Origin of the sequence: Pseudomonas xionganensis (genome assembly GCF_009763245.1) — a bacterium.
Taxonomy (GTDB): Bacteria; Pseudomonadota; Gammaproteobacteria; order Pseudomonadales; family Pseudomonadaceae; genus Aquipseudomonas; species Aquipseudomonas xionganensis.
This window is the reverse complement of the sequence record NZ_WKJZ01000001.1, coordinates 223,633-335,871: the sequence shown is the minus strand read 5'-3', so window position 1 is coordinate 335,871 and position 112,239 is coordinate 223,633. Positions and strand designations below refer to the sequence as shown.

The following is a 112,239-nucleotide window of genomic DNA, read 5'->3' as shown; positions in this document are numbered from 1 at the left end:
CGTGGGGTGGATGCTGTTTTAGCCATCCAGCACAGGGCGTAGGGTGGATGACGCTTTACCCATCCACCACAATCGATCCCGGCGGCGCGGTGGATGAAAAGAGCGTCATCCACCCTACAAAACAGGAGAGGCGATGAACCTGGAAAGCAAATGGCTGGAAGACTTCGTGACCCTGGCCGCCACCCGCAGTTTTTCCCAGGCGGCGGCCCGGCGCTTTGTCACCCAGCCGGCCTTCAGCCGGCGCATCCGCAGTCTGGAAGGTGCCCTGGGCCTGTGCCTGGTGGATCGTAGCTGCACGCCCATCGAGCTGACCGAATCCGGCCAGCTGTTTCTGGTCACCGCGCGCAATATGGTCGAGCAGCTGGGTGAGGTGGTGCGCCATCTGCACAATCTGGAGGGCCAGCAGGGCGAGATGCTGCAGATTGCCGCCGCCCATTCCCTGACCCTGGGCTTCTTCCCCGAGTGGATCGCCCGACTGCGCCGCGAGGGCCTGCCGCTGACCACGCGCCTGGTGGCGACCAACGTCGGCGAGGCGGTGCACTCGCTGCGCGATGGCGCCTGTGACCTGATCCTCGCCTACTACGACCCGGATGCCTCGCTGCAGATGGACCCGGAGATCTTCCCCTCCCTGCACCTGGGGCGGACCGAGATGCTGCCGGTATGCGCGGTGGGCGAGGACGGCGAGCCACTGTTCAGCCTGGACGCCGGCCACAGCGTGCCGCTGCTGGCCTACAGTGCCGGAGCCTTCCTCGGCCGCTCGGTCAACCTGTTGCTGCGCCAGCGCGCCCTGCGTTCGACCACGGTGTACGAAACCGCCATGGCCGACAGCCTGAAAAGCATGGCCCTGCAGGGCATGGGGGTGGCCTGGGTGCCGCGGCTGTCGGTGACCGCCGAACTGGCCCGCGGCGAGCTGGTGGTCTGCGGCGGTGAGCAGTGGCAGGTGCCCCTGGAAATCCGCCTGTACCGCTGCGCCTTGGTGCGCAAGGCGGCGGTGCGCCTGCTCTGGCGCAAGCTGGAAGGTGGGGTGGGCGCCGCCTGACGCGCAGGTGGTTTTTCAACTTCTGCTAGCGGGCGCCGGGCGAGGTGCCGGTCACCGCCTTGTAGGCGGCGTAGAAGGTGCTGGTGGAGCGAAAGCCTGCCGCACGGGCCTGTTCCAGCACGCCCAGGCCGGGATCGCTGGCCAGCACATGGGCGATGCGCGCGCGGTTGACGTACTGGTAGAAGGTCAGCCCCAGGCCCTGGTTCAGGGCGTAGGAAATCTGGTTGCGGGTGTAGCCGCAGGCCTCGGCCACGGCGGGCAGTGACAGGCCCGGGTCGAGGTAGGGCTGTTGCTGCTGGAAATACAGCGCCAGGTCGTTGAGCAGATAACCCAGGGCGCGCGGGCCCAGGCCGATCTTGCGTGCGGCGTTCTGCGGCTTTGCGCTGCCGGCCGGTTGCTGCACCAGGGCGTATTCGTTGATCTCGATTATCAGCCCGTCCACCACCCGCACCGCATCGCAGGCCGAGAAGCTGAGCAGGGCGCTGCCCTCGGCCGAGCGGATCACCTCGCGATAGCGGACAAAGGCGGTGTCGCCATCGACCCTTGGACGATCAAGGTATTCCAGGCTGTCCAGCGCGCTGCGCGCGATGATCGCGCGGACATGGCGGCGCAGGGCTTCGCCCTGGAAGCTGCGGCCGCTGAAGTGCTCGATAAACTGCATCTCGGGGTGGTACAGCGCTTCCACCCCGGCGACATCGCCGCGTCCCCAGCAGGCATTGTGCTGGTCGACGATACGCAGGGTTGCGCTGCTCAGAGGGTCACGCGGCATGCTCTCTCCGGTTCGGGGAACTGCCGCGCATACTAGCCCAAGGTAGGGATCAGCGCAGTGCGCTGGCGGCGGCTTCCTGGACGCTGCCGGCTTCCTGTGGCGGGTTCTCGGCGACTTCACGGATGGCCTCGGCAATGGCCCGGCAGCTGAACTCGAACACCTCCGGCGTCATGGTCAGGGCCGGCTGCAGGCGGTAGTGCCACTTGCCGCGCTGGCTGATGCCGAGCACCCCACGGCGCAGCACGGCATGGTGCACGGCGTACTGGAAGGCCGGCGCTGGGGCGTGGCTGGCCTTGCTCTGGACGAACTCGATGGCGGCCATGGCGCCGACTGCGCGCACGTCGCCGACCTGTTCGATTTCCTCCTTGAGCGGGCGCATGTGCTCGTAGAACAGGTGCTCCAGCAGACGGGCGTTTTCCAGCACGCCACCAGCCTCGATCAGCTCGATGCCGGCCAGGGCGCCGGCGCAGGCGGCCGGGGCAAAGCCGTAGGTGCTGCCCAGGTGCAGATCGGTCTGCGCCATCACCTGGTCGGTGCCGAGGATCGCCGCAATCGGCTGGCCGCCGGCGGCGAAGGCCTTGCCCAGCAGGATCAGGTCGGGATCGATGTTGTGCCAGCGCTGCATGGCGAACATTTCGCCGCAGCGGCCCATGCAGGTCTGCACCTCATCCAGGCACAGCAGCCAGCCCCAGCGCTTGCACAGCGCGCCGAGGCGGTCCCAGAAGGCCTGCGACGGTGCATGGATGCCGCCTTCGCCGAGCACCGGCTCGATCAGCACGCCAGCCACCTGGCCGGGATGCACCTGTTGCACCAGCAGGTACTCCAGGTAGTCGAGCACCTCGCAGTCGTCGAACGGACCCGGGCCCTTGCGGAAGGCGGAACGGAAGCGATTGGGGTAGGGCACCATGACCACCCCGGAGACAAACTGGGTGCGCCCCGAGGAAACGTTGGACAGGTCGCTGGAGGCGCCGGCGGTCATATAGGTGGACTCGCCGTGGTACTGGCCGCCGAAGGTGATGATCAGCGGACGCTTGCTGGCCTCGCGCATGAATTTAACCGCGCCTTCCACCGCCAGGGTGCCGGACACCGAATATTCGACCCGGTTGATTCGTCCGGGGGCGATCTGCGCCAGCTTCTCCACCAGCGGCAGGGCGGCGTCGTTGTTCAGCCAGCCGCTGATCTGCATGCCGTGGCGGTCCCAGGCCTGGGCCATGGCCTCGCGCACCGAGGGCGGGGTCGGGCCGTAGGGCGAGGCGCCCCAGGCTGACAGGTGATCGGCGAAACGGTTGTTGTCGGCATCGACAATCAGATCGCCGCGGCGGCTGCGTTGCACCAGCGGGTAGATGCTGTGGTCGGCGTTGCTGCCGGTCATATGCGGGGTGTAGCGGGCAAACAGCTCGCGGCTCTTCGGCCCCGGCAGGGCGGTGACGACTTCTGGCAGTTCGATGTGCTGAGACATGGCGGGCTCCTCGACCTTGGGTTTGCGCCAGTCTGCCAGTGTTTCGATGCAGCGGATTTTCGTGCGGATCCGCGCGAAAACCGCGGTGTTTGTGCAAGGCGCCGTCTCAGGGCGTCGTGGGGACTTCCAGTCGGTACCCCATACCGCGCACGGTATGGATCAGCTTGACCTCGAAGTCGTCGTCGATCTTGGCGCGCAGGCGGCGAATGGCCACCTCGATAACATTGGTGCCGCTGTCGAAGTCGATGCCCCAGACCTGGGACGCGATCAGGGACTTGGACAGCGCCTCGTCACGGCGGCGCAGCAGCAGTTCGAGCAGCACAAACTCGCGGCTGGTCAGCTCGATGCGGCGCCCGCCACGGCTGGCCTTGCGCGAGATCAGGTCGAGTTCGAGGTCGGCCACCGCCAGCCGGGTTTCCTGGGGTTGGCTGCTGCGGCGGCGCAGCAGGGTATTGACCCGTGCCAGCAGCTCGGTGAGGGCGAAGGGTTTGATCAGGTAGTCGTCGGCGCCCAGTTCCAGGCCCTTGACCCGATCCTCGACCAGATGCCGGCCACTGAGCATCAGCACCGGCACCTGATTGTCACTGGTGCGGATGCGGCGCAGTACTTCCAGGCCGTCCATGCCGGGCATCATCACATCGAGAATCAGCAGGTCATAGCTACTGCTCTTGAGATAGGCCAGCACATTGACGCCGTTGGCCACTGCATCCACGACAAAGCCCGAGGCCATCAGGCTGGTGCGCAGGTAGGCGCGCAGCTCGTTATCGTCTTCGGCAATCAGCAGCTTCATGGCTTGAACCCTGGTTTCTATCCTGTGCGGCACAGGCGCTGTGCAGGCAGCGCCGGGACTTGAGCAAGCTTACGCCGATGTAATGATGATGTCAGTTTGACGTCATGCTTCCGGCACTACACTCGCGTCCCTTCACCTTAGCCGAACGGCGCCGCCGCACACCAGCCCGGCTCCGACCGGGGCCTTGCATGGCCCCTTGCCTTCCGGAACCTTGAATCATGTCCCATACCCCCGCCTTTGGCCTGCGCAAATGGATCTGGCGCGCCTTTCTGCAAAGTGCCCTGATCCCGTTGCTGCTGGTCGAGACGGTGCTGATTGGCGCCTACCTGCTGACCAATAGCGAAATCCGCGATGCCCAGATCGGCCACCTGCGTGAAACGGCGCTGGGCGATCTGCAGACCACGGCGCGCCGCGAGTCGCACATCGTGGGCGAGCAACTGGTGCGGATCGACGCCCTGGCCCGGCTCTACACCGAGCTGACGGCCAAGGCCCTGAGCAGCCCGGCTGCGGCGGCCGCCGACAACCTGGCCCTGAGTGCCGAGGGGGTGCGCTACAGCCCGGAGGACCTCGGCGGGGCTGCGGTGTTCTATTCCAATGCCACCCCGGCGGCGCGCCAGGATCTGGACAAGGTCGCCCGCCTGAGCCGTCTGGACCCGTTGATGCAGCAGATCCAGGCGCAGAACCCGCTGGTGGCCAGCATCTACTTCAACAGCTGGGACAGCCTCAACTACATCTATCCCTGGTTCAACACCCCGCAACAGTACCCCCATGACATGGTCATCCCCGACTACAACTTCTACTACCTGGCCGATGCCGGGCGGAACCCGACGCGGGATGTGGTCTGGACCGATGTCTACCTGGATCCGGCCGGCCATGGCTGGATGATGTCGGCGATCGCGCCGGTCTACCGGGGTGATTTCCTTGAGGGGGTGACCGGGCTGGATATCACCGTCAGCGGCCTGCTCAGTGAAATTGGCCAGCTGCAGGTGCCCTGGAATGGCTACGCCATGCTGGTGGGCAAGGACCTGAGCATCATGGCCATGCCGCCGGCCGCCGAGGAGGACTTCGGCCTGGACGAGCTGACCCGGCACAGTTACGAGGAAGCCATCCGCCGCGAGCTGTTCAAGCCCGAGGACTTCAACCTGCACCAGCAGGCGGCCACCCGTGGCCTGGCCGAGGTCATGGCGCGGCAGCCGGAGGGCGTCGAGCGGGTGTTCTTCAACGGGCGTGCCCATCTGGTGGCCTGGTCGACCATTGCCCAGACCGGCTGGCACCTGCTGACGGTGGTCGAGGAAGCGGATGTGTTCGCCCAGACCAACAGCCTGGCCAGTCATTACCAGCAGATCGGTTATCTGCTGATCGCCGGTCTGGTGCTGTTCTACCTGCTGTTCTTCAGCTTTATGTGGCTGCGCAGCCTGAAGCTGAGCCGCCAGCTGCAAGGCATGATCGCGGGCATCTCGGCGATGATGAAGGAGATCGGGGCCGGCCACTGGCGCCCGGCGCACGCGGCCATGGCGATCCGTGAATTCGAGGAAGTGGCTGAGCATGCCCTGAGCATGGGCGCGCAGCTGGAGCAGAGTGAGCAGGCGCGCAGTCTCACCCAGCAACGCCTGGAACTGGTGCTCGACAGCGCCACCGAGAGCCTCTGGGAGTGGGACCTGGCCGCGCAGCAGGTGCAGCTGCGCGGGCGTCTGGTGACCCGCCTGGGGGTGGGTGACCACTTCAATGACCCTGCAGCCTTTATGCAGCGTGTTCATCCCGAAGACCGCGAGCAGATCGAGGCCGTGCTGGCCGAGCTCGACCGGGGCAGCCGCGATGAGTACCAGACCAAGTTCCGTATCCGCGATGCCTCGGGCCAGTACTACTGGCTGCTCAGCCGCGGTCGGGTGCTGGCGCGTGATCCGCACACCGGCGCGGTCAGCCAGTTGGCCGGTACCCATATCGACATCGACGACCTCAAGCGCGTCGAGGAGGAACTGCGTCGGGCGACCCTGCAGGCCCAGGAAGCCAGTCGGGCCAAGTCGCGCTTTATCTCCAGTGTCAGCCACGAGCTGCGCACCCCGCTCAATGCCATCCAGGGCTTTGCCCAGCTGATGCGCATGGAGCGGCAGAGCGGTGCGGGCGCCGAGCATGCCGACTACCTTGATGAGATCCTCAAGGCCAGCCAGCACCTGGACCAGCTGGTGGCCGACGTGCTGGACCTGTCCGCCGTGCAGGCCGAGCGCCCGGAGCTGGTCTTGCAGGTGGTGGATGTGGGGCCGCTGATGGCCGAATGTGCCGATCTGGTACGCCTGCAGGCTCAGGATCAGGACCTTGCCTTCAACCTCGACCGACCCGCCCAGCCCGTGCAGGTCATGGCCGATCCCCGGCGCCTGCGCCAGGTGCTGCTCAACCTGCTGGCCAACGCCCTCAAGTACAACCGCCCGGATGGGCAGGTGACGCTCAGCTATCAGGTGGCGGCGGGGCATATCCGCCTGCTGGTGGAGGACACCGGCCTGGGTATTGCGCCGGCGCTGCAGGCCCAGTTGTTCGAGCCCTTCCAGCGCCTGGGGCGGGAGAATTCGGCAATCCAGGGCACCGGCATCGGCCTGGCCCTGTGCCGCGAGTTCGCCGAGCTTATGGGCGGTCATATGGGCCTGCACAGTGAGCCGGGCATCGGCAGCAGCTTCTGGATCGAGTTGCCCCTGGTCGAGCAGGCCGAGCAGGTGCCTGCCGTGCGCGCGCCGGCCGTCACCGATCTGCCACGGCTGTTCTATGTCGAGGACAACCCGGCCAGCCAGTTTCTGGTGCGCAAGGCCCTGGCCGACCTGGCCGAGGTGGAGGTGATCGGCGATGGCCGCGAGGCCCTGGAGTTGTTGCTCAAGGAGCCGCCTGCACTGCTGTTGCTGGATATCAACCTGCCTGGGCTGGATGGCATTTCGCTGCTGGGCGAGTTACGCCGCAGCCCGCAGGGGCGTGCGTTGCCGGTGATCATCCTGAGCGCGATGGATGACCTGCAGCGCCTGCACGAACTGGACTGCCAGGGCCTGCTCGGCAAGCCCCTGGACCTTGAAGAACTGCGCGGCCTGGTGGGCGCTCTGCTGCATGAGACGATCGAACATGCTTAATGATTTCCGTTCTGCCCAGGTTGTGGTGATTGACGACATTGCGGCCAATCTGCGCCTGCTCGAATCCAGCCTGCGCGCCTTCGGCCTGCGTCAGGTGCAGGGCTTCAGTGATTCGGCTGCCGGGCTGCAGTGGTTGCAGAACAACCCCTGGGATCTGCTCCTGCTCGACCTCGACATGCCGCATCCCAGTGGTTTCGAGATACTCAAGGCCCTGGCCGGGCGCGACCGCATGCGTCAGCCGGTGATTATCGTGACGGCCCTGGGGGATCCTCAGGATCGCCGCCGTGGCCTGGTGCTGGGCGCCAACGATTACATCTGCAAGCCGCTCGACCTGCCCGAGCTGCTCTTGCGGGTCAACAGCAACCTGCAACTGAGCAGCGCCCGACGGGCCTTGCTGGAAGAGCGCGACGGGCTGGAACGCAAGGTGGCCGAGCGTACCCGCCAGCTGGAGGAGAGTTTTCAGGCGGTGATTCGCGGGCTGACCCGGGCCGCCGATTACAAGGACAATGAAACCGGCAACCACATCATGCGTATCGGTGCCCTGGCGGCGCGGATGGCGCAGGCCCTGGGTAAGCCGGCGCCCTGGGTTGAATTGCTGCGCCTGGCGGCGCCCATGCATGACGTCGGCAAGATCGGCATCGCCGACTCGATCCTGCTCAAGCAGGGGCCCCTTACCGCCGAGGAGCGTACGGTCATGTGCCGTCATGCACAGATCGGCCACGATATTCTGCTGGATCAGGCGCGCTCACCCTTGCTGGACCTGGCTGCGGAAATTGCCCTTCATCACCATGAGAAGTGGGATGGCACGGGTTACCCGCGTGGGCTGGCCGGGGAGGCTATTCCGCTGTCGGCCCGGATCGTGGCCATTTGCGATGTGTACGACGCCCTGCGCGCCAGCCGGCCGTACAAGCAGCCCTGGAGTGCCGAACGGGCCCAGACCTTTATCCGCGAACAGGCCGGCCAGCACTTCGATCCCCATCTGGTGGAAGTGGCCTGCGAGCTGTTCGATGAATTCGAGGCGGTGCAGCGGGAACTGTCCGAGCCGCCCTGTGCGTCAGTCGGCTAACGCCATGGGCCCGGCCAGCCGTGCTGCCTCGGCCCGGAGCCCTGGCGTTTGCAACCAGGGTACTGGGCCGAGGGCGTTGGCTCAGGTGCCCGACTTGATTGCCGTCCAGATCCGCGTGCGGATGCGCTCGATGGCGCGCGGCAGGGGCTGCAGCACGTAGAGGGTTTCCTGGGCTTCGGCGGTAGGCGTCAGGCCGGGGTTGTCGCGGATCTCGCTGCTGACCAGCTGCATGCCACCCTGGTTGGGGTTGGGGTAGCCGAGGAAGTCGCTGATCGGCGCCACCACTTCCGGGCGCAGCAGGTTGTCGAGGAACTCATGGGCCTCCTCGACGTTCTTCGCGCTTTTCGGGATCACGAAGGAGTCGTACCACAGCGGCGCGCCTTCCTTGGGCAGGCGCCAGTCCACCACCACGCCGTTGCCGGCTTCCTTGGCGCGGTTGGCGAACTGGTAGAAGCTGCCGGAGTAGCCGATGGCCACGCAGATTTCGCCGTTGGCGATATCGTTCATGTACTTGGCCGAGTGGAAGTAGCGGATATGCGGGCGGATCTTCAGCATCAGCGCGTTGGCCTTGTCGTAGTCGGCCGGATTGCTGCTGTTGGGATCCAGGCCCAGGTAGTGCAGGGCGATGGGCAGGATCTCGCTGGGCGAGTCGAGCATGGTCACGCCGCACTGGGCCAGCTTGCTGACGTATTTCTCATCGAAGATCAGGTCCCAGCTGTTGACCGGCGCATCCTCGCCGAGGGCCGCCTTGACCTTGTCCGGGTTGAAGCCGATCAGGGTGGTGCCATACATATAGGGCACGGCGTACTGGTTGTCCGGGTCGTTGGTACGGATCAGCTCCAGCAGCTTGGGGTCGAGGTTCTTCCAGTTGGGCAGCTTGCTCTTGTCCAGCTTCTGGAACACCCCGGCCTTGATCTGGGTGTCGAGGAAGGTGTTGCTGGGCACCACCAGGTCATAGCCGGAGTTGCCGGTGAGCAGCTTGGCCTCCAGGGATTCGTTGGTGTCGAACACGTCCCAGGTCAGCTGGATGCCGCTTTTTTCCTGAAATGCCTTGGGCACCTCGGGCAGCATATAGTCCGCCCAGTTGTAGACGCGCAGCTCGCGCGGTTTCTGCTCGGTGGTCTGTGCCTGCACGGCCGTGGCCAGCAGGGTGGCGCCGCAGAGTGCGGCGCCCAGCAGGTGTTGGATTGTTTTCATTGTGTCTCACCCTTTTCAGACGTTTTGAACGTAGGGTGGATGGCGCTTTATCCATCCACCACAGGTACGTGTGGCGCCAACGGTGGACGAAAAAAGCGTCGTCCACCCTACCGGCTACCGGCCCTCGAAACCTTCCAGCACATTCACCGCGTTGACCCCGATGGCTTCCACCGCATAACCGCCTTCCATGACGAACAGGGTCGGTTTGCCCAGGGCGGCGATGCGCTTGCCCATGGCCAGGTAGTCCGGGCTGTCCAGCTTGAACTGGGAGATCGGGTCGTCCTTGAAGGTGTCCACCCCGAGCGACACGATGATCACCTCGGCGCCGTACTCGGCGATGCGCTGGCAGGCATCGTCCAGCGCCGCGCTCCAGACGGCCCAGGGGCTGCCCATGGGCAGCGGGTAGTTGAAGTTGCAGCCTTCGCCGGCGCCCTCGCCGCGCTCATCCGCGTAGCCGAGGAAGAAGGGAAACTCCTCGGCCGGGTCGCCATGGATGGAGGCGAACAGCACGTCGTCGCGCTGGTAGAAGATGTCCTGGGTGCCGTTGCCGTGGTGGTAGTCGACATCGAGGATGGCCACGCGCTGGCGGCCCTGGTCGAGAAAGGCCTGGGCGGCGATGGCGGCGTTGTTCAGGTAGCAGTAGCCACCCATCAGCTCGCCGGCGGCGTGGTGGCCTGGCGGACGGCACAGGGCAAAGGCGCTATGGGCGCCGTTGGCAATTTCCTGCTGGGCGCTCAGGGCCACTTGCGCGGCGCTGTAGGCGGCCTGCCAGGTACCGGCGGTAATCGGCGCGCCGCCATCGAAGCTGTAGTAGCCGAGCTGGCCGTGCAGATCCCTGGGGATCACCGCGCGCAGGGTGCGCGCCGGCCAGGTGAAGGGCAGCAGATCGCCCTTGCCGCCTTGGCCGACCCAGCGGCTCCAGGCATTTTCGAAGAAATCCAGGTAGGCGGTGCTGTGGATGCGCTCGATGGGCGCGCGGCCGAAGTCCAGGGGCGGGCGCACCTCGCCAATCTGGCGGTCCTTGACCCGCTGCAGGATATGGTCGGCGCGTTGCGGCTTCTCGAAGCAGGGCATCAGCTGGCCATCGATCAGCTCGCAGCTGCCGTGGTGCAGGTGATGGTCGTCGCTGTAAAAGGTCAGCATTGGCTGGCTCCCAGGCTGGTTGTTGTGCTTGTTCTGGGATTCATTGTTCGCCTCGCGGGCGGGTTGAAGAACGCTGATAACGGCCAAAAGGGGATCGATATGGCCAAATAAGCTGGCCGGAGGCGATTTTCAGGGGCGTGGCGCGATAGCACTGGGTCGGTACGCCACTTTACGGTGGGCAACGCTGCGCGGTTGCCCACCCTACGGATTTGAAGAGCATAGGGGCTAACACGCAGTTCTGTAGGGTGGATGGCGCTTTACCCATCCACCAGGCCCTGGCAAAGCGGTGGATGAAAAGAGCGTTATCCACCCTACGATATGCTCAAGACCGGAAGCGGCTGGGTGGCACGCCGCTCCAGCGCTGGAAGGCATGGCGGAAGCTGGCGGTTTCACTAAAGCCCAGGTATTCGGCGATGCGGCAGATGGGCCAGTCTTCCTGGCCGAGCAGGGTCTTGGCGCGTTCGAAGCGCAGCTCGTCGAGCAGTTCCTGGTAGTGGGTGCCCAGCTCCTGCAGATGGCGGCGCAGGGTGCGCGGCGAGCAGTGCATCTGCTGGGCCAGGCGCTCCAGGCCGGGGGGCTCGGTCAGCTGTTCGGCGAGCAGCTGGCGGATGCGCCCGAGCCAGGCCTGGCGTGTGGTGAATTCGGCGTTCTGCTTGCGGCAGCGGGCCAGCATCTCGTTGTGGGTCACCGGGTCGGCCAGGGGCAGGCGCTGGTCCAGCCAGGCGGCGGGGAAGGCAAAGGCGTTGCGCTGGGCGTTGAAGCCCAACGGGCAGGCGAAGCTCAGGGGGTAGCGCTCGCTGTAGGCCGGTTCGGCATAGCGGAACTGGGCGGCGCTCAGGGGCAGCGGCTGGCCCAGCAGGTCATCGCAGATCAGCTTGAGCGAGGCCAGGCACATTTCAACGTTGAACACTTCCAGTTCGGCGGCGTGGCGATAGTCGGCGGCGCTGACCCAGGCCAGTTCACCCTCCACCTGCAGGTCCAGCCGGAAATAGGTGCCGAGCAGGGCCGGGTAGTGCAGCATCAGGCGCCAGGCGTCACCAAAGGTGGCACTGGACAGGGCGGCGTAACCCACCATGCCATAGGCCGAGACGTGCATGCGCCGACCCAGCTCCAGGCCCAGATCGGCGCGCAACCTGAGGGCGTTGGCGCACACCTGCAGCTCCTGGGTGCGGGTGATGCGGGTGTCGCTGCAGCCCAGGTCAGCCGCGGCGATGCCGCTGCCGGCCAGGAGCTGATCGGTCAGCTCGGGCTGCTCGACGAACAGGCCGAGAATCAGGGACACCACATGCAGGGTGGTGAGGTGGGCGTGCAACATCGGGGGCAACCGCATCCGTTTGTCCAGCCTGGAACAAGGCAAGAAGTATGCCGCAGCACGGGGCTTATCAGCGGATGGGACAAGGCGCAGGCGCCTCGGGGACGCCTGCGCCAGGGGCTCAGCGATTACGCAGGAAGGCGTTGATAAAGTCGCCCTGGTTGGGCTCTTCGGCGTGGGTGGTAAAGGTCAGGGTGGTGTTCTGCTCGCGCAGCTGGATGCGTTCGCCAAACTGGCACTGCACCTGCTGGATGCCGGCGACCCGCTCTTGGTGCGGTGCGCCGCGTTCGCACAGGTTGGCAGCCTGGCGCACCACTTCGCCGCAGAAGCTCGGCACGCTCAGGCGCATCAGTTGCTCGTCGTCCAGAGCGCTCCACTCGACCCGGGTGCTCAGCGGCGTGCCGCAGGCCTTGGAGGCGTCCTGGTCGATCTGTTGCAGTTGCGCGGTGAAATCAGTCACACGTTGCTCGCGGTCGAAGCGCGCCAGCTTGTCCTGCACGCCCTGTTTCTTCTGCTGCTGGTACAGGGCCAGCAGCTTGGCCGGTTTGGCGGCCTGGGTCCTGGTTTCGTTGAAGCTCAGCTGGAAACCGTCGGTGCCGGGCAGGTTGAGCTGATAACGCGGGCTGCCCCAGGCATTGCGCTGCAACAGCAGGTTGTAGTCGCGACCGTCCAGGCGGGTGCGGTAGTCGCGCTCGTCATTGCCACGCTCCTTGATTTCGGTCAGCAGCACAACGCCGTCCAGCGCATGGTTGATGCCGCTGACCTGTACCAGAGCCTGTGTGCCGTCGCTGCTGGGGGCCAGCGTCAGGCTGATACCCTGACCAGCGTCGAATACCTGGGGATATTTGGCCAGCTCCAGGGCAGCGGCGTTGAGTGTGAAGAGGGTGCTGATCAACAGCAGTGACAGCCTTGTCATGATGGCTTCCTTGCAGATAAATGGGCCGGGCAGTATAGCGGCCGGGGCGACTGGGTTCTGTGCGCGAAGTCCGGCCAGGGCTTTGCCCACGACAAACGGTTATGGCAGATGCTCGCCAGCCCTGGCTTTGCGGTATACTGCGCGGCCCTCGGCCGGCACCACCCGGCCCGACTTCGCAGACAAGCCACGCCGGTTCTCCCGCGTGGCTTGTTGGTTTTTGCCGCGCCTGCGGGCGCCCGACAAAGAAGAGGCACGTTGATGAGCGCACTGGTAGGCGTGATCATGGGCTCCAAGTCCGACTGGTCCACCCTTAGCCACACCGCCGAGATGCTGGACAAGCTGAGCATCCCTTACGAGGTCCAGGTGGTGTCCGCCCACCGCACCCCGGATCTGCTCTTCCAGTACGCCGAACAGGCTGAGGAGCGCGGCATTCAAGTGATCATCGCCGGTGCCGGCGGCGCCGCCCACCTGCCGGGCATGTGCGCGGCCAAGACCCACCTGCCGGTGCTCGGCGTGCCGGTGCAGTCGGCGGTGCTCTCGGGCGTCGATTCGCTGCTGTCCATCGTGCAGATGCCCGCCGGTATTCCGGTGGCCACCCTGGCCATCGGCAAGGCCGGTGCGGTGAATGCGGCGCTGCTGGCGGCGAGCATCCTCGGTCACCAGCACCCGCAGTTCCACGAGCGCCTCAAGGCGTTCCGCGCCGAGCAGACCGAATCTGTTCTGGAAAACCCGGACCCACGCGAGGCCTGATGCGATGAAGATCGGTGTAATCGGTGGCGGCCAGCTGGGCCGCATGTTGGCCCTGGCAGGCACCCCGCTGGGGATGAACTTCGCCTTCCTCGACCCGGCGCCGGATGCCTGCGCCGCCGCCCTGGGCGAGCATATCCGCGCCGATTACGGCGATCAGGATCACCTGCGCCAGCTGGCCGATGAAGTGGACCTGGTCACCTTCGAATTCGAAAGCGTGCCGGCCGAAACCGTGGCCTTCCTCTCCCAGTTCGTCCCGGTCTATCCCAGCGCCGAGGCCCTGCGTATCGCCCGCGACCGCTGGTTTGAAAAATCCATGTTCAAGGATCTGGGCATTCCCACCCCGGAGTTCGCCGATATCCAGTCGCAAACCGATCTGGATGCGGCCGTGGCCGCCATCGGCCTGCCGGCAGTGATGAAGACCCGCACCCTGGGCTATGACGGCAAGGGACAGAAGGTGCTGCGCAAGCCCGAAGATGTGGTCGGCGCCTTTGCCGAACTGGGTAGCGTGCCCTGCATCCTCGAAGGCTTTGTGCCCTTTAGCGGCGAAGTATCCCTGGTGGCGGTGCGTGCCCGCGATGGCGAAACCCGCTTCTACCCGCTGGTGCACAACCGCCATGACAGCGGCATTCTCGCCCTCTCCGTGGCCAGCACCGATCACCCGCTGCAGAGCCTGGCCGAAGATTACGTCGGTCGCGTGCTGGAAAAGCTCGATTACGTCGGCGTGCTGGCCTTCGAGTTCTTCGAGGTGGATGGCGGCCTGAAAGCCAACGAGATCGCCCCGCGCGTACACAACTCCGGGCACTGGACCATCGAAGGCGCCGAGTGCAGTCAGTTCGAGAACCACCTGCGCGCCGTTGCTGGCCTGCCGCTGGGCTCCACTGCCAAGCTGGGCGAGAGCGCCATGCTCAACTTTATCGGTGAAGTGCCGCCGGTGGACAAGGTGATCGCCATTGCCGACTGCCATCTGCATCACTATGGCAAGGCCTTCAAGGTCGGGCGCAAGGTCGGCCACGCCACCCTGCGTTGCGCCGATCGCGCCACCCTGGATCAGCAGATCGCAGCGGTCGAGGCCCTGATCGCCAAGGCCTGAGCCGGCTCGACGGGGCTGCCACCCAGCCCCGTCGAGGAACCTCCAATGCCTCGTAGCGTCAAAGTGCCTGCAACTTTCTGCGCTTAAGCCAAATCCAGACATGGAGGCTCGCCATGAGCATTCTCGGCATTATCTTTATCGGCCTGATCGTGGGCCTGATCGCCCGCTTCCTCAAACCCGGCAACGACAGCATGGGCTGGATCATGACCATCCTGCTTGGCGTCGGTGGTTCCATCGCGGCCACCTATGGCGGCCAGGCCTTGGGCATTTATAAGGTGGGCGAATCCGCCGGCTTTATCGGCGCGGTAGTGGGCGCGGTGATCCTGCTGATCGTCTATGGCGCTCTGAAAAAGGGCTGACCTATTGTGAGCACCACCATGCGTTACCTGCTGCTGCCCCTGCTGCTGGCCTCGACCCTGGCCGGCGCCGAACTGCCGGAAACCGACTGGCTGGAGCTGATGCCTGAAGCGGATCGCCTTGCTCTGGAAGCCATGCCGGAAATCAGCCATGACGGCCCCGAACTGGACGGCGCCTTTTATAGCCCTGATGGCCTGCGCCAGCAGGCCCGGGACCTGCCGGCGGTGATGTACTCAAGCAAGACGGTGGCCGCCTTCGACAACCAGCCAATCCGCCTGGGCGGCTACCCGGTGCCCCTGGAAACCGACGCCCGCGGCCATAGCACCCTGTTCTTTCTGGTGCCCTATCCCGGTGCCTGCATCCATGTGCCGCCACCGCCGCCCAACCAATTGGTGCTGGTGCGCTACCCCAAGGGCATCGAACTGGAAGACATCTACGCCCCGCTCTGGGTCAGCGGCACGCTGAAGATCGAAGCCGTCAGCAACGACCTGGCCGACGCCGCCTACGCCCTGGATGCGGCGCAGGTGCGGTTGGTGGAAGAGGCGGACCTTTAAGGCGCGAGCCTCTCAGCAGCGGCCTACCCAGGTGGCGCCGGCTCTGGGCTCCTGGGGGGCGCTCAGCAGGTCTACTGGCAGGATCAGCGTGTCTGCCAGCAACGACAACGGAAAGTCGAACAGGTAGATGACGGTGGGGATAAACAGCATAAAAGAGCCCACCACCACATAGCACTCCAGATCCTCTGCGGTGCGCGTTACCCCTGAATAGACATGCCCCAGTTGCCCGTCCTCCTTGGAGCGAAAGGTGCCGCAGCCGGATAGCAGCGCGCCGAGCAGGATACCCAGCAGCAGATGACGATAGGGGGTAGGCATGTTGTTGTCCTTGCTCTGTCTGCAAACCTGCAGAGCTGCTGCCGAGGTCGTGAGCCCGGCAGCAGGTGGGTTTCAGTTGACGACTTCCTGGGCCAGTTCGCTGGCTTTTTCCAGCCAGGCGGGTTGGCTTGGTTGGGTGGGGCTGTCCGCCGAACCCAGCAGGCCCATGGCCTGGCCCAGCAAGCCGCTGAAGTCCCCGCTTTCCTCGGCCTTTTTCAGGGCCTTGGCTGCATCGGCGGCCTTGAGGATGGTCTGCAGTTCCGGGGTGCTGGCGGTGCGCTCGCTCAAGGGCTGCGGCAGAGGCAGGGCATTGGCCAGCGCCACGATGCTGCCGGTGTCCTGGGTAAAGGCGCGCAAGGCGTCCATACCCTGCTGCATCGGCAGGGCGATGCCGGTCAGGCTGTCGAAGGCGGTGATATCCGGCAATTCTGGCAGCTCGACCTTGCCGCGCAGCACCGGTATGCCCAGCGAAGGCAGGGCCAGGCCGATCAGATAGCGCGGGTCGCGGCGCTTGATGCTCAGGCCGATACTGGCCAGGGCGATGCCCACACCGATCACCTGGCCGGCGCGGGCCAGCAGGGAAAGGTGCTTGTTCGACTCGTCATCGAAGAACACCGCGCGGTAGCGGAAGTAGTCGCTGAACACCTCACGGCCATTGATCGCCGAGTTCATAAACCAGGCGCGTGAGTCATGCACCTGGTCGTCATACAGGGCAATCACCTGCGCAGCCTGCTCGTTGGCCGGCGTATCAAGGGCGCTGAACAGCTTCGGGTAGTTCCTGTCACCCAGCAGACGCATACGCTCGTATTCACCGGCCTCATCCTGCTCGTTGGTCAGGTAGACCAGGCCGCCAAGCAGGGCGTTGACCAGGGTGGCGGTCTGCAGCTCCCAGTCACCCTGGCCATCGCCCTCGCGCATATTCCACTCGGGGATATAGTCGCGACGAAAATCCAGGGCGGCGTTGCGTAACTGGCGCTGCTCCAGGGGCGGGTCGTATTCCTTATGGGTATTGAAATTGACCTGCGAACCGGTACGTTTTTCGTAATCGGCCTTGATCCGCTCGGCCTCGGCCTTTTTCCGCGCTGCCTGGGCCTCGGCCTGCTGGCGCTGCTCTTCCGTGCGGTAATGGCGTTGTTTAGGCTGGGCGCCACGGGCCTCGGCGTCCTGCTCCATCTGCAGTTGGTGCAAGTAGGCGAAGGCCTCGCGCTCTTCCTTGGTCATGTCCTTGGCATTATCCCCGGAGATATGCCGGTAGAACGGCTGCCTGTCCATGCTGCCATGGACAAAGCGATCGATGCGCCAGGCGGTGATCATCTCCGCCTCCTTGGCCATTACCACTTCCAGTGGGCCGGAGCTCAGTTGGGCTTGCCAGGCGTTAAAGCGGGTGATGAGCGCCTCACTAATTGCAAAGGCACCAAGTGTGGCTCTATCCATTTTGAGCCAAGGGGAAGTGTCACTTTGTTCTGGACTGAGAGCCATTTCTGGTACTTGAAGAGGGGCTCCTACTTTAAAAGCCTCGCTATACATATGGTGCAGGGCGATCTGCGACAGTACATGTTGGCTGCCATCGCGGGCCTTGCCCTGATCACCCGGCGGGTAGCCACCGCCCACGTCGGAATGCACTCCCGGATAGATATATTCAAAGGTGCCGGCGCGATAACGGGAGGGTGAGAGTTCATTACGCGGATCGTCCTTGCGTCGAATCGAGTCCAGGGGGAAGCAGCCGCGCTGCTCATGGGCCGCCACCAGATGCACGCAACGTTTTAGAAATTGCGGGGAGTCCGGCAGGCGCATGCTGTCGTCGGCCCAGCTCATATGGCCTGCGGCAAAAGGTGCCAGATAGGCCAGGCCCACCGAGGCCACGGTATCGAACAGGCCGAGAAAGACGATGCTGATCGGCAGGCCGGCAAAGAGATAGCGGTTTTCGCCGCCGTCCTCGACCTTGGTCAGCAGCTCCAGCCAGTTGGCAAAGGTGCGGGCCTGGGCTGCGCCGCGGGAAAATCCATAGACAAACAGGCGAATGGCCTTGATCTCCGCCGCGCTGCCCTGTTCCCGCTGCTCGGCCAGCTTGGCTTCCAGTTTGCCAAGCGGCTCCTGCAGGGCGGCCTTGCGCCGGGCATTGCCGTCCAACAGGCCCAGGGTAAGGGTTTCCTTAAGTCTGCTAATGCCCATGGCCTGTACTAGGTCATAGGCTTTTTCCATCGATAAGGGAGGCTCACCACAGGACTGTCCAATGGCATCGAGCAGCCGGGTGATGCCCCAGTTGATACGGTTTTCGCCGCCCACCGCCATGGTCAGGCCCGCCCCTTGAGGTGCGTACTCGCCTATTTCCTTAAACTCGGTACCCACGCCTTGCATGTAGTAGCGGTAATAACCTTCCTTGTGCTCTTCAGGGTTCTCCTCGCTGCCCAGACTCGCTCGGAATAGCCGTGCCACATTGGTGGTGGTCGGTGGGCGGGCGATTGTGTCCGAGGGCTCATGGTTATTGGTGCCATCGAAAAACAGACTGATATTCAGTGCCTTGACACACGGTGGGCTGGGGGGGGCTTCACCCGCTTTAGCGGCCGCAATACGGGCATCGCACCAAGCCTGACGTTCTGCGGCTTTCTGCTGGCGCAGATTGACGGTGACATCGTCAGGGGTTCTGGGTAGCAATCCCTCTAGCGGGAACTTTGGCGTATGCGTCAGGCTTTGCGGGGCCGGCCTTCCTGGCTTTAGAGCTATTGGTTCGTACATTGGCTGGGCTCTTCCATATTGAGCAAGTAATGATAGGGATGGCTGGGCATGCGCAGCGTATCGGTGCCGGCGGCGACCTTGATCTGGTTGCAGGGCAGAAAATGCACGTTGACCACACCTAGACGCTCATAGGGCGCCACTTCGACTACAGCACGGTGGCGGGTATATTGGGCACGGTGTGCGGCGGCGGCCTTGTGCCATGCCTCAGAGTATCTAGGAGTGGGCCAGTATTTAGATGCACCTACATTGGGATCTTTTTCCCACTCCACCACCACGGTCATCCCCGGCCGCCACTTAACAGGCAGGCTGGCGCAGCAGGTTTGGCCTCCCCCGCTATGGGGGTTGATATTGGCCCCGCCGCTGCCATTGACACTGAAGTGGTTGATAGCCGCCGAGGTGTGGTTATAGCCCTCGATAGGCGCACCCAGGCGTTGTGGGGTTTGCGCGGTGCAGGCGGTGATGGTCAGGCTGCCCAGTAGCAGGGCAAACAAAGCGACCCAGCGAGAGCGTTTGGGGGCTGTCAGAGGTTTGTACATTGGCTGGGCTCTTCCATCTTGAGCGGATATTGGTAGGGGTGACCGGCTAGGCGCGGACGGGTGGTACCAGCGGCGACCTTGATCTGGTTGCAAGGTAGAAAGTGCACGGTCACCACGCCCAAGGTTTCGTAGGGCGCCACTTCGACTACAGCGCGGTGGCGGGTGTATTGTTTTGCGCTTTCATTCATGCGCCTATTCCAGGCATCTGAAAACATGGGTTCCGGCCATTTGCTGTATGCGTATGGGTTAGGATCTTTTTCCCACTCCACCACCACGGTCATACCCGGCTGCCACTTAACCGGCAGGCTGGCGCAGCAGGTTTGACTGCCGCCTCCGCTATTCGGACTCAGGTTGGGTCCGCCGCTGCCATTGACGCTGAAGTGGTTGATGGCGGCCGAGGTGTGGTTATAGCCCTCGATAGGCGCGCCCAGGCGCTGTGGGGTTTGCGCGGTGCAGGCGGTGATGGTCAGGCTGCCCAGTAGCAGGGCAAACAGAGCGACCCAGCGGGAGCGTTTGGGGACTGTCAGAGGTCTGTACATTGGCTGGGCTCTTCCATATTGAGCAAGTAATGATAGGGATGGCTGGGCATGCGCAGCGTATCGGTGCCGGCGGCGACCTTGATCTGGTTGCAGGGCAGAAAATGCACGTTGACCACACCTAGACGCTCATAGGGCGCCACTTCGACTACAGCACGGTGACGGGTGTATTTGGCACGGTGTTCTGCCATACGTTTACGCCAAGCATCAGTAAAAGGTGCTTCTTGCCACTTTCCATAAGCAAATGGATTTAGATCTTTTTCCCACTCCACCACCACGGTCATACCCGGCTGCCATTTAACCGGCAGGCTGGCGCAGCAGGTTTGGCCGCCGCCACTACGGGGTCCGATATTGGCCCCGCCGCTGCCATTGACGCTGAAGTGGTTGATGGCCGCCGAGGTGTGGTTATAGTCCTCGATAGGCGCACCCAGGCGTTGTGGGGTTTGCGCGGTGCAGGCGGAGATGGTCAGGCTGCCCAGTAGCAGGGCAAGCAAAGCGACCCAGCGGGAGCGTTTGGGGACTGTCAGGAGTTTGTACATTGGCTGGGCTCTTCCATTTTGAGCGGGTATTTGTAGGGGTGACCGGCTAGGCGCGGACGGGTGGTACCAGCGGCGACCTTGATCTGGTTGCAGGGTAGAAAGTGCACGGTCACCACGCCTAAGGCCTCATAGGGCGCCACCTCAACTACAGCGCGGTGGCGAGTATATTGGGCGCGGTGCTTTGCCATACGTTTACGCCACGCATCTGAGAACACTGGCTCAGGCCAGTTTTTGGAGGCACCTACATTGGGATCTTTTTCCCACCCCACCACCACGGTCATACCCGGCTGCCACTTAACCGGCAGGCTGGCGCAGCAGGTCTGACTACCGCCGCCGCTATTGGGACTCAGGTTGGGTCCGCCGCTGCCATTGACGCTGAAGTGGTTGATGGCCGCCAAGGTGTGGTTATAGCCCTCAATAGGCGCGCCCAGGCGTTTTGGGCTTTGTGCGGTGCAGCCAGCCATAGCCAGCAGGCCCAGGGCCACAAGACGCTGAGCCCTGTTCATATCATCGCCCTGGCCGGGGCAGTGGCGGAGTTTTGCGCCAGCCAGTCGAGCACAAAGTTATCGCGTGTGGCATCGAAGCAGCCGGCGCGGTCGGCGGCCAGTTGGCCGTGGACCAGATGGCGGATCAGGCTTTCCTGTTTGGCCAGGCCATAGTCCTGGGGTTGCAGGGCGTAGTCGCGGCACAGCAGTTCGGCGCCGGTCCAGGCCACCAGGCTGGCCACCTGGGGGTTGCTTAGCTGCAGTGGGGGCAGGGGCTGCTGCAGTGTCGACGGTGACCTGGGCATACCCGGCAGCAGGGCCGGCGCGCCATCGCGGTCAAGCCAGTGCCAGGTGATGACGGGGGCATGAAACTGTGCGCTCTGCTGTGGGTCGAGCATGTCGCAGATGGCCAGGAACAGACGTGGATCGTAGTAGCGCAGCAGGCCGCTGCTGCGACCCTGGTTCCACTCGGCCTGCAGGTGCTGGCTCAGATGCTGGGCCAGATCTGCAAAGGGCCAGGCGCTCAGCAGGGCCAACAGGCGCTGTTGGCTGAGCAATGTTTCGTCCACTTCGCTCAGCCATTGCCACTGGGCAGTAGTGGCCAGGCTGATGCGCAGCAGGATCGGCCCCTGTTCGGCCAGAGCCGCCTCCGGTAGGCCCTCCAGCAGCAGCGCCTGGGCTGGCGGCTGGTTCAGTGCCTGCAGGTTGTTTAGCAGGGGGTACTGCAGGGCGGTGGCGTCGATCAGCAGGTCAAGGTGTTCAAGTCTATTGGCCTGAGCCCGCTCTTTCAGCGATTCCAGCCAGGCGTGGGTGCTTGTGTTCATGGTTCTCCCTCCATGGCGCCCTTAACGGGGTACCAGCCCCTGTACCTGGCTGCGGGCCTGGCGCAGGCATTCTTCGCACACCACCGGCTGTGGCTTGTCCTGGCAGCTGCTGAGCAGGCGGCTGTTTTGTAGCGGCTCGACAGCGCCAGGTTGTGCATGCTCCAGCAAACTCCCGGCCTTGTCGCTATCCGCCATCCCCGGCAGTACCGGCGGTTTGATTTTGATCCCCGAGCCCTTGCCCGGTGCGCCGCCGGCGTTGATCTTGGCCAATGGGCCGAGCAGGGTGATGCCGCCGGGGTCGAGTTTGATAAAGCTGCCGCCGGCCTTGAGGGTGAGTTCGCTGCCGGCTTCGATGACCATCTTCTGCCCTGCCTTGAGGTGGATTTCGCGGCCGGCCTTGGTCAGTTGTGCGGTGCCGAGTTTGAGGTGCTGGTTTTGCCTGACGGTGAGGTGATCGTCGGGTTTGACCTCGACCTTGCGCTCGGCTTTGACGGTCAGGTGTTCCTCGGCTTTGAGCTCGGTGTAGCTGTTCTTTTCCACACGGTCGTGGCGCTCGTTACCGACGCGGATCTTCTGGTCGTGTTCGATGTTTTCGTCCCAGTCGCGCTGGGCGTGGATATAGATCTGCTCGGCGCCTTTTTTATCTTCGATGCGCAGTTCGTTGCAGCCGCCACCGCCCGGGGTGCTGAGGGTTTTGAATACGGAGCGGGTCTTGTTGGCCGGCAGGTCGTAGGGCACCACATGCTCGGCGTGATACAGGCAGCCGGTGACCAGCGGTTGGTCGGGGTCGCCTTCGAGGAAGGTCACCAGCACTTCCATGCCGATGCGCGGAATGGCGATGGCGCCATAGCCGTCACCGGCCCAGCCATGGGCCACGCGCAGCCAGCAGCTGGTGGTGTCGTCGGCCTGGCCCTCACGGTCCCAGAAGAATTGCACCTTGATCCGGCCGTATTCATCGCAGTGGATTTCTTCGCCGGCAGGACCCGTGACCACGGCGCTCTGGCTGCCCAGCACGCGGGGTTTGGGATGGGCCAGGGGCGGGCGGTAGGGGACATCCCAGGGGGTGGCGGTAAAGTGGTTGCGGTAGCCCTGCTGGAAATCAGCGTGATCTTGGCCCTCTCCCCCGGCCCCTCTCCCGGAGGGAGAGGGAGGCGAAAAGTCGGTGATGGATTCCTCCAGCACCTGCGGTTGTTTGCCCAGGTGGATCACTTCATGCAGCAGCCAGAGGTCGTTGTAGTCCTGGCGCGGGTGGTCGGAGAGTTCCAGCAGGTGGCCGCTAAGCAGCTTGGGTTGGTCGCTGCGGCCTTCGGCCAAACGGTAGTCGGCGCGGTGGCGCTGCAGAGCGCGCTGGCTCAGGTGTTTGCCGCGGGTGCGCTCGGTGTAGCGGCCGGGGTAGTCGTAGTCTTCCAGATCGGGCAGGGGCGCGGCTTCGGGGTCGCGCTCGGCCTGGTAAGCGCTGTCCAGTTTCAGGCGCGGTTTCTCGAAGTCATAGTCGCTGCGGCTGACCCGGCTGGTGCGGGTTTCCAGGCGTACGGCAAAGCGCTTGATCACCGGCTCATCGGCGACCATGCCGTTATCCTGCAAGTAGGCGGTGGGCTGGCCGAGCTTGCCGAAGGCGCTCTGCTCGTCGCCAAACACCAGCACATGGCCCTGGGGACTGTGCTGGAAGTGGTAGTGGATGCCCTCTTCCTCGCACAGGCGCTGGATAAAGTGCAGGTCGCTCTCGTCGTACTGCACGCAGTATTCACGCGCCGGATAGACCGTAGGGCCGAGGAGGAACTGATAGCCGCCCTGAACGATGCCGTGCTCCTCCAGCAGCGTGGCGACGATCTCGGGCACCGTCAGGTGCTGGAAGATGCGCTGGTTGCTGCGCAGGGCCAGGTAGGCCAGTTGCGGCACCAGGCTGAGGCGGTAGCGGGTCAGGCGCTTGCCGGATTCGCCCTGGGCCACCTGAAAGATCAGGCCATGGATGCCCAGGCCATCCGGGCTGAAGGCGAGAAAGGCCGGCTGGTGCAGCAGGCTCTGCAGGTCCAGGTCGGGGCGTTCGCTGATCAGCTCCAGCTCGAAGCGATAGGGTTGGCTGATGGCCTCGCGGCCGCTGAATTCGAGCACCTGCAGATCATGCTCGACCGAGGGAATGCTCAGGCTGAAATGGGTTTCATTGGCCGGGTTGAACATGGTGGTTTCCTTTAAGGGCAAAGTCTTCCATGGGGAGGGCGCCGGTTAGCGCCCCAGCCAGCGTTGCCAGCGGGTTCGGGGGCGGGGCTGGAAGGCCTGCAGCAGTTCGGCGCTGTCGATACAGCGCGCCTGTTCGTCAAAGGCCAGAGCCGTGCGCAGGGCCGGCCAGACGGCGGCAGGCAACTGCGTCGGGCACTGCAGCACCTTGTCCAGCTGCATGGCCTTGGCCTGTTTGGCGCTCAGGCGGCGGAACGGGTGGCGGCCGCTGGCCAGTTCATAGAGCACGCAGGCCACCGCATAAACATCGGCGGGGGCGCTCAGGGCGGCGCCATCGAGCAGTTCCAGGGCGGCGTAGCGCGGTGTCCAGGCGCTGAAACGATTACGACACAGGCGCGGCAGGCCGGGCAGCAGGCCTTCCACCGGCTGGCCCAGACCATAATCGAACAGGCGCAGGCCGTCTTCGGCGAGCATCACATTGCTCGGTTTGAGATCGCCATGCAGCACGCCCAGCTGGTGGGAGTGGCTGAGGGCGTCGAGCAGGGGCACGGCGATGCCCTGCAGCTCGGCCCAGGGCAGACCTTCTGGGCGCTCGCTGAGCAGCTGATCGAGGGTCAGGCCCTTGAGCAGCTCCAGGGTGAGGAAGGCGCGCTGGCTCGCTACATCCACCTCGAAGCCGAACAGGCGCACCACATGGGGATGGGTCAGGCGCGCAGTCAGGGCGAATTCGCTGTAGAGCAGGGCGTTGGCGTCCGGGTATTCGGCGAAATCGTCGCTCAGGGTCTTGAGCGCCACATAGGGCTCAGGGTCGCCGAACTGTTCGCGCAGCAGGTCGCGGGCGCGATACACCGCGCCCATGCCGCCGACCCCGAGCAGGCGCTCGATCTTGTAGCGCCCACCGAGCACCTCCGGCAGCTCGCCGGGGGCGCGGGGTATCCGCTCCGCAGCGACCTGCGAGGGGGCGGCGGTGGCGGCCAGGGCAAAGTAGGTGAGGTCGCTGGCGGCGGCCGGTGCCGGGTCGAGCAGGGTTTCGCTCATGCGGGGTTCCTCATTGGCGGATCACCACGGCGCTCAGGTTGTCCCGCGCCGGGCCGTCGAGGGCCTGCTGGAACAAGCGATTGAGCGTGAGCTGTGGCGAGGGCAGGCTCAGGGCCGCGCTCAGATCGTCGGCTGACAGCCCCTGGTACAGGCCATCGCTGCACAGCAGAAAGGCATCGCCGGGCAGCAGCTCCAGTTCGAGGATCTCCAGCTTGAGTTCCTCGCTGGCGCCGATGGCCCGGGTCAGGGCGTGGGCGGCCGGGTGACGGGCGGCCTCCTGCGGCGCCAGGCCCTGTTCGTCGATCAGTTGCTGCAACAGCGAATGGTCGCGGCTGAGCTGGTACAGACGCGCACCACGCCACAGGTAGCAGCGGCTGTCGCCGGCCCAGACGCAGGCGGCGCGGTCACCCTCGATCAGCAGGGCGACCACGGTGCTGCCGATCACCGGGTCGGGGCGTGCGGCGGTGACCGTCAGCTCCTGACCCAGGCGGCGGTTAAGGACGTGCAGGCGCTTGCGCAGCTCATTCAGGCGCTGCTGCAGGTCGCCTGCGCTGGGCTCGGCCAGCTGCTCGACGATCAGGCGGCTGGCCAGGGCGCCGTTCTGGTGCCCGCCCATGCCATCGGCCACCACCCACAGGCCCTGCTCGGGCAGGGCCAGGAAGGCGTCCTCGTTGCGCGCGCGTACCTTGCCGGTGTCGGTGCGCGCGGCGCTGCGCCAGTGGCGTACGGCCAGTTCGCTCATCACAGCTTGGCCGGCAGCTCGAAGCTGCGCAGCAGGCCGAGGTCGAAGGGGTTCGGCGAGCGCTGGCTGTGCAGCAGGTAGTTGGCGCGCAGGCCGCCCAGGTCGGCCTTGAGCATCAGCACGTCGCGGCCGCTGTGGTAGTCCACCTGCATCAGGTCGAGCAGGCGGAACAGCGACCAGGGGCCGCTGTTCTTCTCGATACCGACGCGGCGCCCGGTCAGCTCTTCCACCGCCAGGCTGGTGCGCCCTTCGCTGCCTTCGGCCGGCCAGCTGAAGGCGGTCTGCAGAATGGGGCCGTGGCGGTATTCCATCTGCTGATTGCCGAAGCGGAAGTCGGCGCGGCTGAGGCTGGAGTCCAGGGAATAGGGCTCCAGCTTGAACAGCACCTTGGGCTCGTTGGGGTTTTCGGCGAAGAAGCTGCGGCGGATGGTTTGCGCATGGCTCATCTGCTGCAGGAACTCCCCCGACAGCGGCAGGCCGCGACCATCGACCCGGCGCAGCTGGTACTGGCCGGCGCTGCCGCTGACGAAGGGCTTGAGGTAGCCGTCGAAGAAGCGTTCGGCAATGCCCTGGGCCTTGAAGAACTCGCGGAAGTCGGCAATGGCCACGTCGCTTTCGCTGTGGGCGCTGAACGGGTAGCGCTGCTGCAGCGAGCCCTGGTAGGCGGCGTACAGTTCGCTGCGGTAGCGCTGGTTGAGGTAGTGGTAGGCGTCAGCGAGGACCATGCCCCAGCTGTCTTCGGCGAGCAGGCCAAGCCAGTTGCCGACCGGCTGCGGCAGGCGCGCGGCGCTGCTGCGCACCTCATTGATGGCATCGCGACGGCCACCCATGCGCGCCTTGGCCAGTTCGAAGGCGGCCTGTTGTGGCGCGCTGGCGTGGGCCAGGCTGGCCAGCTGCAGTTGCAGGGCATCCAGGGCCTGCAGGCTGTTGTCCAGCTCGGCACTGGGGGCACCCTCATCGTCGAGCAGGCGGTGCAGCGGCTCGAAGCGCCGCTCCAGGGTCTTGCGCGCGGTGTCCGGGGTGTTTTTCAGCAGGGCTGCCTGGGTCTGCTCGGCGGCCGAGCTGGCCAGTTTGGCGACCTTGCCCAGTTTGCCCTTGGCCCCTTTCAGCGCATCGGCGGCATCCGCAGTGGCGTCGGCGGCTTCGGCCAGGCCCTTGAAGCGGGTGTTCTCGCGCACCTCGCTGAGCAAGAGCAGCAGCGGCGAGCTGGCGGCGCTGAGGCCGGCCAACTGGCGTGCGCCCTGGCTGGCGCTGCTGATCGGCTGCAGGCTGAGCTGGGCCAGGGCCTCACCCCAGTAGTTGGCATAGTCGCGGAAGTACAGCTGCTCCAGTTCCACCATCAGGCGGCCGAGATCGGCGGCGCTGAGGCTGTCGCTTTCGCCCAGCACCCAGTTGTCACGCAGGATGTCGCGCACCAGGTCGGAGCCCTGGGCGACGAACATCTTCTGGTAGCCGCGCTGGGTATAGAAACCGGGGAAGCTGTGCTCGGCGCCGAGGAACAGATGGCCCTGGGGCCCCAGTTTCTGGCTCAGGCGATAGTCCGGCAGGCTGCGGGCCTGGTCGCGCAGCATGCGGTAGACCACGCTGGCCAGGGATTCGCTGCGCAGCACCTTGCGCGCCTCGGCCACCAGATTGGCGTCCAGCTCATAAGGGGTGAAGGACTCGGCCAGCAGGCGCTCGAAGTGCTGGTTGAGGCCGCGTTGCCCGGCGCTGTTGCCGGCATAGCGCAGCGACCAGTCGGCGGCCAGCCACTCCTGCAGGAAGACCGGGTCGCGGCGCTCCTCCAGATTGAGCATCAGGTAGGCGCGCAGGCTGTTGAGCAGGCGCTCGCGGTCGTTCAGGTTGGCCCGTACCTGGGCCTCCAGCTGACGGCCGACCCGGCTCAGTAGCAGGTGCTCCAGTTCGCCACGGTAGGCGCGCTGGACGCTCGGCTCGACCGGTTCGCCCTGGTACAGGCCACCGCGCTGCAGGTAGGACACCTCACCCTTGGGCGGGAACACCTGGGTGGCGGCGTAGCTCTGGTCCAGGGCCTTGAGAGTGCGCAGGGCGTCGTCCTGGGGGCTCAGGTTTTGATGCTGTTGCAGCAGTTGCTGGGCCAGATCGCGCAGCTGTTCCAGGCGCCCGTGGTTGGCCGAGAAGCCGCTGGCCCAGACCAGGCCGAACAGCGCCAGGCAGGCGAAGGCGCCGGCATACAGGGCGCGCTGGCCCCAGTCGATGCGCCGCACTTCCTTCTGGTCCAGGCTGGCCAGGTCGGCCTCGGGGAAGATCACCCGGGTCAGCAGATGATTGATAAAGCGCGCGCGGCCGCTGCGGAAGGTCGGCAGGGCACTGCCGGCCAGGCCCAGGTTGCGACCGATGCCGGCGGTCAGCGGGTCCAGCTGCTCACCCAGCTGCGGCGCGCTGGTCAGGTAGAAACCGCGCAGCTGGCTGGCGCGCTGGTAGCGGTTGCCGCTGAAGGCCAGCTCGCAGAATAGGCACAGGCGCTCGCCGATCAGGCCCAGCTGGTGCGGGAAGTCGAGGATGCGCCCGCGACGCTGGGTATCGCGCTCCTGGTGCATGCGCAGGATCACCTGGCTGTTGAGGCGGCGCAGCAGCTCTTCGAACTCATGGCGCAGCACCTGGATATCGCTGCTGTTCTGCTCCTTGCGCAAACTGGCACCGAGCACCTGATCGCTTTCCTCGCGCGACAGCTGGTCGAAGAACTCGTCGAAGCCGAGCACCTTGTCGGCCTTGCTCAGCACCAGATACACCGGCACATCGGCGCCCAGGCGCTGCTGGATATCCTGCAGGCGCTGGCGGGTCTGCCGGGCCAGGTTTTCCAGCTCCAGCTCGCTGCCACCCTGCAGCTGCTCCAGGGGGATATTGACCAGTACGCCATTGAGCGGGCGGGCGCGGCGCTTGCGTAGCAGCTCCAGCAGAGTGCCCCAGCCGCGGCCATCGACCTGCGGGTCGGGCTGGCTCAGGTAGCGTCCGGCGGTGTCGATCAGCACGGCGTGATCGGCGAAATACCAGTCGGCGTAACGGGTGCCGGACACATCCTTGGTCAGGCGCTGCTGGTCGCCGCGGTTGAGCGGGAAGTCCAGGCCGGAGAAGTCCAGCAGGCTGGTCTTGCCGCTGCCCTGGGGGCCGAGCAGCAGGTACCAGGGCAGCTCGTTGCGCCACTTCTCGCTGCGGCCCCGGTACAGGCTGGAGCGCTTGAGGGTGTGCAGGGCCTGCTTGAAGCGGCTGCGCAGTTCGCTCTGTTCTTCGTTGATCAGGTCTTCGCGGCGCAGGCGCTCCTGGGCCTCGGCGTCATCTTCCTCGGCCTTCTTGCGCGCGCTGGCACGCCAGCTGACAAAGACCATGGCCAGGCCCCAGCACAGGAACAGCAGGCTGATGCTCAGCAGGCGGCTGCTGGCCGACTCCCAGAACTTGTAATCGTTGACCGCCAGCAGCGGGCCGACGAACCACACCAGCAGCGCCAGGACCAGCACCAGGCACAGGCTCCAGACCCAGGTCTTGCGGAAAAAGGCGGCTAACTTGCCGAAAAAACTCTTCATTACCGATCATCCATGCTGATACCCGCGGACGGGTCGAGTTGCTCATAGGGCTGCAGAATCGTTTCGCGCTGCTCGCCCAACACCCAGGCAAAACCGCCGTACATCACCGCCAGGCAGACCAGGGTGAACAGCGCCACCAGCCACCACGGGACGATGCGGATCAGGCGCCGGCGGGTGTCCTTGAGGCCCTGCCAGTGCGGCGAGATTTCCCGTGGTACGTCGCCGCGCATCTGGCGGATCTGCCGGTACAGGCTGTCACGCACCGCTTCCAGTTCGAGCATGCCGCGCGGCAATACGCGGTATTTGCCCTCGAAGCCGAGGGACAGGCACAGGTACATCAGCTCCAGCATCGGCAGGTGCTTGACCGGGTTGCGCGACAGGCGTTCGAGCAGCTGGAAGAACTTCTCGCCACCGAAGGTTTCGTTGTGGAAGGAGGACAGCAGGCTGATCTGCGCCCACTGGCTCTCGTTGCCCCAGGGCGTGGTGACCACCGCCTCATCGACCACGGTACAGAGCACATAGCGGGCGGCCATCACCTGGCTGCTTTCGGCGCCGTCATGCAGGGCGCGGTGCTCGAACAACTTGATGGCGCTGGACAGCCGCTGGTTGAGCGCCTGCATATCTTCGGCCTCGAAGCTGTGCTTGAGCCGCACCACCTCCGAGAGCAGGCTGGCAGCCGCGGCCACCAGGGGGTTGAGGCTGACATTGAAGGCCTCGGCTGGGCGCAGGCGGGCGGCGTAGATCATCCGCTCCTCCAGCTGCTCGAAGCGGGGCGGGGCGCTGAAGTCGGTCAGCGGGCTGTGTTCGGCGGCGTCGCCGCGACGGTTGAGGATGACGGTCTTGTCGTCCTGGCCGTATTCCATTTCCTTGGTGCTCATCATCAGTTCCTGATCGCCCAGAATTTCAGCTCAAGCCCGGAGAACTCCCCGGACACGTGGAAGGCGAAGCCGCCGGAGCGCTCCAGTTGCGCCAGCTCCTCGGAGCTGAGTTCCAGGGCGAAGTAGGTCTTGCCCGAGTGGAAGGGGATCTGCCGCGGCGCCACCGGCAGGGGTTTGACCTTGATCCCCGGCAGGTGCAGGTTGACCAGTTGGCGGATGCGCTCCACCGGGCCGACCTTGAGGTGCGCCGGCAGGCGGTTGCGCAGCTCTTCGGAGTCGCACTGGGCGCTGGCGGCGAGGACGAAGCTGGAGGTGCCGAGCAGCTTGTGGTCGTGCAGCGGCGACACCTGGATGCCGTACTGACGCTGTTGCAGCAGCAGCTCGATGGCATGCTGCTCCAGCACCATGGACAGCACCTGACGGATCGCATCCATCAGCTTGCGAAAGCTCAGGCCCTGGTCGCTGTGCAGGTAGCGGCTGTCCAGGCGCGGGCGCTTGATCTCGCTGGAGAAGGTCGACAGCTCGCCGAGCAGGCCGAGCAGCTCGCGGTAGATCTCCTCCGGGTGCACCTGCTCGATGCCCAGGTAATGGCGCAGCACCGGCTCGAAGCGGTTGATCAGCTGCAGCATCATAAAGTCGCCGAATTCGGCGCCGCCCACCTTGCCGGTGGCGCGGATACGTTCGGCGAGGATATCGCCGCGGTGGGCGAGCATGCTGATCACTTCCTTGAGGCAGCTCAGCAGGTAGCCGGAAGCCTGGAAGTTGACGTAGGTGGGGATAAATTCCGGGTCGAGGCTGATCACCCCGTCCGGCGTGGTGTCCAGCACGTCGCACAGCTTGAGCTTCACATAGGCCTGGTCGCTCTGCTGTTCGCCGAGCAGCAGGCGGAAGTCCGGGCGGCCGCAGCTGACCTGGCTGGTGGCGCTGTCGCCGGCGTTGGAGTCGACCACTTCCTCGTCGAAGGCGGTGTAGCGCGCCAGCACGTCCTGCTGCTCCGGGCGGCGGCTCTCGATATGGTTGCCGGTGACCAGGGGCAGGGCTAGGTAGATCGGCGTGTTGCCGGTATTGGGCGGCACATCCAGGGCCAGGGGTTCGCGCTCGGCGCCGATATCGAACAGGCTGCCATCGGGCAGGATGCCACTGGCCTTGCTCAGCACCAGCTTGCCCATATTGAGGAACTGGCGGTCGATCTCCAGCTCGAAAAAGCCCCAGGCATAGCTGGACAGCTTCTGCGTGCGGATCTTCAGCTGCTGGTCGTAGTAACGGTCGTTCTGCTGGAAGTGCTGCGGGCGCAGCAGCATGCCTTCCTGCCAGACCACTTTATGCATGGTCATGGCTCAGTCCTCGTCCTGAATGGTCTGGATACCCTGGGCATCCAGGCGCAGTTCGCTGCGGTTACGCTGCTGCTCCTGCAGGGGGATGACCAGGCGCCAGTGGCTTTCCGGCAGATCGCGGTAGGCGGCCAGCACGCCGACATAGCGGCTGCCTGGCTGCACCGAGAGTTTCAGCTCGCGGGTTTCGCCGGGGCGCAGCTCCAGCTCTTCCTGCACCACCATATCCGGGGCCAGGGCTTCCTTGGGGCGCTGGTAGAGGCTGAAGAAATCGGCATTCTCGAAGGCCACCGGATGCTTGAGTTCGATCAGGCGTAGCACGATGGGCGAGGGCCGGCCGTGCAGGTCCGGGTTGAGCGCTTCACTGCCCGCAAGGGTCAGGTCGAGCTTGGTCATCTCCGAATAGGGCGACAGTGCCGCGCAGCCGGTCAGCCCGAGAACGGCGGCCAGCAGGGCGAGCAGGGTAAGGCGGGACATGGCAATCATCCTTGAACGTCGGTGTTGAGGGTGGCGATCAGGCGAACCTGTTCTTCATAGCTGTGGGCGAAGTCGCGGGCGAACAGGCGTTCACTCCACTCATCGTTCTGTTCCAGGGCACTGTGCAGGCGGCGGTAGGCGCGCCAGCGGCTGCCGGCGGTGGCGATCAGCGGCTTGCGCCCCTCACGCTCGAAACGCAGGCTCAGCTGCTCCGGCGACAGCTGCTGGAACATGCCCTTGAGGGCGGCGCGGCTGGCGGCGAGCAGGGCCACCTGATGGGCCTGCAGGTCGCGGAAACCACGGCTGATGCTCTGTTCCGCGCTGAGGGCGCCGGGCTTGCCGCCGCGCAGCAGCGTGGTCAAGGCCTCCGCGCTGTCGGCGCTGTGCTTGAGCGGGTTATTGCCGGCGCTCTGCACCGTGGTCAGGGCCAGGCGCAGCTCATTCTTCAGCTCGCTGCGGGTGCGCAGGGCCTGCTGCAGGCTGCCGACGCTCTGCTTGAGCAGCCTGGCGGCATTAATCGCCAGGGCTTCGCGAGCCTCGTCGTCGAGGTCATCCAGACGTACGCCCAGGGCTTCGCCGAACTTGTCCCAGAAGCTCGGCGGCAGGCGAACCGGTTCCGGCGCAGGCTGGGCCACGGGCGCTGCCTTGGGCTCGACCAGCTGCGGTACCAGCAGGTTTTCCTCGTCGATCTGCGCATAGTCGCGCTGCTGCGCCGGCGCCACCTGGGGGCGGATAATGGCGGTCAGGTCATCCACCTGGGCGTAGACGCGCTCCTGCTGGTCGAGGGCGGTCAGCGGGTCGAGGTCGAGAAAGGCATCGTCTGGAATAATGCTGCCGGCCGGCTGGGCATGACCGATATCGCCCTCGAACAGGGCTGGATCCTGGATCAGCCGCGCACGAATCTCGAAGTCGCCCAGGCAATACACGCTACCATGCTCGATGCGCTGGGGCTGACCCTTGCGCAGGCCGGCGCCGCTGTCCTTGAGCTGGATGCCATTGCTGCTGGTATCGGTCAGAAAGAACGAACCATCGCGATAGCTCACCTCGGCATGGCGCCCGGACAGCACGCGCTTGCGATCCGGAATCACCCAGTCGCAATCCTCGGCCCGGCCAATAATGCCGCCGGCCTGCTTGAAGGTTTTGCTGGTCAATAGACCTGGCACGAACTGCTGTGCACTGACCACATCGAAAACCAGTTCCATGGTTGTTAACTCCTTGCGGTCAGTTGCCGCGGCTTACTGCTTGCGGTTCGCCCAGGGGGCGGTAGTCATCGTCGCTGAACTTGTAGTTGCCGCTGCAGGCGGACAGGCATAGGGCCAGGGCGAGCAGGGTGGTGTACTGAATATGTTTCAAGGATCCCTCCGTTAATATGTTGATGATTAAGTTATGTTCTTCCAGTCAGTGATTTTTATACTGCACCAATGGGCGTCAGTAATTAGTTATGAAATGGAAATATATGCCTCTTCTATTTATAAGGGTGCAGGGGCCAAGTACAGAACCATTTCCAGTAGGGGACATGCTGGCGGCCATTCCGCTAATCAGCATGTAAAGAGGATCGCAAACAAAAAGATTTGTGCGGCTTGTGTGGGAAAGTGCTTTTTCGAGTACGTTGTCTTTAAAGTACAAACTGTATTTTTCTTTTCCGGTAGGAATGGCCAGCGGAATCGTTACGAGCACATGTAGTGCTATACCGCTCCAGCGTAGTTCCGGCTCGTAGTAAGTCCACACCGTATAAGGTCCTATGACTTTGATTTCATCAGGCTTTCCCCAGGCCTTCAGAATTCTTGCATCGTCGTACCTTTTTTCTACTGAGCCTCCGTAATTATAAGAGATTTTACGACTTGTATTATTGGCTCCGCTTTGAAATGAAATGGGTACAGCACTGCTCGGTGTGTTTAAGTACGCTGGGTAATCCATAGTTGCGATTGCGCCTATCCCAATGCATCCAGAGACAGTTAGTCCTGCGCATATGGAAAATATGGATTTGATCAATATTTTTTTATTTGCGTGAATAGCGGCTTTTTGAGCTAATCGTAAGAAGCCAATATAGGGCAGAGTCATTATTGCCAAGGGTTTCATGCGTCCATTCCATAAAGCTTGAAGCTTTTTTCTAGGCGCGTGAAAACACAGCCGGACCTATATAGGGCTGGTGAGTAAATACAGTTCAGGCTATCGCTGAGCATAGGCTTTCTGCCTGTCGGGTGAACGTTCCATGTCAAACGGTGGCAATTTTCAAGGGCGACATTCGGTCTGTCGTTGACGTCGTCCACGCTATAGCTATCGAATGGTTCTAATGGTGAACGGGGTTCGCCGTAATGACCCGTATGCTTCATGCAATCCTCCAGAGCGACCAGGCTTTCAGCGCCTCGCTAAAAATCACCAGTCCCAGTACGGCCATGCCCAATTTAGGTAGTAGCGGCGCTGCAAGTAACAGAGGAATGGACGGAAGCAGAAAACACAGGCGAAAGGGGGTCTGCGCAAGGCCGAGCAGGCGAGCCATTCGCGTTTGGCACAGAAACAGGACACATGACACCAGGACGGAGAGCTGCAGCAGCCAGGACAGGGAGACCATGGCGATGCTGGCACTGCCGTGCTGTTCGAGCAGGTGCCAGGTGGCCTCTAAATCACTGAAGTAGGGCCGACGACCGGCGCGCCAGCTGCTGACGCAGTACCAGGCGATATAGCAGGCGTCGAGGCTGCCCCAGAGCAAGTAGGTGATGCGCTCTTGCGCGCTTATGGCGCGTTCTGGCTGCGGGTGAACAAGCCGCGACCGTATCTGGCCTCGAGCAATTAAGCTCTGGCGGCTGATGGAAAGGCGTTTAAGCATCTTCTTCGCCGGACCAATACCAAAGCGTCGCGCCCCAGCGTGAATCGTCGAAAGCCGGCATGATTTCGCCTTGCTTGAAGACGCGCCGAGAACTGGCTTGGGCCGGGGTAAACCAGTAACCCGCTTTGGGGCATGGCTGTCCAGATTCAACGCGACCGGTCTGCGTAGAGTTAGGTGATGAACTGAAATTACGGGCATAAGCGACCAAGTCTTTGGGGTAGACCATATGATCGACTGCGCTGTCGTCGATATCATAAAGGAAGGCAATAGCAGCTGCTTCGAAGGCCCAGTAGCCGTAATAACTACCCTCGTCACCGTCGATATCTAGGTGGGTGTCATGCCAATTGGTTTGCTTGTCTTCAAAAGCGCTATACCACTGGCCGCAATAAAACTTCAGTAATGCGGATGCCTCTTCTTTAGTGGGCGCATAAATAGCTCGGATTAGTGGCGTATAAAGATCGTGATACCACTCATCTAGGTCATGGCGGTCAGGTAAAACTTTGCGTAGTAGGTCTTCATACAGTGTGTCTTCACCGGCATAACCCGCGTTGTCTAACAAGGCGACAAAGCGCTGCAGCAAGTCTATTCGATGCAGCAAAATGCAGAGACTTATAACCTGTACGCACTCTTCGTATTGTCCAGGCCAATTGTCGATGGCGAGGGGAGAAATATTGGTTACTTGCTCATAGTCGGCGAGGGCGCTCTGGTAGCGTTCAAAGTTTAGAATGACCTTTTCGAGCGGTTGGATAAGTGACTCTATTGGTTCTCCAGCGGTGTAGCGAATGATTAGCGCGCTTAACGCATCCTGCTTGTATTCGTTGGCTTTAAGCGATGCCTCCTGGCCAGGAGCGTCTTCTTCTAGGTCTTTGTCGTGCCAGAACTCTTCTGACGAGTCATAAAGGGAGACGAGGCTCTTGTAGTAGCTCTCAGTAATGAAAGGTTGTCTTCTGTTCATATCAGGCTTCGATCTTCAGGGACGGCATGCTGCCGTACTTTCTGCTGAGTGAACTCTTACGTTTGTTCACCGCTTTCTTGACTTCCTGCTCGCTGTAGTGGAAAGCGGAATGCTCGCCATGATCGGCGTCCGTCCCGCCAGCGAGTCGCACTTGAGCATGTTTTTTTGGGCTGCCAGACGGGTGGTATAGCGGAGCGAAGAACAGGTGCCTGCTGTAAGAGAGGATCACTTCGCGATACAGGTGAGCACCTACTTGTTTTCTCAGGCAGGCAGCGACCCACTCCTTGCTCATCTGTACTTGGACTGCCTTGGGGCTTGATTCAGCTGTATCAGCGGAGCGCTTGTTTGGAGCGTTGTTCGCGCTTTTCCCGGATGATTTCTCACTGCTCCGCCTGCCTGGGCGCTTGCTTGGAGCGGAGTCCGGGTTGTCTTGTGCAATGGGCTCCAGCAATTCACTTGGGTCAGTCAGGCCTGAAACTCCTAACTTGGAGGTGATACCTGGTTTGCGCGTATTGTTAAGCTTGCGCAGGAACTTTGGTGCATCCTCATCCTTGCTCGCCTTTGCTTCGACAATGGCGAACTTCTTCCCACCGTTCGTTGCCGGATCGGCGCGCCAAACAGCATCGATACCGGTGCCGTTGGCACCATCGGTTAGTTTGTAAAGCACGTGGGGCGATTTAGGGCTGCCGCCTTTAGAAAGCTTGCCCATTTTGCTGGCGCTGGGCTTGCCTTCCAGCCACTGGCCTTCGGCTCCCTTGTCGTGACCATCCCAGTCTTTGCCCCAGCCAAACTCCTCGGCGCAGATGTAGTCGGCGATATGTTCGCCGCTGACGCCTAAACCTTCGTTGGTCAGGCTGGATAATGTTTGGGTGCCGAGGCTGGAGTTATCTATTTTGTTGGAGTGTGTCTGGCTCGCACCGTCTTTGCCTTCTGCGGCCACTTGAGCATCTTTGGCGGCCGGTTTTTGTCCTTGGCTGGTACCTCTCCCACTCGCCGCCGCCGCGCTATTACGCTGCATGCGTTTCCACTTATTCAGGCGCTTCTCTACGATGCCGATCAGCATTGGCATGTTGTCGCGTGAGCTGGCCAGCACCGTTAATACGGATGACTGCAACCAGATCGGAAGGCTCTGGAAGGCTGATGATCCCTTTACCCCAGCAATAATTTCATCCAACTCTGCACGTAGCGCTCCAGCGTTGAATACCTGTGAAAGCAGCTCTTCAGGGCTGGTCTTGACACCGCACTCCTGAAGAACGAAGCGCAGTAGGTCAAACAGTACAGGCGCAAAGCGCTGAGGGTCTCGATTGACAATACGCAGGCTTTTTTTCAGGCCGTCACCCGGCCCGGGAATCCAGCCAATAATGGCCATGAGTAAGTCAAACTGTGCGTCTTCTTTGCCTGGATCGGTCTTTTCGTTATAGAGCCGAATGGATGACTCAACTGTGTCATAGGCATCAATCGCTTGACCGAGAAAAGGTACGGCACCGAGAGCAATACCTGTAGCCAGTTCGGTGAGTGCTTCGTTATAGGCCGCCTGATTGCTGTCTTGATCTTTTGTACTCATGCCAGCCTCCCTGCTGCTTGCTCAACCAGCGCCTGCAAGTCCACTTGGTTAGGGTCAAGTCCAAGTTTGCGCAAGTCGTTTTCGATACTTTCTTCAGTAACCTCGACTGCCTTGATGGGCTTGCGTACGAACGGGCGAGGGTCTTCGCCGTACCACACCTTGGCCGGCCCAGGCGGTACATCTTCTAGGCGAGCGAAGCCATCAGCGTCCAATACACCCTCGCAGACGGATCCGTCTGTAAACTCGACGCGATAGGCGGCCCCAGGTACAGGTTCCAGATTTCTGTAGTGCAGGTTCAATTCCAACCAGGTGGGGTTGGCGTTAGCCCTGTCGAGTAGATTGCCCGCCTTATCCTGATCCGCCGCCCACGGAATGACCGGCGGCAGAATGCTTATCCCGCTGCCCTTGCCCGGCGCACCACCGGAGTTGATCTTGATCGTCGCGCCGCTCAGGGTGACGCCGCCCGGATCGAGTTTGAGGAAGCTGCCGCCGCCTGTGGCGGTGAGTTCCATGCCGGCGTCGATCACCACTTTGTTGCCGGCGTAGTAGTGGATTTCATTGCCGGCTTCGATGAACTGGCCGACGCCGACTTTTACGTGCTGGGTGTTGGCCACGCTCAAGTGGTCGTTGCTGCGGGTTTCCACCTTGCGGTCGGCGTGGGTGGTGCGGTGTTCTTCGGCCTGGAATTCGCTGTAGCTATTGGCCTCGACCGTGTCGTGGCGCTGGTTGCCGATACGGATTTTCTGGTCGTGTTCGATGTTCTCGTCCCAGTCGCGCTCGGCGTGCAGGTAGATCTGCTCTTCGCCCTTCTTATCTTCGATGCGCAGTTCGTTGTAGCCACCGCCGCCAAGGCTGCTGAGGGTCTTGAATAGGCTGCGGGTCTTGTTGGCCGGCAGCTCGTAAGGCACCACATGGGCGGCGTGGTACAGGCAGCCGGTGATCAGGGGCTGATCGGGGTCGCCTTCGAGGAAGGTGACCAGCACTTCCATGCCGACACGCGGAATGGCGATGCCGCCGTAGCCATCGCCGGCCCAGCTGGAGGCTACGCGCAGCCAGCAACTGCTGCTGTCGTCGCCCTGTCCCTCGCGATCCCAGTGAAACTGCACCTTGACCCGGCCGTACGGGTCGCAGTGGATTTCCTCGTTTATCGGGCCGGTGACCACGGCGGTCTGGCTGCCGAGGATCTTGGCTTTGGGGTGGCGCAGCGCCGGGCGGTGCGGCACATCCCAGGGGGTGGCGGTGAAGTGGTTGCGATAGCCCTGCTGGAAACCGTCCTTGGCCTGGGTATGGCTGGTGATGGACTCTTCCAGCACCTGGGGCTGTTTGCCTTCATGGCTGACTGCGGTCAGCAGCCAGAGCTGGTTGAAGTCTTCGCGGCTGTGTTCGCACAGGTCCAGGTAGTGGCCGCTGCGCAGCAGGGGCTGGTCGCTGTCGCCACGGGCCAGTTCATAGTCGCTGCGATGGCGTTCCAGGTTGCGTTTGGCCAGGTGCTTGCCGCGCTCGCGTTCGACGAAGCGGCCGGGGTAGTCATAGTCTTCCAGGTCCGGGCTGAACTCGCTGGCGAAGGCGGCTTCCATCAGCAGGCGCGGCTTTTCGAAGTCGTAGTCGCGGCGGGTGACCCGGTTGCTGCGGGTTTCCAGGCGCAGGCCGAAGCGTTTGACCACCGGGTCGGTGGCGACCAGGCCGCTGTCCTGCTGGTAGGCGGTTGCCGGGAGCTTGGGGAAGACGCTCTGGTCATCGCCAAACACCAGCACATGCCCGTCAGGGCTGTGCTGGAAGTGGTAGTGGATGCCTTCTTCCTCGCACAGGCGCTGAATAAAGTGCAGGTCGCTCTCGTCGTACTGCACGCAGTACTCGCGCTGCGGGTAGACCGTGGGTCCGAACTGGAATGTGTAGGCATCGCTCTGGATGCCGTGCTCTTCGAGCACCTGGCTGATGATCTTTTCCACGCTCAGGTGCTGGAAGATGCGCTGGTTGATGCGGTGCGCCAGGTAGGCCAACTGCGGGCGCAGGGTCACGTGGTAGCGAGTCAGGCGCTGCCCGGAGTCACCTTGGGCGATGCGGTAGATCAGGCCGTGAATGCCTGTGCCATTGGGGCTAAGGGCGAGGAAGGCCGGGCGATGCAGCAGGCTTTCCAGATCGAGATCCGGGCGCTCGCTGATCAGTTCCAGCTCGAATACAAACGGCTGGCTGATGGCTTCATGGCCGCTGAATTCGAGCACCTGCAGATCGTGGCTGACGCCTTCGATGCTCAGGCTGAAATGGGTCTGGTTGGCGTTATGGAACATGCTCTCTCCTTAAGCCTTACACGTCAGCCGGGCTGATATTCAGCCGCTGCATGCGGTACAGCAGGGTGCGCCGGGGCAGGCCCAGCTCGCTGGCGGCACTGGTCTGGTTGCCGCGGTTCTTGCGCAGGCAGTCGAGCAGCAGGCTGCGCTCGACCCGCTCCAGGCGTTCGCGCAGGTTCATGCCGCTGCTGTCGGGTTGTTGCGTGTGCTGCAGGTCGAAGTGCTCGGGCAGCAGCTCACCGCCCTCGCATAGCAGCACGGCGCGCGCGATCAGGCCCTTGAGTTCGCGCACATTGCCGGGATAGGCGTAGCCCGCCAGGTAATCCAGCGCCGCCTCTGACCAGCGATAGGCATCGCGCTGCAGGAAGCAGGCGGCCTCGACGGCGAAGTGCCGCGCCAGGCGCAGGATGTCCTCGCCGCGGGCGCGCAGGGGCGGCAGCTCGATGGGGAAGTGCGACAGGCGATAGAACAGGTCTTCGCGAAAGCGTCCTTCCTCGACCAGGCTGCGCAGGTTGTGGTGCGTGGCCGAAACGATGCGTACATCGACCTTGTGTGTGCGGGTCGAACCCAGGGGGCGCACTTCTCCTTCCTGCAGTACGCGCAGCAGTTTGGCCTGCAGGCTTAGCGGCATATCGCCGATTTCATCGAGAAACAGGGTGCCGCCATTGGCCGCATCGAACAGGCCCTGGTGGTCGCGGTCAGCGCCGCTGAAGGCGCCCTTGCGGTAGCCGAACAGCTCACTCTCCAGCAGGTTTTCCGGCAGCGAGGCGCAGTTCTGCACCACAAAGGCTTTGCTGCGCCGGGAGCCACAATCATGGATGGCGCGGGCCACCAGCTCCTTGCCGGTGCCGGTTTCGCCGGTCAGCAGGACGCTGACCGCGTTATGCAGCACCTTGCCGATCAGCTGGTACACGCTGCGCATCGCCGGGCTGTCGCCGATCAGGCCGTAATTGCTGGCGCAGGCGGGCGTGGGCGGCGCTGCGACCTCGCTCTGCGGTGCGCGCAGGCGCTGCAGCAGGTGCAGCTGGGCGATGGCGAAGCCGCCCAGTTGGCCCAGGGAGTCGGCGAAGCCCTGCAGCTCGCGGGGTTTATGGCTGGCGATAAGGAGCAGGCCGTTGACCTGTTTGTGCTCGTCCAGCAGGGGTTGGCACAACAGGCTGCGCCAGGGCTGGCCGCTTTCCGGGAGGAAGCCGACGCTGTGCAGGCTGCTGTCCAGTTCGTTGAGGCTGAGTTGCTGGTTCTGGCACAGGCAATACTGCAGCAGCTGCTCGCCGTCATAGTCGCTGGGCAGGCTGGCCTCGGCACGGGGTTGCAGTTGGCCGTCCTGCCATTCAGCGCTTAGGGTCAGTCGGGTGTGGGTGGCGTCGAGCAGGTACAGCTGGCTCAGCTCGCAGTTGGCCAGCTGGGCGGCGGCTTCCACCAAGCCGCCGAGCAGCGTCTCGCTGTTGGCTTGGCGCGCCAGTTGGGCGAAGCGCTGCAGCAGCGCCTCGGCATAGCGCAGCGGCTGGGGAATCTGGCTGAACATCAGCGACTGGTTAAGTGAACTCACAGACCACCGCTCCTTCGCCGTTCAGGGTGGCGCGTACCTGCTGCACGGTTTCACCGCTCGCCATGGCGTCGAGCAGGCGGTCGACCACCAGCGGCTGCAAGTGCTGGTCGATCAGGTGGTCGATCAGACGCGCGCCGCTGTCGCCATGGGTGCAGCGCTCGGCCAGGTGCTCGACCAGGCCGTCGCAGTGGCTGAAGGCGAGCTGGCGACGAGCCAGGCGCTCGCCGAAACGGGCCAGCTTGAGGCCGACCAGTTGGCGCAGCAGGTCGCTGTCCATGGGGTAGTAGGGCACCACGCGCATGCGGCCGAGCAGGGCCGGCTTGAAGTGCTGGGTGAGCTGCGGGCGGATGGCCAGTTCCAGGTCCTCGGCAGCCGGGCGCTCGCCGCCGGCACAGAGGCTGGCGATGCGCTCGCTGGCCAGGTTGCTGGTCATCAGGATCAGGGTGTTGCGGAAGTTGATCTCGCGCCCTTCGCCGTCGTTGGCCACGCCCTTGTCGAAGATCTGGTAGAAGACGTTCATCACGTCCGGGTCGGCCTTCTCCACCTCATCCAGCAGGATCACCGAGTAGGGCTTCTGCCGTACGGCTTCGGTGAGCATGCCGCCTTCGCCGTAGCCGACGTAGCCGGGCGGCGCGCCGATCAGACGCGAGACGGTGTGTTTTTCCTGGAACTCGGACATGTTGATCACGGTGAGGAAGCGCTCACCGCCATACAGCAGGTCGGCCAGGGCCAGGGCGGTCTCGGTCTTGCCCACGCCGCTGGGGCCGACCAGGAGGAACACGCCCACCGGCGCATCGGGCCGGTTGAGGCCGGCAGCGGTGGCGCGCATGGCCTTGTCCAGCGCCTGGATCGCCTGCTCCTGGCCGCGCACGCGCAGGCGCAGGTCGTCGGCGAAGGTGATCACCTTGCGGTTGTGCTCGCGCGCCAGCTGGCTCAGCGGCACCCCGGTCCAGTGGCTGATCACCTCGGCCACCAGGCGCGGGCAGACCTCGAAGCTGACCAGGCGCTCGCCAGCCTGGGCGGCGGCCAGTTCGGCCTGGAGGGCGCGCAGTTCGGCTTCCAGCTCTTCCAGGCTCGCACGTGGCTCGTCGGTTTTCTCTTCCTCGCCAGCAAGACGCGCCGCGGCGCACTGCTTGCGCTGCTCCAGCAGGCGCTCGGCCAGCTCACGCTGCACCGCCCAACGGGTTTCCAGCTGCTCCAGCTCGGCGCGGGCGGCGACCAGGCGGGTTTCCAGGGCATCCAGGGCTTCGCCGTCGATGGCAAGACCGGCGTCCAGGTCGCGGCGCATGGCCTCGCCCTGGCGCTCGCCCTCGGCGATCTCGCCGCGCAGGCGCTCCAGCGCCTCGGGGGCGGCGGCCAGGCTGATGCGCACGCGGGCGCAGGCGGTGTCGAGCACGTCCACCGCCTTGTCCGGCAGCTGACGGCCGGCCAGGTAGCGCGCCGACAGCTCGGCGGCGGCGACCACCGCGTCGTCGCGCAGGTAGATGCCGTGGCTCTTTTCGTACACCGGGGCCAGGCCGCGCAGGATGGTCACCGCCTCGTCGACGCTCGGCTCGTGCAGCTGCACCGGCTGGAAGCGGCGGGCCAGGGCCGGATCCTTCTCGAAGTACTTCTTGTATTCGCTCCAGGTGGTGGCGGCGATGGTACGCAGCTCGCCGCGAGCCAGGGCCGGCTTGAGCAGGTTGGCGGCATCGCCGCTGCCGGCCTGGCCACCGGCGCCGATCAGGGTGTGGGCCTCGTCGATAAACAGGATGATCGGCTTGGGCGAGGCCTTGACCTCGTCGATCACGCCCTGCAGGCGGCGCTCGAACTCGCCCTTGACGCTGGCGCCGGCCTGCAGCAGGCCGAGGTCCAGGCACAGCAGCTCGACGCCCTTGAGCACCTGCGGCACCTCGCCGGTGGCGATGCGCAGGGCCAGGCCCTCGACGATGGCGGTCTTGCCCACGCCGGCCTCGCCGACGACTATGGGGTTGTTCTTGCGCCGGCGAGCGAGGATATCGACCATCTGGCGGATTGCGCCGTCGCGGCACAGCACCGGGTCGAGCTTGCCGTCGCGGGCCTGCTGGGTGAAGTTGTGGGTAAAGCGCGCCAGGTTCGACTCGCCCGGCGCCGCCGCTTTGCCGCCCGCGGCCTGCGGCTGCTGGCTGAGGGCGAAGTCGCGCAGGCGCTCGGCATTGAGCGTGCTCAGAAGCGCCTGGTAACGGCTGCCGGCGTAGCGCATGGGGTTGCGCAGCAGGGCGAGGATCAGCGCGGCCTGGTCGATCTGGCTGGCGCTCAGTTCGAGGTTGGCCACCAGCAGGGCGTCCTGCAGCCACTGCACCAGTTCGGCGCTGAATACCGGGTTGCGCGACTCGCTGTGCTCGCCACGCGGCTGCAGGGCCTGGGCCAGTTCACCGGCGTCCAGTTCGGCGTCCTGCAGGGCGCGCGCCAGCAGGCTTTGCGGGCGTTGCAGCAGGCCCAGCAGCAGGTCCTCGACCAGGATCTTGCTGCCGCCACGGATCACGCAGCGCTCGGCGGCGCTTTCCAGATCCTGTTTGCTGGGGGCATCCAGGGCTTGCACCAGTTGCTGTAAGTCGACGTTGATCATATCCATCTTCCTTAATGAGCCTTGCTGCCGAGGGTGACCAGGCCGTCGGCGTTGTCGCGGCCGAGCCAGGTGGTCCAGCCCAGCAGGCAGGGGTTGCCTTCGCCCAGTCGTAGGTCGCGGATTTCGTCCTGACGCAGTTCCAGGCGGATGTCGTAATCGAGGGGGTCGCGCAGGGTGAAACGCACCAGCGCGCACAGGGGTTGATAGCCGCTGCCAATGGGCAGGAATTCGTGAAAGCGCGCCCAGTTCAGCTGGCGGATATGGATGCGGAACTTGCCGCCGCGATCCCGTACCCATTCACCCAGCACCAGGTCTTCGCCGAGGCGGCTGTTGCCCAGGCCGAGGCGGTTGCGCTGCTCACCGAGGATCTCCACCTGGCGCTCCAGGCACTGCTCGATATGCAGGTCGGCGTGCTTGAAGTAGTAGCGCAGCACCGATTCGATCAGCGCCGCCGAGTGGGCGCGCAGGCTGAGCAGGCCAAGGTAGGGCAGCAGGCGCTTCCAGTTCAGTTCCGGGGCGCTGCGGATGCTCTCGCCGTCCAGGCCGATCAGGGCGAACAGCTGGGCGGAGAAGCGATCCGTGGCGCCACTCTTGAAGCGCGCGTGATAGCGGTATTTCTGCCAGGTGGGCAGCAGCAGGCGTTGCAGGCGGTTGTTGAACAGGTCGAGAAAGTCCCGCGTGGGGTTGCCGTCGATGCTGTCGCCCAGGGCCTGTTCGCCATAGAAGGCCGGCAACGGTGAGCCGCCGCCGAACAGACTGACCAGGTTGATGCGCAGGCGCGCGCGCAGCTCGCCCTGTTCCTCGAAGAACTGCACCTGATCGATATCGCTGCCGGGAAAGCCCAGGCTCGGGTTGGCCTGGAACTCCAGGCGCTGATACAGCGCCTCGTCGTCCAGCAGCGGGTCGGCTTCGCGCAGCCGTTCCAGCACCAGTTGCACACCCTGAAACAGGCTGTACTCGCGGATGCCGGCGCTGAACCTGTTCAGAGCAGGGGCTGTTGCCCCATGCGTGGCGTCCATTGGTACACCTCTCCCTGGGTGCTCTGTACGCGCAGCTCGTGGTACGAGTTGAGGCTGGCGTACAGGGCAAAGAATTCATTGAGTACCGAGGCAAAGAGGAACATGTCGCCCTCGCCCAGGTAGTGTTGCGGGTTCATCGTCAGCAGGGTGCGCACCCCGCGTATCGGCAGGCCACGGTGCAGGCGATCGACATGCTGGTGGGCGATGCTGTGCATGCCGGCGAGCATGTTGCGGCTGACCTTCTCCGCGTGCTGGTCGTAGTAGCGCGGCAGGTCGTAGGTTTCCAGAATCACCTTGAGCGCCTCGACATTGGCCAGCGACAGGTAGTTCAGCGACATATTGCTGATCAGCTTCCACAGAAAATCGCGGTGCAGCGGCGGTGCATAGCTGGGCGTGACCGCGCTGATATTGCGGAAGGTGAGAAACTCCGGGGTGTCCTCGCTGGGCAGGCAGATATCGCCCAGGCCGAGCTGGCGCGGCAGGTTCTGGTTGGTGCAGGTCAGCTCGATGGACAGCGTCTCGTGCTGGTCGAGGTTGCGCAGGCCGAAGCTCAGGTAGGTCTCCAGGCCGTCGCCGAGCAGCGAGGGTTGCTGGCGCACGCTGTAGTGCGGACGGGCATGGGGCACGTCGAAGCTGGGGTCGTGCTCGAAGGACTCGAACGGCACGTACTCCTCGTAACCCTTGCCACCGGGTTTCCAGCCGGTGACCCGATCCACCGAGAACACCCCGCAGTGCTGCGAGTCGAGTTCGGCCGGCAGCAGCAGGTACTGATCCTGTTTGCCGTCCAGGCGGATCGGGATGGCGTCGTGCTCGAACAGGTTGACCACCGGGGTGCAGTACAGGCGCACATTGTCCAGGGTCGGACGGATGCGCTGCACGCCGGCCTTGTGGATATCGAAACGCAGCTCGATGCCGCGCGCCTGCTTGAGCAGCTCTTCGGGCTGGCGGGCCAGCACGTCCAGGCCGTTGAGATCGACAAACAGGAACTTGTCCTGGAAGGCGAAGTATTCCTGCAGGTGGCGATAGCCGCGGAAGGTATTGAGCGGATAGGGGATCAGCGCTTCATCTTCGCCGAAACCCACCGGCTGTACCTGGCTGGCGGCCAGCTGCAGGGTCGCGAGGGGTTGCGCGTAGGCATCCTGCAAAGGTTTGCCGGCACCATCGAGCAGCACCAGCTGGATGCCGCCGAGGTGACGCAGCAGGCTGAGGTAGAGCATCTGGCTGATATAACGCTCGCCCGCCAGGTGCAGGCGCAGGCGCTTGAGCTGGATATCACCGATATGCCCATCGGCGCTCATGCCCAGGCGCAGGCTCAGCACTGCGCCGTCGCCCTTGACCGAATACTCCAGGTGCTGCAACGCCAGGGGCAGCACCTCGGTGGCGAAGGCGGTGCGGAAACGGCAGGTCACACCCTGGATCGCCCTGGCCTCCACCGGCGTATGCCGCGGCACCGGCAAGGCGCCGCCGGGGCGCTTGAGCGGATCGAACTGGAGCATGCTGAAGGCCGGCAGCGGGCGCATATAGTTGGGCCACAGCAGGTGCATCAGCGAGTGAGTCAGCTCCGGCAGCTCGTCATCGAGCTTCTGCCGCACCCGCCCGGTGAGAAAGGCAAAACCCTCCAGCAGGCGCTCGACATCCGGGTCACGCCCGGCCTGGCCGAGAAACGGCGCCAGCGCCGGATTGCGCTCGGCAAAACGCTTGCCGAGTTGGCGCAGGGCGGTGAGCTCGCTCTGGTAGTAGTGGTTAAAAGACATTAGTTGGCCTTCTCCATGGCCGATTCGATGCAATGCCAGAGGTCATCTGGCGCCTCTTCTTCGAGGTTGGCGAGATGCTCCGGCTGCAGGGTCAGATGCGGCAGCACCATCGGCTCTGACGAGCACCCATGCATGCTGATCCAGCCACAACGGCGCGTGCGATAACCGGGGGCGCTGACCGAAAGCCTGGTCCAGCAGCGTGGCGCATCGGCCTGCAGGACAATCAGGCGATAGTCGCGTTGCTCGGCAAAGGCAAAACGGCCTTCGGCGTCGCTGACCGTTTCATCGCCCCAGAATTCGTCGCTGCCGATATCCAGCTCAATTTTGGCGCCCACTACGGGCTGCCCCGTTTCGGCAGACAGTACGCGGCCCTCGATGGCAGGGTTTCGGGTCACCGAGTGTGGATAAGGGACGCAGGCACCCAGAGCCGAGAAAGCGGCGAGCATGAGAGAAATGCCCACCTTCCCTTGAGGAGAAAACTCGGACTGGCAGGGATGATGAAAAGACATCAGGCAGGGGACTCCGTGTCGTTGACGGCAAAGGCTTCCTGCAATTGCACGTATTCACGCCAAGCTTCTGGGTGGGCGGGGTCTTGCAACCACTCGTTGCGCTGCTCCTGAGTCAGAGACTGCCAGTAAGGCCACCAGTAGTGCTGCCACCAGTAATCGAGGCTGCCTTGCAGACTGACCAGTCCACCTGCATCGATATTGGGGAAGACCTGCCATGGCGCAGGAGGAGACAAATCGGGCAACGCCTGTAGCAGATCAGTGCTGTTGCTCACCAGCAGAAGCGTGGTTCCTTCGCCGATGGACTCGGTTTGCAGGGATACTGCTTCCTGACCTCGACGATAGGTCTGGAAACGACCGCTCTGAGCGCGCTCTAGGAAACCAAGCTCTGCAATCCGCTGCTCCATCCGTGAAACCACCTCGGCGATCACATGCGCATTCAGTAGATAGGCACCCAAACCATTGGCTGCCAGGGAGGTAACTCTCGGGTAATGACGCATAGCCTCCTCCGGAATGAAGACTTCGCGAGGAGGGTAGAGAGGCAGCAGTGGCTTCAGCTCGGCATTGACTCCTTGATTCCGAATTTGCTCGGCCGAAGTCTTTCTACGAAGGAATGCGAAGAAATTCATGCTCAGTTCTCGTAGATATGGTCAGCGACCCAATCGGCGCCAAAGTAGCCCGCGGCACCGAAGATAATGCCGCCTACCAAACCAGTAGCGATCAACCCTGGGCCTGTTTCCACGCCCAATGCCGCTCCCGCTAAACCTCCAACCTTGAAGCCCGCCCATGCAGCGCCCCAACCACCGGCCTGGCGTACCAGCTCGGCGCTGATTGGCTTGGCACTCCCAACCCGAATGGACTCCTGAGTGGCAGTTGTAAGGTCATAGGCTGTCAAAGCGATTCCCAGAACCTGTACAACACGGGCCGTCCGCACGAGCCCCTGTGTGGCGCTCAATGAGTTGGGGGTGAACACGGCGCTAGCCGGAACTCTTTTCCCTTCGATCAATACTTCTTTGTCAATGTCGCGAACATAGGACGCTATCTGGTCGATACGTTTCGCCAGATGGGGATGCTGTGCCTTGTACTGCGCCAGGTCTCGCAGAATCTCGTCCGTGGTTACCAGGCGAGCCCCAGCCTGCTGGATCTTCTGCACATCGATGAAAATGCTGCGTCCCTCAAAACGGGGAGAACCTTCCGGAAAGATAGAGCTGGTCGAAATGAACGACGACTGGTTCTTGCCCATCACATGCTCTGCAACGCTTACGGAGGAGCCAGGGCTTTTAGGTATTAGCCCGTAACGTTCGGGATGGGTTTCCGAAAGCATTTGCAGAGGAGAAAGCTGCATGTTTGATAGATAGGGGCTTTTGCTCGACGCGTAGATCTTTCGCACGAGAAAGCCATCTCTTCCAGGCTCTTCGACGATCACGAAGAAAAATGCACGTGCCGGCATCAGATATCCTGGCAAGTCCTGCAACGAACCAGCTTGTTGGCTCGTTTCCGCTGTGCACTGGAACTGGCTCATGCCTGCCCCCACAATTCCAACGCATGCACACCCACTGAAACTTGGAGCTCTTGTTTACCAGCGGTGAAGATGCGAGGCGTTTTTCCGGACTCGTCAGTGAACCCTTTGTAAATACGTCCTTCCGCATCACGAATATGATAGGGAACGCTCGCCAGAGGTTCTCCAGAGTCACTGAGAACACGGAACTGCTCGTCAAAGGCCCCCGTTATTGCTAACGGTGATATCCCAGAAAACGCCGCCCCACCCCCACTAGTGCCAATCAAAACAGTCCCAGACCCTGCCACCACCACATTGCCATGGCTGCCCACCGAGCCGAGTACCGCCGCCGGCTTGCCATTGATCAGTACGGTGGGAATCACCGCGCTGGCCATGGCGCCGCCGCAGGCGGAGGGGTCGCCCATGCGGGCGGCCGGCAGGCTGTCGAAGAGCACGTCGGGGGAGCCGGCGGCGATCGGGTTGGTGCCGTGGCCGGGAATCGGGCAGGCGGTGGGATCGCTGAGGCGGGCGGCGGGTTTACCGGACATGGGCGCTCCTTAATTGACCTTGACCTGTCCGCTGCCATCCAGGCGCGCGGAGAAACTGACTTGGCGTTTGCTGCCGTCCACTTCCAGCAGGCCTTCGATGGCGAAGGCCAGGCTGAGTGGGTCGTGGTCGCGGGGCAGGGAAATCACCCGCACCTGGTGCAAACGGGGTTCGTACGCTTCGATAAAGCGTTCGATGGCGATACGCGCCTGTTGCAGCGAGTCGTGCAGCGACAGGCGCATATCGTTCAAATCGGGCAACCCGTAGTCGGGCAGCGTTTGCACGCTGCCCGCCCGGGTGCTGAGCATCTTGGCCAGGTGGGTTGCCACCGACGCCATCACGGCGACCTCGCGGTCCCAGCCAGCACGCTGCTTGGCTTCGCCGCCGAGGCGTTCGAACAGGCTTCCGTACCCGGCCACGGCTGCTTACTCCTTGTCCAGCTTGCCGACCAAGGACAGGGTGAAATCGGCACCCATGTACTTGAAGTGCGGGCGCACGTTGAGGCTGACGCGGTACCAGCCCGGCTCACCTTCCACGTCGCTGACGATCACCTGGGCGGCGCGCAGCGGGCGACGGCTACGGACTTCGGAGCTGGGGTTTTCCTGGTCGGCGACGAACTGGCGGATCCACTTGTTGAGTTCCAGTTCGAGGTCGGTGCGCTCTTTCCAGGCGCCGATCTGCTCGCGCTGCAGCACTTTCAGGTAGTGGGCCAGGCGGTTGATGATGAACATGTAGGGCAGCTGGGTGCCGAGCTTGTAGTTCAGTTCGGCGGTCTTGCCTTCTTCGCTGATGCCGAAGAACTTGGGCTTCTGCGCCGAATTGGCGGAGAAGAACGCGGCGTTGTCGCTGCCCTTGCGCATGGTCAGGGCGATAAAGCCTTCTTCGGCCAGCTCGTATTCACGACGGTCGGAGACCAGCACTTCGGTGGGGATCTTGGTCTCGATCTCGCCCATGCTTTCGAAGTGGTGCAGCGGCAGGTCTTCCACCGCGCCACCGCTCTGCGGGCCGATGATATTCGGGCACCAGCGGAACTTGGCGAAGCTGTCGGTCAGGCGGCTGGCGAAGGTGTAGGCGGTGTTGCCCCACAGGTAGTGCTCGTGGCTGCCGGCGACGTTTTCCTTGTAGACGAAGCTCTTCACCGGGTTGTCTTCCGGGTCGTAGGGGTTGCGCAGCAGGAAGCGCGGCACGGTCAGGCCGACGTAGCGGGCGTCTTCCTGCTCGCGGAAGCTCTGCCATTTGGCGAACTGCGGGCCTTCGAAGTGATCCTTCAGGTCCTTCAGGTCCGGCAGGCCGGTAAAGCTTTCCAGGCCGAAGAACTTCGGCCCGGCGGCGGCGATAAAGGGCGCGTGGGACATGCTGGCGACACTGGAGACGTACTGCAGGGTCTTGATGTCCGGGGCGCTGGGGTCGAAGAAGTAGTTGGCGATCAGGGCGCCGACCGGCTGGCCACCGAACTGGCCGTACTCGGCGGTGTAGATGTGCTTGTACAGGCCGGACTGGTTGATTTCCGGGCTGTCTTCGAAGTCGTCAAGCAGATCCTGCTTGGAGGCGTTGAGGATCTCCAGCTTGATGTTCTCGCGGAAGTTGGTGCGATCGACCAGCAGCTTGAGGCCGCGCCAGGAGGATTCCAGGGCCTGGAACTCGGGGTTGTGGAGGATCTCGTCCATCTGCCGGCTGAGCTTGGCGTCGATCTCCGCGATCATGCGGTCGACCATGGCCTTCTTCACCGGCTCGCCGTCGTTCTGCGGCTTGAGCAGCTCTTCGATAAAGGCCGACACGCCGCGCTTGGCGATGTCATAGGCTTCGTCGTCCGGGGTCAGCTTGGTTTCGGCGATGATGCGGTCGAGGATGCCGAGGTCGGCGGCGCTGTGGCTGCTTTCAACTGCTGCACTGGTGCTCATGAATTAGCTTCCTTGTTAATGGGTTCAGGAGTTCAGCTGGGTGTGCGCGGCCAGGCCCAGTTCGCCGAGCACGCGGTCACGCGAGTCGTCGTCGGAGAGCACGCTTTCGATCGCCTTGCGGAAGGCCGGGGCGTTGCCCAGCGGGCCTTTGAGGGCGACCAGGGCGTCGCGCAGTTCCATCAGCTTCTTCAGCTCCGGGACCTGCTCGACCAGGTTGGCCGGGTTGAAGTCCTTCATGGAATTGATCTTCAGCTCCACGGCCAGCTCGTCATCGCTCGGCTCGTCCTGCAGACGATTGGGCACGCCGAAGGTCAGGCTCAGCTCCTGCTTGGCCAGCACTTCATCGAAGCTGTTCTTGTCGATGCTGATGGGCTTGCGGTCTTCGATCTTGCGCTCGTCGGCGCGCTGGGTGAAATCGCCGAGCACCATGAGTTTCAGGGGCAGTTCGATCTCTTCCTGGGCACCGCCGGTGGCGGGTTTGAAGGTGACGTTGATGCGTTCCTTGGGGGCTACCGAGCCTTCTTTGGCCATGGTTGTTCTCCTTTGCGTTGATGGCCCGGGGGCCTTGGGGCGTGTTCAGGGCAGGCGACGAGGCGTCATCTGGCCTGAGCGCGCCTAGTCCAGCACCACCTCAAGATCGAGGTGGCACAACCTGCGGTAGATCTCATCCTTGTGTTCACGCACCGCATGGTTTTGCGGCAGCAGTTCGCAGCAGCTGTGCAGCATGCGCAGCACGTCGAGGGCGAGATCGGGTTCCCAGTCGCCTAGGCCGGTGGCCTGCAGCGTCTGATCCAGCGATTCCAGTTGGGTCTTGGCCAGTTCGTACTTCTTCGCGCTGTAGCACAGCCGCGCCAGGGTCAGTTGCCAGAAGAAGCGTTCGCGGCCGCCGCGCGCCTTGGCCAGGCCGAGCTTGAGTTGCTGCACGGCGGATTTCAGGCCGTCCTTGCGTAGCTTGGGCAGCACCTGCTGCAGCGCCTCTTCCCAGGGCGGGGTGGCGCCCTGCTCGCTGGCTGCGGGCTTCTTCTCGGTTTCCGGGGTCTGCAGATGGGGCAGCACATGGGAGCTGAGCCAGGCGCGGGTCTGGGCATCGGCGAAGGGGCTGCCGTCGTGGAAGCGCAGCTCTTCCAGGCCGCTCATGCGCTGCATAAACAGCGCCAGCTGGATTTCCACTTCGCGCATGGCTTGCTCGGCGTCCAGCTCCTGCAGGCACTGCCAGACCAGATGCTGGCCGTCGAGCCAGAAGGGGGCGCGGGCGATGCTGGCTTCCAGATCCACCAGCAGGTCGGCGTATTGGCCGTTGAGGTAGCGCTCCTGGTAGCTGGCCAGCTTGTCCGCCGGCAGCCCGCGCAGGGCGGTGATCTGTTCGGCGTTGCGCTCCGGCAGGCTGTCGATGGGCAGCCACAGCAGGGTGCGGGCCAGGCGCAGGGCGCGCAGGTCGCTGGCCTTCTGCTTGAGCCAGTAGGCGCACAGCGGTCGCGACTGATCCTGCAGGCTGCGTAGGCTCTTGTGCGCGTCCTTCTCGTTGTCGATGGGCGCGCCGGGGGTGAGGATCTGGCTGGCGGCCTGCTTGACCTGGGCAATGGCCGCACTGACGGAGCCGGGTTCCGGCTGGCCCTGGCTGGCGCGCTTGACCAGTTCATCCAGGCGCCGGCACAGCGGCAGCAGCAGCGGTGCGTCTTCGCCCAGGTGCTCGGCCAGGCAGCCTTCCAGGGCGCGCAATTGCTCGGCCAGGCTGCGGAACAGGGCCAGTTGCTCGCCAATCGGCACATGCTCGGCCAGGGCCTGCTCCAGGCGCGGGATCAGCCAGCTGATGGCGGCGGCGCGGGTACGGGGTTTGCGGGGGTGCAGCTCGGCCCAGTGATTCAGGCACAGGTAGTGCAACAGGCTGAAACCGGCCTGCAGACCGGGGAAGGATTCGCGCTGGTACAGGCCCCAGATCAGCCAGGCGGCGACGCGCAGATCCTTGGAATGGGCGCTGAGGAGGGTCTCGCTGTGTTCGCGAACCTTCTGCCAGTCGATACCGCCGGTTTCGTGCAGGGCAGTGGCTTTGCTCAGCTCGTTTTCCAGCACTTCATATTCGCTGGAATAACGCACATCACTGCCGGCAAAGTTCCCTTCATTAATAGGAAGTTTGGCCAGCTGCAAATAATGGGCAGTGAGTTTGCTTGAATAGGTCATTCCATGACTCTGATTATTGGCGCAAATAAATTGGCGAGCTTGGGGCCGCTTATTTATCCGTGGCGCCCGTCCTGTAACATTCAAGTGCGCAACTTTTTGCGCACTTGAATGTGCAACAAATTGCGCATATCCCTTGTGAGGTGGGCATCCTAGCGGCATGAGGGAGGGTGGGCAACCGCTGAAAGTGTGAAATATGTATCAGGGATACATATTGATCTAATAATGTTTGGGACGATTGTTCTGATTTGTTTTTGCGAACTGGAGCACAAGTAATATGGGGCGGGAGATATGTAGGTAATCAAGTTTTGTAGTTGTAGGAAATAACTTACTGGCAATTTAGTGGCGCGTCACATTAATTGTGCGGTGATGGCACTTTAGTGTGACGCGCTCCTGTGTCAGGTGGCCCGATATATGTCAGGGCCTGGCGATAAGTCCGCTGGCCGCTCAGGCCTTGAGCGTCTCGCTGCTCAGGCTCAGCTCCAGGCGATGCTGCTCGCCCGGCGCCAGCAGTCGTATGTCGTCCAGCACGTTGGCGTGCTCGATACAGAGCATGCCTTGCCAGGCGTCACTGGCGAATTGGCTCAGGCGCTGGCTCTTGTCGATCCAGGGGTTCCAGAGCACTGCCGAGCGCGTGCCGCTGCTGTGCAGGCGGATGCGTCGCTGCCAGGCCGGGTCGAGGATGTCGAGCCGGGCCGGAGTGTCCAGGTAGATGCGGTCGGTTTCACCGGCAAAGGTCAGTTCGCCCTGCTGTTGCAGGCGTTGCCAGTCCTGCAGGGTGTCGATATAGGGGCAGCCGTCGAGGCCCGCGATCCGGACCTGGCGGATATCGCTGACGGCGAAGTAGCTGTGCAGCGCCTGGCTGATGGCCAGGGAGTCACGGCCCAGGTTGTGGCTGTCGAGCGCCAGGCTCAGCTGTTGATCCAGGCGGATGCTCAGACGCAGTTCCGCGGCATGGGGCCAGCCGGGTAGCGGCTGGGTGCGCGTGTCGAAGGCGAACGTCAGGCTGACCGCGCCGTCCTGGCTGTCGATGCCCAGCAGCTGCCAGTCCAGATCCCGCACCAGGCCATGGAAGGGCGCTGGACTGTCGCCCTGGTACTGCTGCTGCACCGCGAGCGGGTTGCGCCGCAGGTCGCCGAACCAGGGCCAGCAGATCGGCACCCCGCCGCGCACACCCTGACCGCGCTGGTAGGCGGCCTGGGGGCTGAGCCAGATCAGCGGCTGCTCGCCATCGCGCTGGTAGCTGAGAATCTGCGCGCCCTGCTGCGCCAGCAGCAGCTCGGCCCTGGCGGTGCGTACCCGCCAGCAGGTCAGTTGATCGAGTTCCAGCCGCTCTACCTGGGGCTGTTGCATGGCTGTGTTCCTTATCCGGTCGTATCAATAAAGTGTGAACCGCCACCCCGGCAAAGGCCAGGTGTAATGACCTGGCGCATTGTTGCGTGGGCCCCGCTGACCTAGGCTGAAAGCGAATCGAGGAGGGCGGGATGAACAAAGGCTGGATCGCATTACCCCTGTTGCTGAGCCTGGGCGCTGCCTTCTGGTGGTGGAATCGGCCGCAGCCGCTCGAAGTGGCTCTGCTCGCTGTCGAGCGCGGGGCGGTGGAAAGCCTGGTGGCCAATACCCGCGCCGGGACCCTCAAGGCCTGCCGGCGTACTCATCTGTCGTTCAACCAGGGCGGGCGGGTGGAGCAGCGCCTGGTTGAAGAGGGGCAGCGGGTGGCGGCCGGCGAGGTGCTGATGCGTCTGCGCCAGGATGAATTGCAGGCTCGGGTCGAGGAGGTGCAGGCGCGCCTCCAGGGCCTGGCCAATCAGCGTGAGCAGCGTTGCCTGCAGGCTGATCTGGAGCAGCGCGATCATCAGCGCCTGGCCAGCCTGCAGGCGCGCCAGCTGGTGGCCGAGGATCGGGTCGACCAGAGTGCCACCCGTGCCCGTCTGGCCCGGCTGGCCTGCAGCGCCAGCGCCACGGCCATGCGTGAGGCCGAGGCCAACCTGGCCTTGCAGCGCGCCCTGCTGGACCAGGCCACCCTGCGCGCGCCCTTCGCCGGCATAGTGGCCGAGATCAATGGCGAAGTCGGCGAGTTCGTCACCCCCTCGCCGCCGGGCATTCCGACCCCGCCGGCGGTGGATCTGATCGACGACAGCTGCCTGTATGTCGAGGCGCCCATCGATGAGGTGGACGCCGCCCGGGTACAGCCCGGCATGCCGGTGCGCATCAGTCTGGATGCCTTTCGCGGCCAGCACTTTGCCGGTCAGGTGCGGCGTATTGCCCCCTTTGTCCGCGACCTGGAGCGCCAGGCGCGTACCGCCGATGTGGAGGTGCGCTTCGAGCCGACGCCGACTGAGGTGGCGCTGCTGACCGGCTACAGCGCCGATGTGGAGATTCTCCTGCAGCAGCGCGCCGACACCCTGCGCATCCCCACCGAGAGCCTGCTGGAAGGCGGCCGGGTGCTGCGCTACGACCCGGTCGCCGGGGTGCTGCGCGAGGTGCAGCTGACCCTCGGCCTGGCCAACTGGCGCTGGACCGAGGTGCTGGCAGGCCTGAGTGAAGGCGACCGCATTCTCGCCAGCCTGGAGCAGGACGGCCTGGGCGACGGCGTGGCGGTGCGCCCTGCGCAGGCGCCCGCGCCATGATCCGCCTGCGTGGCGTCAGCCGCTGCTTTGTCCTCGGCGATCAGCAGGTCAAGGGTCTGGACGAGGTGAGCCTTGAGGTGGCCAAGGGTGAGTACCTGGCGGTGATGGGCCCGTCCGGCTCCGGCAAGTCGACCCTGCTGAATATCCTCGGCCTGCTCGACGCCCCGGATGCCGGCGAGTACTGGCTGGCGGGCGAGGCCACGGCCAGCCTGGACGAGAATCGCCGGGCGCAGTTGCGCAGCCAGCATATCGGCTTTGTATTCCAGTCCTACCACCTGATTCCGCGTCTGACCGCCCTGGAGAATATCGAGTTGCCGATGCTCCTGGCCGGCATCGAGCCGGCCGAACGCCAGCGCCGCAGTGCGCGCCTGGTGGAGCGGTTGAATCTGGGCGACAGGGTCAAACACCGCCCGGCCGAGCTGTCCGGTGGCCAGCGCCAGCGGGTGGCCATTGCCCGCGCCATGGTCATGCAGCCGGCGCTGCTGCTGGCCGACGAGCCCACCGGCAACCTCGACAGCCACTCCGGGGCCGAGGTGGTGGCGCTGCTGGAGGAGCTGAATGGCGAGGGTCTGACCCTGCTGGTGGTGACCCACGATGCCGCCCTTGGCGCCCGCGCCCGCCGCTGTTTGCGCATGCGTGACGGGCGCATTATCGAGGATGTGCAGCAGGGCCCCGGCGATGCGCGGCGCTGACGGCCTGGGCCTGATGCTTGGCGCCCTGGCCGGGCACCGTTCGCGCAGCCTGATGCTGCTGCTGGCCATGGCCATCGGCGTGGTGGCGGTCAACCTGCTTACCGGCCTCGCCGAAGGCGCGCGGCAGTTCGTCATCGGCGAGTTCGCCATGCTCGGGCGCAACACCCTGATCGTGCTGCCCGGGCGCAAGGAAACCACCGGCGGTATGCCGCCGATCACCGGTCTGGCCACCCGCGACCTGACCCTGGGCGATGCCGAAGCCATCGGCCGCCTGCCCAGTGTGCGGCGGGTGGCGCCGTTGCAGGCCGGACAGCTGGAGGTGAATGTCGGCAACCGGGTGCGCGAGGCCTTTACCCTGGGCACCAGCCATGAATTCTTCGCCATCCGCCAGCTCAGTGTCGGCCAGGGCCAGGCGCTGCCGCCCTTGCCGCTGGATCAGGCCGAGGCGGTCTGCGTGATCGGCGCGGCGCTCAGGCGTGAGCTGTTCGGCACGGGACCGGCCCTGGGCCAGTGGCTGCGCGCCGGCGACCGGCGCTTCCGGGTGGTGGGCATCCTCAGTGAGCGCGGCGAATCCTTAGGCATGGATTTCGGCGAGATGCTGATCATTCCGGTGGCCAGCGCCCAGGTGTTGTTCAACCGCGAAGGGCTGTTCCGGGTGTTTGCCGAAGTGCGCGGCCCGCAGTTTCTGGACAGCGGCAAGCGGCAGATCCTCGCCACCATCACGGCCCGCCACGAGGGCAAGGAGGACGTCACCCTGATCAGCCAGGACAGCATGCTGGCTGCCTTCGACGGCATTCTCGGCGCCCTTGGCCTGGCCCTGGCCGGTATCGCCGCCATCAGCCTGCTGGTGGCCGGCATCCTGATCATGAACGTGACCTGGATCGCGGTGAACCAGCGCACCGCCGAGATCGGCCTGCTCAAGGCCCTGGGCGCGCGGCCGGCGCAGGTGCGCCTGCTGTTCGTCGGCGAAGCCGCGCTGCTGGCCCTGGCCGGCGGGCTGATCGGCCTGGGCCTGAGCGAGGCGCTGCTGTGGCTGGGGCGCCAGCTGTGGGAAATTCCGCTGCAGACGCCGCTGTGGGCGCGCCTCGGTTCACTGCTGTTGGCCATGCTGGCGGCGCTGCTGTTTGCCTGGCTGCCGGCCAACCAGGCGGCGCGCCTGGAACCCCTGGCGGCCCTGCGCCCACCGGGAGCGCGGGCATGAGAAGTCATGGTACGCACGGCGCACCCTACGGGTTGGGCGCGTTATCCGGGGTAGGGGGCGCCGTGCGCACCGAACAGGCGGTGCGGCCATGATGCGCTGGCAGGATGGTCTGCGCCTGTGCCTCGGCACCCTGACCAGCCGGCCGCTGCGCAGCCTGCTGACTCTGCTCGGGGTGGCCATCGGCATCGCCGCGGTGGCGCTGCTCACCGCCATGGGCGAGGGCCTGCGCCTGTATGTGCTGGACAACTTCTCCCAGTTTGGCACCCGCATCATCGCCATCCACCCGGGCAAGACCCAGACCGGCGGCCTGGGCGGCATCCTCAGCAGCGTGCGGCCGCTGACAGTCAGCGATGCCGAGAGCCTGCGCCGCCTGCCCCATGTGCAGGCGGTGGTGCCGATTATCCAAGGCAGCGGCGATATCCAGTACGGTGTGCGCAGCCGGCGCACCGAGGTGATCGGCGGCGGTTATCAGCTGGCCGAGGCCTGGGGCTTTCGCCTGGCCCTGGGGCAGTTTCTGCCGGCGGCCCGCGACGGCCGCTCGCCGCCCCAGGTGGTGCTCGGGCACAAGCTGCGCCACGAGCTGTTCGGCAGCACCAACCCCCTGGGCGAGCTGGTGCGGGTCGGTGGCATGCGCTTTCGGGTGGTGGGGGTGATCGAGGAAAAGGGTCAGCTGCTCGGCTTCGACCTGGACGATATCGCCTATATCCCGGTGGACTGGGCGCAGAGCCTGTTCAACCGCGAGGGGCTGATGGAGATCAACCTGATGTTCACGGCTGGCACCAGCTCCCAGGCCCTCAGCGCGCGCATTCGCCAGACCCTGATCGAGCGCCATGGCCGCGAGGATTTCAGCCTGACCACCCAGGACGACATGCTCGCCAGCCTGGATCGCATCCTCGGCACCCTGACCATCGCCATCGCCGCCCTGGGCGGCATCAGCCTGCTGGTGGGGGCGGTGGGCATCCTCACCATCATGACCACCACGGTCGGTGAGCGCACGGCGGAGATTGGCCTGTTGCGCGCCATTGGCGCCACGCCGCGGCAGGTGCTGGGCCTGTTCCTGACCGAGGCGGCATTGCTGTCCCTGGCCGGCGGGGTGCTGGGCCTGCTGCTGATGGGGTTGTTGCTGGTGGCGCTGCTGCTGGCCCTGCCGGGGCTGCCGCTAAGCCTGGCGCCGGGTTTTCTGCTGTTGTCCCTGCTGTTCTCGGCGCTGATCGGCCTGCTCGCCGGCATTGCCCCGGCGCGCCGCGCTGCGCAGTTGCACCCGGTGGATGCGCTGCGTAGCGAGTAGGGTCACTGCGTAGGGTGCGCCGCGCGCACCGAGGCACACACGGCTTGCCGGTGCGCACGGCGCACCCTACGGGATCAGGCGGCTGCCGGCCTTACTTGCCGTACACCTGCTCCGGCAGCCAGGTAATCAGCCCCGGGAACTGGTAGGCAATTACCAGCAGCAGCAACTGGATCAGGATAAAGGGCAGCACACCCTTATAGATGGTGCTTGTGGGCACCGATGCCGGTGTGACCCCGCGCAGGTAGAACAGGGCGAAGCCGAACGGCGGGGTGAGGAAGGAGGTCTGCAGGTTCAGCGCGATCATCACCCCCAGCCAGATCGGGTCCAGGCCCATGGCCAGCAGTACCGGGCCGACAATCGGCACCACCACGAAGGTGATCTCGATAAAGTCGAGGATAAAGCCCAGCAGGAAGATCACCAGCATCACCAGGAAGAAGGCGCCGAGCACGCCGCCGGGCAACTGGGCGAACACCTCCTCGATCATGTGCTCGCCGCCGAAACCACGGAACACCAGGGAGAACAGCGAGGCGCCGATCAGGATCATAAAGACCATGGCGCTGATGCTGGTGGTGCCGTAGGCCACCTCGCGCAGCTGGCCAAGGTTCAGCTTGCCCTTGTAGGCGGCCAGCAGCATGGCGCCCAGGGCGCCGAGGGCAGCTGCCTCGGTGGGGGTGGCGTAGCCGGCCAGGATCGAGCCCAGCACCGCGCCAATCAGCAGCAACGGCGGTACCAGGGCGTTGATCAGCTTGCCCCATTCGATCGGGCCCAGCTCCTCTTGCGGCAGGGCCGGTAGCTTCTTCGGCTGGAAGATCGCCACGGCGATGATATAGGCGATATACAGGCCCACCAGCAGCAGGCCCGGCAGCAGCGCACCGACGAACAGGTCGCCCACCGACACGGTCTTGGGCGAGAAGATGCCCATCTTCAATTGCGCCTGCTGGTAGGCGCTGGACATCACGTCGCCCAGCAGCACCAGGACGATGGACGGCGGGATGATCTGCCCCAGGGTGCCGGTGGCGGCCAGGGTGCCGGTGGAGATGGCCGGGTCATAACCACGGCGCAGCATGGTCGGCAGGGCCAGCAGGCCCATGGTCACCACGGTGGCGCCAACGATACCTGTGCTGGCGGCGAGCAGCGCGCCGACCACACAGACCGAGATGGCCAGGCCGCCGCGCAGGGTACCGAACAGCCGTGACATGGACTCCAGCAGGTCTTCGGCGACCCGGGATTTCTCCAGCATCACGCCCATAAACACGAACAACGGCACCGCCAGCATGGTCTGGTTGTTCATGATGCCGAACATGCGGTTGGGCAGGGCGCTGAGGTAGCCGCCGTCGAAGGTGCCAGTGAGCACACCGATGCCGGCGAACAGCAAGGACACCCCACCCAGGGTAAAGGCCACCGGATAACCGGCCATCAGGGCCGCGCAGATGCTGATAAACAGCAGGATTGCCATCAACTCAACCATGTTTCACCTCCGGCGCAGGCAGGCGGCCGGCGATGATATAGAGCGCCCGGGTCAGATTGGCCAGGCCCTGCAGGACCAGGCTGATCACCAGCAGCAGGATGATGCTTTTCTGCAGGTAGACGAACTTCAGCCCACCCGACTCGCTGGAGCCTTCCAGGGTCGACCAAGCGTTGCTCACGTAGTCCCAGCTGGCCCAGCCGAGGAACAGGCACATGGGCAGCAGGAACAGCAGGTTACCGAGCAGCTCCACCAGGGCCTGGCGACGGCCGCTGAACTTCTGGAAGAAGATGTCCACGCGCACATGGCCGTTGGTCTGCAGGACCCAGGCAGCGGCGCCCATAAACACCAGGGCGTGGGCATAGAGCACGGCTTCCTGCAGGGCGGTGGCGCCGATGCCGAAGCCGTAGCGCAGCACCACCACCACCGAGGTGCCGAGTACCAGGAACAGGGTCAGCCAGGCGCAGCACTTGCCCAACAGGGCATTGAGCGTGTCGATCAGCTGGGCGAGCGCAAGGGGGAGAGGCGTTTTCGCGGACATTGGCAGTCCTTGTGGTTATGGGTGGCTGGAGCAGGCAGGCCGGCGATTCTAGGCAGGCCCGGGTTTATCCGGCAATGCAACTACAACTTTAGTCGCATGAACTAGGCTTGAGGGTCACTTACCCCTATGTTAGACATGCCCGGTCAGGTCGTAGCGATCCTCTGGTCTGACCACTACAACAATAAGGAGCCTCACATGAAGCGTCGTCAAATTCTCGCAGCGGCCGGTGTTGGCCTGGCTGCCAGCGCCCTGGCCGCCTGCAAACAGGAAGCCGATAGCAGCGCCAAGCCTCAGGAGGCAACCCCTGCGCAGACCTTCAACTGGAAGATGGTCACCTCCTGGCCGAAGAATTTCCCTGGTGTTGGCGTCGGTGCCGAGCGTTTCGCCAAGCTGGTCGAGGAGATGAGCAACGGCCGCCTGAAGATCAAGGTGTATGCCGCTGGCGAACTGGTCCCGGCCCTGGAGGTATTCGACGCGGTATCGCGCGGCACTGCCGAGATGGGCCACGGCGCGCCCTATTACTGGAAGGGCAAGGTGCCGGCGGCACAGTTCTTCTGTGCCCTGCCGTTCGGCCCCAATGCCCAGGAAATGAACGCCTGGCTGCACCGCGGCGGCGGCATCGAACTGTGGGAGGAGGTGTACAAGCCCTTCGGCGTCCTGCCCATGGCCTGCGGCTCCACCGGTGTGCAGACCGCCGGCTGGTTCAACAAGGAAATCAACAGCGTTGAAGACTTCCAGGGCCTGAAGATGCGCACCCCGGGCCTGGGCGGCGAAGTGCTGACCAAGATGGGCGGCACCGTGGTCAATATGCCGGCCGGCGAGATCTTCACCGCCATGCAGACCGGCGCCATCGACGCCACCGAGTGGATTGGCCCTTACAACGACCTGGCCCTGGGCCTGCACAAGGCCGCCAAGTACTACTACACCCCGGGCTGGCAGGAGCCCAGCGTGCTGTTCGAGCTGGACGTCAATATCAAGGCCTGGGAAACCCTGCCGGCCGATCTGCAGGCCATCGTCCGCGCCGCCGCCCGCGATGTGAACGGCGACATGCTGGATGACTACAACGCCAAGAACATGGAAGCCCTGGAGCAGCTCAAGGCCGATGGTGTGGAAGTCCGTCGTCTGCCGGACGAGGTGCTGGCCAAGCTCAAGGAAGTGGCCGCCGAAGTGGTCGACGCCAGCGCCGCCGCCGATCCGGTGGCGAGCAAGGTGTGGGCGCAGCAGAAGGCCTATCTGCAGCGCCTGTTCGACTATGCCGAAGCGAATGAGAAGGATATCTACAATATCCGCGGCTGATTGCCCCGCCACCCCCGAACGCCGGCCTTGAGCCGGCGTTTTTTATGGCCCGATCCTCGCGCTGCCGCCCCGGCCATCACGCGCCACTCAGCTTGCGGGCATCTCGGTGAATGAACTCCTGCCGCGCCCCGGCTGTCTGTCAGCTGTCGGCCCCTTGGGGTGTCTGGCCTGGCCATTGGCCATGCTCAAGCGCCATTGCCGCCTGCTTGTGCGGCTGTTCAAGGCATTCGCCTGGCCGACGCTGATCGCCCCCATTCGAGGGTTTTGTCCTACTGCCATGTGAAGATTGCCCTATGTCCCTATCCCATCCGTTCCCCTTGCGCGTTTCCCCTCTGGTGCGCCGCACCTGGCTATGCGCCGGCCTGCTGCTGGTCGGCAACGCTGTCCATGCCGAACAGGCGCCCGGTAATCAGCGCTGGGTCAGCGATAGCCTGAATACCTACGTGCGCAGCGGGCCCACCGATGGCTACCGTATCGTCGGCACCCTGGTGTCCGGGCAGAAGGTCGAACTGCTGCGTAGCCAGGGCGATTACAGCCAGGTGCGCAGCGAGAACGGCAATGCCGTGTGGATTCCCAGTCGTGACCTGCAGGAGGTGCCCGGCCAGGCCGAACGCTTGCCGCAACTGGAGCAGAAGGTGGCCGAGCTCAGCGCCGAACTGGCCGGCATTAATGACAGCTGGAAGGCCCGTGTGCAGGGCATGGAGGAAACCCTGGAGGCGCGCAAGGCGCTGGTCGAGGAAACCCAGGCGGCCCGTGCGGCCCTGGACAGCGAGCTGAGCCAGGCCCGCGCCGAGCTGCGCGAGCTGCAGGCACAGTTGGGTGAAGAGAACCAGCAGGTGCTGATGCGCTATATGGTCTACGGCGGCAGCATCGCCGGCGCCGGGCTGTTTGCCGGGCTGATTCTGCCGACCTTGCTGCGGGTGCGACGCAAGCGCAACGATCAGTGGGTCTGATGAACCGACCGGCAGGCTGCGCCGTGCATCCTGCCGACAGCCTTAGCGGCGTGCCGGTACCGGGCGGGTACGGCCGCTGCCGTCGATGGCGACGAAGACGAATACCGCCTCGGTGACCTTGCGCCATTCACTGGACAGCGGGTCGTCGCTCCACACCTCCACCAGCATCTGGATCGAGCTGCGTCCCACTTCCACCGTCTGGGTGTAGAAGGACAGCTGCGCACCCACCGCCACCGGCACCAGAAAGGCCATGCGGTCGATGGCCACGGTGGCCACCCGGCCGCCGGCCACCTTGCTGGCCATGGCGGTGCCGGCCAGGTCCATCTGCGACACCAGCCAGCCGCCGTAGATATCGCCGAAACCATTGGTCTCGCGGGGCAGGGCGGTGATCTGCAGAGCCAGATCGCCTTGCGGGATGGGGTCTTCCTGTTCGAAATCGTGCATCGGATAGGCTCGCGGTGCGGTTGTTGTTATTGGCGCTGGCCCGCAGGGTCACGGGGTTTGCGAGTATAGCGACTGAACAGTCGCAGGGCGACCATGGCAATAGGCTGGCAGGCGGGGGCAATCTTTGCTGCGGTCATCTAATTGTCATATTGGTTTCATAGAGTCGTCACGTGGCCTAAAGATACTTGGCCCCGTTCAATCCAACACTGTTCTGCTTAGGAGTAAGGCATGAAACTCAAGCGTTTGATGGCGGCCATGACTTTTGTCGCCGCTGGCGTCGCTACCGCCACTGCGGTTGCTGCTGTCGATCCGGCTCTGCCGAGCTACGAGAAAACTTCCGGTGTATCGGGCAACCTGTCCAGCGTCGGTTCCGATTCTCTGGCCAACCTGATGACTCTGTGGGCTGAAGAGTTCAAGAAGGAATACCCGAGCGTCAACATCCAGATTCAGGCCGCCGGTTCCTCCACCGCGCCACCCGCCATGACCGAAGGCACCGCCAACATGGGCCCGATGAGCCGTCCGATGAAGGACAGCGAAATCCAGGCCTTCGAAGAAAAGTATGGCTACAAGCCGACCGCCGTACCGGTTGCGATCGACTCCCTGGCTGTATTCGTGCACAAGGACAACCCGATCAAGAGCCTGTCCATCGAGCAGGTTGACGCCATCTTCTCCAGCACCCGCCTGTGCGGTGGCGAGAAGGACATCACCACCTGGGGTGACGTCGGTCTGACCGGCGAGTGGGCTGCCAAGCCGCTACAGCTGTTCGGCCGCAACTCGGTATCCGGCACCTACGGTTACTTCAAGGAAGAAGCCCTGTGCAAAGGTGACTTCAAGGCCAACGTCAACGAGCAGCCGGGTTCGGCCTCGGTGGTGCAGTCCATCTCCAGCACCCTGAACGCCATCGGTTACTCGGGCATCGGCTACAAGACCTCCAGCGTCCGTGCCGTACCCCTGTCCAAGAAGGGCGGTGAGGCCTTCGAGGCCAACGAAGAGAACGCCCTGGCCGGCAAGTTCCCCCTGGCGCGCTTCTTCTACGTCTACGTGAACAAGGCACCGAACCAGGCCCTGAGCCCGCTGGACGCCGAATTCGTCAAGCTGATGCTGTCCCGTCAGGGCCAGGAAGTTGTGATGAAGGATGGCTACATCCCGCTGCCGGCCAAAGTGGCCGAGAAAGCCCTGAAGGATCTGGGCCTGTAAGGCTCAAGGCACAGGCAGGGATGCCAAGGATCCACCTTGTGCGGCGCCGCTAAGCGCCGCCGCACAGGCCCAGGATCCTAATGCCAGGACCGCGCCCGCCCTCTTCGGAGTGGTGGGCGTTGTCATGTCAAACGCTTGTAATCTTTCTGTCATACAAGCCCGTTAGATTGGCAACCCTGAGCAGCCGTACGCGCTGCAACTGTAGGTCGCGCAGAGACTTCCTCGCATGAATGACTTGGCTAAAGAACAGCTCAACGGTCCGAAAAACCCCCTGGGGCTGGACTTCAACACCCCGGCGCTGCAGCGCAAGCGGCGCATGCGCGCTTTTAAGGATCGTCTGGCCAACTGGTATGTGTCCATTGGCGGTCTGGCCGTGCTGGGCGCCATCACCCTGATCTTCTTCTACCTGGCCCATGTCGTGCTGCCGCTGTTTCAGGGCGCCGATATCGAGTCGCGCAAGGCCCAGCAGCCGGCCTGGCTGGCCGAGGCGGCCGCGCCGCTGATGCTGGCCATGGAGGAACAGAATCAGGTGGCCATGCGCCTGGCGGCTGACGGTGTGGTGCAGTTCTTCGACGTCCGCAGTGGCGAGGCCATGCAGGCGGTCAATCTGCCACTGCCGGAAGGCGTGGCCATCCGCTCGCTCAGTGAAGACCAGCCGGGTACCCGTCGTGTCGCCCTGGGCCTGGACAACGGCCAGGTGCTGGTGCTGCAGCACAGCTACAAGGTGACCTACCCGGACAATGTGCGCACCATCGCGCCGCTGATCGAGTACCCCTACGGCGAAGCGCCGATCACTCTCGATCCCCAGGGCCGCGCCCTGGAGCATGTGGCCATCAACCTCAACAGCGGCAGCCTGATGCTGGCCGGTGCCACTGGCGCCGAGCTGCACCTGCTGAGCCTCAGCCGTGAAGAGAACCTGTTCACCGGCGAGGTGACCCTGAGCGAGGAGCGCATTCAGCTGCCCCAGGTTTCCGATGCCATTCACAGCCTGCTGCTGGATCCGCGCCAGCTGTGGCTGTACGCGATCAATGGGCAGTCCACCGCGGATGTCTTCGACCTGCGCAAGCGCAACCTCAATGGTCGCTACGAGCTGCTCAAAGACAGCAGCAACCGCATCACCACCGTGACCAGCCTGCTGGGCGGTATCTCCATCATGTTCGGTGACGCCAAGGGCGGCATCCAGCAGTGGTTTATGGTGCGTGGCAACGAGGGCACGCCGACCTTCCAGAAGGTCCGCAGCTTCCAGCTCGGCGATGCCTCGGTGACCCAGATCCTCCCCGAGGAGCGGCGCAAGGGCTTTATGGCCCTGGATGCCGAGGGGCAGCTGGGCGTGTTCCACAGCACCGCGCAGCGCACCCTGCTCAAGCAGCAGGTGGCCGAGGGCGCCAGCCTGGCGGGCCTGTCGCCGCGTGCCACCCGTGTACTGGTGGAGCACGAGGGCAGCCTGCAGCGCTATGTGATCGACAACCCGCACCCGGAAGTATCCTGGAGCGCGCTGTGGGGCAAGGTCTGGTACGAGAGCTATCAGGAACCGGACTATGTCTGGCAGTCCACCTCGGCCAACACCGACTTCGAACCCAAACTGAGCCTCTCGCCGCTGGCCTTCGGTACTCTCAAGGCAGCGTTCTACGCCATGCTGTTGGCCGCGCCGCTGGCCGTGGCGGCCGCCATCTACACCGCCTACTTTATGGCGCCGCGCATGCGCACCAAGGTCAAGCCGGTGATCGAGCTGATGGAGGCGCTGCCGACGGTGATCCTCGGCTTCTTCGCCGGCCTGTTCCTCGCGCCCTTCCTAGAGAACCACCTGCCCGGCATCTTCAGCCTGTTGATCCTGACGCCCATAGGAATTCTGCTGACCGGCTTCCTGTGGACCAAGCTGCCGGCCAGCATCCGCCACCGCGTGCCGGAAGGCTGGGAATCGGCGCTGCTGATTCCGGTGATCCTGGTGGTCGGCTGGATTTCCTTCGGGCTGAGCGGTCATGTGGAGAACGCCCTGTTCGACGGCAATATGCGCCAGTGGCTGACCAATGACCTGGGTATCCCGTTCGACCAGCGCAACGCCCTGGTGGTTGGCCTGGCCATGGGGTTTGCGGTGATTCCGAACATCTACTCGATCGCCGAAGACGCCGTGTTCAGCGTGCCCAAGAGCCTGACCTTCGGCTCCCTGGCCCTGGGTGCCACGCCCTGGCAGACCCTGACCCGGGTGGTGATTCTCACCGCCAGCCCGGGCATCTTCTCGGCGCTGATGATCGGCATGGGCCGCGCCGTGGGCGAGACCATGATCGTGCTGATGGCCACCGGTAATACGCCGATCATGGACATCAACATCTTCGAAGGCATGCGCACCCTGGCGGCCAACGTGGCGGTGGAAATGCCCGAATCGGAAGTGGGTGGTACCCACTACCGGGTGCTGTTCCTCGCCGCGCTGGTGCTGCTGATGTTCACCTTTGTGATGAACACCCTGGCGGAAGTGATTCGCCAGCGTCTGCGCACCAAGTATTCGAGCCTGTAAAACATGCCTGCGTAGCAGGCCAACTGATGCCCCTCTCCCGCATGCGGGGGAGGGTGCCCGAAGGGCGGGAGGGGGTAGCGTGACAGCCACGAACCCTCTCCCCCGGCCCTTCTCCCGCAAGCGGGAGAGGGGAGGAAAGAATGATTTCATTCAAGGTGTGATGCCGTGAAACAGAACAACCTGAAATCCTGGTACAAGAGCGGCGCTCCGGGCGTGTGGATGAGCGGTGGCGCAGTGGCCATCGCCATCATCATGACCATCGGTCTGCTGCTGGTGATCGCCAGCCGTGGCCTGGGCCACTTCTGGCCGGCCGATGTGGTCGAAGCCGATTACAGCATCCCCGGGCAGGCGCCCAAGGTGATGGCCGGCGAGATCACCCAGACCGAGGAAGTGCCGCGGGCGCGCCTGGCGGCCAGCGGTCTGCCGGTGGCCGAAGAGGGCGGCGAGTTTATGACCCGCCAGTTGCTCAAGGTGGGTAACCGCGAGCTGTTCGGCGCCGACTTCAGCTGGGTGATTGGCGAGTGGCTGAGCAACCCGCGCACGCCCGCCGAGCTGATGGTGGTGGAGCGCCGCGAGTGGGGCAACATGTATGGCTACCTGATCAACGTCAAGGAAAACGGTCAAGTGGTCGCCGAGGGCGAGGCCGCCTGGGACGAGCTGCAGAAGCGCATCGAGCGGGTTGAGCAGCTGCATGCCCAGCTGGCGCGCCTGGAGAAGAAGGACATCGGCCGGATCAACCACGGCATGGAGCGCATCCGTCTGGAAGGGCGCAAGCTGGAGCTGCAGGGCAAGCTGGATGCAACCGCCCAGGCCGCCCTGGACGCGCGCCGCGCCGTGCTGGATGCCGACTACAAGGTGCTGGAAGCGCAGATCGTCGAGCTCTATCAGCAGTTCAACCGCGACAGCATGACCGTGCGCGTCAGCGATGGCCGCGAAAGCAATATCGTCCTGGGCAAGGTGGTGCGCGCCTTCCGCCCCAATGCCATGGGCCCGCTGGACAAGGTCGGCTTCTACGGCATCAAGCTGTGGGAGTTCGTCAGCGACGAGCCGCGCGAGGCCAACACCGAGGGCGGCATCTTCCCGGCCATCTTCGGCACCGTGCTGATGGTGATGCTGATGGCCGTGCTGGTCACCCCCTTCGGTGTGATCGCCGCCGTGTATCTGCGCGAATACGCCAAGCAGGGGCCGCTGACCCGGGTGATCCGCATTGCGGTGAACAACCTGGCCGGTGTGCCCTCGATCGTCTATGGCGTGTTCGGCCTGGGCTTCTTCGTCTATGTGCTGGGCGGCTCGATCGACAGCCTGTTCTTCCCTGAAGCGGCGCCGGCGCCGACCTTCGGTACCCCGGGCCTGATGTGGGCCTCGCTGACCCTGGCCATCCTCACCCTGCCGGTGGTGATCGTTGCCACCGAGGAAGGCCTGGCGCGGATTCCCCGTGCGGTGCGCGAAGGCTCCCTGGCCCTCGGCGCAACCAAGGCCGAGACGCTGTGGAAGGTGGTGATCCCGATGGCCAGCCCGGCCATGATGACCGGCCTGATCCTCGCCGTGGCCCGTGCCGCCGGTGAGGTGGCACCGCTGATGCTGGTGGGCGTGGTCAAGCTGGCGCCGTCCCTGCCGCTGAACGGCAACTACCCTTATCTGCACCTGGATCAGAAGATCATGCACCTGGGCTTTCATATCTACGACGTCGGCTTCCAGAGCCCCAACGTCGAAGCTGCGCGGCCGCTGGTGTACGCCACGGCGCTGCTGCTGGTGATCGTGATTGCCACCCTGAATTTCAGTGCGGTGTATATCCGCAACCACCTGCGCGAAAAGTACAAGGCGCTGGATCACTAATTCTGCTGCAGGCGGCACGCTGCAGGCATCAGGCGAGAGCCGGCCTGCAACCTGCAGCTTGAAGCCTATAGCCTCCGAAGGAGACTGTTATGCAACATGAAACCCATACCCACGGTATCGATATGGCGGCCCTGGGCCGTGACAAGCAGAGCCTCAATCTGGCCGCCGAGACCACGGCGATCGAGGTGCCGGGCCTGGATCTGTTCTACGGCGAGAAGCAGGCGCTGTTCGACGTCAAGCTGAACATCCCCAAGCAGCGCGTGACCGCCTTTATCGGCCCGTCGGGTTGCGGCAAGTCGACCCTGCTACGCACCTTCAACCGCATGAATGATCTGGTCGACGGCTGCCGCGTGCAGGGCGAGATTCGCATCGACGGCCGCGATATCTACCGCAAGGGCGAAGACGTGGCCGAGCTGCGCCGCCGCGTGGGCATGGTGTTCCAGAAGCCCAACCCCTTCCCCAAGAGCATCTACGAGAACGTGGTGTATGGCCTGCGTATCCAGGGCATCAACCAGAAGCGCGTGCTGGATGAGGCCGTGGAGTGGGCGCTGAAGAGCGCGGCGCTGTGGGATGAAGTGAAAGACCGCCTGCACGACTCGGCCCTGGGCCTGTCCGGCGGCCAGCAGCAGCGTCTGGTGATCGCCCGTACCGTGGCGGTACAGCCGGAAGTGCTGCTACTCGACGAACCCTGCTCGGCCCTGGACCCGATCTCCACCCTCAAGGTGGAAGAGCTGATCTACGAGCTGAAGTCCAAGTACACCATCGTTATCGTTACCCACAACATGCAGCAGGCAGCGCGGGTGTCGGATTACACGGCGTTTATGTACATGGGCAAGATGATCGAGTACGGCGATACCGACACCCTGTTCACCAACCCGGCCAAGAAGCAGACCGAGGATTACATCACCGGTCGTTACGGCTGATGGCCATGTCAGAGTGCGCTGGACTGCGTCGGCGGAACTTGCCGTACTACTTGTACTGTCTGCGTTCCGCCTCCTTGCCCAGCACCCTCTGCCAAAGCCCATCCACCTGACAAATTAGTAGGGTGCGCTGTGCGCACCATGGCCATCCAAGCCGGCAGCCTTTGCGGAGCGAACCATGATCAACAAAGAAAACCTTACCCAGCATATTTCCCAGCAATTCAACGTCGAGCTGGAAGAGGTGCGCAGCCACCTGCTGGCCATGGGCGGCCTGGTGGAGAAGCAGGTCAACGATGCGGTCACCGCGCTGATCGACGCCGACTCGGGCCTGGCCCAGCAGGTGCGCGAGGTCGATGACCAGATCAACCAGATGGAAAGCAATATCGACGAGGAATGCGTGCGCATCCTCGCCCGCCGCCAGCCGGCCGCCTCCGACCTGCGCCTGATCATCAGCATCTCCAAGTCGGTGATCGACCTGGAGCGTATCGGTGACGAAGCCACCAAGATTGCCAAGCGCGCGATCCTGCTGTGCGAGGAAGGCGAGTCGCCACGGGGCTATGTCGAGGTGCGGCATATCGGCGATCAGGTGCGCAAGATGGTGCAGGAGTCGCTGGATGCCTTCGCCCGTTTCGATGCCGACCTGGCCCTGTCGGTGGCCCAGTACGACAAGACCGTGGACCGCGAATACAAGACCGCCCTGCGCGAGCTGGTCACCTACATGATGGAAGACCCGCGCTCCATCTCCCGGGTGCTCAACGTGATCTGGGCCCTGCGCTCGCTGGAGCGCATCGGCGACCACGCGCGCAATATCGCCGAACTGGTGATCTATCTGGTGCGCGGTACCGATGTGAAGCACATGGGCCTGGCCCGTATGCAGGAAGAAGTGCAGGGCGGCAACCGCAACTGAGAGCTGTGCCACCAGGCTGACCGATAAAGGGCGGTATTTCGGTTGGCCTTTGGCCAGCAGGCACGACTATGCTTAAGGCCATTACAACAGGAGTGGCCGATGAGCAAAGTCAACGTACTGGTGGTGGACGACGCGACCTTTATCCGTGATCTGGTGAAGAAGGGCCTGCGTGACCACTTTCCCGGCGTGCAGATCGAGGAAGCCGTCAATGGGCGTAAGGCCCAGCAGCTGCTCGGTCGCCAGAACATCGACCTGATCCTCTGTGACTGGGAAATGCCGGAAATGTCCGGCCTGGAGCTGCTCAGCTGGTGCCGCGAGCAGGACAACCTGAAAACCATCCCCTTTATCATGGTCACCAGCCGCGGTGACAAGGACAACGTGGTGCAGGCCATTCAGGCCGGCGTGTCCGACTTTATCGGTAAGCCCTTCTCCAACGAACAACTGGTGACCAAGGTCAAAAAGGCCCTGAGCCGCGCCGGCAAACTGCAGGCGCTGATGACCGGCCACGGGCCGAAGATGCTCAGCACGGGCCTGGCCAATGACTCGCTGTCGGCCCTGACCGGCGGCAAACCGGCCGAGGTGGCCAAGCCCAAGCCGGCCGCCGCCGCGCCGGTGGCTGCCGCCGCCTTTGCCGCCCAGCCGGCGGCCAAGGCGGCCAGTGCGCCGAGCGGGCGCGGCCAGGGCCAGTTGCGTCTGCCCAGCGGCAGCATGGCCTGCGTGATCAAGGCCCTGAGCCTCAAGGAGGCGCTGCTGGTGGTCAAGCGCAGCGAACAGCTGCCCCAGGTGCTGGAAAGCGCGGTGCTCGATCTGGAGCAGGGCGAAGCGGCGGAAACCGCCCGGCTCAATGGCTACCTGCATGCGGTGGCGGCACTGGAGCCCAAGCCGGATAGCGAATGGCTGCAGCTGACCTTCAAGTTCGTCGACCGTGACCCGCAAAAGCTCGACTACCTGTCGCGGCTGATCGCCCGGGGTACGGCGCAGAAGCATTTCAGCCCCGGCGCCTGACAGCTAGCTGTAGGGTGGATGTCGTTTTTTACATCCACCCTGTGCCATTGATGGTGCACTCCGTAGGGTGGGAAAACGCTGCGCTGTTTCCCACCCTACAGGGGTCATTGAGTGTCTGGGTGGAACAGGCCCAAGGTTGCCTGCACGCTTTGCGGGCCAGCCATGGCGGTGAGCCGGTTCACAGCCTGACCGTCGGTGTCTGGCACGGCCTTGCCGGCGCTGCTAGCCTTGTAGATCCGGGTAGCAAAAAGCCATAAGAATCGAGTCGCTATGTCAGGCCGTCTGCTTTTCCTCTTCTGTCTGCTGACCTTTACCGGGTCTGCCAGCGCTTTGACCATCTACAAGTACGTCGACAAGCATGGCGTGGTGACCTATAGCGACCAGGCAGTGCCCGGCGCCCAGGTGTTCGTCTTCAGCGACCGCATGGTTGAGCGCCTGGATAACCAGGTGAAGCTGGAAACCAAGAAGCACGAGGCGGGCGAGACCCTGCTGGTGCGCAACGACCTGTATGCCCCGGTGCAGATCGAGCTGCGTCTGGAGCAACTGGATAACGTGGTGGGGGCGCCGGCCAAGCCGATCAACTGGGTGGTGCCGCCGCGCAGCCATATCCGCCTGGCTACCCTGGCCCCGCGCGATGCCGGCAAACCCCTGCGTTACAAGCCGAAACTGCGCTACGCCCTGGGCGATCCGCGCCTGGTGCCGACGCAGAACCGCTACCCGCTGCCCTGGCGCGGTGGCCCCTTCCGCCTGACCCAGGGCGCGGGTGGCAAGTACAGCCACTACACCCCCAAGGGGCGCTACGCCATGGATATCGCCATGCCCGAGGGTACGCCCATCGTTGCGGCCCGCGCTGGCATGGTGGTCAAGACCGAGAACAACCAGAGTGGTCGCGGCAACAACCCGGCCGGCAACTTCGTGCGCATCCTCCACGACGACGGCACCATGGGCGTGTACCTGCACCTGATGCAGGGCTCGGTCAAGGTGCGCGAGGGGCAACGGGTGGCTACCGGCACCCTGCTGGCGCGCTCCGGCAATACCGGCAACAGCACCGGCCCGCACCTGCACTTCGTGGTACAGCGCAACGTCGGCCTGGCGGTGGAGTCCATCCCCTTCGATTTCACCCAGCCGGTCAACAGCCTGCCCAACTTTGCCGTGGGTGGCGAATAGCGCGCCTGTTGCCATTCGCCTGGATGCCTTCCGCGGGGGTGGCTAGCGAAAAGCCAGGTCGCGCAGGAACAGGGTGATGGGCGGGAACATGATCAGCAGTACCGACATCAGCAGCAGAATCATGAAGAACGGCAGGCTGCCCCGGATCACTTCAAAGTAGGGACGGCGAAACACCGCAATGGCCGTGAAGATGTCACAGCCAAAGGGCGGCGTAGCCGAACCGATGGCTGCCTGCAGGGTGATGATGGTACCCACCAGCACCGGGTCCAGGCCGGACAGGCGCACGGCCGGGGCGAAGATCGGCACCAGGATCAGCATCACCACGATCGGGTCGACGAACATGCAGCCGATAAAGAAGGCGATCGAGATGATGATCAGCAGTTCGGTGGGTGAGGCCTCCAGCAAGCCGATGCCGCTGAGGATCTGCTGCGGAATCTGAGCGAAGGAAATCACCCAGGAAAAGGCCGAGCCGGCTGCCACCAGGATGAACACCACGGCGGTGATCATGCCGGTGGACAGGGCGATGCTCGACAGGTCACTGAGTTTGACCCGGCGAAAGATCAGGACTTCCAGAATCAGGGCATAGAGTACCGACACCGCGGCTGCCTCGGTGGGGCTGAACACCCCGGTGTAGATGCCGCCGATGGTCATGACCGGCAGCAACAGCGGCAGAATGGCGCGGCGGCAGGTGCGCAGGCGCTCCAGCCAGCCGAGTTTTTCACTGCGTGGAATGCCGGCCAGGCGTGCATAGATGTAGCAATAGCCAGCGAGCAGCAGCATCAGCAGCAGGCCCGGGCCGATCCCGGCGATAAACAGCTCGGCGACCGAAGTGCCGGAAACCACCCCATAGATGATCATGCCGATGCTCGGTGGAATCAGCAGGGCGATATCCGAGGCGTTGATGATCAGCGCCATGGCGAAACTGTCCTTGTAGCCCTGTTGCAGCATCTTCGGTCGCATGATGCTGCCGACCCCCACCACGGTCGCCTGGGTCGAGCCCGACAGGGCACCGAACATGGCGCAGCTCAGCGCCGTGGTGACCGCCATGCCCCCGCGGACATGGCCGACGAACGCCATGGCCACATCCAGTAATCGGTTGGCCGTGGCGCCGCGGGTGATGATGTCGGCGGCCAGGATAAACATCGGCACGGCGACCAGGGCCGATGGCCGAATACCGGCAATCATCTGCTGGATCAGGAACTCCGGCCCCATATTGAAGAAGAACAGAAAGCCCGCAGCCGCAGCTGCCAGCAGGGTGGTCATCATGGGAAAGCCTGCCAGCAGCAGGACCAGCATGATCAGCAGAAGGGCGGTGGTCATATCCATGCGGGCGAACTCAGGCTTGCGGTGGAAGAGGCGCGTCGATGTGCTGCTGCGGCGCTTCACGGCGCCCGAGCAGAACCAGCAGCTGGACAAAGGCATGGCGCAGGAACTGCAGCCCGCTCATGCCCAGCCCCAGGGGAATCACCAGGTAGATGTAGTGCAGCGGCAGTTGCAGGGCCGAGGAAGCACGGCCGACGCGCGCAGCTGACTGCACGTAGCCGATGGAGGCCCAGGTCAGCCAGCACAGCAGCGCGGCAGTCAGCAGGTGGATCAGCAGCAGGCTGGCCGCCGCCGGCTTGCCTGTCAGCTGCTCGATAAAGGCGCTCATACTGATATGGCGATTGTGCCGGGCAGCGTAGCTGCAGCCGACGAAGGTGACGAAGATGATCAGGAACTGATTGAGCTCTTCGGAGAAGTACAGGCTCTGATTGAACAGATAGCGGCCAAAGACATTGGCGACCGAGTTCAGCGCCATCAGCAGGATGGCGCTGGCGAGGATAAAGGCCTCGAGCTTTTCCAGCAGCCAATCCAGTTTAGACAACCAAGGCATTGCCACCTCCTGCCTGTAGCCGTGGCGACAGGCATTTTTATTGTTGTGGAGGCTCGACAGTATCGCCGGCTAAAAATCATGTCAATTAAATATTTGAATCATTACAAATCTGTCAGTTTTATTGCTCTGACATGATTTTCGTGCTGCTTCAGAATACGAAATGCATGGGCGGCGGGATTTCTTCCATCAGTGTATTCAACGTGCTCAGTCCGGCCTGGACGCGTGCGCGGCTCTGCTCGGCGCCCAGGCTGATGCGCACATAGGGGTTGTTGCGGTCGACGCTGACCAGGAAGGGCTCTGCCGGAAAGATCATCACGCCTTCCTGGCGCGCACGCCGCACGAATTTGTCCGGCTGCCAGTGCTCCGGCAGCTCAGCCCAGATATGCATGCCGTTGGGGTGGGCCTTGTAGCGACAGGCGCTGAGGAGTTCGCTGGCCATTTGCTGGCGGGCGGCGAATTCCTGTTGCTGGAAACCGATCATGCGTTCCAGGGTGCCGTCCTGCATCCACCAGCTGGCGATCTCGAACGGCATCAGGGTGGCCATCCAGGTGGTGCTGCGCAGGCGGCCGATGGCCTGCTGCACCAGGTGCGGCGGGGTGACCAGATAACCGGCGCGCATGCCGGGCAGGGTCACCTTGGTCAGGCTGGTGGCATAGAAGCTGCGCTCCGGAATCAGGGCCGACAGGGGTGGACTGCGATCCGGCTGCAGGGCGCCGTAGACATCATCTTCCACCACCGTCAGGTCATAGCGCCGAGCCAGTTCGGCAATCTGCTGGCGGCGTTCCAGACCCATGGTGTTGTTGTTCGGGTTGTTCATGGTCGGGGTGCAGAACAGTACCCGGGCTCCGCCCTGGCGGCAGGCGGCCTCCAGGGCTTCGGGCAGCAGACCCTGGTCATCGGCGGCCACACCCTTGAGCTTGAAATGCAGGGTTTGCGCCAGTGCCAGCAACAGCATCCCTGTCTCATGCTCGCAGAGTACCGTATCACCCGGGTTGAGCACGGTGGCCATGGCAATGGTCAGGGCATGGGCGGTGCCATTGCAGAACAGCATGTGATCGGGATCGGCCGGCATCTTCTGCTGCTGCGCCAGCCAGTTGCAGACCACCTCGCGGTGCTGGGTCAGGCCCTGGGTGGGGTGGAAGGACGTGATGAAGTCGTCACGCCCCTCCCGGGCCAGGCGCTCCAGGCCCTCACGATACAGTTTGACGTGACGGGCGGTGCACACCGGGTGGGCGGTGGACAGGTCAATGCCGCGGTTGGGGTCCTCATGTTCGTCGGTGGACAGGTAGTCCGACTCATGGCTGACGTGGCGGCTGCGCACGAAGGTGCCGCTCCCCACCTGAGCGTAGATGACGCCCTGCTTCTCGGCATGGGCATAGGCATTGCTCACCGTCTGCACGCTAACGCCCAACACCTCGGCCAGTTCGCGGTGGGTGGGCAGTTTGCTGCCGGGCTGCAGGGCGCCGGCGTTGATTGCCTCGTTGAGGGCGTTGCCGATGGCCAGGTATTTCGGCTGACCGGAGCGGATAAAGGGCTTCAGGTCTATTGTCATAGTTCAATAAAGTCCTTGACGAAAAATGTACTGGTATTAAATATGTGTTTCGTGCGGATTGACCTGCATTTGATGCGGTCACTCTAGCAGGTTTCAGTACATTGCATAACCGCTCGACCTGTTCGGGCGGCCGGATAAGGGCCTGAACGCCCCGGCGTTCAATTTCGAGATGCTGTCATGAGTGAAATCGCGTTGAATTTCAGCCGTGAAGAGTATGCCCAGCGCTTGGCCAAGGTGCGTGCTGCCATGGCCGAGCGGGGGATCACCACGCTGATCGTGCATGATCCATCCAACATGGCCTGGCTGACAGGCTACGACGGCTGGTCGTTCTACACCCCGCAGTGCGTGGTGGTTGGTCAGCAGGGCAACCCGCTGTGGTACGGCCGCGGCATCGATGCCAATGGCGCCCGGCGCACCGTCTACCTGCCGGAAGAGGACATTGCTTCCTACAGCGACCGCTATGTCATGAACCCGCCCCATCATGCCCTCGACTATCTGTGCCAGGAGATCCTGCCGGCACGGGGTTGGACCCAGGGTGTGGTGGGCGTGGAAATGGACAACTACTACTACAGCGCCACCTCGCACCAGGCTCTGCAGCGCGGCCTGCCCCAGGCACCGCTAGTGGATGCCACCGGTCTGGTCAACTGGTGCCGGGCGATCAAGTCGGGCCAGGAAATCGAATACATGCGGGTGGCCGCGCGGATCGTCGAGAACATGCACCGCGCGATCATCGACATGGTCGAGCCGGGACTGCCGAAGAATGTGCTGGTAGGTGAAATCTACCGCGTAGCCTGCGTCGGTCACGATGGCAAGTTTGGTGATTACCCGGCCATTGTGCCCATGCTGCCCTCGGGCAAGGATGCCTCGGCACCGCACCTGACCTGGGACGAGCGCCCGTTCAAGAAGGGCGAAGGCACCTTCTTCGAGATCGCCGGTTGCCACAAGCGCTACCACTGCCCCTTGTCGCGTACCCTTTACCTGGGCGAACCGTCGGCGGCTTTCCGCAAGGCCGAGGAAGCGATCAATGCCGGTCTCGAAGCCGGCCTGGCGGTGGCCAAGCCCGGCAACACCTGTGGTGACATCGCCCGGGAGCTGAACAGCACCTTGCGCCGTTACGGTTACGACCGTGGCGACAACCGCTGTGGCTACCCGATTGGTCTGAGCTATCCGCCGGACTGGGGCGAGCGAACCATGAGCCTGCGCGAGAGCGACACCACGGTGTTGCAACCTGGTATGACCTTCCACTTCATGCCGGGCCTGTGGCTGGACGACTGGGGCCTGGAAACCACCGAAAGCATCCTGATCACGGAAACCGGCGTGGAAACCCTCTGCGACTTTCCGCGTCAGCTGTTCGTCAAGGCCTGAAGGGGGAGTACGCATGAACATATCCGTTGAAGCAGAGTTGCAGGCCAACCGTTGCACCCCGGCCGTCGAGATGCGCCCCAGCACCATCAGTGCCACGGTGGATTTCGACCGGGATGGCGTGCAGCACGGCTTTCTCAAGTTGCCCTATTCCCACGACCAGTCGGCCTGGGGCTGCATCATGATTCCCATCAGCGTGGTGAAGAACGGTGAGGGCCCCACCGCCCTGCTCACCGGCGGCAACCATGGCGACGAGTACGAGGGCATCACCAGCCTGCTCAAGCTGGCCAGTGAGCTGAGTGCCGAGCAGGTGCGCGGGCGCGTCATCATCGTGCCGGCGATGAACTACCCGGCGGTGCAGAATGGCAGCCGGACCTCGCCGATCGACAAGGGCAACATGAACCGCTCCTTTCCCGGCAACCCGGCCGGGAGCATGACCGAGCGGATCGCCGACTACTTCCAGCGCTACCTGATTCCCCTGTGCGACTACGCCCTGGACATTCACTCCGGCGGCAAGACCCTGGACATCCTGCCGTTCGCCGCGGCCCATCGGTTGCCCGATGCGCAGCAGGAGGCCCGCTGCATCGAGGGTGCCCGCCTGTTCGGCACCCCGGCCAGCATGATTCTTTTCGAGCTGGATGCGGCCTCGCTGTACGACACGGCGGTGGAGGTCCAGGGCAAGGTGTTCGTCACCACCGAATTGCGTGGGGGCGGCACCAGCACCCCGGAAACCATGGCCCTGGCCGATCGCGGCGTGCGCAACTTTCTCAAGTTCGCCGGGATCCTCGACGGTGAGCCGGAGTTGCCCGAAGCGGCGCCCCTGCAACTGGATATGCCCGATGCCAGCTGCTATGTGCAGAGCACCCATCGCGGCATCCTCGAACTGACCCTCAGCCTGGGTGAGCCGGTGCGTCAGGGCGACCTGGTGGCGCGGGTGCATGCCTTCGAGCGCACCGGTACACCGGCCGTGGAATATCGTGCGCAGCGCGACGGCCTGCTGGTGGCCCGGCGCTTTCCCGCACTGGTGGACATTGGCGATACCCTGGCGGTAATCGCCGACATCGTCGAAAGCTGAAAGCCGCTGTGGCGGCCGCTCTTCAATGACAATAACAGCAAGCGGAGACCTCACCATGTACACACTCAATGCACTGAAAAAAGCGGCCCTGGCGGCCGCCATGGGCCTGGCCCTGGCCGGTCAGGCCAGCATGGCCGCAGCCGAAGAATGGAAGTTCGCCCTGGAGGAAATCAGCGGCAGCGTGCAGGACGCCTATGCGCAGAAGTTCAAGGCACTGATCGAGGAGAAAAGCGCCGGCAAGATCAGCGTCACCGTCTATCCCTATGGCGCGTTGGGCGAATCGGAGGATCTGACCGAGCTGGTGGCCAATGGCGTGCTGCAGTTCACCCATGGCTCTACCGGCATCCTGGGCTCGACGGCGCCGGGCATGCAGGTGTTCTCGGTGCCTTACCTGCTGTCCCAGGACAACCAGGTCAACCTCAAGCTGCTCACCGAAAGCCCGACCATCTACGGACCGGTGGCCGACAAGCTGAAAGCCCGTAACCTGCGCCTGCTGAGCATGTACCCGGAAGGCGAGATGGTCTGGAGCACCAACAAGGAAATACGCCAGCCGGCCGACTTCGCCAATGTGAAGATGCGCGTGATGGCCTCGCCGATGCTGGTGGAGACCTACAAGTCCTTTGGTGCCGTGCCGACGCCGCTGCCCTATTCGGAGGTCTACGGCGGCCTGCAGCTGAAGATGATCGACGGTCAGGAGAACCCCATCTTCGCCATCGAGGAGATGAAGTTCTACGAGGTCAACGATGTGCTGACCTGGTCGGGTCATCAGCAGTTCACCGTGGCCGTACTGTCCAGCGAGTCCTGGTACCAGGGCCTGCCGGCCGAGCAGCGGCAGATGATCGATGAAACCGTGGCGGAACTGGCGCCCTATATCTTCGAGACCCAGGCCAGCTACAACAAGGAGCGCCTGCAGAAGATCCAGCAGGCCAAGCCGGGTATCAAGCTGGTGCACCTGACTGAGCAGGAGCAGGCCGCCTTCCGTGAAGCCAGCCAGCCGCTGCGCGACAAGCTGGTGGACCTGGCCGGCCCCGAGGCGGGTGCGGTGCTCAAGGCTCTGGAAGCGGAAATTGCGGCGCTGGAGCAGCAGTAAACCGGTTGCCGGCGGCCCGAGCGGCCGCCGGTCTGTTTTGCCATGTGCCGGTTTTCCCGGGTCGCGCGTACATCCCCCTGAGTCCAGCCCTGGACGGTGCGCGCGTGACGCCTCGGCACATGGCCGTTTACCTGGAGCGCGGCATGCGTCTTGACAGCTATGACCTGAAAATCCTGCGCATCCTGCAGGTCAACGGTCGCATTACCAAATCCAGTCTGGCCGAGGCCATCAATCTGTCCGTCAGCCCCTGCTGGGAGCGGGTCAAACGCCTGGAGGACGCCGGGATCATTCGTGGCTATGGCGCCCAGCTGAACACGGAGATTCTGCTCAAACGGGCTGCGGTGATGGTCGAAGTCAGCCTCAAGCAGCACAGCCGCGAGGCCTTTCAGCGTTTCGAGAATGCCATGCAGGCCTGCCCCGAAGTCACCGAGTGCTACGCCACGGGTGGCGGCATCGACTACATCGTCAAGGTCATGGCCTGCGACATCGATCAGTATCAGCGCCTGATCGATCAGTGGCTGATGAGCGACCTGGGCATCGAGCGCTATTTCACCTACATCGTGACCAAGACCGTCAAATTGAGCGAGCCGGCCGTGTTGGCCGACCTGCGCGACGCAGACTGAGCAGGTATCCCGGGCCTGCTCCCTCCCCCTGCCGGCGACCTTCGCCGGTGCTGTGATCCACCCGCTTGGCAACCCCCGTACGGCTTATGCGTCCTGTCCCTGGTCAAGGCGGTTGGGTCCTTGGCGTGTCTGTCGGGTGCGGCGTCATGGCCCCAGGACAGGTTCGCCGCAGCGTTGCAAAAAAAACCGCGAAATAGCCCGGGCAAAGGAAAAAAACAGGGTGCGCGGCGCCGCTTTACAGAAAAAACCGGGAGGCAATCCCCCCTAGAGTGGAACCCGTAATCACGAACCAAATCGGCGCGATCCCCAGCGATCGTCCGAGCACGCTGAGGGGCGTTGACCATGCACACACTCGAAGATCCGCGTCTGATTCGCCAGCTGGCCTATGTCAACGGCAAATGGGTCGCCGGCCATGACGGTCAGGACGAAGCCGTCATCGACCCGGCCACCGAAGAAACCATTGGCCGCTGTGTCCTGCTGGATGCCAGCCAGATCGAGGCCGCCATCGACGCTGCCGAGGCCGCCTTGCCCGCCTGGCGAGCCCTGTCGGTGGATGCCCGTGGTGCGATCCTGAACAGATGGCATGACCTGCTGCTGGCCAACAAGGAAGACCTGGCCCGTCTGATGACCCTGGAACAGGGCAAGCCGATCGATGAGGCCCGGGGCGAGATCGATTACGCCGCCTCTTTTATCCGCTGGTTCGCCGAGGAGGCGCGGCGCGCTTACGGCGAGACCATTCCCAGCCACATTCGCAACGCCCAGCTGGGCAGCGTGCGTGAACCGATCGGTGTCGCCGCGCTGATCACGCCGTGGAACTTCCCCTGCGCGATGATTACCCGCAAGGCCGCCGCCGCCCTGGCGGTGGGGTGCACGGTGCTGGTCAAGCCGGCCGGCGAGACGCCGTTCTCCGCCCTGGCCCTGGCCGAACTGGCCGAGCGCGCCGGTTTTCCCGCCGGGGTGTTCAATGTCATCACCGGCGAGCCGGAGATGGTCTCGCAGGTGCTGTGCGCCAGCGACAAGGTCAAGGCCTTGTCCTTCACCGGATCGACCCGGGTCGGGCGCCTGCTTCTGCAGCAGGCCGCGGCCACGGTGAAAAAATGCTCCATGGAGCTGGGCGGCAACGCGCCCTTTATCGTGCTGCCGGACATGGATGTGGAAGAGGCTGCACAAGCCGCCATCGATGCCAAGTTCCAGACCACTGGCCAGGACTGCCTGGCGGCCAACCGCATCTTCGTGCACCGCTCGCTGTACGAGCCCTTCCTCGCCGCCTTCGCCCGGCGCATGGCCGAGCTGACCGTGGGCAACGGCCTGGTCCGTGGCGTCAACCAGGGGCCGCTGATCAATCGCAAGGCCGTGCTCAAGGCCCAGGAACTGGTCGATGACGCCGTGGCTCAGGGCGCGCGACTGCTGGTCGGTGACCAGCGCCAGGCGCCAGGAAGCAACTTCTTCATGCCGACCCTGCTGGCCGATGTGACGCCGCAGATGCGCGTATACCGCGAGGAAAACTTCGCCCCGGTGGCCGGGGTGCTGGCCTGGGACGATCTGCAGCAGTTGATTGCCCAGGCCAACGACACCGAATACGGCCTGGCCGCCTATGTCTACGGCCACGACATTCGGCCGGTGTGGGCACTGTTGCGCGGCCTGGAGTTCGGCATGGTCAGCGTCAACTCGGTGAAGATGACCGGCCCACCCGTGCCCTTCGGTGGCGTCAAGCAGTCCGGTCTCGGCCGCGAGGGCTCGCGCCACGGCCTCGATGAATACAGCCAGATCAAATACTACTGCCTGGGCAACCTGCCCAGTGCCAGCGGTAGCTGAAAACGACAGCGGGCTTCGCGCGCCATGCGCTGCCTAGCCTGCGCTTGCCAGGTCTTCAGTGGGGTCGACTCCACTGAAGCCAATCACGAATGAGTTCCAAGAGGGCACTGCCATGACCATCGACACCCAGAAGATCATCGAGATCGACCGCCAGAACGTCTTTCACGCCTCCACCCATCTCAAGCAGCATGCCCATGGTGAAAGCCCGGCACGTATCGTCACCGGTGCCCAGGGCATCCGCATCCGCGATTCGCTGGGCAACGAGTTTATCGACGGCTTTGCCGGGCTGTACTGCGTAAATATCGGCTATGGCCGCACGGAAATGGCCGAGGCCATCTACAAGCAGGCCAAGGAACTGGCCTACTACCATACCTATGTCGGCCATACCACCGAGGGCATGGCGACCCTGTCCGAGCGCATCGTCAAGCTCGCCGGCCAGGGCATGAGCAAGGTCTACTACGGCATGTCCGGCTCGGACGCCAACGAGACCCAGCTCAAGCTGGTCTGGTACTACAACAACATCCTCGGCCGTCCCGAGAAGAAAAAGGTGATTTCCCGTGACCGTGGTTATCACGGTTCGAGCATCGCCTCGGGCTCCATGACCGGCCTGCCGGTGTTCCATGCCCATTTCGACCTGCCGCTGGAGCGCATCAAGCACACCGTGGCCCCGGTCTACTACCGGCGCCCGGACGACGCCATGAGCGAGCTGGAGTTTTCCCGCTACTGCGCGCACAAGCTTGAGGAGATGATCCTCGCCGAAGGGCCGGAGACGGTCGCGGCGATGATCGGCGAACCGGTGCTCGGCACCGGCGGCATCGTGCCGCCACCGCAGGGCTACTGGGCGGAAATCCGCAAGGTGCTGGACAAGTACGACATCCTCCTGATTGCCGATGAGGTGGTCTGTGGCTTCGGTCGCCTGGGCGTCGATTTCGGTTCCCAGTACTACGAGATGAAGCCGGACCTGATCACCGTGGCCAAGGGCCTGACCTCGGCTTATCAGCCGCTGTCCGGGGTGATCGTCGGCGAGCGCGTGTGGCAGGTACTGGAGCAGGGCACCGACACCTACGGCGCCATCGGCCATGGCTACACCTATTCCGGTCACCCCATGGGCATCGCCTCGGCCATTGCCAACCTGGACATCATCGAGCGCGAAAATCTCACCGGCAACGCCCGCGATACCGGGGCCTACCTGCAGCAGCGCATGCAGGCCACCTTCGCCGAGCATCCCCTGGTCGGCGAGGTGCGTGGCATCGGCCTGCTGGCGGCCCTGGAGTTCTCCAGCGACCGCAGCAAGCGCCAGCACTTCGACCCCAGCCTCAAGGTCGGCCCGCAGATTTCCGCAGCCTGCCTGGAAGAAGGGCTGATCGCCCGGGCCATGCCGCACGGCGACATCCTCGGCTTCGCCCCGCCGCTGGTGGTCACCCGTGGTGAAGTGGATGACATCGTGGCGCGCGCCGAGCGGGCCATCAACAAGGTCACCGACAAGCTGATCACCAGCGGTGCCTGGAACGCCAAGTAAGCACCGGCCGACTGAAGCCACCCCAGCGGTGGCTTCAGGGCATTGTCTGGATGAATGCACAGATGAGCGAACAACTGACACTCAAGGACATCTACCTGGCTCGCCAGCGGATCGCCGGGCTGGCCCTGCGTACGCCACTGGTGCGCTCGGAATCACTTTCACGACGCTGGAACTGTGACGCCTGGTTGAAGCTCGACAACCTGCAGCCTACCGGCGCCTTCAAGCTGCGCGGTGCGGCCAACGCACTGCTCGGCCTGGACCCGGCGCAGCGAGAGCGGGGCGTGGTGACCATGTCGACCGGTAATTTCGGCCGCGGGCTGGCCTATGCCGGTAGGCGCCTGAACATTCCGGTGACGGTCTGCATTTCTCGCCTGGTGCCGGACAACAAGGTGGCTGCGCTGCGCGCCAGTGGCGCCGAGGTGGTGATCCATGGCGACTGCCAGGACGATGCCGACTGCGAGGCACGTCGCTTGCGCGATGAGCGGGGCCTGGCCTATCTGCCACCGTTCGACCACCCACTGGTGATCGCCGGTCAGGGCACCTGCGGGCTGGAAATCCTCGAAGAGCAGCCGGAAATCGACATGATCTTTGCCGGCCTGTCCGGCGGGGGACTGATCGCCGGCATCGGTCTGGCGGCCAAGAGCATCAATCCGGCGCTCGAAGTGATCGGCGTGAGCATGAACGAGGGCGCGGCCATGCTGGAAAGCCTGGCCGCCGGCCATCCGCTGCAGGTGGCGGAAGTGTCCTCGCTGGCGGACAGCCTGGGCGGTGGCATCGGCCTGGACAACGCCTGGACCTTTGCCATGACCCAGCGCTACATGGACCGCGGCTACAAGGTCGATGAAGTGCAGATTGCGCGCGCCATGGTACAGCTGCTGCGCGAGGACAAACTGCTGGTCGAAGGGGCTGCCGCAGTCGGCATGGCCGCGGTCGAGCAGCATCGCCTGGACTTGAGCGGGCGCCGCGTGGCCTTTGTCATCAGTGGTCAGAACCTATCCACCACCACCTTTGCCCAGGCCTGTCGCCTGGCAGGAGAGCCACCCTATGCAGATCTATAACCGCGCGCAGATTGCTGAAAAGGTACGCCTCGATCACGCCGCGCTGGAGGCGGTCGAGGCCGGCTTTGCCGCGCTCGGGCGGGGTGAGGTGGAAATGCCGCCGATTCTCAGCATGAACATTGCCGAGAACAACGGCGAAGTGGACGTGAAAACCGCGCATATCCATGGCTGGCCACGCTTTGCCATCAAGATCAGCCCCGGCTTTTTCGACAATCCCGCACTGGGCCTGCCGAGCCTCAATGGCTTGATGCTGCTGTTTTCGGCCAAGACCGGTCTGGTCGATGCGGTGTTGTTCGATGAGGGCTACCTGACCGACATCCGCACCGCGCTGGCCGGTGCGGTGGCCGCCAAGTACCTGGCGCGCGAGGCGGCGACCACGGTGGCGGTGATCGGTGCCGGGCTTCAGGCCGAGTTGCAGGTGGCGGCGTTGCGTCTGGTGCGTGATATCCAGGCCGTGCATGTGCATGCCCGCGATCCGCTCAAGGCGCAGCAGTATGCGGCCCAGATGCAGGCCCGCCACGGCTTGCCGGTCACGGTTCACGCTAGCGCGGCGGCGGCCTGCGCCGCAGCCGATATCGTGGTCACCACCACGCCGGCGCGTGAACCCGTGCTGCACTGGCACGATCTGCCCAGGGGTGTGCATGTCACGGCCATGGGCTCGGACAACCCGCACAAGCAGGAGCTGGAGCCAGCCATCCTGGCAGGCGCCGATGTGCTGGTGGTGGATCGCCTGAGCCAGTCCCGGGCCCTGGGTGAACTGCACCATGCCCCGGATCTGGCGCGGGAGGTGCTGGAGTTGGGAGCGCTGGTGGTCAGTGGCCGCTCGGCGCGCAGCCGGGATGACCAGATCACGGTGTGCGACCTGACGGGCACCGGCGTGCAGGACACCGCCATCGCCAACTATGCCGCGCGTCTGCTTGAAGGAGCCTGAGATGATTGCGTCCTTCGCGGCATTTCAGGCGTTTCAGCGTAGTTTCACCTACCCCGCCAGCGTGGACGACGGCCATGTGCGCATCGGCCTGCTGCAACTGGCCAGTGACTTCACCCTGGAGAATGAGTGGCGCCAGCTGCTCGGTGAACGGGTCGAACTGTACAGCACCCGTACCCCCTGCAGCCCGGCCGTGACTGCGGAGGGCCTGCGCAGCCTGGCGCGGGGGCTGACACAGTCCTGTGAGCAACTGGTTCCCGGCATGCCGCTGGATGTGCTGACCTTCGGCTGCACGTCCGGCAGCATGCTGATTGGCGAGCAGGAAATCGCGCGCCTGATCAACCAGGCGCGCCCCGGGGTGCCGGTCAGCAATCCGTGGAGCGCGGTCAAGGCCGCCCTGCGTGGCCTGGGAGCACGGCGTATCGCGGTGCTCACGCCCTATATCAGCGAGGTCAATTACCCGTTTTACCAGGGCCTTGAGCAGGCGGGGCACGAAGTGGTGGCGTTCGGCAGTTTCGAAGTCCTGGCCGACGCCGAGATTCCGCGTATACCCGCCGCGTCCATCGAGGTGGCCGCCCAGGCTCTGTTGGTGGGGCAGCGGGTCGATGCGCTGTTTCTCGCCTGTACCAACCTGAGAACCCTGACACTGCTGGACGGCCTGGAAAAGCGCCTGGGCCTGCCGGTGGTGTCCAGCAACCAGGCGCTGTTCTGGCATGCCCTGCAACTGGCCGGCTGCGTGCACCGGCCCCAGGGCTTTGGCAGCTTGCTGGCCGACAGCCGGGCAGCGGGCTGAACCCCGCTGAGCGCAGCGGACACCAAATCATGCCTGGAGGCGGGCACCATGCAGGACAGACAAAAAGGCGTGCTGTTGACGACACTGGGCATGCTGATTATTTCGCCGGATGCCCTGGTGCTGCGCTGGCTGGATTCGCCGCCGCTGCAGATACTGGCCTGGCGGGGACTGATCATGGCGACCGGCCTGGCCCTGTTGTTGAGCTGGCGTTACCGCGGCCGCCTGCTGACGGCCTTGCACCGTTGCGGCTGGACCGGGGTGGGTTGTGCGCTCTGCTACTGCTTCAGCACCCTGTGCTTTGTCAGTGCCGTCAGCCTGACAGGGGCCGCCAGCGCCCTGGTGATCTTCAGTCTGTCGCCGCTGCTTGCCGCGGCCCTGAGCTGGGTCTGGCTGGGCGAGCGTCTGGCGCTGCGTACCTTGCTGGCCATTGGTCTGTGTCTGGCGGGCGTGCTGCTGATCGTCGCCGATGCGCCCAGCGGACAGAGCCGCAGCGGTACGCTGCTGGCCCTGGTGGCGGCCACTCTACTGGCCGGCAACCTCAGCCTGGCGCGCAGTCAGCCGGGCATTGACATGAGTCCGGCGCTGATCCCGGGGGCTTTGCTGGTCTCGCTGCTGGGCTTTGTGTTCGGCGGTACGCCTGCCCTGGCATTCAACCAGTGGCTGGGGCTGGCGCTGATGGCCGGTGTGCTGTTGCCCCTGGCCTTTATGCTGATCCAGCTCGGGCCACGCTGGATCAGTGCCACGGAGGTGGGCTTGCTGTTGCTTCTGGAGGTGGTGCTGGGGCCGCTGTGGGTCTGGTGGCTGCTCGACGAGGCACCGAGCCGCACGGTATTGCTGGGCGGCGCGCTCATCCTGGTCACCCTGCTGGTACACAGCCTGCACGGTTGGCGCCGGCGTCCGCCGCCGGTGCTGGCCTGAGGTCAGTCGAGCCTGAGGACCTTGGCCAGGACGATCTTCGGCCCTTTCATCTTCTTGACGATAATGCGCAGGCCTTCGACTTCCAGTGCCTCCTCTTCCTCGGGCATGCGCTTGAGCGTCTCGTAGACCAGCCCCGCCAGGGTTTCCGCCTCGATAGGGTCGAGATCGACGCCGAGCAGGCGCTCGACCTTGGCCAGCGGGGTGTCGCCGCGCACCAGCAGCTTGCCCGGCTGATAGGCGAGGATGCCGCGTTCGGCCTTGTGGTGTTCGTCCTGGATATCGCCGACCAGGGCTTCCAGCACATCTTCCATGGTCAGATAACCGATCACCTTGCCGTCGGCCTCCTCGACCAGGGCGAAGTGCGAGCCGCCCTGGCGGAACTGCTCCAATAGCTGTGACAGCGGCATGTGCCGGCCGACCCGTTCGATGGGGTGCATCAGATCGCCCAGGCGCAGCGCCGAGGGCAGCATTTCCAGCAGCGACAGGTGCAGCAGCAGATCCTTGATATGCAGCACACCGACAAAGCTTTCGCTGGCGTTGTCGTAGATCGGGTAGCGGCTGTACTTGTGCCGGCGGAAGGTGCTGAACACCTCGTCCAGGCCGGCATTGAGCTCCAGGGCTACCAGGTCTTCGCGGGAGTTGGCCCAGTCCACCACTTCCAGCTCGCCCAGCTCCACTGCCGAGGCCAGTACGCGCATGTCCTGATCGCTGGGGGCGCTGGCGCGGCTGGAATGCAGGATCAGCTTGAGCTCGTCGCGGCTGTAATGATGCTCGTGATGAGGTCCGGGCTCGCCCTGGCCGGCGATGCGCAGAATGGCGTTGGCGCTGGCATTGAGGACGAAGATCGCCGGGTACATCAGCCAGTAGAACCCGTACAGCGGCGCGGCAGTCCACAGCGACAAGCGTTCGGGCTGGCGGATGGCCCAGGACTTGGGCGCCAGCTCGCCGACCACGATATGCAGGTAGGACAGGCTGGCGAAGGCCAGGAAAAAGGCAATGGCGCTGACCAGCCCGGCTGACTCGACGCCCAGCGCGCCGAGCAGGGGCCTGAGCAGCTCGGCGAAAGCCGGCTCGCCTACCCAGCCCAGGCCCAGGGAGGCCAGGGTGATGCCCAGCTGACAGGCCGACAGGTAGGCGTCCATCTGGTTGTGCACGGTGCGCAGGATATGCCCGCGCCAGCCGTGCTGATCGGCCAGGCTTTCCACCCGGGTGGCGCGCAGGCGCACGATGGCGAACTCGGCGGCAACGAAGAAGCCGTTGAGCAGCACCAGCAGCAGGGCGAAGAGCAAAAGGCCGAAGTCGGCGAAGTAGTGTGCGGCGGAAAGACTCGTGGAAGGGTCCATAAAGACTTGAGTGGCTGGCAGATGCCTAAAGGGTGGGGGCAGTGCGCGCGCTTTGCAAGGGGGGCGCGTTATTGGCCGCGGCGCACGGCTTGTTGCGGCGGGAAGTGGCAGGTAAAGGTGCTGCCCTTGCCCAGCTGGCTGTGGATATCCAGGCGCCCCCGGTGGCGCAGCAGCACATGCTTGACGATCGCCAGGCCCAGGCCGGTGCCGCCGGTGTTGCTGGCACGGCTGGAATCGACCCGGTAGAAACGCTCGGTCAGGCGCGGCAGGTGCCTGGCCTCGATGCCCAGGCCGCTGTCGCGGACCGCCAGATGGGCGCCCTGTTCGTCGCCCCACCAGCGAATATGGATTTCGCCTTCATCCGGGGTGTACTTGACCGCATTGAACACCAGGTTGGAAAAGGCGCTGCGCAGCTCCGCCTCACTGCCCTTGAGCTTGAGGTGCGGGTCGGCTTCCAGGCTGATGCGGTGATGGCGCTCGCCGGACAGGGCCTGGGCATCATTCTTGATGCTCAGCAGCAGCAGGTCCACCGCCACCGGCTGGTTGTCCGAGGGGTAATCGGTGGCTTCCAGCTTGGCCAGCAGGAGCAGGTCATTGAGCAGGTTCTGCATGCGCCCGCCCTGCTGCTGCATCTGCTGCAGGGCGCGCAGCCAGCGCGGATTGACCGCTTCGACATTGTCCAGCAGGGTTTCCAGATAGCCGGCGATCACCGTCAGCGGCGTGCGCAGTTCGTGGGACACGTTGGCGACGAAGTCCTTGCGCATCTGTTCCAGCTGATGCAGGCGGGTCACGTCGCGCACCAGCATCAGGTGTTCGCTGTTGCCGTACTGGGTGATATGAAACTGCAGGCGAATGCGATCGTTGACCGGCGAGGGCAGGTCCAGGGGTTCGCCGTAGTTGTTGCCTTCGAAGTACTCGATAAAGCGCGGATCGCGCACCAGGTTGGTGATCTGCTGGCCGCTGTCCTGGGGCGTTTTCAGGCCCAGGAGTTTTTCCGCGGCGATATTCCACCACTCCAGATTGCCGTTGCGGTCGAGCATGATCACCGCGTCCTTGAGGGCGGCGGTCGATTCCTGCACGCGGTCGATCACCGCCTGCAGACGGCCGCGGGCCTTCTGATCACGGCGCTGCAGGTGGTAGATGCTGTCGAACACTTCTCCCCACAGGCCATAGCCATCGGGGGGCGGCTCGTCCTGCTTGCGGGTGCGCAGCCACTTGTGCAGGCGCAAAAGCTGCTGCAGGTGCCAGCCAAGGTAGATCGCCAGGCCTAGGGCCATGGACCAGCCATATTCGCCTGTGATCAGGCCGAGCAGCAGGCAGCCGGCGATCAGCAACAGCAGGCGACGTATCAGGGGGGCGCGCCAGTCTTGATTCAATTAGAGCTCATCCGCGATCAAATCCATCGGCCGGGTACGGAGCGATACCGGCAATCCTAACAACTTTGCCTGATCAGCTCTTGGTGGAGAAGCGATAGCCGGTGCCGCGAACGGTCTGCACCAGGTTCTCGTAGGCCTCGCCCAGGGCCTTGCGCAGGCGGCGGATATGCACGTCCACGGTGCGCTCCTCGACATACACATTGCCGCCCCAGACCTGGTCGAGCAGCTGGCCGCGGGTGTAGGCGCGCTCCTGGTGGGTCATGAAGAACTGCAGCAGACGGTACTCGGTGGGGCCCATCTCGGCCGGTTTGCCATCGATGGTGACCCGGTGGCTGATGGGGTCGAGCAGCAGGCCGCCGACTTCGATCGGCCCTTCGCTGTCACTGGGCCCGGCACGGCGCAGCACGGCCTTCAGGCGGGCGACCAGCTCACGGGGGGAGAAGGGCTTGGTGATGTAGTCGTCGGCGCCGACCTCCAGACCCTGGATCTTGTTGTCCTCTTCACCCTTGGCGGTGAGCATGATGATCGGGATATCGCCGGTCAGTTCATCGCGCTTGAGGCGCCGGGCCAGTTCGATACCGCTGGTGCCGGGGAGCATCCAGTCGAGCAGGATCAGGTCGGGCTTGCGGTCGACGATGATGGCATGGGCCTGCTGGGTGTTCTCCGCTTCCAGGCACTCGTAGCCGGCCATTTCCAGGGCCACGGCGATCATTTCGCGGATCGGAGCTTCGTCATCGACGATCAGGATGTTCTTGCCAACCATGAATCAAGCCTCGGGTCATCTCGCTGTAATGAGCTGCATTAGATAACGGAATTATTGCAGCGATATGACAACTGCGCGGCAGGGCTGTCTAGCCGCGCAAGGCGAAATCCAGGGCGATCCCGACAAAGATCGCCAGGCCGGCCCAGTGGTTGTGCAGGAAGGCGTTGAAGCAGGCCATGGGCTTGCGGTTGCGCGTCTTGTGGTACTCCCAGGCAAAACAGGCCGCGGCCACGGCCAGGCCCAGGTGGAAATACAGGCCCAGTTCGAAGCGCGCCCCGGCCAGCAGCAGGCACAGCAGGGTCAGGCCCTGCAGGCTGGCGATAATCAGGCGGTCGGCGTCGCCGAACAGGATGGCGGTGGATTTCACCCCGATCTTCAGGTCGTCGTCGCGGTCGGCCATGGCGTAGTAGGTGTCGTAGGCCACGGTCCACAGCAGGTTGGCGATATACAGCAGCCAGGCCTCCGGCGGCAGGCTGCCGGTTTCGGCGGTAAAGGCCATGGGCATGCCCCAGGAGAAGGCCGCGCCCAGCACCACCTGCGGGTAGAAGGTGTAGCGCTTCATAAAGGGGTAGCAGGCGGCCAGAGCCAGGCCACCGAAGGACAGCCAGATCGTCGTGGCGTTGGTAAACAGCACCAGCACAAAGCTCATCGCCACCAGCACGGCGAACAGGATCAGCGCCTCGCGTGGCTGGATCTTGCCGCTGGCCAGGGGGCGTGCCTGGGTGCGTTTGACGTGGCCGTCGAAGTTGCGGTCGGCGTAGTCGTTGATCACGCAACCGGCAGCGCGCATCAGGATCACCCCGCAGACGAAGATCAGCAGGTTCTTCACGCTCGGCACGCCTTCTGCCGCCACCCACAGCGCCCACAGGGTCGGCCACAGCAGCAGGTAGATGCCGATGGGCTTGTCCAGGCGCATCAGCTGGACGAAGTCCCAGGCGCGTGGGTGCAGACGGTTCAGGGATTGCAGCAGGCGGGTATACATGGCGCGTCTCCGTGCGGGTTGCGCGGATTATAAGGGGGTTGTTGGCGTGGGGTCTGTTGCCGTTTCATCGCTCCGGCGCGGCCGCGAGTGAAACGGCAACAGACCCTAGTGTGATAGCGCTTTACCGATCCACCATGGCGGTGGATGAGGAAATCGTCATCCACCCTACGGGTCGATACCGGCGTGCTGCCAGAAGGCTGGCAGAAACACCTCGGCCACCAGCACTCCCAGGGCGCCCCGGCTAAAGCAGGAGCGCCGTGCCCACAGGCGCTCGCTGCGCACCTCGGCCGGTAGCCAGGGCGCCGGGTAGTGGCAGGCCTGCAGTTCGCCGCGGTCGAAGGCGCGGTCGCTGAACAGCAACTCGCCCAGGGAACGGCTGCCCAACTCCGCCAGATTCAGGCCGGAGCCTTCCAGGGCGCTGCGCGCCGCCACGCTGCGGGCGAACACCCAGGGCTGGCCGTGGCCGCGCAGGTACACCTCGCGTACCCAGCCCTGGCTGCCTGGCGCCACGTTCAAAGCGCTGCATTCATCGCTGCGCAGGCGCTGCCAGCCTTCCTCCAGGGGCGTCACGGAGAAGCCATCCTCGGACAGGACGGTGAGGCGCCGGGTCAGCGAGTCCTGGTTGAACAGCCAGTCGCGCACCCCGGCTGCCGGGGCGGGATGCAGCTGCGCGGCAGTCAGCCAGCGCGGCGGGTGAGCAAGGGCGGCGTGGGGCACGGTGGCTCGGCTCCAGTGGGGGAGGCGGGCGAGTCTAGCATGGGCTTGTTGGCCTGGGTCTGGGCCACGCTCGGCGCGACCCTACTTTGGTTGGCCCACCCAGGGCGCTATTCATCGCCCGGCGGCTTGGCGCCTGGAGCCACATAAGGTAGTTTGCCCCGCGCAATAGCCGTGAGATTCGCCAGAGGTCGTTATGAAGAAGTGGCAATGTGTGGTCTGTGGACTGATTTACGACGAGAGCCAGGGCTGGCCTGATGAAGGCATCGCCGCCGGTACGCCGTGGCAGGATGTTCCGGACGACTGGCTGTGCCCGGATTGCGGCGTCGGCAAGATGGATTTCGAGATGATCGAAATCGGCTGATAGCGGTTTTCCCTACGGCGACCTGCGGGTCGCCGTTTTTTTATGGCTGGCCACTCTGCTGGCCGCCGCCAGACGCCGTGCAAACGCGCCCAGGGATTTTTCTTTGCACCCCATTGCCACGCCCTTGGCAGTCAGCAGGGGCTGGGCTAGCGTGCAGGCACAGACCCGGTTTTTCACGGAGGCGTGCGATGCGCAAATGGCAATGTGTGGTATGCGGCTTTATCTATGACGAGGCTCTGGGCCTGCCCGACGAGGGACTGGCGCCGGGAACCGCCTGGGAAGATGTACCGCAGGACTGGCTCTGCCCGGATTGCGGCGTGGGCAAGGCGGATTTCGAGATGATCGAAATCAACTGAGCGGCCAATGTTGATCGAGAGTGAGGAAGGCAACGCATGAGTGCACCTGTGGTAATAGTCGGGACCGGCCTGGCCGGTTACAACCTGGCCCGAGAGTTTCGCAAGCTGGACAGCGCCACGCCGCTGCTGCTGATCACAGCCGACGATGGCCGCTCCTACTCCAAGCCCATGCTCTCCACCGGCTTTGCCAAGAACAAGGATGCCGATGGCCTGAGCATGGCCGAACCGGGTGCCATGGCCGAGCAGCTGAATGCGGAAATCCGTACCCATACCCGCATCACCGCCATCGATCCGGCGCAGCAGTGCCTGTGGATTGGCAGTGAGGCTGTGCCCTATCGCGACCTGGTGCTGGCCTGGGGTGCCGAGGTGATCCGTGTGCCGGTGCAGGGTGATGCCGCAGAAAGCATCCTCTCGATCAATGATCTGGAAGATTACGCGCGCTTTCGCGCGGCGGCGGCGGGCAAGCAGCGGGTGCTGATTCTCGGTGCCGGCCTGATTGGCTGCGAGTTTGCCAATGACCTGAGCGCGGGTGGCTATCAGATCGAACTGGTGGCCCCCTGCGAGCAGGTGATGCCCGGTCTGTTGCATCCGGCCGCGGCGGCCGCGGTGCAGGCTGGCCTGGAAGGCCTGGGGGCGCGTTTCCACCTGGGCCCGGTGCTGGCCAGCCTGCAGCACAAGGACGGCGGCCTGCAGGCGCAGCTGTCCGATGGCACGCTGATTGACTGCGATCTGGTGCTGTCCGCCGTGGGCCTGCGTCCGCGTACCGAGCTGGCGACCGCTGCCGGTCTGGCGGTGAAGCGCGGGGTGGTGGTGAACCGCCTGCTGCAGACCTCCCAGGCCCATATCTATGCCCTGGGCGACTGTGCCGAGGTTGATGGCCTCAATCTGCTCTATGTCATGCCGCTGATGAGCTGCGCCCGGGCCCTGGCCCAGACCCTGGCCGGCACGCCGACGGCAGTCAGCTACGGGCCCATGCCGGTGACGGTAAAGACCCCGGTCTGCCCCCTGGTGGTGTCGCCGCCGCCGTCGGGCCTGCAGGGCGATTGGTCGGTGGAGGGCAGCGGCGCAGACATCAAGGCGCTGTGCCGGGATGCCGCCGGCAACCTGCTGGGTTATGCCCTGACCGGTACGGCCGTGCAGGAAAAGCTGGCCCTGAATAAGCAGTTACCGCCCCTTTTGGCATGATCGTCGGTCGTTCTGTCTGATTTGCCCTGAAAATGCCCGTTCAAAGTGTCGGACAAGACTGGCGCCACTGCCAATGGCATGCCATCCTCCTTGGGTCTGCCGCAGCCTAGAGCTGCTGCGGCGCCTTGGATTCTGCTCGCGCAGAGCAGCCCGGACACAACAACAAAAAACCGTAAGAGGCATTTATGCGTAAACCGGAACTCGCCGCCGCCATCGCCGATAAGGCGGATCTGACCAAAGATCAGGCCAACCGTGTACTCAACGCCGTACTGGAAGAAATCACCAGCGCCCTGAACCGCAAGGACAGCGTCACCCTGGTGGGTTTCGGCACCTTCGTGCAGCGCCACCGCGGTGCCCGTACCGGCAAGAACCCGCAAACCGGCCAGCCGGTGAAGATCAAGGCCAGCAACACCGTCGCCTTCAAACCGGGCAAGTCCCTGAAAGACGCGGTCAACTGAGTCGCCATTTCCGGGGCCGCAACGGCCCCGGAGCCGGTCATGACACCCACCGCAAGACCGGGCTGTAGTCCCGCGCAAAAACCACTACAATGCGCCGCCATTTCATACTCCCTCAGAGGCCGTGCGCATGAAATTCCGTTTTCTCCTGTGGATGCTGGGCCGCCTGATGGCCAAGGCCAGCCGCATCAACCCCGAGTTCCAGAAACAACTGGAAGGCCGTGACATGGTGTTCCAGCTGCACACCCTGGATGGCAAGGTGGCCCGTCACTTTATCGTCAAGGATCAGCGCATCAGCAGCAAGCGCGGCCCGGCCAACGAGCCGGCCTTTGCCCTGGGCTTCAAGGATGCCGCCTATGGCTTCGCCACCATGAGCGCGAAGAACAAGCAACTGGCCTTTATGCAGGGCATTCAGAACAAGGACATCCAGATCCAGGGCAACCCGGCGCTGGTGATCTGGTTCCAGGGCCTGACCAAGTATCTGATGCCGAAGAAACCGGCCAGCCAGAAAGCCGCCTGATCGACACCAGCATGCCGCTGCGCTGGCCGCGGCGCCCGCCATTGGGTAGGCTGGGAGCAGTTTTCCCGAGAGCCTGCCCATGCGTTTGTTGACCCTTTCCCTTCTGCTTGCCAGTGGCCTGGCCCAGGCCGTGGCGCCCAAGGCCGAGTCGTTCGCTCCGGTTTTCGAGTTGGCGGGTATCCGTCTGCTCTGTGAGCAGAGTGCCCCCCTGGTTCAGCGCGGCCTGGATCAGGCTGAGCAAAAGCGGCTGGCACAAGCCTTCGCGGCCGATGCCCTGTGTCTGGATCTGGCCAAGCGCCTGGCGAAGAAAATCGACCAGGCGCAGCTGGAGCAGGCCCGCGAGTTGCTGGAAAGCCCCCTGGCCCAGCGCTTTACCGAAGCCGAGCGCGCCGTGGGTGCAGATGCCGGCGCCGAGCTGGCGGCCTATCGCGAGCAGCTGGCGGCTCGTCCGCCGCGGCAGGAACGTCTGGACCTGGTGCGGCGCCTGGATGCCGCGGCCCACACCACGGTATTGGCCACGCTGCTGCGTTATGAGGCGGGCAAGACCCAGGCTCTGCTGGCCCTCAGGGGCCGTGGTGAAAGCATTGACGAGGCCTCGCTGAGCAGCCAGACCCAGGCCCAGGAAGAGGCCTTGCGCGCTTCCAGTGCGGCGGCGGTGGAGTCCTTTATGCTGTATGCCTACCGGCGTATGCCCAGCCAGCAGCTGAGCGATTATGCCGCCCTGTATGAGCAGCCCGCCGTGGCCCTGCTGCTCGACAGCAGTGTGGTCATCCTGCCCGAGCTGTTCGCCGCCCGCCGCGAGCAGTTGAGAAAATAATTGCCCGCATGCATAAACAAGGCTCTGTACCAATTGTGTGTTGCGCTCACCTTCGCCACTGCGCATGAGAGCGCCTGGGGCCGTAGGGTGCGCCGTGCGCACCAGCCATTTGCCGCCTGAGTTGGTGCGCACAGCACACCCCACCTATTGCCGTCTTTCTAGCTGACTCAGGTATACCCAGCATGAAAAAGGGGCCTTCCGGCCCCTTTTTCATCAGCGCTGTCTATCAGTGCAACGGATGAAACTGCGCCGCCAGTTCGCGCAGCGCCACTTCCGCCGCCAGTACCTTGTCCACCGCCTCATTGGCCTTGTCGCGGCTGATGCCGAGGTTGTCGAACAGGCTTTGTGGGATTTCGCCCTGGGGGCCGGCGCCGATGCCGCGATTGCGCAGCAGACGCAGCGACAGGCACACCAGATTCGGATAGGCCGCATGAGGGCCGGCGTAGTCGGCGTCATGCTGGAAGCGCAGGGCGCTGGCCAGTTCTTCCGGCATATCCCAGTAGCGCATCAGCCAGGCGCCGATCTGCTCGCGGGTGATGCCCAGCAGATGCTGCTCGATATGGCTGTGGCTCAGGTGCGGGTTGACCTCCAGGTGGCGGCAGATCAGCGAGAAATGCGGCGGGAAGACGTGGGCCAGAACCAGATAGCCGAAGTTGTGCAGCAAGCCGGCGAGGTAGGTCAGCCCGGTTTCCGGGCGTTGCGCACGGGGGATGGCACGGGTCAGGCCCTCGATCACCGCGGCGCTGTAGATCGCCTGCTGCCAGTAGGGCGTGGCCTGTTGCGGTTTGTCCTTGGGCAGGCTGAGGGTCTTGCCCAGGGCCAGGCCCAGGGCCAGGTTGATCACCAGGTCGAAGCCCAGCACGCGGACGATGGCGTCCTCTACCGAGCGGATCTTGCCGGGGGCGGCGTAATAGGGCGAGGCCGCCCAGCTGACCACCTGGGCGGCCAGGGCCGGATCGGTTTCCACCACGCCGGTAATGTCGTCCACCGTGGCATCCGGGTCGACCCGCAGTTTGATGATACGTTGTGCGGTTTCCGGCAGCGGCGGGATTTCGATGGTTTCTTCCAGGCGCTGCTGGATGCGCCGGGCGGTAAAGGCCTGCACCGCCTGGGTGATCTCGGCGCGGTCGTCGTCGGGACGATCCAGGTTCAGGCGGATATTTTCCAGCGGTTCGCCAAAGCGGGCGGCGCTGGCCTTGCTCAGCAGGCGCTTGAATGGCTCGGTGGCCAGCTCCAGGAGGATGCCCGGAGTGCCGGACTCGATATACAGGCTGGGCACCTGTAGCAGGCGCTCGTCATACAGGCAGGGCGAGCTGGTCAGCGGCGGCAGCCCGGGCAGCACTTTCAGGTTGTGTTTGCCGAGCATGCGCTCCAGGCGCTCCGGCTTGACCGCGGTCAGCTGGCGTCCGGTCAGTTCGGTCAGGCGCGCCAGATCGAGCAATTGGCTCTGCGGGAATAGCACCAGCAGGGCGCCGACGGCATCGTCGAGCAACACCGCCTGCAGGCGCTGGGCCGCTGGCAGCGACGAATGGTCAGGCTGGATGCGATAGCTTAGGCCGAGCTTTTCCAGCAGCTGCAGGATCACCGCGGGCGGCTGGGGCGCGGTGTCGGTGGCGTGGGCGAGTTCAGTCATGGCGATATCCGGATTGGGCAGCATTGGGGCAAGTATAAACAGCGGGTCTGTGGGCTACCGGTCGAGGCGACGGTTGCCCTGTGCACTGGATCACACTTGGCCATATTGTTGGCCGTGACGCAACCAGCGCTGCAGCAACGGGCTGACATGCCCGGGCCAGTGTTCCAGCAGGGCGCCGGCGGCGTCGCGCACGGCGGGCAGCAGATCAGCATCGCGCATCAGGTCGGCCACCTTGAACTGCAGCAGGCCGGTCTGGCGGGTGCCAAGCATTTCGCCGGGTCCACGCAGTTCCAGGTCTTTCTCGGCAATCACAAAGCCGTCGCAGGTTTCGCGCATGATCCCCAGGCGTTCGCGGCCCAGTTGCGACAGCGGCGGGTGATAGAGCAGCACGCAGTGGCTCGCCGCACTGCCGCGGCCAACCCGCCCGCGCAGTTGGTGCAGCTGGGCCAGGCCGAGGCGTTCGGGGTTTTCGATAATCATCAGGCTGGCGTTGGGCACGTCCACGCCGACCTCGATCACCGTGGTGGCCACCAGCAGCTGCAGTTCGCCACGTTTGAACGCATCCATGACTGCGGCCTTTTCCGCCGGCTTCATGCGCCCGTGGATCAGGCCCACACGCAGCTCGCCCAGGGCGCTGGAAAGCTCTTCAAAGCTGGTTTCGGCGGCCTGACAGGTAAGCTCCTCGGATTCCTCGATCAGGGTACAGACCCAGTAGGCCTGGCGCCCTTCACGGCAGGCGGCGCGCACCCGCTCGATCACTTCGATACGGCGGCTGTCGGCGATCACCAGGGTATTGACCGGGGTTCGCCCGGGCGGCAGCTCATCGAGGATCGAGGTGTCCAAGTCGGCATAGGCGCTCATGGCCAGCGTTCGCGGAATGGGCGTGGCGGTCATGATCAGCTGGTGCGGGCACATCCGTCCGCCCACGCCTTTCTGCCGCAGGGCCAGGCGTTGCTGCACGCCGAAGCGGTGCTGCTCGTCGATGATCACCAGCGCCAGTTGGGCGAACTTCACCTCGTCCTGAAACAGCGCATGGGTGCCCACCACCATCGGGCAGCCGGCGGCGATCTGCTCCAGGGCGCTGGCGCGGGCCTTGCCCTTGAGCTTGCCGGCCAGCCAGGCCACTTCGATGCCCAACGGCGCCAGCCATTTGCTGAAGTTGAGAAAATGCTGCTCGGCGAGAATCTCGGTGGGCGCCATCAGCGCCACCTGATAACCGGCCTCCAGCGCCTGCAGCGCGGCGAAGGCGGCGACCACCGTCTTGCCCGCGCCCACGTCGCCCTGCACCAGGCGCAGCATGGGCTCGTTCTGGGCCAGGTCGTAGGCGATCTCGGCACCGACCCGCTGCTGGGCGCCCGTGGGGGTGAAGCCCAGGTTGTGCAGAAACTGTTGCGGTAGCTTGTGCGCCTTGGGCAGTGCTGGCGCCGCCTGGGTGCGGATCTGCTCGCGCAGGCGTTGCAGCGACAGCTGATGGGTCAGCAGCTCCTCGAAGGCCAGGCGGTGCTGGGCCCAGTGGCGACCTTCGGCCAGCTCTTCCAGGTCAGCGTCCGGCGGTGGCCTGTGCAGGTAGCGAATGGCCTGGTCGAGGGGGCTGAGCTGGTAGTCCCGGGCCAGTTCGCTGGGTAGCCAGTCCGGCAGACTGTACGGACCGAGACGGGCCAGGGCCTGTTCGCTAAGGCTGCGCAGGCGTTGCTGGGTCAGACCTTCGGTGGTGGGGTAGATGGGCGTCAGGCACTGTTCCACGGCTATCGGCTCGCTGCCCGATAGCGCACGGTATTCCGGGTGGTAGATCTCCAGGCCCGAGGAGCCGGGGCGCACCTCGCCGTAGCAGCGCAATTGGGTGCCACGCTTGAGGCCTTCCTTCTGCGCCTGGCTGAAGTGATAGAAGCGCAGCGAAAGGGTGCCACTGCCGTCCTGCAGCCTTACCAGCAGGCTGCGCCGCCGGCCCATCACCACATCGGCGCCCGCCACCACGCCTTCCACCACGGCGTCCTGGCCGGGACGCAGGGCGCCGATCGGGGTGATGCGGGTGCGGTCCTGATAGCGCAGCGGCAGGTGGAACAGCACGTCCTGCAGGTTTTCCAGGCCGACCTTGGCCAGCTTCTCGGCCAGCGCCGCGCCCACGCCCTTGAGCGCGGTCACCGGCACCGCTGCAAGTTCGCTCAAGTCGGGCCTCAGGCGTTCTGGGTCTGTGGCTTGGCCACCGAACACAGGCGGATGGAGTCAGTCAGCACCTCGATGGCCTTGGGCCGTGGGAAGCTGGCGCGCCAGGCAATGGCCACGGTGCGAAATGGCGCGGGGGCGCTCAGCGGGCGGATCTCGATCACCCCGGGGGCGTAGTGATGGCTGTCCACGGCGGAGAACGGCAGGATCGACACACCCAGGCCCGAGGCGACCATATGGCGGATGGTTTCCAGGGAGCTGGATTCCACCGTGGTGTGCTTGGCGTTGTCTTCGCCGCCCTTGCGCAGGCTAGGGCAGGCCTCCAGCACCTGATCGCGGAAGCAGTGGCCCTCGCCCAGCAGCAGCAGGCTCTTGTCGTTGAGCAGCTTGGGGTCGATGCTGTCCAGCTGCGCCCAGGGGTGGCCGGCCGGCAGCAGGGCGTAGAAGGACTCATCGTACAGCGGCTTGGTCAGCACATCGGCTTCATGGAAGGGCAGGGCGATGATGATGGCGTCCAGTTCGCCGTTGCGCAGCTTGTCGCGCAGCACATGGGTGAAGTTTTCCTCGATATACAGCGGCATGTCCGGGGCGACCCGGTGCAGTTGCGGAATCAGATGGGGAAACAGATAGGGGCCGACCGTGTAGATGGCGCCGATCTTCAGTGGCGCGGTCATCTGGTTCTTGCCGGCCTGGGCCAGTTCGCGAATGCTCTGGGCCTGTTCCAGCACCTTCTGCGCCTGGGTGACGATGCCCTCGCCGACCGGGGTCAGGCGCACCGCGCTCTTGCTGCGCTCGAAGATCAGCACGCCGAGCTCGTCTTCCAGTTTCTTCACCCCCACCGACAGGGTCGGCTGGCTCACATGGCAGCGCTCGGCGGCGCGGCCGAAATGCTGTTCCTGGGCCAGGGTGACGATATAGCGCAGTTCGGTGAGGGTCATAGTGTTTATCCATTGATTTGCCGCTAAGCATAGCCTTTGTATTGCAATAGACCAACCGCGCTACACTCAGGCTTTGGTCTGGGGAGGGGATGGATGAACGCTTCGCTATTGATCGCCGGTTGTGGCGATGTGGGCACGCGTCTGGGTGTACGCCTGGCGGCTGAGGGCTGGTCGGTATACGGACTGCGCCGTTCGGTGACGCAGCTGCCTGGCGCGATCGTGCCTGTGGCCGGTGATCTGCAAATGGATGAGTGTCCATCCGCCTGGCCGACCGGGAAACTGGACTATCTGGTGTATTGCGCCGCCGCCAATTCGCATGACGAGGCCGGCTATCGCAGCGCCTATGTCGAGGGATTGCATCGGGTGCTGGGCTGGCTGGCCGAGCATGGTCAAACGCCCAGGCGCCTGCTGTTTGTCTCCAGCACCGGGGTGTATGGCCAGCAGGGCGGGGAGTGGGTCGATGAGGGCTCGCCGGCCGAGGCCGCGGGCTATTCCGGGCGGGTAATGCGTGAGGCCGAGCAGCTGGCATTGGGCAGCGGCCTGCCCGCTACCTGCGTGCGCCTGAGCGGCCTCTACGGGCCAGGGCGCGAGTGGTTGCTGGGTCAGGTGCGCCAGGGCTATCGGGTGGCCAGCGAGCCGCCGCTGTATGGCAACCGTATCCATGTGGACGATGCCGCCGGCCTGCTGGCCTACCTGCTGCAGGCCGACCAGCGCGGTGTAGTGTTGGAAAACTGCTATATCGGCGTCGACGATGAGCCTGCGCCGCTGGATCAGGTGGTGGCCTGGCTTCGTGAGCAGCTGAATGTCACGCACTGGAGCGATACGGCCCAGGTGCGCCGCGCCGGCAGCAAGCGTTGCAGCAATGGCCGCGCCCGGGGGCTGGGCTGGGCGCCGCAGTATCCCAGCTATCGAGAGGGGTATCGGGCCATTCTGGGCGATGCAGGCCTTCTAGAAGGCCTGCAGCTTGAATAAGGCGGGGCCTGAAACCCCGTCAGAGGGGCTTACTCGATGACCAGAATCGCGTCCATTTCCACTTGGGCGCCCTTCGGTAGCGCGGCTACGCCGATGGCGGCGCGGGCCGGATAGGGCTGCTGGAAATAGCGGCCCATGATCTCGTTGACGGTGGCGAAGTGGGACAGGTCGGTGAGGAAGATGTTCAGCTTGACCACGTCCTTGAACGAGCCGCCAGCGGCTTCCATAACGGCCTTGAGGTTCTCGAACACCTGCACGGTCTGGGCTTCGAAGCCTTCCACCAGTTCCATGGTCTTGGGGTCGAGGGGGATCTGCCCGGACATATAGACGGTATTGCCGGCCTTGATCGCCTGGGAGTAGGTGCCGATGGCGGCGGGGGCCTTGTCGCTGGTGATAACAGTCTTGCTCATTATGTTCTCCTGGTGAGGGTGGGGTGTGGGCTTGTGCCCAGCATGGCTATGTCGTCGGCGTATCGGCTCTGCTGTCAGGCCCGTACGCGGTTGATATGAATGACGCCCTTGAGGGCGCGCAGTTTGCGGATCACCCGGGCCAGATGGACGCGATCATGCACGCTGACGATCAGCTGCACCACGCTGATGCGACCGTCCCGTTCGTCCATGCCGATCTTCTCGATATTGCCGTCGGCGGCATTGACGCTGCTGGCCAGCAGGGCGATCAGGCCGCGCTGGTGTTCCAGTTCGACGCGCAGCTCGACATTGAACTCGCCGGTAACGTCCTTGGCCCAAGACAGCTGGATGCATTTCTCCGGGTTGTGCCGGATTTCGCCGATGTTCTTGCAGTTTTCCAGGTGCACCACCATGCCCTTGCCGGCCGACAGGTGGCCGACGATGGGGTCGCCGGGAATGGGCGTGCAGCACTTGGCGTAGCTCAGCACCAGACCCTCGGTGCCGCGGATGGCCAGCGGACCTTCGCTGCTCGGGCGTTCGTCGCCGCTGTCGGCGAGCAGGCGGCGGGCCACCACATAAGCCATGCGGTTACCCAGGCCGATATCCTCCAGCAGATCCTCGATCACCTCCAGGCGATATTCGCCCAGGGTGGCCTGGATGCGTTCGGCGCTGATCTTGTCCAGGTGGCTGTCCAGCCCGGTCAGCACCTTGTTCAGCAGGCGCTCGCCGAGGCTGATGGATTCCGAGCGACGCTGCTGCTTGAGGGCGTGACGGATATGGGTGCGCGCCTTGCCGGTGACCACGAAGTTGAGCCAGGCCGGGTTGGGGCGGGCGCCGGGGGCGCTGACGATTTCCACGGTGGAGCCGCTCTGCAGCGGTTCGGACAGCGGCGCCAGGCGGCGGTTGATGCGGCAGGCGATGCAGGTGTTGCCGACGTCGGTATGCACCGCGTAGGCGAAATCCACCGCCGTGGAGCCTTTGGGCAGCTCCATGATCTTGCCTTTCGGGGTGAAGACGTAGACCTCGTCGGGGAACAGGTCGATCTTCACGCTCTCGATAAATTCCAGCGAGTTGCCGGCGCGCTGCTGCATCTCCAGCACGCCCTTGACCCATTGCCGCGCTCGGGCGTGGCTGCCCTTGGGCTGGTCTTCCTCATTGGACTTGTACAGCCAGTGGGCGGCGATGCCGTTGTTGGCCAGCTCTTCCATCTCGCGGGTGCGGATCTGGATCTCGATGGGCACGCCGTGCATGCCGAACAGGGTGGTGTGCAGCGACTGGTAGCCGTTGGCCTTGGGGATCGCGATGTAATCCTTGAAGCGACCCGGCAGCGGTTTGTACAGGTTGTGCACCGCGCCGAGCACGCGGTAGCAGGTGTCGACCTTGTCGACCACGATGCGGAAGGCGTAGACGTCCATGATCTCGTTGAACGCCCGGCGCTTGCCGCGCATCTTCTGATAGATGCCGTAGAGGTGCTTCTCGCGGCCCATCACTTCGCCTTCCATGCCTTCGCGGGCCAGGCAATGGGTGATCGACTCTTCGATCTTGTTGACGATTTCCTTGCGGTTGCCGCGGGCGCGCTTGACCGCGGCGCGGATGCGCTCGGAGCGCATCGGGTGCATGGCCTTGAAGCCCAGGTCCTCGAACTCCACGCGCATGCTGTGCATGCCCAGCCGGTTGGCGATGGGGGCGTAGATTTCCAGGGTTTCCTTGGCGATGCGTCGGCGCTTCTCGCCGGACAGCACTTCCAGGGTGCGCATGTTGTGCAGGCGGTCGGCCAGCTTGACCAGAATTACCCGGATATCCCGGGCCATGGCCATGGCCATCTTCTGGAAGTTCTCGGCCTGGGCCTCGGCCTTGGTCTCGAAGTTCATCTGGGTCAGCTTGCTGACCCCGTCCACCAGCTCCGCCACGGATTCGCCGAACTGGGCGTCCAGGGCTTCCTTGGCGATACCGGTGTCTTCGATCACGTCATGCAGCATGGCGGCCATCAGGCTCTGATGGTCCATATGCATATCTGCGAGGATGCTGGCCACGGCCAGCGGATGGGTCACGTAGGGCTCGCCGCTGCGGCGGCGCTGGCCGTCGTGGGCCTGCTCGGCGTAGAAATAGGCGCGACGCACCAGGTTGACCTGGTCGTCGTCGAGGTAGGTCGAAAGTCTGTCGGCGAGGGCGTCTATGCTCGGCATGGTGTTTCTCCCTGCCGACTTAGAGGTGCCTGCGCCGTATGACTTCGACCCGGCATCGGCTTACAGAGGCTCGTTGGCCTCTTCCTCGAAGGCGGCGAACAGCGGCTCTTCTTCAACGATCTCGTCCTGGGCGATCACGTCATAGTCCACCAGGCCGCCGGCGATTTCACGCAGGGCCACTACGGTGGGCTTGTCGTTTTCCCAGGCCACTTTCGGCTCCTTGCCGCCGGTAGCCAGCTGGCGCGCGCGCTTGGTGGCGAGCATAACCAGCTCAAAGCGGTTATCGACGTTGTCCAGGCAATCTTCAACGGTCACGCGAGCCATGGTGTTCCTCGTAGCATATGCAAAATAGAGCTGTGCCCAAATGGGCGAGCGGACTGGATAGTCTAGTTAAGCCCGTGGGGCCGCCGCAAGCGTTAAGCTACGGGCGGCACGAAAAATTCCGGGCCTGGCCTGCTGTTGCCTAGGCCAGCAGCTCGCTGAGCAGGCCGGCGTGGCGCTGCTGTTGCGGGCCCTGCAGCAGCTGGTTGGCGCGGAAGATGGCCTTGAGGTCGCTCAGGGCATGGGCGAAGTCGTCATTGATCAGGATGTAGTCGTACTCGACGTAATGACTCATCTCGCTGACCGCCTCGCGCATGCGCCGTTCGATGATCTCGCCGCTGTCCTGGCCGCGATTGGTCAGGCGGTGGCGCAGGGCTTCCTGGGTCGGCGGCAGGATAAAGATCGATTTGGCCTGGGGCATCAGCCGGCGCACCTGCTGGGCGCCCTGCCAGTCGATCTCCAGGATCAGGTCAAAGCCTTCGGCCAGGGTCTGTTCGACCCACTTCTGCGAGGTGCCATAGAGGTTGTCGAAAACCTGGGCATGTTCGAGGAACTCGCTGCGCTCCAGCATGGCGCTGAACTGCTCGCGGGCGACGAAGTGGTAGTTGACCCCGTCCACCTCGCCCGGGCGCATGGCGCGGGTGGTGTGCGAGACCGAGACGCGAATCTGCGCCTCGCTGTCGATCAGCGCCTTGACCAGGCTGGTCTTGCCCGCGCCAGAGGGGGCAGAAATGATATAGAGGGTGCCGGTGGTGGTAGCCATTAGAGCTTCCTGAACAAGTCTTGTGGGGCTTGAAAACGTAGCGAGCGACGGCTAGGCAAGGCGAAGTCAGGTTTGAAAGCGGAGTTTACGTCTGTAAATGAGCATTTCGAACCTGAGTTCAACGCGGCATAGCCTAGCGCAGTAGTTTTCATTCGATATTTTGTACCTGTTCGCGCATCTGCTCGATCAACACTTTCAGATTGACCGCGGCCTGGGTGCTGCGCGGGTCAAAAGCCTTGGAACCCAGGGTGTTGGCTTCGCGGTTGAGTTCCTGCATCAGGAAGTCCAGGCGCCGGCCGGCGGCGCCGCCACTCTTGAGGACCCGGCGCACCTCGGCCACATGGGTGACGAGGCGATCCAGCTCTTCGGCCACATCGCTTTTCTGGGCAAGAAGAACAAGCTCCTGCTCCAGCCGCTGGGGATCCAGTTCGGCCTGCATCTCGGCGCAGCGGCTGATGATCTTCTGCCGTTGCGTGGCGAGCATCTGTGGCACCAGTTCACGCAGGGCTGCCACTTCCTCGGCGATGCTGTCCAGGCGCTCATTGAGCAGCTTGGCCAGCTCCGCGCCTTCGCGCAGACGGCCTTGCTTGAGCTCGTCCAGAGCCTGGCCGAACAGGCCCAGAGCGGCCTGATTGAGCGCCTGCGGATCGGCGGCATCGGCCACCAGCACGCCGGGCCAGCCCAGCACTTCCAGGGGGTTGAGTGGTGCCGGCTGCTTGATCAGGGCGGCCACGCTTTCTGCCGCCAGGACAAGCTGGCTGGCGCGCTGCAGATCGACCTGCAGGGCCTTGCCGCTGCTGTCTTCGTTATAGCGCAGGGTGCATTCCACCTTGCCGCGGGACAGGCCGCTGCGCAGGGCCTCGCGTACCGCGCCTTCGAGGTCACGGAAGGCGTCCGGCAGGCGCAGATGGGGCTCCAGATAGCGGTGGTTGACCGAACGCAGCTCCCAGCTCAGGGTGCCGCCTGCGCCGGCCTGTTCGGCACGGGCGAAGGCCGTCATGCTGTGGATCATGGGTAAACCTCGCGTTATATCCGACTCGAATGACCGACCCGATGGCTGTGGCGTCGGGTCGGCATGACGGTATGGCTAAAGGGCGAGATTGTAGCGCAGTGCGCTGCCTGGCCCAATTCGGCATGGCGTGTCGGGCTCAGGGCCCTATAATGCCGACAGATTTCTCCACTCCAGCAGGTAGTTCTTGATGAAACGTCCCAGTGGCCGCGCCGCCGATCAGTTGCGCTCGATTCGCATCACCCGCAACTACACCAAGCATGCCGAGGGTTCGGTGCTGGTGGAGTTTGGCGACACCAAGGTGATCTGCACCGTCAGCGTCGAATCCGGTGTGCCGCGCTTTCTCAAGGGCCAGGGCCAGGGTTGGCTGACCGCCGAGTACGGCATGCTGCCGCGCTCCACCGGCGAGCGTAACCAGCGCGAGGCCAGTCGCGGCAAGCAGGGTGGGCGTACCCTGGAAATCCAGCGTCTGATCGGTCGTTCCCTACGCGCGGCGCTGGATATGTCCAAGCTGGGTGAGTTCACCCTGTATGTCGATTGCGATGTGATTCAGGCCGACGGTGGCACCCGCACCGCCTCTATCACCGGCGCCATGGTGGCCCTGGTTGATGCCCTGAAGGCGATCAAGAAGCGTGGCGGCCTGAAAAATGGCGATCCGCTCAAGCAGATGATTGCCGCGGTATCGGTGGGCATGTATCAGGGCGAGCCGGTGCTGGATCTGGATTATCTGGAAGACTCGGCAGCGGAAACCGACCTCAATGTGGTGATGACCAGTGCCGGCGGCTTTATCGAAGTGCAGGGCACTGCCGAAGGCGCGCCGTTCCAGCCGGCCGAGCTGAATGCCATGCTGGCCCTGGCGCAACAAGGCATGAGTGAATTGTTCGCACTGCAGCAGGCGGCTTTGGACGATTGATCTAGCCTGAACCATAAACCAAGGAGATGCAGCATGAGCGATGAGACCCAGACGCCCCAGCAGACCCCCGGCCAGGAAGCTCGGCAATGGGCGATGTTCTGCCATTTCGCGGCCTTTCTCGGCCTGGTGTTCCCGTTCGGCAATCTGCTCGGGCCGCTGATCGTCTGGCAGATCAAGAAGGATCTCGATCCCTTTGTCGACGCCCAGGGTAAGGAAGCGCTGAACTTTCAGATCAGTGTGACCATTGCGATGCTGATCTGTCTGCTGCTGTCGGTGGTGCTGATTGGTATTCCGTTGATGGTGCTGGTGGGTATTGCCGCGCTGGTGCTGACCATTATTGCCGGGATCAAGGCCAATGAGGGGCAGGCTTATCGCTATCCCTTCGCCTGGCGTCTGGTGAAGTAGGGCTGTAGCGAAAGGCAAAAAAGCCGACCACTGGGTCGGCTTTTTTCTGTGCCCTGGCCAGCAGCTAGACGCTAAGTGTCCAGTCGTAGTCGACCATCAGCGGCGCATGCTGGGAGAAGCGCGGTTGGCGCGGCAGGCGTGCGCTGCGTACGGTCCGGCGCATGCCCGGAGTGAGCAGCTGGTAGTCGAAGCGATAGCCCAGGTTGAGCAGCTGCGCCTGTTCATTGTCCGGCCACCAGCTGAACTGATCGCCTTCGCGGTTGATCTCACGCAGGGCATCAACATAGCCCATCTGGTTGATCACTTCGTCCATCCAGGCCCGTTCTGGGGCGAGGAAACCCGGCTGCTGCTGGCAGTCGCGCCAGTTCTTCACATCCAGTTTCTGGTGCGCCACATAGAGCGAGCCGCAATAGATGTATTCACGGCGCTTGCGGCGTTGCTTGTCCAGATAATGAGTGAAGTCGTCCATAAACTTGAACTTCTGGTTCAGGTTTTCGTCACCGTGCAGGCCGGATGGCAGCAGTAGACTGGCAATGCTCACTTTGTCGAAATCGGCCTGCAGGTAGCGCCCATAGCGGTCGGCCATTTCAAAGCCGAGGCCGCTGATTACCGCCTTGGGTTGCAACCGCGAATAGAGCGCCACGCCACCCTGGCTTGGCACTTCAGCATCGCAGGCATAGAGGAAATAGCCATCCAGCTGGAAGGCCTGGTCGTCCAGTTCAAAGGCGGAGGCGCGGGTGTCCTGCAGGCAGATCACGTCGGCATTCTGTGCTTGCAGCCAACTGAGCAAACCACGCTCGACTGCCGCATGAATACCATTCACGTTCACACTGATGATCCGCATAAATGGCCCCCAAAATCACGTGCGTGTATGATAACCGAGCTCATCTTTATTAGCTAAATTCCTTGTTGCCCGGGGCTTTTCATGCAGGCGTACCAGCGCGAGTTTATTCGTTTTGCCATCGAGCGCGGGGTTCTGCGCTTCGGTCAGTTCACCCTCAAATCCGGGCGGATCAGCCCTTACTTCTTCAATGCCGGGTTGTTCGACAGCGGTCAAGCCCTGGCACAGTTGGGGCGTTTCTATGCTGCCGCCATCGTCGATAGCGGTATTGATTTCGACGTGCTGTTCGGCCCGGCCTACAAGGGCATCCCCCTGGCTGCGACCACCGCGGTGGCCCTGGCCGAGCACCATCAGCGTGACCTGCCCTGGTGTTTCAACCGCAAGGAAGCCAAGGACCATGGCGAGGGCGGTACCCTGGTCGGTGCACCCCTGGCCGGCCGCGTGCTGATCATCGATGACGTGATCACCGCCGGCACCGCGATCCGCGAAGTGATGCAGATCATCCAGGCCCAGGGCGCCCAGGCGGCCGGTGTGCTGATTGCCCTGAATCGCCAGGAGCGGGGCCAGGGCGAGCTGTCGGCGATCCAGGAAGTGGAGCGCGATTACGGCATGCCGGTGGTCAGTATTGTGTCCCTGCAGCAGGTGCTGGAATATCTGGCCGAAGATGCTGAACTCAAGCAGTACTTGCCGGCGGTTGAAGCCTACCGTGCCGAGTACGGCATCTGAACCCAGCTCAAGAAGAAGGTGATGGCCCCATGCGCAAACCCGTCCTGACCTGTTGTGCGCTGTTGTTCGGCTCGCTCCTGCCGGTGCTGGCGGGGGCCAGTGAGTTGTACCGCTACACCGACGAGAAGGGCACCACGGTGCTTAGCCGTCAGGGGGTGCCGCCGGAACATATCGCCCGTGGCTATGAGGTGCTCAACAGCCAGGGGCGCGTGGTGCGGGTAGTGCCGCCGGCGCCCAGTGCCGAGGAAATGCAGGAAATTCTGGCCGAAAAGGCGCGGGCCAAGAGCGATGGGCAATTGCTGCGTCTGTACAGCAATCTCGATGACGTGGAGCGTGCTCGTGAGCGCAAGATGGCCGAGCTGGACAGCCTGATTGGCGTGGCGCGGGGTAATCTGCAGTCGGCGCGGGTGCATCAGGGCAATTTGCAGGGGCAGGCCGCCGAGCATGAGCGGGCCGGGCGCCAGGTGCCCGAGCATCTGCTGGCGCAGATTGAAAACCAGAAGGCCGAGCAGGAACGCCTCAAGGCCGACATCGAGCGTTACCGCCAGGCGCGTACGGAGGCGGATGCGGCCTTCGATGCTGACCGTGATCGGCTTAAGGTCTTGCTCGACAGGCGTCAGTGATTGGACCTGAAGCCATCTCGCCGTAGCGGATGATGGCCGTTGCTCTTGACCAAGGCCCTTGAATCAGCCGAGCTGAGGCGGCTGATTCAAGGGCCTGTCTGCTCAGTGACGCTTGCGATTGGTGATCAGGGTACCGACGCCGCTGTCGGTGAAAATCTCCAGCAACACCGCGTTGGGCACCCGGCCGTCGATGATATGGGCGCTGTTGACGCCGCCCTGCACCGCCTCCAGAGCGCAGCGGATCTTCGGCAGCATGCCGCCATAGATGGTGCCATCGGCGATCAGGTCGTCGACCTGTTCGGTGGTCAGGCCGGTAAGCACTTCACCCTGCTTGTCCATCAGGCCGGCGATATTGGTCAGCAGCATCAGCTTCTCGGCTTTCAACGCTTCGGCCACCTTGCCGGCGACCAGGTCGGCGTTGATGTTGTAGGACTCGCCGTCACTGCCCACGCCAATCGGCGCGATCACCGGGATAAAGTCGCCCTTGACCAGCATATTGAGCAGGTCGGTGTTGACCCCGGTAACTTCGCCGACATGACCGATGTCGATGATTTCCGGCTGGGTCATCTCCGGGGTCTGACGGCTGACCTTGAGCTTCTTGGCGCGGATCAGGCCGGCGTCCTTGCCGGTCAGACCGATGGCGCTGCCGCCGTGCTGGTTGATCAGGTTGACGATGCTCTTGTTGACCTGGCCGCCAAGAACCATTTCCACCACGTCCATGGTGGCCGTGTCGGTGACGCGCATGCCGTCGATAAAGTGGCTTTCGATGCTCAGACGCTTGAGCAGATCACCGATCTGCGGGCCGCCGCCGTGTACCACCACGGGGTTGATGCCTACGGCCTTCATCAACACGATGTCACGGGCGAAGCCTTCCTTCAGTTCTTCGCTTTCCATGGCGTTACCGCCGTACTTGATCACCAGGGTCTTGCCGACAAAGCGGCGGATATAAGGCAGTGCTTCGGACAGTACCTTGGCGACATTGCTGGCGGCATCGCGTTCGAGGGTCATGCAGGGCTCCAGTAAGCGTTATGCGGATCAATCAAAAGGTCAGGTTGAGGTCGGGTACGGCGCTGTACAGTTGGGCGCGGAAGACCTCCTTGATGCGGTCGAGCTCCTCCTGGGTTTCCGCCTCGAAACGCAGCACCAGAACCGGTGTGGTGTTGGAGGCGCGGACCAGACCCCAGCCCTTGGGATAGTCGACGCGAATGCCGTCGAGACTGGTGATGTTGCCATCGCCCCAGTGACCGTCGCGTTGCAGGCGCTCGATGATGCTGAACTTGCTCTTCTCGCTGACCTGGATATTGATCTCCGGGGTAGCGATATCGTTGGGGAAGGCGCTGAACACCTGCTCGGCGTTGCGCTTGTCCTGGCTGAGGATCTCCAGCAGACGGGCGGCGGCATAGATGCCATCGTCGAAGCCGAACCAGCGTTCCTTGAAGAAAATATGCCCGCTCATTTCTCCAGCCAGCAGTGCGCCGGTTTCCTTCATCTTCTTCTTGATCAGCGAGTGGCCGGTCTTCCACATCACCGGGCGGCCGCCGTAGCCGCTGATCAGCGGGGTCAGGCGGCGGGTGCATTTGACGTCGAAGATGATGTCGGCGCCGGGGTTGCGCGACACCACGTCCTTGGCGAACAGCATCAGCAGGCGGTCGGGGTAGACGATGGTGCCGCTGTTGGTCACCACGCCGACGCGGTCGCCATCACCGTCGAAGGCCAGGCCGAGATCGGCGTTTTCGCTTTTGACCTTGGCGATCAGGTCGGTCAGGTTCTCCGGCTTTCCCGGGTCCGGGTGGTGGTTGGGGAAAGTGCCGTCTACCTCGCAATAGAGCGGAATCACCGAACAGCCCAGGGCCTCTATCAGTTGCGGGGCGATGATCCCGGCGGCACCATTGCCGCAGTCGATCACTACGCGCATGGGCTTGGCCAGGGCAATGT

The 112,239-nt window shown here is 64.0% G+C and carries 104 protein-coding genes (1 of these 104 only partly in view); 41 read left to right on the top strand and 63 right to left on the bottom strand.

The features are described from left to right. The first annotated feature begins 133 nt into the window (after positions 1-133). Positions 134-1,039, top strand: a complete 906-nt coding sequence (locus GJV18_RS01550; protein ID WP_160342967.1) for a LysR substrate-binding domain-containing protein — start codon at positions 134-136, stop codon at positions 1,037-1,039. Positions 1,040-1,064: 25 nt separating this feature from the next. On the opposite strand, the gene GJV18_RS01545 is transcribed toward GJV18_RS01550, so the two are convergent. From GJV18_RS01545 to GJV18_RS01535, 3 genes are all read right to left on the bottom strand, one after another. Then, positions 1,065-1,808, bottom strand: coding sequence for a helix-turn-helix domain-containing protein (locus GJV18_RS01545; RefSeq protein WP_160342966.1), 744 nt, complete (start codon positions 1,806-1,808; stop codon positions 1,065-1,067). A 49-nt stretch (positions 1,809-1,857) separates the two neighbouring features. Further along, a complete protein-coding gene (locus GJV18_RS01540; RefSeq protein ID WP_160342965.1) occupies positions 1,858-3,267 on the bottom strand; it encodes an aminotransferase class III-fold pyridoxal phosphate-dependent enzyme in 1,410 nt (469 codons plus the stop codon). 106 nt (positions 3,268-3,373) lie between these two features. After that, on the bottom strand, positions 3,374-4,057 hold the full coding sequence (locus GJV18_RS01535; protein WP_160342964.1) for a heavy metal response regulator transcription factor: 684 nt from the start codon (positions 4,055-4,057) through the stop codon (positions 3,374-3,376). Between the two features lie 218 nt (positions 4,058-4,275). Here GJV18_RS01535 and GJV18_RS01530 point away from each other — a divergent pair, with 218 nt between their 5' ends. Both GJV18_RS01530 and GJV18_RS01525 read left to right on the top strand, forming a co-directional pair. After that, positions 4,276-7,164 carry a hybrid sensor histidine kinase/response regulator gene (locus GJV18_RS01530; RefSeq protein WP_160342963.1) on the top strand — a complete coding sequence of 963 codons (2,889 nt, stop codon included), beginning with the start codon at positions 4,276-4,278 and terminating at the stop codon, positions 7,162-7,164. Next, positions 7,157-8,230 carry a response regulator gene (locus tag GJV18_RS01525; RefSeq protein WP_160342962.1) on the top strand — a complete coding sequence of 358 codons (1,074 nt, stop codon included), beginning with the start codon at positions 7,157-7,159 and terminating at the stop codon, positions 8,228-8,230. Before GJV18_RS01530 ends, GJV18_RS01525 begins: the two co-directional genes overlap by 8 nt. 81 nt (positions 8,231-8,311) lie before the next feature. Here the strand turns inward: GJV18_RS01525 and GJV18_RS01520 are convergent, their stop codons facing one another. From GJV18_RS01520 to GJV18_RS01505, 4 genes are all read right to left on the bottom strand, one after another. Further along, positions 8,312-9,427 carry a polyamine ABC transporter substrate-binding protein gene (locus GJV18_RS01520; protein ID WP_160342961.1) on the bottom strand — a complete coding sequence of 372 codons (1,116 nt, stop codon included), beginning with the start codon at positions 9,425-9,427 and terminating at the stop codon, positions 8,312-8,314. Positions 9,428-9,541: 114 nt separating this feature from the next. Continuing rightward, positions 9,542-10,570, bottom strand: a complete 1,029-nt coding sequence (locus GJV18_RS01515) for a histone deacetylase family protein (protein WP_160342960.1) — start codon at positions 10,568-10,570, stop codon at positions 9,542-9,544. A gap of 322 nt (positions 10,571-10,892) precedes the next feature. Next, the gene (locus tag GJV18_RS01510) at positions 10,893-11,885 is read right to left on the bottom strand and encodes an AraC family transcriptional regulator (RefSeq protein ID WP_160342959.1); all 993 of its coding nucleotides are present in this window, start codon (positions 11,883-11,885) and stop codon (positions 10,893-10,895) included. A 118-nt stretch (positions 11,886-12,003) separates the two neighbouring features. Beyond that, positions 12,004-12,798: a hypothetical protein gene (locus GJV18_RS01505; protein WP_160342958.1), complete on the bottom strand. Its 795-nt coding sequence runs from the start codon at positions 12,796-12,798 to the stop codon at positions 12,004-12,006. A 258-nt stretch (positions 12,799-13,056) separates the two neighbouring features. Between GJV18_RS01505 and purE the strand changes: the two genes are divergently transcribed. The 4 genes from purE to GJV18_RS01485 all read left to right on the top strand — a co-directional run bounded on the left by purE (position 13,057) and on the right by GJV18_RS01485 (position 15,549). Beyond that, complete coding sequence (purE, locus tag GJV18_RS01500; protein WP_160342957.1) at positions 13,057-13,548, top strand: 5-(carboxyamino)imidazole ribonucleotide mutase; 492 nt, start codon at positions 13,057-13,059, stop codon at positions 13,546-13,548. A gap of 4 nt (positions 13,549-13,552) precedes the next feature. Beyond that, positions 13,553-14,638 (top strand): 5-(carboxyamino)imidazole ribonucleotide synthase, encoded by a 1,086-nt coding sequence (locus GJV18_RS01495; RefSeq protein ID WP_160342956.1) that lies wholly within the window; start codon positions 13,553-13,555, stop codon positions 14,636-14,638. Between the two features lie 113 nt (positions 14,639-14,751). Further along, positions 14,752-14,997, top strand: coding sequence for a GlsB/YeaQ/YmgE family stress response membrane protein (locus GJV18_RS01490; RefSeq protein WP_160342955.1), 246 nt, complete (start codon positions 14,752-14,754; stop codon positions 14,995-14,997). An 18-nt stretch (positions 14,998-15,015) separates the two neighbouring features. After that, on the top strand, positions 15,016-15,549 hold the full coding sequence (locus tag GJV18_RS01485; RefSeq protein ID WP_160342954.1) for a DUF3299 domain-containing protein: 534 nt from the start codon (positions 15,016-15,018) through the stop codon (positions 15,547-15,549). 12 nt (positions 15,550-15,561) lie between these two features. Here GJV18_RS01485 and GJV18_RS01480 read toward each other — a convergent pair whose 3' ends face one another. From GJV18_RS01480 to GJV18_RS01315, 34 genes are all read right to left on the bottom strand, one after another. Then, positions 15,562-15,864: a YceK/YidQ family lipoprotein gene (locus tag GJV18_RS01480; protein ID WP_160342953.1), complete on the bottom strand. Its 303-nt coding sequence runs from the start codon at positions 15,862-15,864 to the stop codon at positions 15,562-15,564. 72 nt (positions 15,865-15,936) lie between these two features. Beyond that, positions 15,937-18,519 (bottom strand): T6SS phospholipase effector Tle1-like catalytic domain-containing protein, encoded by a 2,583-nt coding sequence (locus tag GJV18_RS01475; RefSeq protein WP_233280061.1) that lies wholly within the window; start codon positions 18,517-18,519, stop codon positions 15,937-15,939. A 65-nt stretch (positions 18,520-18,584) separates the two neighbouring features. Continuing rightward, positions 18,585-19,136 carry a DUF3304 domain-containing protein gene (locus GJV18_RS01470; RefSeq protein WP_160342951.1) on the bottom strand — a complete coding sequence of 184 codons (552 nt, stop codon included), beginning with the start codon at positions 19,134-19,136 and terminating at the stop codon, positions 18,585-18,587. Continuing rightward, positions 19,121-19,675 (bottom strand): DUF3304 domain-containing protein, encoded by a 555-nt coding sequence (locus tag GJV18_RS01465; RefSeq protein ID WP_160342950.1) that lies wholly within the window; start codon positions 19,673-19,675, stop codon positions 19,121-19,123. The genes GJV18_RS01470 and GJV18_RS01465 overlap by 16 nt, the downstream gene beginning before the upstream one ends. Continuing rightward, on the bottom strand, positions 19,660-20,211 hold the full coding sequence (locus GJV18_RS01460; RefSeq protein ID WP_160342949.1) for a DUF3304 domain-containing protein: 552 nt from the start codon (positions 20,209-20,211) through the stop codon (positions 19,660-19,662). The genes GJV18_RS01465 and GJV18_RS01460 overlap by 16 nt, the downstream gene beginning before the upstream one ends. Then, positions 20,196-20,717 carry a DUF3304 domain-containing protein gene (locus GJV18_RS01455; protein WP_160342948.1) on the bottom strand — a complete coding sequence of 174 codons (522 nt, stop codon included), beginning with the start codon at positions 20,715-20,717 and terminating at the stop codon, positions 20,196-20,198. The genes GJV18_RS01460 and GJV18_RS01455 overlap by 16 nt, the downstream gene beginning before the upstream one ends. Next, on the bottom strand, positions 20,714-21,520 hold the full coding sequence (locus GJV18_RS01450) for a DUF4123 domain-containing protein (protein WP_160342947.1): 807 nt from the start codon (positions 21,518-21,520) through the stop codon (positions 20,714-20,716). Before GJV18_RS01450 ends, GJV18_RS01455 begins: the two co-directional genes overlap by 4 nt. A 21-nt stretch (positions 21,521-21,541) precedes the next feature. Beyond that, positions 21,542-23,698, bottom strand: coding sequence for a type VI secretion system Vgr family protein (gene tssI, locus GJV18_RS01445; RefSeq protein WP_160342946.1), 2,157 nt, complete (start codon positions 23,696-23,698; stop codon positions 21,542-21,544). Positions 23,699-23,743: 45 nt separating this feature from the next. Next, a complete protein-coding gene (locus GJV18_RS01440) occupies positions 23,744-24,733 on the bottom strand; it encodes a serine/threonine-protein kinase (RefSeq protein ID WP_160342945.1) in 990 nt (329 codons plus the stop codon). Between the two features lie 10 nt (positions 24,734-24,743). Continuing rightward, a complete protein-coding gene (locus tag GJV18_RS01435; RefSeq protein WP_160342944.1) occupies positions 24,744-25,475 on the bottom strand; it encodes a PP2C family protein-serine/threonine phosphatase in 732 nt (243 codons plus the stop codon). Then, entirely contained in the window at positions 25,475-29,014 is a 3,540-nt protein-coding gene (gene tssM, locus GJV18_RS01430) for a type VI secretion system membrane subunit TssM (RefSeq protein WP_160342943.1), read from the bottom strand. The genes GJV18_RS01435 and tssM overlap by 1 nt, the downstream gene beginning before the upstream one ends. Then, positions 29,014-29,892, bottom strand: coding sequence for a type IVB secretion system protein IcmH/DotU (gene icmH / locus GJV18_RS01425; protein WP_160342942.1), 879 nt, complete (start codon positions 29,890-29,892; stop codon positions 29,014-29,016). Before icmH ends, tssM begins: the two co-directional genes overlap by 1 nt. A 2-nt stretch (positions 29,893-29,894) precedes the next feature. Next, positions 29,895-31,226, bottom strand: coding sequence for a type VI secretion system baseplate subunit TssK (gene tssK / locus GJV18_RS01420; protein WP_160342941.1), 1,332 nt, complete (start codon positions 31,224-31,226; stop codon positions 29,895-29,897). Positions 31,227-31,229: 3 nt separating this feature from the next. Next, a complete protein-coding gene (tssJ, locus tag GJV18_RS01415) occupies positions 31,230-31,700 on the bottom strand; it encodes a type VI secretion system lipoprotein TssJ (protein WP_160342940.1) in 471 nt (156 codons plus the stop codon). Positions 31,701-31,705: 5 nt separating this feature from the next. Further along, positions 31,706-32,902 carry a type VI secretion system-associated FHA domain protein TagH gene (gene tagH / locus GJV18_RS01410; RefSeq protein ID WP_160342939.1) on the bottom strand — a complete coding sequence of 399 codons (1,197 nt, stop codon included), beginning with the start codon at positions 32,900-32,902 and terminating at the stop codon, positions 31,706-31,708. Positions 32,903-32,921: 19 nt separating this feature from the next. Beyond that, entirely contained in the window at positions 32,922-33,053 is a 132-nt protein-coding gene (locus tag GJV18_RS01405; RefSeq protein ID WP_160342938.1) for a type VI secretion protein, read from the bottom strand. Positions 33,054-33,128: 75 nt separating this feature from the next. Next, complete coding sequence (locus GJV18_RS01400) at positions 33,129-33,779, bottom strand: hypothetical protein (protein ID WP_160342937.1); 651 nt, start codon at positions 33,777-33,779, stop codon at positions 33,129-33,131. Between the two features lie 250 nt (positions 33,780-34,029). Further along, complete coding sequence (locus tag GJV18_RS01395; protein ID WP_160342936.1) at positions 34,030-34,527, bottom strand: hypothetical protein; 498 nt, start codon at positions 34,525-34,527, stop codon at positions 34,030-34,032. Next, positions 34,520-35,482 carry a PoNe immunity protein domain-containing protein gene (locus GJV18_RS01390; protein WP_160342935.1) on the bottom strand — a complete coding sequence of 321 codons (963 nt, stop codon included), beginning with the start codon at positions 35,480-35,482 and terminating at the stop codon, positions 34,520-34,522. The genes GJV18_RS01395 and GJV18_RS01390 overlap by 8 nt, the downstream gene beginning before the upstream one ends. 1 nt (position 35,483) lies before the next feature. Continuing rightward, positions 35,484-37,046 carry a hypothetical protein gene (locus tag GJV18_RS01385; RefSeq protein WP_160342934.1) on the bottom strand — a complete coding sequence of 521 codons (1,563 nt, stop codon included), beginning with the start codon at positions 37,044-37,046 and terminating at the stop codon, positions 35,484-35,486. Continuing rightward, a complete protein-coding gene (locus tag GJV18_RS01380; RefSeq protein ID WP_160342933.1) occupies positions 37,043-39,334 on the bottom strand; it encodes a type VI secretion system Vgr family protein in 2,292 nt (763 codons plus the stop codon). The genes GJV18_RS01385 and GJV18_RS01380 overlap by 4 nt, the downstream gene beginning before the upstream one ends. Before the next feature lie 16 nt (positions 39,335-39,350). Next, a complete protein-coding gene (locus GJV18_RS01375) occupies positions 39,351-40,859 on the bottom strand; it encodes a sigma-54-dependent Fis family transcriptional regulator (protein ID WP_160345921.1) in 1,509 nt (502 codons plus the stop codon). Between the two features lie 10 nt (positions 40,860-40,869). Continuing rightward, positions 40,870-43,476: a type VI secretion system ATPase TssH gene (gene tssH, locus GJV18_RS01370; RefSeq protein ID WP_160342932.1), complete on the bottom strand. Its 2,607-nt coding sequence runs from the start codon at positions 43,474-43,476 to the stop codon at positions 40,870-40,872. Between the two features lie 5 nt (positions 43,477-43,481). Continuing rightward, the gene (gene tssG, locus GJV18_RS01365; protein WP_160342931.1) at positions 43,482-44,489 is read right to left on the bottom strand and encodes a type VI secretion system baseplate subunit TssG; all 1,008 of its coding nucleotides are present in this window, start codon (positions 44,487-44,489) and stop codon (positions 43,482-43,484) included. After that, positions 44,453-46,243 (bottom strand): type VI secretion system baseplate subunit TssF, encoded by a 1,791-nt coding sequence (gene tssF, locus GJV18_RS01360; protein WP_160342930.1) that lies wholly within the window; start codon positions 46,241-46,243, stop codon positions 44,453-44,455. Before tssF ends, tssG begins: the two co-directional genes overlap by 37 nt. Beyond that, positions 46,243-46,752, bottom strand: a complete 510-nt coding sequence (locus GJV18_RS01355; protein ID WP_160342929.1) for a carboxypeptidase-like regulatory domain-containing protein — start codon at positions 46,750-46,752, stop codon at positions 46,243-46,245. The genes tssF and GJV18_RS01355 overlap by 1 nt, the downstream gene beginning before the upstream one ends. Then, positions 46,752-47,378, bottom strand: coding sequence for a hypothetical protein (locus GJV18_RS01350; protein WP_160342928.1), 627 nt, complete (start codon positions 47,376-47,378; stop codon positions 46,752-46,754). Before GJV18_RS01350 ends, GJV18_RS01355 begins: the two co-directional genes overlap by 1 nt. A 2-nt stretch (positions 47,379-47,380) precedes the next feature. Further along, positions 47,381-48,271: a glycine zipper family protein gene (locus GJV18_RS01345; protein WP_160342927.1), complete on the bottom strand. Its 891-nt coding sequence runs from the start codon at positions 48,269-48,271 to the stop codon at positions 47,381-47,383. Further along, on the bottom strand, positions 48,268-48,795 hold the full coding sequence (locus tag GJV18_RS01340; RefSeq protein WP_160342926.1) for a PAAR domain-containing protein: 528 nt from the start codon (positions 48,793-48,795) through the stop codon (positions 48,268-48,270). The genes GJV18_RS01345 and GJV18_RS01340 overlap by 4 nt, the downstream gene beginning before the upstream one ends. A 9-nt stretch (positions 48,796-48,804) precedes the next feature. Continuing rightward, complete coding sequence (tssE, locus tag GJV18_RS01335; protein WP_160342925.1) at positions 48,805-49,212, bottom strand: type VI secretion system baseplate subunit TssE; 408 nt, start codon at positions 49,210-49,212, stop codon at positions 48,805-48,807. 6 nt (positions 49,213-49,218) lie between these two features. Then, the gene (gene tssC, locus GJV18_RS01330) at positions 49,219-50,694 is read right to left on the bottom strand and encodes a type VI secretion system contractile sheath large subunit (protein ID WP_160342924.1); all 1,476 of its coding nucleotides are present in this window, start codon (positions 50,692-50,694) and stop codon (positions 49,219-49,221) included. Positions 50,695-50,718: 24 nt separating this feature from the next. After that, positions 50,719-51,225 (bottom strand): type VI secretion system contractile sheath small subunit, encoded by a 507-nt coding sequence (gene tssB / locus GJV18_RS01325; RefSeq protein WP_160342923.1) that lies wholly within the window; start codon positions 51,223-51,225, stop codon positions 50,719-50,721. 84 nt (positions 51,226-51,309) lie between these two features. Next, positions 51,310-52,872 carry a type VI secretion system protein TssA gene (tssA, locus tag GJV18_RS01320; protein WP_160342922.1) on the bottom strand — a complete coding sequence of 521 codons (1,563 nt, stop codon included), beginning with the start codon at positions 52,870-52,872 and terminating at the stop codon, positions 51,310-51,312. Positions 52,873-53,316: 444 nt separating this feature from the next. Then, on the bottom strand, positions 53,317-54,222 hold the full coding sequence (locus tag GJV18_RS01315; protein WP_160342921.1) for a D-hexose-6-phosphate mutarotase: 906 nt from the start codon (positions 54,220-54,222) through the stop codon (positions 53,317-53,319). Positions 54,223-54,353: 131 nt separating this feature from the next. Here GJV18_RS01315 and GJV18_RS01310 point away from each other — a divergent pair, with 131 nt between their 5' ends. From GJV18_RS01310 to GJV18_RS01295, 4 genes are all read left to right on the top strand, one after another. Then, entirely contained in the window at positions 54,354-55,499 is a 1,146-nt protein-coding gene (locus tag GJV18_RS01310) for an efflux RND transporter periplasmic adaptor subunit (RefSeq protein WP_160342920.1), read from the top strand. After that, positions 55,496-56,191, top strand: a complete 696-nt coding sequence (locus GJV18_RS01305) for an ABC transporter ATP-binding protein (RefSeq protein WP_160342919.1) — start codon at positions 55,496-55,498, stop codon at positions 56,189-56,191. The genes GJV18_RS01310 and GJV18_RS01305 overlap by 4 nt, the downstream gene beginning before the upstream one ends. Further along, complete coding sequence (locus tag GJV18_RS01300; protein ID WP_160342918.1) at positions 56,178-57,392, top strand: ABC transporter permease; 1,215 nt, start codon at positions 56,178-56,180, stop codon at positions 57,390-57,392. Before GJV18_RS01305 ends, GJV18_RS01300 begins: the two co-directional genes overlap by 14 nt. Before the next feature lie 91 nt (positions 57,393-57,483). Then, entirely contained in the window at positions 57,484-58,680 is a 1,197-nt protein-coding gene (locus tag GJV18_RS01295) for an ABC transporter permease (protein WP_160345919.1), read from the top strand. A gap of 91 nt (positions 58,681-58,771) precedes the next feature. Here GJV18_RS01295 and GJV18_RS01290 read toward each other — a convergent pair whose 3' ends face one another. Beyond that, entirely contained in the window at positions 58,772-60,148 is a 1,377-nt protein-coding gene (locus tag GJV18_RS01290) for a TRAP transporter large permease (RefSeq protein WP_160342917.1), read from the bottom strand. Next, positions 60,141-60,686 (bottom strand): TRAP transporter small permease subunit, encoded by a 546-nt coding sequence (locus tag GJV18_RS01285; RefSeq protein WP_160342916.1) that lies wholly within the window; start codon positions 60,684-60,686, stop codon positions 60,141-60,143. Before GJV18_RS01285 ends, GJV18_RS01290 begins: the two co-directional genes overlap by 8 nt. Positions 60,687-60,881: 195 nt before the next feature. Between GJV18_RS01285 and GJV18_RS01280 the strand changes: the two genes are divergently transcribed. Together GJV18_RS01280 and GJV18_RS01275 are read left to right on the top strand one after the other, a co-directional pair. Then, the gene (locus GJV18_RS01280; protein WP_160342915.1) at positions 60,882-61,982 is read left to right on the top strand and encodes a TRAP transporter substrate-binding protein; all 1,101 of its coding nucleotides are present in this window, start codon (positions 60,882-60,884) and stop codon (positions 61,980-61,982) included. Positions 61,983-62,275: 293 nt separating this feature from the next. After that, complete coding sequence (locus tag GJV18_RS01275; protein ID WP_160342914.1) at positions 62,276-62,935, top strand: TIGR04211 family SH3 domain-containing protein; 660 nt, start codon at positions 62,276-62,278, stop codon at positions 62,933-62,935. 42 nt (positions 62,936-62,977) lie between these two features. Here GJV18_RS01275 and GJV18_RS01270 read toward each other — a convergent pair whose 3' ends face one another. Further along, a complete protein-coding gene (locus GJV18_RS01270; RefSeq protein ID WP_160342913.1) occupies positions 62,978-63,379 on the bottom strand; it encodes an acyl-CoA thioesterase in 402 nt (133 codons plus the stop codon). Between the two features lie 228 nt (positions 63,380-63,607). On the opposite strand from GJV18_RS01270, the gene GJV18_RS01265 reads away from it, so the two are divergent. The 7 genes from GJV18_RS01265 (at position 63,608) to GJV18_RS01235 (ending at position 72,923) form a co-directional block, all read left to right on the top strand. After that, positions 63,608-64,576, top strand: a complete 969-nt coding sequence (locus tag GJV18_RS01265) for a PstS family phosphate ABC transporter substrate-binding protein (RefSeq protein WP_160342912.1) — start codon at positions 63,608-63,610, stop codon at positions 64,574-64,576. Between the two features lie 226 nt (positions 64,577-64,802). Then, positions 64,803-67,088 (top strand): ABC transporter permease subunit, encoded by a 2,286-nt coding sequence (locus GJV18_RS01260; protein ID WP_160342911.1) that lies wholly within the window; start codon positions 64,803-64,805, stop codon positions 67,086-67,088. 219 nt (positions 67,089-67,307) lie between these two features. Continuing rightward, positions 67,308-68,924: a phosphate ABC transporter permease PstA gene (gene pstA, locus GJV18_RS01255; protein WP_160345917.1), complete on the top strand. Its 1,617-nt coding sequence runs from the start codon at positions 67,308-67,310 to the stop codon at positions 68,922-68,924. 89 nt (positions 68,925-69,013) lie between these two features. Then, positions 69,014-69,847 (top strand): phosphate ABC transporter ATP-binding protein PstB, encoded by an 834-nt coding sequence (gene pstB / locus GJV18_RS01250; RefSeq protein ID WP_160342910.1) that lies wholly within the window; start codon positions 69,014-69,016, stop codon positions 69,845-69,847. A gap of 175 nt (positions 69,848-70,022) precedes the next feature. Then, entirely contained in the window at positions 70,023-70,751 is a 729-nt protein-coding gene (gene phoU, locus GJV18_RS01245; protein ID WP_160342909.1) for a phosphate signaling complex protein PhoU, read from the top strand. 99 nt (positions 70,752-70,850) lie between these two features. Next, positions 70,851-71,756, top strand: a complete 906-nt coding sequence (locus GJV18_RS01240) for a response regulator (RefSeq protein WP_160342908.1) — start codon at positions 70,851-70,853, stop codon at positions 71,754-71,756. Positions 71,757-72,026: 270 nt separating this feature from the next. After that, positions 72,027-72,923, top strand: coding sequence for a peptidoglycan DD-metalloendopeptidase family protein (locus GJV18_RS01235; RefSeq protein WP_160342907.1), 897 nt, complete (start codon positions 72,027-72,029; stop codon positions 72,921-72,923). 42 nt (positions 72,924-72,965) lie between these two features. Here the strand turns inward: GJV18_RS01235 and GJV18_RS01230 are convergent, their stop codons facing one another. The 3 genes from GJV18_RS01230 to ehuR form a co-directional block, all read right to left on the bottom strand. Then, positions 72,966-74,243, bottom strand: coding sequence for a TRAP transporter large permease (locus tag GJV18_RS01230; RefSeq protein ID WP_160345915.1), 1,278 nt, complete (start codon positions 74,241-74,243; stop codon positions 72,966-72,968). A 16-nt stretch (positions 74,244-74,259) separates the two neighbouring features. After that, positions 74,260-74,796: a TRAP transporter small permease gene (locus GJV18_RS01225; RefSeq protein WP_160342906.1), complete on the bottom strand. Its 537-nt coding sequence runs from the start codon at positions 74,794-74,796 to the stop codon at positions 74,260-74,262. A 148-nt stretch (positions 74,797-74,944) separates the two neighbouring features. Next, positions 74,945-76,348, bottom strand: coding sequence for a MocR-like ectoine utilization transcription factor EhuR (gene ehuR / locus GJV18_RS01220; RefSeq protein WP_160342905.1), 1,404 nt, complete (start codon positions 76,346-76,348; stop codon positions 74,945-74,947). Positions 76,349-76,525: 177 nt separating this feature from the next. Here ehuR and doeA point away from each other — a divergent pair, with 177 nt between their 5' ends. From doeA to GJV18_RS01170, 10 genes are all read left to right on the top strand, one after another. After that, entirely contained in the window at positions 76,526-77,713 is a 1,188-nt protein-coding gene (doeA, locus tag GJV18_RS01215; protein ID WP_160342904.1) for an ectoine hydrolase DoeA, read from the top strand. A gap of 13 nt (positions 77,714-77,726) precedes the next feature. Further along, positions 77,727-78,785: a N(2)-acetyl-L-2,4-diaminobutanoate deacetylase DoeB gene (doeB, locus tag GJV18_RS01210; RefSeq protein WP_218571946.1), complete on the top strand. Its 1,059-nt coding sequence runs from the start codon at positions 77,727-77,729 to the stop codon at positions 78,783-78,785. 55 nt (positions 78,786-78,840) lie between these two features. Further along, positions 78,841-79,875: a TRAP transporter substrate-binding protein gene (locus GJV18_RS01205; RefSeq protein ID WP_233280059.1), complete on the top strand. Its 1,035-nt coding sequence runs from the start codon at positions 78,841-78,843 to the stop codon at positions 79,873-79,875. Positions 79,876-80,018: 143 nt separating this feature from the next. Further along, positions 80,019-80,498: an Lrp/AsnC family transcriptional regulator gene (locus GJV18_RS01200; protein ID WP_160342902.1), complete on the top strand. Its 480-nt coding sequence runs from the start codon at positions 80,019-80,021 to the stop codon at positions 80,496-80,498. A gap of 342 nt (positions 80,499-80,840) precedes the next feature. Then, a complete protein-coding gene (locus GJV18_RS01195) occupies positions 80,841-82,313 on the top strand; it encodes an NAD-dependent succinate-semialdehyde dehydrogenase (protein ID WP_160342901.1) in 1,473 nt (490 codons plus the stop codon). A 112-nt stretch (positions 82,314-82,425) separates the two neighbouring features. Beyond that, a complete protein-coding gene (locus GJV18_RS01190; RefSeq protein WP_160342900.1) occupies positions 82,426-83,832 on the top strand; it encodes an aspartate aminotransferase family protein in 1,407 nt (468 codons plus the stop codon). 62 nt (positions 83,833-83,894) lie between these two features. Then, entirely contained in the window at positions 83,895-84,890 is a 996-nt protein-coding gene (eutB, locus tag GJV18_RS01185; RefSeq protein WP_160342899.1) for a hydroxyectoine utilization dehydratase EutB, read from the top strand. Beyond that, a complete protein-coding gene (locus tag GJV18_RS01180) occupies positions 84,877-85,821 on the top strand; it encodes a cyclodeaminase (protein WP_160342898.1) in 945 nt (314 codons plus the stop codon). The genes eutB and GJV18_RS01180 overlap by 14 nt, the downstream gene beginning before the upstream one ends. Position 85,822: 1 nt before the next feature. Continuing rightward, a complete protein-coding gene (locus tag GJV18_RS01175; protein WP_160342897.1) occupies positions 85,823-86,611 on the top strand; it encodes a maleate cis-trans isomerase family protein in 789 nt (262 codons plus the stop codon). Positions 86,612-86,659: 48 nt separating this feature from the next. After that, complete coding sequence (locus GJV18_RS01170; RefSeq protein WP_160342896.1) at positions 86,660-87,529, top strand: DMT family transporter; 870 nt, start codon at positions 86,660-86,662, stop codon at positions 87,527-87,529. Between the two features lie 2 nt (positions 87,530-87,531). Here the strand turns inward: GJV18_RS01170 and GJV18_RS01165 are convergent, their stop codons facing one another. The 5 genes from GJV18_RS01165 to GJV18_RS01145 all read right to left on the bottom strand — a co-directional run bounded on the left by GJV18_RS01165 (position 87,532) and on the right by GJV18_RS01145 (position 92,710). Next, the gene (locus tag GJV18_RS01165) at positions 87,532-88,872 is read right to left on the bottom strand and encodes a hemolysin family protein (RefSeq protein ID WP_160342895.1); all 1,341 of its coding nucleotides are present in this window, start codon (positions 88,870-88,872) and stop codon (positions 87,532-87,534) included. Between the two features lie 68 nt (positions 88,873-88,940). Then, the gene (phoR, locus tag GJV18_RS01160) at positions 88,941-90,248 is read right to left on the bottom strand and encodes a phosphate regulon sensor histidine kinase PhoR (protein WP_160342894.1); all 1,308 of its coding nucleotides are present in this window, start codon (positions 90,246-90,248) and stop codon (positions 88,941-88,943) included. A 73-nt stretch (positions 90,249-90,321) separates the two neighbouring features. After that, complete coding sequence (gene phoB / locus GJV18_RS01155; RefSeq protein WP_160342893.1) at positions 90,322-91,011, bottom strand: phosphate regulon transcriptional regulator PhoB; 690 nt, start codon at positions 91,009-91,011, stop codon at positions 90,322-90,324. Between the two features lie 88 nt (positions 91,012-91,099). After that, positions 91,100-91,993, bottom strand: a complete 894-nt coding sequence (gene ubiA, locus GJV18_RS01150) for a 4-hydroxybenzoate octaprenyltransferase (RefSeq protein ID WP_160342892.1) — start codon at positions 91,991-91,993, stop codon at positions 91,100-91,102. Positions 91,994-92,158: 165 nt separating this feature from the next. Further along, the gene (locus GJV18_RS01145; RefSeq protein ID WP_160342891.1) at positions 92,159-92,710 is read right to left on the bottom strand and encodes a chorismate--pyruvate lyase family protein; all 552 of its coding nucleotides are present in this window, start codon (positions 92,708-92,710) and stop codon (positions 92,159-92,161) included. 193 nt (positions 92,711-92,903) lie between these two features. Here GJV18_RS01145 and GJV18_RS01140 point away from each other — a divergent pair, with 193 nt between their 5' ends. The 6 genes from GJV18_RS01140 (at position 92,904) to GJV18_RS01115 (ending at position 96,404) form a co-directional block, all read left to right on the top strand. Beyond that, complete coding sequence (locus GJV18_RS01140) at positions 92,904-93,071, top strand: rubredoxin (protein WP_160342890.1); 168 nt, start codon at positions 92,904-92,906, stop codon at positions 93,069-93,071. Positions 93,072-93,259: 188 nt separating this feature from the next. Further along, positions 93,260-93,427 (top strand): rubredoxin, encoded by a 168-nt coding sequence (locus GJV18_RS01135; RefSeq protein WP_160342889.1) that lies wholly within the window; start codon positions 93,260-93,262, stop codon positions 93,425-93,427. Positions 93,428-93,463: 36 nt separating this feature from the next. Then, complete coding sequence (locus GJV18_RS01130; protein WP_160342888.1) at positions 93,464-94,612, top strand: FAD-dependent oxidoreductase; 1,149 nt, start codon at positions 93,464-93,466, stop codon at positions 94,610-94,612. A 185-nt stretch (positions 94,613-94,797) separates the two neighbouring features. Continuing rightward, positions 94,798-95,070 (top strand): HU family DNA-binding protein, encoded by a 273-nt coding sequence (locus tag GJV18_RS01125; protein ID WP_160342887.1) that lies wholly within the window; start codon positions 94,798-94,800, stop codon positions 95,068-95,070. Between the two features lie 127 nt (positions 95,071-95,197). Beyond that, positions 95,198-95,587, top strand: coding sequence for a helicase (locus GJV18_RS01120; protein WP_160342886.1), 390 nt, complete (start codon positions 95,198-95,200; stop codon positions 95,585-95,587). Between the two features lie 79 nt (positions 95,588-95,666). Next, complete coding sequence (locus tag GJV18_RS01115) at positions 95,667-96,404, top strand: hypothetical protein (protein ID WP_160342885.1); 738 nt, start codon at positions 95,667-95,669, stop codon at positions 96,402-96,404. A gap of 226 nt (positions 96,405-96,630) precedes the next feature. On the opposite strand, the gene GJV18_RS01110 is transcribed toward GJV18_RS01115, so the two are convergent. The 3 genes from GJV18_RS01110 to GJV18_RS01100 form a co-directional block, all read right to left on the bottom strand. Further along, positions 96,631-98,037, bottom strand: a complete 1,407-nt coding sequence (locus GJV18_RS01110) for an aminoacyl-tRNA deacylase and HDOD domain-containing protein (protein ID WP_160342884.1) — start codon at positions 98,035-98,037, stop codon at positions 96,631-96,633. Between the two features lie 90 nt (positions 98,038-98,127). Beyond that, positions 98,128-100,203, bottom strand: coding sequence for an ATP-dependent DNA helicase RecG (recG, locus tag GJV18_RS01105; RefSeq protein WP_160342883.1), 2,076 nt, complete (start codon positions 100,201-100,203; stop codon positions 98,128-98,130). Between the two features lie 8 nt (positions 100,204-100,211). After that, a complete protein-coding gene (locus GJV18_RS01100) occupies positions 100,212-101,138 on the bottom strand; it encodes a hydrogen peroxide-inducible genes activator (RefSeq protein ID WP_160342882.1) in 927 nt (308 codons plus the stop codon). A 93-nt stretch (positions 101,139-101,231) separates the two neighbouring features. Between GJV18_RS01100 and GJV18_RS01095 the strand changes: the two genes are divergently transcribed. Beyond that, positions 101,232-102,110 (top strand): NAD-dependent epimerase/dehydratase family protein, encoded by an 879-nt coding sequence (locus tag GJV18_RS01095; protein WP_160342881.1) that lies wholly within the window; start codon positions 101,232-101,234, stop codon positions 102,108-102,110. Positions 102,111-102,139: 29 nt separating this feature from the next. Here the strand turns inward: GJV18_RS01095 and GJV18_RS01090 are convergent, their stop codons facing one another. The 5 genes from GJV18_RS01090 to GJV18_RS01070 form a co-directional block, all read right to left on the bottom strand. Further along, positions 102,140-102,520 (bottom strand): RidA family protein, encoded by a 381-nt coding sequence (locus GJV18_RS01090; protein ID WP_160342880.1) that lies wholly within the window; start codon positions 102,518-102,520, stop codon positions 102,140-102,142. Positions 102,521-102,594: 74 nt separating this feature from the next. After that, a complete protein-coding gene (gene spoT / locus GJV18_RS01085) occupies positions 102,595-104,703 on the bottom strand; it encodes a bifunctional GTP diphosphokinase/guanosine-3',5'-bis pyrophosphate 3'-pyrophosphohydrolase (RefSeq protein ID WP_160342879.1) in 2,109 nt (702 codons plus the stop codon). Between the two features lie 60 nt (positions 104,704-104,763). Then, positions 104,764-105,027 carry a DNA-directed RNA polymerase subunit omega gene (gene rpoZ / locus GJV18_RS01080; RefSeq protein WP_160342878.1) on the bottom strand — a complete coding sequence of 88 codons (264 nt, stop codon included), beginning with the start codon at positions 105,025-105,027 and terminating at the stop codon, positions 104,764-104,766. A gap of 139 nt (positions 105,028-105,166) precedes the next feature. Further along, the gene (gene gmk, locus GJV18_RS01075) at positions 105,167-105,787 is read right to left on the bottom strand and encodes a guanylate kinase (RefSeq protein ID WP_160342877.1); all 621 of its coding nucleotides are present in this window, start codon (positions 105,785-105,787) and stop codon (positions 105,167-105,169) included. Positions 105,788-105,935: 148 nt separating this feature from the next. Continuing rightward, positions 105,936-106,799 (bottom strand): YicC/YloC family endoribonuclease, encoded by an 864-nt coding sequence (locus tag GJV18_RS01070; protein WP_160342876.1) that lies wholly within the window; start codon positions 106,797-106,799, stop codon positions 105,936-105,938. A gap of 187 nt (positions 106,800-106,986) precedes the next feature. On the opposite strand from GJV18_RS01070, the gene rph reads away from it, so the two are divergent. Both rph and GJV18_RS01060 read left to right on the top strand, forming a co-directional pair. Continuing rightward, complete coding sequence (gene rph, locus GJV18_RS01065) at positions 106,987-107,709, top strand: ribonuclease PH (protein WP_160342875.1); 723 nt, start codon at positions 106,987-106,989, stop codon at positions 107,707-107,709. Between the two features lie 33 nt (positions 107,710-107,742). Continuing rightward, complete coding sequence (locus GJV18_RS01060) at positions 107,743-108,114, top strand: DUF4870 domain-containing protein (RefSeq protein WP_160342874.1); 372 nt, start codon at positions 107,743-107,745, stop codon at positions 108,112-108,114. A gap of 64 nt (positions 108,115-108,178) precedes the next feature. Here the strand turns inward: GJV18_RS01060 and GJV18_RS01055 are convergent, their stop codons facing one another. Next, positions 108,179-108,958, bottom strand: a complete 780-nt coding sequence (locus GJV18_RS01055; RefSeq protein WP_160342873.1) for an exodeoxyribonuclease III — start codon at positions 108,956-108,958, stop codon at positions 108,179-108,181. A gap of 81 nt (positions 108,959-109,039) precedes the next feature. Between GJV18_RS01055 and pyrE the strand changes: the two genes are divergently transcribed. Further along, positions 109,040-109,681, top strand: coding sequence for an orotate phosphoribosyltransferase (gene pyrE, locus GJV18_RS01050; protein ID WP_160342872.1), 642 nt, complete (start codon positions 109,040-109,042; stop codon positions 109,679-109,681). Between the two features lie 29 nt (positions 109,682-109,710). Further along, positions 109,711-110,304, top strand: coding sequence for a DUF4124 domain-containing protein (locus tag GJV18_RS01045; protein WP_160342871.1), 594 nt, complete (start codon positions 109,711-109,713; stop codon positions 110,302-110,304). 102 nt (positions 110,305-110,406) lie between these two features. Here GJV18_RS01045 and argB read toward each other — a convergent pair whose 3' ends face one another. Both argB and algC read right to left on the bottom strand, forming a co-directional pair. After that, the gene (gene argB, locus GJV18_RS01040; protein WP_160342870.1) at positions 110,407-111,312 is read right to left on the bottom strand and encodes an acetylglutamate kinase; all 906 of its coding nucleotides are present in this window, start codon (positions 111,310-111,312) and stop codon (positions 110,407-110,409) included. A 31-nt stretch (positions 111,313-111,343) separates the two neighbouring features. Continuing rightward, positions 111,344-112,239, bottom strand: partial view of a phosphomannomutase/phosphoglucomutase gene (gene algC, locus GJV18_RS18600; protein WP_407692342.1) — the 3' portion only. 508 nt of this gene lie beyond the right edge of the window; 896 of the gene's 1,404 nt are visible here — the last part of the coding sequence; its start codon lies beyond the right edge, outside the window; the stop codon is at positions 111,344-111,346.

Bases quoted from the DNA above. Each gene is read 5' to 3' on its own strand.
- GJV18_RS01550 (WP_160342967.1), top strand. From the start codon at position 134: ATGAACCTGGAAAGCAAATGGCTGGAAGACTTCGTGACCCTGGCCGCC.
- GJV18_RS01545 (WP_160342966.1), bottom strand. From the start codon at position 1,808: ATGCCGCGTGACCCTCTGAGCAGCGCAACCCTGCGTATCGTCGACCAG.
- GJV18_RS01540 (WP_160342965.1), bottom strand. From the start codon at position 3,267: ATGTCTCAGCACATCGAACTGCCAGAAGTCGTCACCGCCCTGCCGGGG.
- GJV18_RS01535 (WP_160342964.1), bottom strand. From the start codon at position 4,057: ATGAAGCTGCTGATTGCCGAAGACGATAACGAGCTGCGCGCCTACCTG.
- GJV18_RS01530 (WP_160342963.1), top strand. From the start codon at position 4,276: ATGTCCCATACCCCCGCCTTTGGCCTGCGCAAATGGATCTGGCGCGCC.
- GJV18_RS01525 (WP_160342962.1), top strand. From the start codon at position 7,157: ATGCTTAATGATTTCCGTTCTGCCCAGGTTGTGGTGATTGACGACATT.
- GJV18_RS01520 (WP_160342961.1), bottom strand. From the start codon at position 9,427: ATGAAAACAATCCAACACCTGCTGGGCGCCGCACTCTGCGGCGCCACC.
- GJV18_RS01515 (WP_160342960.1), bottom strand. From the start codon at position 10,570: ATGCTGACCTTTTACAGCGACGACCATCACCTGCACCACGGCAGCTGC.
- GJV18_RS01510 (WP_160342959.1), bottom strand. From the start codon at position 11,885: ATGTTGCACGCCCACCTCACCACCCTGCATGTGGTGTCCCTGATTCTC.
- GJV18_RS01505 (WP_160342958.1), bottom strand. From the start codon at position 12,798: ATGACAAGGCTGTCACTGCTGTTGATCAGCACCCTCTTCACACTCAAC.
- purE (WP_160342957.1), top strand. From the start codon at position 13,057: ATGAGCGCACTGGTAGGCGTGATCATGGGCTCCAAGTCCGACTGGTCC.
- GJV18_RS01495 (WP_160342956.1), top strand. From the start codon at position 13,553: ATGAAGATCGGTGTAATCGGTGGCGGCCAGCTGGGCCGCATGTTGGCC.
- GJV18_RS01490 (WP_160342955.1), top strand. From the start codon at position 14,752: ATGAGCATTCTCGGCATTATCTTTATCGGCCTGATCGTGGGCCTGATC.
- GJV18_RS01485 (WP_160342954.1), top strand. From the start codon at position 15,016: ATGCGTTACCTGCTGCTGCCCCTGCTGCTGGCCTCGACCCTGGCCGGC.
- GJV18_RS01480 (WP_160342953.1), bottom strand. From the start codon at position 15,864: ATGCCTACCCCCTATCGTCATCTGCTGCTGGGTATCCTGCTCGGCGCG.
- GJV18_RS01470 (WP_160342951.1), bottom strand. From the start codon at position 19,136: ATGTACAAACCTCTGACAGCCCCCAAACGCTCTCGCTGGGTCGCTTTG.
- GJV18_RS01465 (WP_160342950.1), bottom strand. From the start codon at position 19,675: ATGTACAGACCTCTGACAGTCCCCAAACGCTCCCGCTGGGTCGCTCTG.
- GJV18_RS01460 (WP_160342949.1), bottom strand. From the start codon at position 20,211: ATGTACAAACTCCTGACAGTCCCCAAACGCTCCCGCTGGGTCGCTTTG.
- GJV18_RS01455 (WP_160342948.1), bottom strand. From the start codon at position 20,717: ATGAACAGGGCTCAGCGTCTTGTGGCCCTGGGCCTGCTGGCTATGGCT.
- GJV18_RS01450 (WP_160342947.1), bottom strand. From the start codon at position 21,520: ATGAACACAAGCACCCACGCCTGGCTGGAATCGCTGAAAGAGCGGGCT.
- tssI (WP_160342946.1), bottom strand. From the start codon at position 23,698: ATGTTCAACCCGGCCAATGAAACCCATTTCAGCCTGAGCATTCCCTCG.
- GJV18_RS01440 (WP_160342945.1), bottom strand. From the start codon at position 24,733: ATGAGCGAAACCCTGCTCGACCCGGCACCGGCCGCCGCCAGCGACCTC.
- GJV18_RS01435 (WP_160342944.1), bottom strand. From the start codon at position 25,475: ATGAGCGAACTGGCCGTACGCCACTGGCGCAGCGCCGCGCGCACCGAC.
- tssM (WP_160342943.1), bottom strand. From the start codon at position 29,014: ATGAAGAGTTTTTTCGGCAAGTTAGCCGCCTTTTTCCGCAAGACCTGG.
- icmH (WP_160342942.1), bottom strand. From the start codon at position 29,892: ATGAGCACCAAGGAAATGGAATACGGCCAGGACGACAAGACCGTCATC.
- tssK (WP_160342941.1), bottom strand. From the start codon at position 31,226: ATGACCATGCATAAAGTGGTCTGGCAGGAAGGCATGCTGCTGCGCCCG.
- tssJ (WP_160342940.1), bottom strand. From the start codon at position 31,700: ATGTCCCGCCTTACCCTGCTCGCCCTGCTGGCCGCCGTTCTCGGGCTG.
- tagH (WP_160342939.1), bottom strand. From the start codon at position 32,902: ATGGAACTGGTTTTCGATGTGGTCAGTGCACAGCAGTTCGTGCCAGGT.
- GJV18_RS01400 (WP_160342937.1), bottom strand. From the start codon at position 33,779: ATGAAACCCTTGGCAATAATGACTCTGCCCTATATTGGCTTCTTACGA.
- GJV18_RS01395 (WP_160342936.1), bottom strand. From the start codon at position 34,527: ATGCTTAAACGCCTTTCCATCAGCCGCCAGAGCTTAATTGCTCGAGGC.
- GJV18_RS01390 (WP_160342935.1), bottom strand. From the start codon at position 35,482: ATGAACAGAAGACAACCTTTCATTACTGAGAGCTACTACAAGAGCCTC.
- GJV18_RS01385 (WP_160342934.1), bottom strand. From the start codon at position 37,046: ATGAGTACAAAAGATCAAGACAGCAATCAGGCGGCCTATAACGAAGCA.
- GJV18_RS01380 (WP_160342933.1), bottom strand. From the start codon at position 39,334: ATGTTCCATAACGCCAACCAGACCCATTTCAGCCTGAGCATCGAAGGC.
- GJV18_RS01375 (WP_160345921.1), bottom strand. From the start codon at position 40,859: ATGTTCAGCCAGATTCCCCAGCCGCTGCGCTATGCCGAGGCGCTGCTG.
- tssH (WP_160342932.1), bottom strand. From the start codon at position 43,476: ATGGATATGATCAACGTCGACTTACAGCAACTGGTGCAAGCCCTGGAT.
- tssG (WP_160342931.1), bottom strand. From the start codon at position 44,489: ATGGACGCCACGCATGGGGCAACAGCCCCTGCTCTGAACAGGTTCAGC.
- tssF (WP_160342930.1), bottom strand. From the start codon at position 46,243: ATGTCTTTTAACCACTACTACCAGAGCGAGCTCACCGCCCTGCGCCAA.
- GJV18_RS01355 (WP_160342929.1), bottom strand. From the start codon at position 46,752: ATGTCTTTTCATCATCCCTGCCAGTCCGAGTTTTCTCCTCAAGGGAAG.
- GJV18_RS01350 (WP_160342928.1), bottom strand. From the start codon at position 47,378: ATGAATTTCTTCGCATTCCTTCGTAGAAAGACTTCGGCCGAGCAAATT.
- GJV18_RS01345 (WP_160342927.1), bottom strand. From the start codon at position 48,271: ATGAGCCAGTTCCAGTGCACAGCGGAAACGAGCCAACAAGCTGGTTCG.
- GJV18_RS01340 (WP_160342926.1), bottom strand. From the start codon at position 48,795: ATGTCCGGTAAACCCGCCGCCCGCCTCAGCGATCCCACCGCCTGCCCG.
- tssC (WP_160342924.1), bottom strand. From the start codon at position 50,694: ATGAGCACCAGTGCAGCAGTTGAAAGCAGCCACAGCGCCGCCGACCTC.
- tssB (WP_160342923.1), bottom strand. From the start codon at position 51,225: ATGGCCAAAGAAGGCTCGGTAGCCCCCAAGGAACGCATCAACGTCACC.
- tssA (WP_160342922.1), bottom strand. From the start codon at position 52,872: ATGACCTATTCAAGCAAACTCACTGCCCATTATTTGCAGCTGGCCAAA.
- GJV18_RS01315 (WP_160342921.1), bottom strand. From the start codon at position 54,222: ATGCAACAGCCCCAGGTAGAGCGGCTGGAACTCGATCAACTGACCTGC.
- GJV18_RS01310 (WP_160342920.1), top strand. From the start codon at position 54,354: ATGAACAAAGGCTGGATCGCATTACCCCTGTTGCTGAGCCTGGGCGCT.
- GJV18_RS01305 (WP_160342919.1), top strand. From the start codon at position 55,496: ATGATCCGCCTGCGTGGCGTCAGCCGCTGCTTTGTCCTCGGCGATCAG.
- GJV18_RS01300 (WP_160342918.1), top strand. From the start codon at position 56,178: ATGCGCGGCGCTGACGGCCTGGGCCTGATGCTTGGCGCCCTGGCCGGG.
- GJV18_RS01295 (WP_160345919.1), top strand. From the start codon at position 57,484: ATGCGCTGGCAGGATGGTCTGCGCCTGTGCCTCGGCACCCTGACCAGC.
- GJV18_RS01290 (WP_160342917.1), bottom strand. From the start codon at position 60,148: ATGGTTGAGTTGATGGCAATCCTGCTGTTTATCAGCATCTGCGCGGCC.
- GJV18_RS01285 (WP_160342916.1), bottom strand. From the start codon at position 60,686: ATGTCCGCGAAAACGCCTCTCCCCCTTGCGCTCGCCCAGCTGATCGAC.
- GJV18_RS01280 (WP_160342915.1), top strand. From the start codon at position 60,882: ATGAAGCGTCGTCAAATTCTCGCAGCGGCCGGTGTTGGCCTGGCTGCC.
- GJV18_RS01275 (WP_160342914.1), top strand. From the start codon at position 62,276: ATGTCCCTATCCCATCCGTTCCCCTTGCGCGTTTCCCCTCTGGTGCGC.
- GJV18_RS01270 (WP_160342913.1), bottom strand. From the start codon at position 63,379: ATGCACGATTTCGAACAGGAAGACCCCATCCCGCAAGGCGATCTGGCT.
- GJV18_RS01265 (WP_160342912.1), top strand. From the start codon at position 63,608: ATGAAACTCAAGCGTTTGATGGCGGCCATGACTTTTGTCGCCGCTGGC.
- GJV18_RS01260 (WP_160342911.1), top strand. From the start codon at position 64,803: ATGAATGACTTGGCTAAAGAACAGCTCAACGGTCCGAAAAACCCCCTG.
- pstA (WP_160345917.1), top strand. From the start codon at position 67,308: ATGAGCGGTGGCGCAGTGGCCATCGCCATCATCATGACCATCGGTCTG.
- pstB (WP_160342910.1), top strand. From the start codon at position 69,014: ATGCAACATGAAACCCATACCCACGGTATCGATATGGCGGCCCTGGGC.
- phoU (WP_160342909.1), top strand. From the start codon at position 70,023: ATGATCAACAAAGAAAACCTTACCCAGCATATTTCCCAGCAATTCAAC.
- GJV18_RS01240 (WP_160342908.1), top strand. From the start codon at position 70,851: ATGAGCAAAGTCAACGTACTGGTGGTGGACGACGCGACCTTTATCCGT.
- GJV18_RS01235 (WP_160342907.1), top strand. From the start codon at position 72,027: ATGTCAGGCCGTCTGCTTTTCCTCTTCTGTCTGCTGACCTTTACCGGG.
- GJV18_RS01230 (WP_160345915.1), bottom strand. From the start codon at position 74,243: ATGACCACCGCCCTTCTGCTGATCATGCTGGTCCTGCTGCTGGCAGGC.
- GJV18_RS01225 (WP_160342906.1), bottom strand. From the start codon at position 74,796: ATGCCTTGGTTGTCTAAACTGGATTGGCTGCTGGAAAAGCTCGAGGCC.
- ehuR (WP_160342905.1), bottom strand. From the start codon at position 76,348: ATGACAATAGACCTGAAGCCCTTTATCCGCTCCGGTCAGCCGAAATAC.
- doeA (WP_160342904.1), top strand. From the start codon at position 76,526: ATGAGTGAAATCGCGTTGAATTTCAGCCGTGAAGAGTATGCCCAGCGC.
- doeB (WP_218571946.1), top strand. From the start codon at position 77,727: ATGAACATATCCGTTGAAGCAGAGTTGCAGGCCAACCGTTGCACCCCG.
- GJV18_RS01205 (WP_233280059.1), top strand. From the start codon at position 78,841: ATGTACACACTCAATGCACTGAAAAAAGCGGCCCTGGCGGCCGCCATG.
- GJV18_RS01200 (WP_160342902.1), top strand. From the start codon at position 80,019: ATGCGTCTTGACAGCTATGACCTGAAAATCCTGCGCATCCTGCAGGTC.
- GJV18_RS01195 (WP_160342901.1), top strand. From the start codon at position 80,841: ATGCACACACTCGAAGATCCGCGTCTGATTCGCCAGCTGGCCTATGTC.
- GJV18_RS01190 (WP_160342900.1), top strand. From the start codon at position 82,426: ATGACCATCGACACCCAGAAGATCATCGAGATCGACCGCCAGAACGTC.
- eutB (WP_160342899.1), top strand. From the start codon at position 83,895: ATGAGCGAACAACTGACACTCAAGGACATCTACCTGGCTCGCCAGCGG.
- GJV18_RS01180 (WP_160342898.1), top strand. From the start codon at position 84,877: ATGCAGATCTATAACCGCGCGCAGATTGCTGAAAAGGTACGCCTCGAT.
- GJV18_RS01175 (WP_160342897.1), top strand. From the start codon at position 85,823: ATGATTGCGTCCTTCGCGGCATTTCAGGCGTTTCAGCGTAGTTTCACC.
- GJV18_RS01170 (WP_160342896.1), top strand. From the start codon at position 86,660: ATGCAGGACAGACAAAAAGGCGTGCTGTTGACGACACTGGGCATGCTG.
- GJV18_RS01165 (WP_160342895.1), bottom strand. From the start codon at position 88,872: ATGGACCCTTCCACGAGTCTTTCCGCCGCACACTACTTCGCCGACTTC.
- phoB (WP_160342893.1), bottom strand. From the start codon at position 91,011: ATGGTTGGCAAGAACATCCTGATCGTCGATGACGAAGCTCCGATCCGC.
- ubiA (WP_160342892.1), bottom strand. From the start codon at position 91,993: ATGTATACCCGCCTGCTGCAATCCCTGAACCGTCTGCACCCACGCGCC.
- GJV18_RS01140 (WP_160342890.1), top strand. From the start codon at position 92,904: ATGAAGAAGTGGCAATGTGTGGTCTGTGGACTGATTTACGACGAGAGC.
- GJV18_RS01135 (WP_160342889.1), top strand. From the start codon at position 93,260: ATGCGCAAATGGCAATGTGTGGTATGCGGCTTTATCTATGACGAGGCT.
- GJV18_RS01130 (WP_160342888.1), top strand. From the start codon at position 93,464: ATGAGTGCACCTGTGGTAATAGTCGGGACCGGCCTGGCCGGTTACAAC.
- GJV18_RS01125 (WP_160342887.1), top strand. From the start codon at position 94,798: ATGCGTAAACCGGAACTCGCCGCCGCCATCGCCGATAAGGCGGATCTG.
- GJV18_RS01120 (WP_160342886.1), top strand. From the start codon at position 95,198: ATGAAATTCCGTTTTCTCCTGTGGATGCTGGGCCGCCTGATGGCCAAG.
- GJV18_RS01115 (WP_160342885.1), top strand. From the start codon at position 95,667: ATGCGTTTGTTGACCCTTTCCCTTCTGCTTGCCAGTGGCCTGGCCCAG.
- GJV18_RS01110 (WP_160342884.1), bottom strand. From the start codon at position 98,037: ATGACTGAACTCGCCCACGCCACCGACACCGCGCCCCAGCCGCCCGCG.
- GJV18_RS01100 (WP_160342882.1), bottom strand. From the start codon at position 101,138: ATGACCCTCACCGAACTGCGCTATATCGTCACCCTGGCCCAGGAACAG.
- GJV18_RS01095 (WP_160342881.1), top strand. From the start codon at position 101,232: ATGAACGCTTCGCTATTGATCGCCGGTTGTGGCGATGTGGGCACGCGT.
- GJV18_RS01090 (WP_160342880.1), bottom strand. From the start codon at position 102,520: ATGAGCAAGACTGTTATCACCAGCGACAAGGCCCCCGCCGCCATCGGC.
- spoT (WP_160342879.1), bottom strand. From the start codon at position 104,703: ATGCCGAGCATAGACGCCCTCGCCGACAGACTTTCGACCTACCTCGAC.
- rpoZ (WP_160342878.1), bottom strand. From the start codon at position 105,027: ATGGCTCGCGTGACCGTTGAAGATTGCCTGGACAACGTCGATAACCGC.
- gmk (WP_160342877.1), bottom strand. From the start codon at position 105,787: ATGGCTACCACCACCGGCACCCTCTATATCATTTCTGCCCCCTCTGGC.
- GJV18_RS01070 (WP_160342876.1), bottom strand. From the start codon at position 106,799: ATGATCCACAGCATGACGGCCTTCGCCCGTGCCGAACAGGCCGGCGCA.
- rph (WP_160342875.1), top strand. From the start codon at position 106,987: ATGAAACGTCCCAGTGGCCGCGCCGCCGATCAGTTGCGCTCGATTCGC.
- GJV18_RS01060 (WP_160342874.1), top strand. From the start codon at position 107,743: ATGAGCGATGAGACCCAGACGCCCCAGCAGACCCCCGGCCAGGAAGCT.
- GJV18_RS01055 (WP_160342873.1), bottom strand. From the start codon at position 108,958: ATGCGGATCATCAGTGTGAACGTGAATGGTATTCATGCGGCAGTCGAG.
- pyrE (WP_160342872.1), top strand. From the start codon at position 109,040: ATGCAGGCGTACCAGCGCGAGTTTATTCGTTTTGCCATCGAGCGCGGG.
- GJV18_RS01045 (WP_160342871.1), top strand. From the start codon at position 109,711: ATGCGCAAACCCGTCCTGACCTGTTGTGCGCTGTTGTTCGGCTCGCTC.
- argB (WP_160342870.1), bottom strand. From the start codon at position 111,312: ATGACCCTCGAACGCGATGCCGCCAGCAATGTCGCCAAGGTACTGTCC.